Genomic DNA, 113,780 nt, shown 5'->3' on the forward strand with positions numbered 1-113,780 from the left:
TGTAGCCTTTGCTTAACAGCAATTCGGACAGATACGCGCCATCCTGTCCTGTGATTCCGGTGATTAATGCTTTTTTACTCATCTACTAACCTCTTCGCTTGCGCGAATTACTTTTTTTTTGAATTTGGTGCTGACAAAATTTCGGTTTTCTGTCGACTTTAATTTTGTCTTATGGAGTTATATTGCGCTACATCATCAAGCTATACGGCGTTGCTTATTGGAACGCCAACCACTCCGGCATCGGACGAATGTAAAGGAAGGGTGTTGTAAAACTGGCTGGCGCACCACATTCATATGAAATTCGCGCCCAATCTAATTTTGCAACAGCCCTTTTTATTATTCATTGCACAAGCAAATAGTGACCGTACCGGAACCGCTTGACTGTGACATGCATCACATAATGAACGCTTATGTAGTATACAATGCCCCTTATCTACACTGGTAGATTAATGCAACAGGATGTAACCCATTTTAATTACACCTTTGGCAGTGGGCAGGGTCGCTTGACCTAGATTGCGCCATAACGTTGACGATAAGCCGACACTGCATCCTTATGTTGCGCTAACGGTGCATCCGCGCCTCCCGTCGACAAATAGTCAAACAAGTCATTCAGGTTACCGATGGAGATGACCGGCATCCCATAGGTGTCGCTCACCTCCTGGACGGCCGATTTTGCGGATAACGCACCGTCTTTGCCGGAACGCTCCATCCTGTCCAGTGCTATCAACACCGCGCAGGGAGTAGCGCCCGCTGCGCGTATCATTTCCACCGATTCCCGTACGGAGGTGCCGGCAGAAATGACATCATCAATGATGACAACTTTGCCTTGCAGCCTGGCGCCAACTATCGTTCCGCCTTCGCCATGGTCCTTGGCTTCCTTGCGGTTAAAGGCAAAAGGCACATTATGTCCCTTGGCCGCCAGGGCTACTGCAGTGGCTGAGGCCAGCGTAATGCCCTTGTACGCGGGGCCAAACAGCATGTCATACTCGATCCCCGCCTCCATCAGTGTCTGCGCATAGAACGAGGCAAGCCGACCCAGGTTTGCACCGTCATTGAATAAGCCCGCATTGAAAAAATAAGGCGAATTGCGGCCAGCCTTGGTCACAAAATCACCGAAACGAATTACGCCAGACTGCACAGAAAATTCAATGAATTGTTGCCTTAAATTATTCAAAATACCCTCATCTTCATACTTATCTATTTGTTCATCGCTCAAACTGCAGTTTTATGCACATCATGTACAGAATAACACGCCGCAGCATGTAAGCCAAAAGACTACTTCCCTCAAGGCAGCTCAGAGGAAATGCGCTCACATCAAGACTTGGTCAGGAAAACTCACTAAGCTGCTCAGCGCGGCAATTTGCGAATGCATGCTGACCTGTGCGTTTCCGGCAGTATCGCCAGCCAGGTCCAGAGTGCGCAGTGAAACCCCCTCGTTGGCCAGCCTGTTCAACAACGCCACCTGGTCTGCGCTGCTTTCCGTCAGACCTTCAATGCTGACATAGACATCGCCATTCCCGGTGTCAACCACATCGTCATCCAGGCTGACATCGGTCAGACCCAGCAATTCACAACTGAGCCGCCGGGCATACCGCCAACCAGACTTGGTCATCATCACAGGCTCCAGCCGGTAACCTTCAGGTGGCTCTATGGCCAGCGCAGCAACAAGCGCAGCCAAGCGGCTCCTGATATCAGTCTTTCCAGTTGCCTTGTTCGAAACGGACATTTTCTCTGTTGTTTTGGCAATGAAACCGATGTCCAGCAAAAGCTGCCGGCTAAAACTTGGCCGGGCATTGATTGACAGGCAGTGAGCCACTGCAACAAGATCCGGCTCGACGGGTTTCGTCGCCGCGCCTATCCCTGCAATCTTGCGTAGAGTCCTATGCAATTTGGTCGAGGGCTCTCTCTCAAAAAAGCCCTCTATTGCGTCGAAATATCGTTCGGCAATGCGATCAGGCGCATGGTACTGCCGGATATGTTCGCGAGCCGCAGCACCGAGGTTTTTCCGTAGCGCTGCATCATTTCGCAGATTCACCAAATTTTGTTGAAGAATCTCGTCCGGAAAATCGTCCGCCAGCTTGAGCAAAGCGTGCGCCGGCAATTCTTTCATAGAGCCGTTCTCGTTGACAATGCAGGGTAGCCCATAAGTCATGCAATCCAGCACCGCATATGAAGTCTCACCGCGCGACAAACCGCGCAACTGCACTGCGGCATCGGCCGCTGCCAAGTACGTTCGGAACAGTTCTGCATCAGCAAACCCGGTAATGGTGATGCGTTTGCCATGTTCACTACCCTCGATCAGGGATAACAACTGCGCGCCATACCCACCATTGTCGTTTTGCCCTACAAACACCAAATGACACTGCGCATCGGCAGCCAACGGCGATGCCAGCCAGGCTTCCAGCAGGCGATGATTCAATTTGGGATGACCAAGCAAGCCGAAAGAACACAGCAGAAAATCATTGTCATTCAGCTGCAGTTGCTTGCGCGCCGCCTGTTTGTCCACCCCGCAGGCCATCCGATGCAAATGCGGAATCCTTGACCAATTTTCGGTCACGGCAGGTCCATACCAATGGCGCGCCAATTGCATCGAATAGTCGGAATGCACAATGACGCCCTCCGCGCGACGGATAACCGGAAGATTGCATGGAAATTTCCAGATACTTTCGTTCGCATTGGTGACCTGCTGCCTATGGATTAACGCCGCATAGCCATGTGATTCATATAGCGCCCGAGACCAGTTGCCGGGCCGCTCGCCGGTCATTTCCAGATGCGCCACAATGCCGCTCAGGAAGAAATCGTGCAGCACCACCACGCCAGGATGACGTTCCAGCATGTCAAACATATGGTTATGAAAAGCAGAATTCCCGAAGTTGTACACTACCCGCTCAAAGCTGCCGGCATGCACATCAAACCACTGCCAGCTTCGCAACGGGAAGTTCGCTGCCAGCCAGGGTTCATCAGTCTGCTCCTGGTCAACAATCACCGTAATGTCATAGTAGCTCGATAGCTCCGGCAGTAACTCCGCACTGTAATCAGCAATGCCGGAACGTTCTGGCGGCAAAGGTGAGAAATAGGCGAGTTTAGGTTTTCTTTGCGTCAGCGATCTGGTCGCGACCGTCGTCCGGAAAGCTTGCTGGCTGCGCTCATGCTGATCTTCAAGGGCAGCAATGGCAGATTTGGCGGACGCATCCCAGGAAAATTTTCTGGCCTGCTGCAGGCCGTGTTCCCGCAAACTGCTGCTCCAGTCCTGGTCGCTAAGGGCCTGATAAATTTTGGCGGAAATCTCCGTTTCATTACGCGGATCAAATAAGGCGTCCTTTCGTCCAACCACTTCAGGCAGGCTGCTGGTGTTGGCCGCAATAACCGGCGCACCGCAAGCCATTGCCTCCAGCGCAGGCAAGCCGAAGCCTTCGTGCCAGGAAGGAAAAACAAACAGCTTGCACATGTTATACAGCAAGGGTAAATCTTCGTCCGGCACAAAGCCGGTCAAGATCATGTCATCCCGTCCCAGCCCGGCTTGCTCCGCCAGATTTTGCAGGCGCTCCCGGTCGGCAGGCTGCACACTGCATATGATCGCCAATTGATGTTGCCTGCGCAAGCCCTCTGGCAGCCCGGCATAAGCGCGTATCAGCGCCTCGATATTCTTGCGCAAGTCGATGCCGCCGGTGTACATCACAAATGGGCGCACCAATCCATAACGCCGGCGCAAGCCTTGCACCTGGTCCGGCGAGCCCTGGATTACCTGAAAGCGTTCATCCACCGCAGAAGAAATATTCACTACCCGGTGTTCCGGCAATTGCAGCCACTCCAGGCTTTCCTGACGCGACGATTGTGAAATTGCCAGCAGCAAATCGGCATTTTTCAGCGCCTGCAGTTTCCGGTAGTACCATTCCCGCACTTGGGTGCCTGCCAGGTAATGACGGGCATTAATCAAGGGAATCAAGTCATACAGCGTCACTGCGGTCGGCATGATCTCCCCGGAATTGCCTATGCTGGTCAGTGCATCGTCAGTCAGTCCCTCAAACAGGCTGCTGACATGTACGATATCCGGGCGCAGTTCGGCAAGCGCCTGCTCCCTGATCAGTTCGCCCGCATGCCGGCGCCAGCGATTGTCCTCGCCCAATTCAGCAACAGGCCCCGGAGCATGCCAGACATGGATGTGTTCATGAGGAACGAGTCCGGCAAACTCCTGCCGCAAAGGCTGTATCGTGTCGGGAAACAATCCGCTCAGCATCAATTTACATTCATGGCGACCAGCGTTGGCGGCCATGGCCTTGGCCAATGAAAGGGAATATCGGCCTATGCCGCGAGTGCGGCTGCCGGTTGACTGGCAAGCCTGTAAATCAATAACAATACGCATGGATAGGGACGAAGAAATGGATAATGGGTAGGCGCCAGTGTAAACAGGCGCTTACCGAGGGATATGACGTATCGCCGTCTGCAGCTCCGCTAGGATCGCTCTCGCAGATGGTGACAGACTGCTTTGTTCTTCGGGTATCGCCTGCTCGGCTACTGCAGGCACAAGGGCATTCACATCCCTGGCCAAAATCACGTTCCGCACCCGGCTGCGTACACCGGGAAATACTTTCAATATCTGTGCACCTGACTTGCGGACCAGCGGTAGTTTACCAAAGCCTCGAAGTAGTGTGAATAGCAGGCGGCGTGCAGTAGCGACGGAAAAGTGGTCCGGCCTGAAAAGCCTGGCGCAATAGCGCAACGGGGCTGTCAATTTCCATGATGTACTGGAGTAAACAGCGTTGAGCTGTTCTCGCATTTGTTCTTCTGTCATTAGATTGCAAATAAGTTGCAGAGTTTGATTTTTGGGGAGCCCATTCCGCTCGTCGCAACGCGACCTGAAGAAACAAATAGAGTCCAGCCAAAACGGCGGATAGCGTTGGCAATATGCCAAAGTATAAACCAAATGCCAAGCCGAACTTGTAATTGCTGGTAAGAGCTTGTAAGAACTTGTCTGGATTTGTCATGAATGTACCTTGCGTTTCGGTCCTAGGCACAAAGGCGATTCAGGATAATGCTGGTAAGGAAGCTCACACACCCTTGGTTTCTGTTATGCTTTTTCGATAATTAACCGATTAGAAATTTCATGACCAAAATCATCTCCGCCAACCTGAACGGCATACGTTCAGCCGCAAAAAAAGGCTTCTTCGAATGGATGGCAAAAGAATCCGCCGACTTTATCTGCGTGCAGGAACTGAAGGCGCAGGCAGCCGATATGACGGAGGACTTCCTGAATCCTGCGGGTTACCACGGTAATTTCCACTACGCGGAGAAAAAAGGCTACTCCGGCACAGGCATTTATAGCAAAGCCAAGCCCGATGCCGTCTATATAGGCTTTGGCAGCCCTGAGTTCGATGCCGAGGGCCGCTATGTGCGCTGTGACTTCGGCAAGCTGACCATCATTTCAGTGTACTGCCCTTCAGGCTCTTCTTCCCCGGAACGCCAGGAAGCAAAGTTCCGCTTCATGGAGCTATTCCTGCCGCACCTGATCGCCCTGCAGGCAGAAGGCCGGGAACTGGTCATTTGCGGCGACTGGAATATCGCGCATAAGGAAATCGACCTCAAAAACTGGAAGAGCAATCAGAAGAATTCAGGCTTCCTGCCGGAAGAGCGCGCGTGGATGACACGCATCTTCGAGGAACTGGGCTGGGTTGATGTGTACCGCAGGCTTTATCCGGAAACGACGGGAGATGCTTATACATGGTGGAGCAACCGCGGCCAAGCCTGGGCCAACAATGTAGGGTGGCGCATCGACTATCATGTCGCAACGGCGGGCATTGCTGAAAAAGCGAGCAAGAGCTACATCTATAAAGAGCAGCGTTTTTCCGACCATGCCCCGCTGATTATCGAATATCTGCATACGCTGTAAGCGGACGATACCAGCAAGCGCAATATCCATGGCATCCCCTTAAGGCGCGTGCTGGCGCGCAGCAATCTCCCGTATCGCATGTATCATCGCCTGAGTGATCGGCGAAGGCAGCACGGCATTCGACAAAGCCAGACCGACCATTTGTTCAGAACCTGCCATGGAAAAAGGCAAGCTGCGCAGGATGCCGTTCTCCAGATCCAGCCTGACTGCGCTGGTTGGCACGAACCACACCGCATCGTTGCGCAGCACCAGCTCCCTACCGAGAGACACCGATAGCACCTCAATATACGCCTTAGGATTACCGACGCCATGCGCGGTCAGGAAGCTATCGGCAGCGTTGCGGATCACCGTGTTGACCGGCGGTAGTAATAAGCTGTATGCGGTGATGTGCTCGACTGACAACGTGGGCAGGGCCAGCAATGGATGGCCGGCGCGCACGATGATCGATAACTTGTCGGCGAACAGGTGTTCAAACGTCAGTCCCATCATGCTGTCCGGCTCCGACAGGCGCCCGATGACCAGGTCCAGTTCCTGCGCCTTTAACTTCTGCATTAGTTCCGCATTCAGGCCGGATGTGATCTTGACAACCACGTTGCTCCAATGCTGCTGGAACAGCTGCATGGCCTGTGGGATCAGCGACGGCGCCACTGTGGGCAACACCCCCAGCCTGATCGTGCCCCCGCCGGCGCCTTCCGCACGGCCACCGCCGGACAACACTTCCATGCCTTGGCGCAGCGTACTGACTGTGGCGCCGGCGTAGCGCCAGAACAATTCCGCCTTATCGGTCGGCCTGGCGCCATTGCGGCCGCGCTCAAAAAGCCGCACTCCCATGATCTGCTCCATTTCGGCAATTGTCTTGGACACTGCCGGCTGCGTGACTGACATAGCATCTGCGGCTTTCTGCAAGCTTTGATGCTGCATCACCGCCAAAAAACATTGCAAATGCCTGAGTTTGATTCTGCCGTCCATACGCTATAAGCCTTTGACATTCCATTACTGTTAGTTATGGATAACCTGAAAATTGATCAATTGTACCCATATTCCCTCAGGTATATAGTGCCTTCATAAGCCAATAACAGCATGGAGATTATCTTGCCTGAACCTACTCTGCTTAACCCACGCGACTGGGAAGCACATCCCGCCTACCTGTCCAGGGAATACAAATCGACGACCTTGCGCGGTCCGACTCGCCCCCTGCTTCCGGCAAAAGCCAGCATGCAGAACCTGCGCGCCCCGGTATACGGACATGACGCGATTTCGGCGCTGGATCATGACCTGACCCGCAATGCGGTACGCAATGGCGAACCCATCGGCGAACGCATCATCGTCACCGGCCGAGTGCTGGATGAAAACGGCAGGCCCGTGCCACATACGCTGGTAGAACTATGGCAGGCGAATGCCGCCGGTCGTTACGTACACAAGGTGGACCAGCATCAGGCGCCACTGGATCCCAACTTCCTGGGTGCAGGCCGCTGCATGACCGACAAGGATGGCCGCTACCGCTTTCTGACCATCAAGCCCGGCGCTTACCCCTGGGGCAACCATCCAAATGCCTGGCGCCCTAACCACATCCATTTCTCTTTGTTCGGCCAGTACTTTGCGACACGCCTGGTGACGCAGATGTATTTCCCTGGCGACCCGCTGCTGGCATTCGACCCCATCTACCAGGGCACTCCCGAAAACGTGCGGGCGTTGCTGGTCTCCCGCTTCACGCTGGATGTCACGGAACCCGACTTCGCACTCGGCTATGAATTTGATATTGTCCTGCGCGGCGAGCGCCAGACCCCGATGGAAACGCGCTAGGAGCAGAACATGACACTCAAACAGACACCCTCCCAGACGGTAGGCCCCTATTTCGCCTACGGCCTGACGCCCCAGCAATACAATTACGACATGCCCAGCATCTTCGACGCTGTCATCGCGGACAACAGTGCGAAGGGTGAGCATATACAGATAATAGGCCAGGTCCTGGACGGAGCAGGCAAATCGGTAGGCGATGCCATGCTGGAGTTCTTGCAAGCAGACGCAGATGGCCGCTATATCGCAGGCACCGAGGAAATCGTCGCCACCGGCTTCACCGGCTACGCACGCATAGGCACCGGCACCGACGCACAACAGCGCTATACGCTGCACACCGTCAAACCCGGCGCCCCAACTCCCGGCGAGGCCCCGCACATCAACATCATCGTCTTCATGCGTGGCCTGCTGGTGCATGCCTATACCCGGCTGTATTTTGACGATGAAGCTAGCGCCAACAGCGAAGACGACATCCTGAACTCAGTGCCCGCAGACCGCCGCTACACGCTGATCGCCAAGCGAGAGCAGCAAGCCGGTACTGTCGTTTACCGTTTTGATATACAGATGCAGGGGCAAGACGAAACCGTGTTCTTTGACGTATAAAACTACGCAAGACAAGGCACCTGTCAACGCCAGCATTACCGCCTCACCGAGTAAAAACAAATATATATAGAGACCACCTGCCATGCGTACCCAAGTAGCCATCATAGGCGCCGGCCCGGCCGGCCTGTTGCTAGGCCAGTTGCTTCATAAAGCCGGCATAGACAACGTCATTCTCGAACAGCGCAGCCGCGACTATGTGCTGGGCCGCATACGTGCAGGCGTGCTGGAACAAGGCACGGTAGACATGCTGGATGAAGCCGGCGTCAGCCGCCGCCTGCACGAGGAAGGCCTGGTCCACGACGGAGCGGAACTATGCTTCGGCGGCAGGCGCCACCGCATTAATTTCAAGGAACTGATCGGCAAGACCGTCACTGTCTACGGTCAGACCGAAGTCACCCGTGACCTGATGAATGCGCGCGACGAGTCGGGCGCCAGAATCATCTACGAAGCTGAATCCGTCAGCTTGCACGACTTCGACAGCACGTCGCCGAAAGTACGCTACCGCAAGAACGGTGAATGGGGAGAACTCGATTGCGAATTCATCGCAGGCTGTGACGGCTTCCATGGTGTCAGCCGGCAAAGTGTCCCTCAAAACGCGGTGCGTACTTTTGAGCGGGTCTACCCTTTCGGCTGGCTGGGCATCCTGTCCGATACCCCGCCCGTATCGCATGAACTGATCTACGCAAACCACGAACGTGGTTTCGCACTGTGCAGCATGCGTTCCGCTACGCGCAGCCGCTATTATTTGCAATGCGCGTTGACTGAGAAAGCGGAAGAGTGGTCCGATGCGCGCTTCTGGGAGGAGCTGAAACGCAGGCTCGATGAAGAAGCGGTGGCAAATCTGGTGACCGGGACATCGATAGAAAAAAGCGTTGCGCCTTTACGCAGCTTTGTCGCAGAACCCCTGCGCTTCGGCTGCCTGTTCCTGGCCGGCGATGCGGCGCATATCGTGCCCCCAACCGGCGCCAAGGGCCTGAACCTGGCTGCCAGCGATGTGCATTATTTGTCCCGCGCGCTGATGGAATACTATGCGGAAAAAACCAGCGCCGGCATCGACGCTTATTCTGAAAAATGCCTGCGCCGCATCTGGAAAGCCGAGCGCTTTTCGTGGTGGATGACGTCGCTGATGCACCGCTTTCCGAACACCGACGCCTTCGGCCATAAAATCCAGGAAGCCGAGCTTGACTACCTGGTCAATTCACGCGCGGCCCAGATCGCAATGGCAGAAAACTACGTCGGCCTGCCTTTCGGCGATTGAGGAGCGGAGTAGATCAATCCAATCGAAGCAGCAGCAGGCTGCCGGCCTGATGGACCGGCACTATCATCCGGCTACTTCAGCCGCTTGATCCTGTTCATATCGACGTTGGACAGATTGGCTCCGTTGGCAACCATATAGGCTTCCAACGCATCGATGTCTCCGCCTAGCAACTGGCGCTGGGTACCGGCTTTTAATGCCTTGTAGCCGTCACCGCCGTCCGCCATGAAGCCATTGACGACGACGGCATATTGTTTTGCCAGGTCGATGGCTTGCCCGTTCAGGCGCACATCGGTAAGACGCGCTTCGATCGGCGCCTCGGCATTCCAGTTATAGCTGAATCCATGCGAAACCCACATCATTTTTGGGTCATCCGCGGGACGGCCGTCCCACTGCTGCTTCAGCAGCTCCATGATTTGCGCACCGCTCAGACTCATGCGGACCACGCCGTTGCCGAACGGTTGTGCCGCAAAGATATCGCCGAAAGTGACATTCACCGACTGCAGGTCGCTGCGCACGCCTCCCGTATTCATGAAGGCAATATCCGCACCGCCGCTGCTGCGTGCGAAACTGAGTTGCGCGTCGGCGATAACATTCCCGAGGCTGCTGTCCGAATACGGCTCTGTGTGCGTCCTGCTCAGTGAAACCGCCAGCGTAGCGACCGGGCGCTGGCGTATTTTATCGGTCAGTGCGGCAACCTCGTCCACCAGTTTTTTTGCGTCGGGGTCCGGCGCCAGAACGTGCTGGTCAATTGCATAGTTATATGCAGATGCCCCTACTACCTGATTGCTCGACCTGTCTATCTTCAGTTTGACCTCTGTCAGCAAAGAGCCATAGCTACGGCCAGATACCACCAGCTTGCCACCTATCTTGCACGTATAAGCCTGATGCGTATGGGCAGACACCACGAGGCTGATCGCCGGGTCCAGCTGATTGGCAATATCGATAATCCGGCCCTGCAAGCCATCGCAACGGTAGGACGGGTCGTTGGCAGCGCCCTTGAAATTGGCGCCTTCGTGGATCAGCACCACGATCGCGGCTACGTTCTGCCGTTTAATCTCCGGCACGTAGCGGTTGATTGCCTGTGCCTCGTCGACGAACTGCAGGTTCTGTATGCCCACGGCCGAAACAATAGATGGCGTCTCGGTCGTCACCGCACCGATAAAGGCTACCTTGACGTCTCCCACCTTCTTGATGACATAGGGCTTCAGCCACGGTTGCGACGTTGTTTTTTCCAATACATTGGCAGCGATGTAACTGAACTTTGCTCCGGAAAATCCAGGAAACTTGCAGCCAGCGGCCGGACATTCGCCCTTGATTTTACGGCTCAGCTCCTGCTGACCCGCATCGAATTCATGATTACCTACCGAGCTGACTTCCATGCCCAGCTGGTTCATCGCCTCGATCACCGGCTCGTCCTTTAGCATTGAAGACCCGGCGGGCGAAGCGCCTATCAAGTCGCCGGCGCCAACCAGAATGCTGGCGGGCGCTTCCTTGCGACGCTGTTTCAGCATTGTCGCCAGATAGGCGAAACCGCCGGAGGGCACGTCCGTCTTTTTGCCCGGATGCGCTGCATCCTCCTGCTGATCCATATATGGTACCGGATGATCCGACTGCACATGGCCGTGGAAATCATTGATGCTGAAAATGGTTATTTCCGCGATGCCAGTCTGTTTTTCAGGTGTGGCGCAGGAAGCCAGCAGCGCCAGTGCAAGCAGCGGCGTCAGAAGTGAAAAATTTCGCATGATCATGGTATCTGGTGTAGGAGAGGATGGGCGCTGGAAAAAACGGTGGCTGCAATGAAAACGGCCTGCAACAACGATGACTGTTGTTGCAGGCCCCTACTTTACAAGCTTCTTGCAGCCGTTACAGGGAACGGCTGCATGCTATCGCCTGTTAGAAATCGGCAGACAAGGTCACCGATGTGAAACGAGGAGCGCCGAGGTAGTAGAACACGGTGCTTGCGTTCACGCCATTGATGGCTTTCGCGTTGTTCGTCGTGGCGGACGATGGGTTACGATATTGCTCGTTGAAGATGTTGCTGACGTTCAGACGGATAGTCGGCTTCTTCATCATGCCCCAGTTAGGGAACTGGTAACCTGCATCGAAGTCCACTACGTTGTAGCCTGGAACCAGTTCATCGTTCATCAGGGTAGCGTATTGAGCGCTCGTATGTTTCGCTTTCAGACGGCCGTAGAACGCACCTGTTGTGTATTCAACGCTGGCGCCATATTTCCACTGTGGCGTCAGAGCAAAGTCCTTGCCTGCTGTCGGCAGCAAACCGGATGCTGTTGCTGTCGGCTTGTTGATTTGCAGGTTGTCTTTGATTTCGCTATTGGTGTTGCTGATCGAACCATACACAGACCAGCCGTTGATAGGCGTATTACCGACTTCGATTTCAAAACCGCGGTTAGTCACGTGACCTGCATTCGTGTAGATCGTGTTTCCGGTGATGTTATCGTAGTAGTTGGCTTGACGATTTTTGTAATCTACATTAAACACGTCAAACTGTGCCGAAATCGCGTCTGTCTGATAGCGATAGCCCATGTCCAAGTTCCACGAAGTTTCTGGCTGAACGGCGCCTGTCACCTGTGCAACACCATTCACAAACTGGACGTTGCCGCTGGTAGGAGCGTAGGCGAAGTTTGCCGGCGCCTTCATGTTCTTGGCCAGGCTGGCGTACAGCTGGTTGGACGCATCGATCTGATAGCGCGCACCCAGTTGCGGCAACACGTCATTGACGGATGCGGAAACACTGTAAGTGGAGGTGAAGTTGGCTGTTGTACCGCCTTCGTTGCCATAGTTGGTGAAGTCACGTTTAACGTGCGGTGTACGCAGGCCAACGTTGACTTTCAGCTTGTCGTTCATCATGCTGACTGTGTCCTGCACGAATACCTGCCATGCAGTGCTGATCGTTTTCCAGTCACGGGATTCGTATGGAGTGCCATCTGGACGCAGGATGTTGTCATCGCGCAGCCATACGTCGGCAGGATTGCCGGAAGCATCAACTGGCACGATAGGACCGGTTTGACGATGCGTCGCGCGCTCGTACCAGAAACCTGCCAGGATCGTGTTGTTGCCCAGTGTGTAAGTCATGGATGCAGTAATACCAGGACGCTGTGTACGTGTCACGCTGCTGCCGGACACCAGGATTTTGTCCAGTGTATCGCCGTCGCCGTTCAGGTCAACGCCGCCTGTCAGCTTGCCGTTGTTCAGGAAGCCACTTTCAGAAACCGCTTTTTGCTGGACGCCGCCTGTACCGTAGCCGTACCAGAAGTAAGGTGTGACTTTGATGTCGGTATTATCGTTCAGACGGAACTGGCCGGTTGCGGATGCAATCGCATTCTGGAACGGATTGGTTGCCAGTTTGTAGTATTGCGGGCTAGGACCCGTTTCGTTCTGTGCAGTACCCTTGACTGGCGTCAGATGGCCTGGTGTAAAGGTATTTGAGAAATCGTAGTTGTAGCCGAACTGGTTGATCTGCGCAACGCTGGAAGTACCGATGTTATTGTTCACCGCGCTGTTCAACAACAGATTGCCGTTGATGTAGTTGAAGCGGTCAAAGTCGATGCGGCCACCAAGATCCATGTGGTTACGCTGCGCCTGGCCTGGGCCCTTCCATTTATCGCTGCGGGCATGCGATGCGGAAATGAACAGGCGGGTACGGCCGTCGGCCAACAGGCCTGTGTCATAACGGACAAAGGTCTTGTACATGTCCAGCTGACCGAAAGTCTGCATTACGCGGATGCGGCGTTCTTTTTCAGGATCGCAAGTGATCAGGCCGATGTTACCGCCGGTTGCGCCAACCTGTGGAGAGTCAACGTCAGTGGAGCCTTGTGTGACATAGTTGGAGCAGATATTTTCCTGATCCACGAATTCTTGTGGGAAAACACTAAAGCTGCCGGAATCGTTGACTGGCACACCGTTGATCGTTACGCCGATCTGGTCGCTGTTAAAGCCGCGCAGTGTCAAACCGCCGCCGAACAAGCCGGTCGCGTCGTAGTTATAGCTGTTCACACCTGGCAGCAAGTCCATTGCCTGGTAAGCGTTGCCGGTTGGGCGCTGCTTCAGCAGCTCTTCACGCGTCACGGTACTACGCGCTTTAGGAATGTCTTCCTGCACCATCAAACCGTTACCGACTTTGTTGCCGGTAATGGTGACGCGGGATACGTCATTACTGTCCGTGGAATCAGCAGATTGCTTTGCTTCTGCAGCAGGGGCTGTCTGCGCAAATGCGCTGGCTGACATGCCCAGGCATACCAGCTGGCATGCAATTGCCAGAACCGACAATCGTGTCGGTAGTGGCGAAAATTGTCCTGATTTCTTCATTACTGCTCCTAGTGGTTTATGTCTGATAATGCTGGAATATAAAATTTCTGACGTGCACGAAATCGGGTTGCTTCACCGGCGGGTACTGCACTGCAAGATGACGCGAAAAATATTACAAATACTTACGAAATATCTTCGTCAGGTCTTGTTACGCCTTCATGACGATGATCTACCTCAAATACGCAAACGATTGCTTTTGTCATAAATACGGTAAGTGACAATTAAATCAATATTACGCAATCGATTGCTTTACATCCAAACCAGAAACAAGTAAAAAAATTTACACAATTAAGTTTCAGTTTGACGGGCTGGAATTCAGTCATGAAGCAAAAACCCGCAGAGTGTGACAACGATTTATGAATTCTTGATGACAAGGTTCAAAAAGCAACAAAACCACAAAATTTGCAATTCTGACGCCGTTTTTCTTGGTATTTGGGGAATATGCCTCGAAATTTATCGAAGATCAAGGCAAGGAAAGGACAGTGTCTTTTTCAGGAGACAACAGCAGTTGAACATTGAGAGAAGAGGGCCGCCCTTTTTTAACCAAAAAAGGGCATGATATTTTCATATAACAGCAGACGAATTGTGAGTATTGCACCAATATAGTGCGACATCTTTTGCACTGCAATGTCACACAATTGTCATAATCTGATTTGTATCGAAAAATGTCGCAATTCATTATTAGAGTAAATACTCTAATAAGTTCAAGGAAAAACATTTTTTTATAACAACAGATCGATGGTATGTCGCAAACTTAATTGACTGGTCCAATTTCGGCGACGTTTGTGCGGTAAGCCGGCAAAGCATGCAGATTGAGCCCCCTGGCCTTCGCATACAAGGGCAACACCTCAGGGAAGTGACGCCGTATCTCTGCAATGCGAGTAGGGCCTGCAGGATGGGTGGAAAGCCATTGCGGCGGAGACTGCTTGTTGATCAGGGCCATTTTCTCCCACAGCGCAACGCCGGCCCTGGGATCAAAACCGGCCCGGGCAGCGATATCCAGACCGACCACATCAGCTTCGGTTTCATCGTCGCGGGAGAACTTCAGCATCACACCCTTGGCCACCATGCCGCCTGCTGCGCCTGCCAGATTGGGATCATATCCCTTGGCGCCTGCAAACAGTTCCAATGCCCTGATCCCCAGATTGGCAGCCGCGGCCTTGCCGGCACGCTCGGCGCCGTGTTCGCGCAGCGCGTGGGCTATTTCATGACCCATGACAATCGCCACCTCATCATCGGTCAGCTTCAGCTGCGTCAGGATACCGGTGTAGAACGCAATTTTCCCTCCCGGCATGCAATAGGCGTTGACCTGGTTTGAACCCAGCAAGTTGACTTCCCACTTCCAGTCCTTGGCGCGCTCATTCCAACGCAAGGCATAGGGAATCAATTTTTTCGCAATCGCTCGCAGGCGTATCACTTGCGGATGGTTATCCGGCCCCAATGCTTTCTTTTCTTGCGCCATCTGCATGGTCTGCGCATACTGCTGCGCAGCCTGCTTCTCCAGCGCGCCGGTAGGCGCAAACTTGCGCATGAAAGACATTTCCCCCACCTTGACGCCGTCCTGCACCGGAGGTGCACCGGCGCCTTGGGCCAGACCCGCAGCGGGTGCCAGCCCGGCCGTAAGCGAAACAGCAATCATCAGGGGAGCGAAGCGTCGTTTCATGGCAAATAGATAAGGATGTAAATGGAATATAGCGGCACCGCCGCGAATATAAACCCCTGCACTGCACCGGATTTACAACCCGACAGAGGGCTCCGGCTCATTCCACGGTGCGACCTTGAACAGCAACAGCATACCCGGGATCGCCAACGCAAAACAGATCAGGAAAAAATGGAACCAGCCGGTCTCGGCAACGATATACCCCACTGATGAGGCAGCAAGCGTGCGCGGCACCGCTGCCAGACTGGAAAACAGCGCGTACTGGGTTGCCGTATAACGAGGATCCGAGGTGCGGGCAATAAAAGCCACCAGCGCTGCAGTGCCTAGGCCGACGCCAAACGCCTCAAAACCAACAGCCAGCCCGAGAAAAAGCGGGTTAGGTCCTGCATGCGCCAGCAAGGCAAACCCCAGCGAGGTCGTGCCCTGGATGGCGCCGAATATCCACAGCCCACGATTGATGCCCAGCCGTATCATGAAAATGCCGCCGACAATGCCGCCTGCAATACTGCCCCAGAAAAGCGTCAGCTTGGCAACAACGCCGATCTGCGTCAGTGGGAACCCCAGGTCGAGAAAAAACTTGGTGGCAAGGGTAGCCGCCATGCTGTCACCCAGGCGGTACAAGAAAATAAACCCCAGTATCCATAGTGCGCGCGCCCATCCATCGCGCGAAATGAATTCGCGGAAAGGCAGCACCACCGCCTGCTCCAGGGTTTTAGGCGGAGCACCGTAGACTGCAGGCTCGTTGACCAGTAAGGTACACACCAGCCCCGGCAGCATGAAGGCGGCGGTGATCCAGAATACCGATTGCCAGGGCAGGAAATCTGCGAGGATCAGCGATAGCGCACCGGGTACCATGCCGGCCACCTTATAGGCATTCACTTTTACTGCTGCGCCCAGCCCTTGCTCATTGTCGGCCAGTATCTCACGGCTGTAGGCATCGATAACAATATCCTGGCTGGCGGATAAAAAAGCCACTGCCACCGCGGCCACGATCACCAGCTGCACCTGGGTAACCGGATTCAGCATGCCCATACAGCCTATGACCAGGAAAAGCCCGGCCTGTGTCAACGCCATCCAGCCGCGACGCCGCCCCAGGCGGCCAAGGCTGAACCTGTCCATCAGCGGCGACCAAAGGAATTTCCAAGTGTAGGGAATCATCACCAGCGCAAACAGGCCCAGTGCTTTCACATCCAGACCGGATTTGGCCAGCCAGGCCTGCAGCAAATTCAGCAGGATGAACAAAGGCAGGCCGGAGCTGAAGCCGAGGAACACCAGCGTCAGCATGCGCCGGTTCATATAACTATGCCAACTGGCGGTAAGAGGCGTCACGAAGCGTCTATTTTTTCTTTAAGCGGAAGACCGCAAGACTACCACGCAAATTCGGCAAAAAGTTGATCGGCTTGCCTTCATGCAGCGCCACGCATTCCAGCACATCCAGCCCGACATCGCTGGCCAGATCGGCAAAATCGTAAATGGTCGCACAGCGCACGTTGGGCGTGTCGTACCATTCATACGGCAGCGCCTTGGAAACCGGCATCTTGCCGCGTAACAGCGCCGTGCGATGCGGCCAGTAGCCGAAATTGGGGAAAGAGACAATCGCTTCGTTGCCGACCCTGGCAATATCGCGCAACAAACTCTCTACGTGCTTCATCATCTGCAGTGAAGACAGGCACAGTACGGCGTCGAAGGAGTTGTCGGCGAAAATACCCAGTCCCTTTTCCATATCCTGCTGGATCACGCTGATACCGCGCCGCGCGCACACCAGTAGCTGCGGGTCCGCAATCTCTATGCCGTAGCCGCTGCATTGCTTGTCGGTCTGCAGGTAGTCCAGCATCACGCCGTCTCCGCAGCCCACGTCCAGCACATGGGCTTGCTGAGGTATCCAGTGTGCGATAAAAGCCAGGTCGGGTCGCAGCACCTTCAGTTCGGAGAAATTCATGCCGGCGTCCTTTCCGCTTCAAGGCGATTATGGATTTTCTCGTAATACGCCGCCACCAGATTCAGGTAGCGCGCATCGTCCAGCAGAAAGGCATCGTGCCCGTGCGGTGCGTCAATCTCAGCATAGGTGACCTTGCGCCTGTTATCCACCAGCGCCTGCACGATCTCGCGGCTGCGTTCAGGTGAAAAGCGCCAGTCGGTTGTGAACGACGCCAGCAGAAATTCCGCCTTGGTGCCCGCCAGCGCTTTGGACAGGCTGCCGCCGTGGGCCTGCGCGGGATCAAAATAATCCAGTGCCTTGGTAATCAGCAGATAGGTATTGGCATCGAAATAGTCGGAGAACTTGTCACCCTGGTAGCGCAGGTAAGATTCGATCTCGAAATCCACACCGAAACCGAACTGATATTCGCCGCTCTTCAGGTCGCGTCCGAATTTCTCAGCCATGTCGTCGTTAGACAGGTAGGTAATATGTCCTATCATGCGCGCCACCCGCAGACCGCGGCGCGGCACCATATTGTGCGCATAGAAATCGCCGCCATGGAAATCAGGATCGGTCAGGATGGCTTGCCGCGCGACATCGTTGAAGGCAATATTCTGCGCCGACAGTTTCGGCGTCGAGGCGATCACCACGCAATGGCGCAAGCGGTCCGGATACAGCATGCTCCAGGCCAGCGCCTGCATGCCGCCCAGCGAGCCGCCCATTACCGCAGCAAACTGCTGTATGCCCATCTCGTCCGCCAGGCGGGCCTGAGCCCGCACCCAGTCCTCCACCGTCACGACCGGGAAGTCAGCGCCGTAAGGCTTGCCGGTCGCAGGGTTTGCATGCATGGGGCCGGTGGAACCGAAGCACGATCCCAGGTTGTTGATGCCGATGACAAAAAATTTGTCGGTATCCAGCGGTTTGCCGGGGCCGACCATATTGTCCCACCAGCCTACATTTTTTGGATCTTCCGCATAATATCCTGCCACATGGTGCGACGCATTCAGTGCGTGGCAGACCAGTACCGCATTCGACCTGGCGGCATTCAGCGTGCCGTAGGTTTCGACTATCAGCGTGTAATCCGCGATGGAGGCCCCGCTTTGCAAAGTCAGCGGCGCTTCAAACCGGTAGGCCTGCGGCGTCACGATTCCTATTGATGACATACACTCTTCCATTGAGACCATCAGTCTCTAATTCTTATCTGAATTGTAACGGGGAGCTAAAGGTAGGGCTGAATGGAGAAGGTAGGAGAGCATTCAGACTCGCTTTAGCCGTATTTATTATCCGGAATACACATCCCGGAAGGCGCCCGCAAGCTGATCTCAAATCGGCGCAATAGTGCAAGGATAACGAAGTATGCCCTCCCCGTCAAACCGGGTCGCCGTCACCGGCCGGTCTCAATTCGCTCTCCATTTCCGATTCAAGCCACGTTACCCAGAGCACTGACGCTTTCCTGGATCACTTGCGGATCGTAAGAACGCAGTATCTTGCGGATATGCGGCTGCAGGCTCTCCAGGTTGGTGTTCAGGATCTCCTGCTTGATCTCGGGCAGCAGCGCTGCCGGCATCGACAGTTCACGGAAACCCATGCCGATCAGTAGGCGGGTCAGGCGCCGGTCACCGGCCATGCCGCCGCAGATCGCCACCGGAATGCCGGCCTTTTCGCCGGCAGTGACGGTCATGTGCAACAGTTGCAGAATGGCTGGATGGATATCGTTATAAAGATGCGCCACTTCATGGTCGGCTCGGTCTATCGCCAGCGTGTACTGGATCAGGTCATTGGTGCCCACCGACAGGAAGTCCAGCTTCTTGACGAACAACGGCAGCGTCAGCGCCGCAGCCGGTACTTCTATCATCGCGCCAACCAGAATCCCGGTATCGAACTTCTTGTTCTCCGCCGCCAGCTCCGCCTTGGCCTGCTCTATCATCGCCAGCGATTGGTCGATTTCAAATGCATGCGCCATCATCGGTATCAGGATATGCACAGGACCGAATGCGGAGGCCCTCAGCATCGCGCGCAGCTGCGTCATGAAAATCTGCGGCTCGGCAAGGCAATAACGGATCGCGCGCAAACCCAGCGCCGGATTCAATATATTGTGGTCAGTCGTATCCAGTGGTTTGTCGGCGCCGACGTCCAGCGTGCGTATCGTCACCGGGCGACCTTTCATGGCCTGGACCGCGTTGCGATAGGCAATGAATTGCTCTTCTTCAGTGGGCAGCTTATGGACATGGCCGGTACGGCCCATGAACAGGAATTCGGATCGGAACAGGCCGACGCCGCTGGCGCCCGCCTCCATTGCGGCCAGCGCATGGTCCGGCAATTCGATATTGGCCAGCAGCGTGATTTCCACGCCATCCTGCGTGATCGCCGGCGTCTTCTTCAGCTTCAGCAGCTTTTTGCGGGCTTTTACCAGCAGGGCCTGGCGCTCGCGATATTGCTCCAGCACCAGCGGAGAAGGCGCGACGATGACGACGCCGGCATCGCTGTCGATGATCAGCCAGTCATCCTGGTCTATCAGCCGCGACGCATTACCGACGCCAACGACAGCTGGAATGCCAAGGCTGCGCGACACGATGGCCGTATGTGAATTCTGCCCGCCTTCATCCGTCACGAAGCCGTTAAAGGCTGCGTCGCGGAACTGCATCATGTCGGCAGGTGAAATATCGCGCGCAACAACAATCATGTTGGCGCTGCGCTCATCAATGCCGCCGACACGGGGCAGCGTATTGGCGGATCCTGTCAGCACCTTCAGTACACGCTCGGCAACCTGCTGGATATCGGCCTTGCGTTCGCGCAGGTAATCGTCTTCTATCTCGTCAAACTGGGCAGACAGCACGTCGATCTGCGTGACCAGCGCCCATTCGGCGTTGTAATGGCGCGAGCGGATAATGTCCAGCGGCGCTTCGGAGATCATGGGGTCGGACAGGATCAGCGCGTGTACGTCGAGGAAAGCGCCGAGCTCGGTAGGCGCATCCTGCGGCAGGTCGGCCCAGATAGTCTGTAATTCCTTGTGCACCTGGGTAATGGCATCCTGCAGCCGCTTTACTTCCGCCTCGATCTGCTCTTGCGCCACGAGGTAATGCTGCACGTCCAGCGCAGCGGGGCGCAATAAGTGCGCGCGGCCTATTGCGATGCCGCGTGAAACGGGGATGCCTTGCAATGTGAATGAAGCCATGCTGAGTCCCCTTTTATCTTTATAGTATTTACAGCTGCATCGTGATGGCCTGCGCAAAGGCCTGCACGCTTTCTATCTTGGCCACAACCGATCCCCACACACGTCCTGATCGCGCCATGAACGCTCTGTTTTACCCCGGGGAGCGGGCTGTGCGGCAGACATTGAGGCCAGGCAAAGCACGCATGGCTACAGTTCTACAGTTTTAGCAAGACGCGTGCCTGCACTCTTGCAGAGAGCCTATTCGCCTTCGCCGAATTTATCGTTGATCAGCGCGAGTATTGCGTCGAAACAGGCCTGCTCGTCGGCGCCTTCGGTTTCCAGCACGACCTTGCTGCCCTTGCCTGCTGCCAGCATCATCACACCCATGATGGATTTGCCGTTGACACGGCGGTTGTTGCGCGCCAGCCAGACTTCACTTTTGAATTTCCCTGCAAGTTGCGTGAATTTTGCAGATGCCCGGGCATGCAGTCCGAGCTTGTTCACGATTTCGATTTCTTGTTGGATCATTGTTATGTCACTCTTTCAAATTCGAATTCTGCAGCGGTGTCTAAATCGGTTTGGATCAGCTGGGGGAAAGGCGGACCCGATTGTCTATGCGGAGCGCGCCGTTCTGGCCGCCGGCGAGCGCCATTTCAACAACGACATCCAGGTTATCGGCACGATAGGTAATCGCACGCAGCAGCATGGGCAAGCTGATGCCGGCGATCACCGCGACCTCATTGGGATCGCCAAGATGGCGGCAGCAATTGGAAGGCGTCCCGCCCATCACATCCGTGATGACGAGCACGCCGGAACCGTCATTAAGACGCTTGACCGCTTCGCGGGCCAGGCGGTTGACATCGTCGATATTCTGGTCCGCGATGACATCGATCGCTTCCAGCCGCTCCGGCATGCCACGGAAGACATGGCTCGCCGCCTGCACAAAGGCAGAGCCCAGCGGGGCATGCGTCATCAGGAGGATACCTATCATACGATTCTGAACTTTTTTATCTTAAAACCAGCATATTATCGGATAGCGGCTTCCAGCGCATCGATAAACATGGCGGCAACATCGAAGCCTTTTTGTTGGGTGATTTCCTGGAAGCAGGTCGGACTGGTGACATTTACCTCTGTCAGATAACTTCCTATCACATCCAATCCTACCAGCAACAGGCCGCGCTGGTACAGTATCGGCGCCAAAGTTTCGGCAATTTCCAGATCCCTGGCAGACAATTCCTGCGCCACGCCAAGGCCGCCGGCCGCCAGATTGCCGCGCACCTCGCCGTTTTGCGGGATGCGCGCCAGCGAGAACGGCACAACTTTGCCGCCTATCAGCAGGATACGCTTGTCGCCATGCACGATGTCGGGAATATAACGCTGCGCCATGATGGTCTGGGTGCCGTTATGCGTCAGCGTTTCTATCATCGACCCCAGGTTCATGCCATCCGCGCCCACGCGAAAAATCCCGGCGCCGCCCATGCCGTCCAGCGGTTTCAGGATGATTTCCTGGTGTGTCTTGTGAAAAGCGCGGATGCGCTGTTCGTCGCGGGTGACCAGCGTCGGCGCGGTAAACTGCGAAAACTGCGCAATGGCCAGCTTTTCATTGTGGTCGCGGATCGCCGAAGGCTTGTTGAACACCCGCGTGCCCTGCTGCTCCGCCATATCCAGCAGATAGGTTGCGTACACGTATTCCATGTCGAAAGGCGGGTCCTTGCGCTGCAGGACCGCATCGAAATCGCCCAGACGGCGGCTGGCCGGCGCTTCCGCGCGGTACCAGTCATCGGCATCGCCGGTCAGCGTGATACGGCTGACATTGGCGATGACCACGCCCTCTTCCAGCGCCAGGTCGTCCGGACCGAAAGCATGGATCTCATGCCCGCGCCGGCTGGCTTCGCGCATCATCGCAAAGGTGGAATCCTTGTAAGTCTTGAACTGCGACAGCGGATCGGTCAGGAATGCGAATTTCATGGAGGCCTCGGGCAATTAGCGCCAGCAATAGGGTGATTGGATTTAGTAAACTTCGGGATTTGGATCGGTTTTTTCCAGTTCCAGCGACGCCGCCAGCAAAGCCAGGCGCGCCACTACACCATACATGTAAAACCGGTTCGGTGCAGCCGTGCCCGGCTTGGCTTGCATGTCAGGCACCGCATGCTGCTGCGCAAAGGCCAGCGGCACGAAGTGCATGCCGGGAGCATTCAGATTTTCATCGACGCCACGGTCTTCATGGACACGGTAGAAGCCACCCACCACGTAGCGGTCCATCATGTACACCACGGGCTCGGCCACAGAATCATTGATCTGCTCAAAGGTGGGCACGCCTTCCTGCACAATCACGTTGTGCACTTCCTGGCCGTCCTTGATCACCGACATCTTGTTGCGCTGCTTGCGGTTCAAGTCTTTTACTTCGCTGGCGTCGCGCACCGTCATCACGCCCATGCCGTAAGTACCGGCGTCAGCCTTGACGATGACAAAAGGTTTTTCCTTGATGCCGTATTCCTTGTATTTCTTGCGCATCTTGGCAAGAATGGTATCCACCGATGCGGCCAGCTGGTCTTCGCCGGTATTCTCGTGGAAATTGATGTCGCTGCATTTGGCGAAGAAAGGATTCAGCATCCACGGATCGACGTCGACCATTTTGGCGAATTTTTTCACCACGTCGTCGTAGGCAGCAAAGTGGTTGGACTTGCGGCGCACGGCCCAGCCCGCATGCAACGGCGGCAGCAGCGTCTGTTCGTGGATATTTTCCAGTATCGAAGGAATGCCTGCCGACAGGTCGTTGTTCAGTAACACCGTGCAGGGATCGAAGTTCTTCAGGCCCAGCCTGCGTCCGTTGGCCGAGCGCTCCAGCGGCTCCAGCACCAGTTGCGTGCCATCGGGCAGTTCTATCGGCGTCGGCTCCTTGATTTCTTCGTCCAGCGTGCCCAGTCGCACGTTAAGCCCGGTCTGACGGAAGATCTGCATCTGACGCGCCAGGTTTTGCAGGTAAAAGCTGTTGCGCGTATGGCTTTCAGGAATCAGCAGCAGATTCTTGGCATCCGGACAGTATTTCTCGATGGCGGCCATTGCTGCCTGCACCGCCAGCGGCAGCATCTCTGTAGAAAGGTTGTTAAAGCCACCAGGAAACAGGTTGGTATCCACCGGCGCCAGCTTGAAACCGGAATTGCGCAAATCCACCGAGCAGTAAAAAGGTGGGGTGTGTTCCTGCCATTCCAGCCTGAACCAGCGCTCTATTGACGGCGTCGCCTGTAATATCTTTTTTTCAAGATCGAGCAGAGGGCCGTTCAAGGCGGTGACGAGATGCGGAACCATATTGACCTTTGATTGTTATTTGCGCGCGCAGCTTCCATGATTTTAACGGGAAGACCGCGCTGTACACACCAAGCTTGGGGTTCAGGCGCAGATAATCAAGAGCAATTATATGTAATCCAGACTAAATCTAAGGTCATTCAGCCGGCCATCGCAGGCCGGCATGCGGATCAAGTAATAAATTATCAATAAATACCGAATTTGAATACCGGTTTGATGAATTTATTTGGATTCCGTCACCAGGTTGAAGTGCTCGACTGTTGGCGGGCCGGCAAAAAATGGGCCGACTATGCCGCGCCACTGCTGGAAAGCTGGCGACTCACGGAAATCGACAGTATGGTTTTCCAGTGTCTCCCAGACGATGGTCAGTACATAGCGTTCCGGCGACTCAATGCTATGGAACACCTTATGGCTGACATAGCCTTTGGCCTGATGGATGATTTCCTCCACGCCCTTCTGGATGGCGGCGTCAAATTCGGCTTGCTTGCCGGGCTGTATGCGTATATCTGCTAATTCGAGGATCATGGTCATTCCTTGCTGAGTTTGAAAACCGCTGTAGACGGGGACTTGCCGATTATGCCACTTTCGCGCCCACAAGGTGGGCCGGCGCCTATGAGTCTTGCATCTCCGTCATGCATCCCCTGTGATGCCGCTGATGATGCCGCTTACACCAGCCCCCGGTCGCTCAGTTCCGCCTTGATATACGCATAAAACACCGGTGCAGCCACCACGCCCGGTATGCCGAACAGGCTTTCCATGACCAGAATCGCGGTCAGCAATTCCCAGGCCCGGGCATTGATGTGCGCGCCGATGATTTTGGCATTCAGGAAATACTCCAGCTTATGCACCACGATCATGAAAGCCAGCGATGCCAGCGCGATATTCAGCGAATGCGACAGCCCTACCGTCACGATCACGCTATTGGAGATGATATTGCCGGCCACAGGGATCAGCCCTGCCAGGAAGGTGATGGCGATCATGCTCTTGGTCAGCGGCAGGTGCACGCCGGCCATTGGCAATATGGCCAGCAGATAGATGGCCGTCAGCACGGTATTGATCAGCGAAATCTGCACCTGCGCAAACACGATCTTCTGGAAAATCATGGCCAGCTTTTCGATGCGCTGATGCAGCGCCATCGCAAACGGCCGGTAATTGGTCGGCATGGTCGCGTCCTGCAAGGCCACCATGGCGCCGATGATCATGCCCAGCAGCAGGTGCACCACCATGTGCCCGGCTTCCTGGCCCAGCAGCTTGGCCTCGCCCGAATGTTCACGCAGCCAGTTGGTGATCATTGCACGCAAGTCGTCCACGTCATCCAGGTCTTCCGGCAGGTTGGCATGCACCCAGTCCGGCATCTGGTGGCGCGATGCTTCAATGATGTCCGCCAGCTTCTGCAGCAGCGTATGCAGGTTGCCGGCGTCGCTGCGCAGGAAAGCAAATGCAGACCAGACACCTATTGTGATGGCCGAAATGATCACGGCCGACAAAAACACCACCGCGATCACGCGCGACTGGTAGCTGCTGAATTTTCTCGCAATCAGCGGTGCCAGCAGATGGATCAGCGAATAGACGAGCAAGCCGGAAAACAGCGCCACCAGCAGCCCGGCTTTCAGCACGGTGAACAGCGCCACCGCAGCCAGGATATAAGATGCCAGCGTGGTCGCCGTTATTTTTTCGGATTGCGGCATGGTCGGCTCCGGGAAAGTAATATCAAAAGAAATACGGAAATCGCTGAAAACCAGCTAAGGAAAGGAATCAATGCTGGCACGAACGCTGGCATCAACGCAGGAGTCAGCGCAACAGGCCCAACGCTGTCCCGGCGATCAAGCCCAGCGTGGCCAGCAGTGTGATCATGAAGCCGACGCTGCGCTTGGCCGGATCGCGATAATAGGCCAGTGCATATATGATGCGGCCCAGCACCCAGATTGCACCACCCAATGCGGCCCAGCGGTCGCCCAGCAGGACTGCGCACATCCACAAGGCAGGCAGGAACACGATGATCTGCTCCACCGTATTGACCTGCACCCGCATTGCCCGCAAAAACTCCGGCGGACCGTCCACCGACGGTGCCTTGACCTTATATTTTCCCCGCGCCAGCGAGACGATACAGATGGTCCATAAATAAACCGCCAACGCCGCGATCGTTACCCATGCCGTCCATTGAATTTGCATATAATGCCCTTATATAAATGAGGTCGAGTAATTCGGCGATGTCTGGTGCTATGTGCCATATTGGGATCACATTATGTTGCACAAGCCCAAACATTTGATACAGACTTTTACATTTATTTTGTATTCCCTACGAGTACCGCCAGCGTTAAATATCATATCCATACAGAAGAAATGAGGTGCAAAGTGAACTTAATTTTTAATAAAAATGCGATCGTTTCCGCCGCAGCATTGCTGGGCCTGAGCGCCGGTTTTTCAGCCCAGGCTGCCGACTTTGAGGATTATGCGCGAGTTGTCAGCGTGCAACCGCAGGTGGAACAAGTCAACACACCGCGCCAGGAGTGCAATACCGCGGTTGAAACCGTGCAGCGCCAGCAACCGCAGCAAGAACGCGGCATAGGCGGCTCCATCATCGGCGGTATCGCCGGTGGTCTGCTGGGCTCGACAGTAGGCGGCGGCACCGGACGTACGGTGGCAGCAGCAGCAGGTGCGATTACCGGTGCGGTAGTCGGCGACCGGGTGGAAAACAACCCGAACAACAATAACAACAATGGCCAGCCGGTATACGACCAGCGCCAGGTGCGCCAGTGCCACATGGTGGACCGCTGGGAAACACGCACGACCGGCTATGCGGTTACTTACGAATATCAACGTAAAAATTACACCACAGTGTTGCCGTATGACCCAGGCGCACGCCTGAAACTGTTGGTTTCGCTGACGCCACGTATTTAATATCGACGAATACTGACTGCATCTTCCGCGCATCATCCGGATGATCAAGCCAGCTGCTGAAAAGCAGCGGGCTTTTCTTTTGTCCGTTTTTCCTTGAATTTTGCCTGTTCTACATCTTTTTCTACACCAAACGCCACGGGGCGCAACACCTTTGCTTGCCGACAGGCATAAGTCTTGCATTCACTCTGCGCGCATGCTCCAATCCATTTTCGCGGTCAGGCTCATTACACAAGCAAAAAAACCGCTGGCGAAAGACTTGCCGGTAATGGCAATTTGCGGCAGATTACAAGGCATTTATAGTATTATGTTGCCCAAAATAAACATTTTCATACGCTTGCGCAATAAGTAGCGTGATACGTTGCACGAACGTGGCACGATAAAAACCCCTAAAGTCCTCACTCATACCGCTCGGATTTCTCGGCCCCATGCGAAAATTTTTAAAACAATACGGCCTTCCCCTGTGGATCGGCCTGCTCCTGCTGGCCGGTTTTGCCGCAACAAGCGTTATCGGTTACATGGCCTCCCGCGACGCGCTGCAGCAAACCATCGCAGAGCAGGCGCTGCCCGCCGCCGGTGACGACCTCTATGCCCAAATCCAAAAAGAATTTGCTCGCCCCGTGCAAGCCGCCGTCGCAGTAGCGCGCAACACCTTCCTGCGCGACTGGCTCATTAACGGCGAGCAGGACGGCAGCCACGTGGCCAGGTATCTCAACGACGTCCGGCAAAGCAATAACGCACTCAGCGCCATTCTGGTGAGCGACGCCAGCCGCAACGTCTACGGCGCCAGCGCCGCGGTCAGGACGGCCATCGACACGGACCCCAGAGACCGCTGGTTCCAGCGCGCGCGCCAGTCGAAATCTGTATTGGAAACCAGCGCCGACATCGATCCCGCCAGCCGCAGCCTGCTTGTCACCGCCAATCATAAAGTTGCCGATTTCAGTGGCAAATTCCTGGGTGCGGTCAGTATCGGCATTGCCAGCGATACGCTGCGCAACCTGGCGGACGACTATCAGAAACGCTTCCAGCGCAGCGTCTACGTGCTGGACCAGAAAGGCAGCGTCATGCTGTCTGCATCCCCATCTGCCCCTGCGAAGCAGGACATCCAGGCCATGCCAGGCCTGAGCGGTCTGGCCGGCGCTATCCTCGGCAATAAAAAGAATGCGCCCCTCCAATTGGAATACGGCACAGGCATGGGCGGCGGCATGCTGGTCTACGCCCGCTTCATGCCCGAACTGGGCTGGCATCTGCTGGTGATACAGGACGCAAGCCAGACCGCCAGACCCTTGCAGGACACATTGCTGATCAACCTTGCCATCGGTGCGGGCGTCCTCCTCATCGTGCTGGCCGCGCTACTGCTGGCAATGCGCCGCTACCACAAGCACATGGAGCAATCTGCCGCCACCGACCAGTTGACAACGCTGCTGAACCGCCAGGCTTTCGAATTCATCTTCCGCCAGTCGCTGCTGGATAGCGAGCGTTCGCGCCAGCCTTTGTGTGTCGTGCTGATCGACATCGATTTCTTCAAGAAGATCAACGACAAACAAGGCCATCAGGTCGGCGACCATGTGCTGAAGGAAATCGCCATGATCTCCAAACGCTCACTGCGGGAAAGCGATGTCATTTGCCGCTGGGGTGGCGAAGAATTCCTGATCCTGTTGAAAAACTGCACGCTGGAAAAAGCCACGTCGATTGCAGAAACCCTGCGCGGCACCATCGCCGCCAACGACTTCTCACGCACCACCTCGCTGGCAAAAACCCGCCTGGCGGTCACCGTCAGCATGGGTGTAGCGCAGTTCAAGGACGAAGACAGCGAAGACAGCGTCTTCGAAAGAGCCGATGTGGCACTACGCCAAGCCAAGGAAAGCGGCAGGAACAGCGTTTACTTCTCTGAATAAACTTGCAGCAACGATTTCAGCTCTGCTTTTTGCGCCTCGCCAGCGCCTGCGTCACTGGGATAAACGCGCGGTAGACACCGCCCGCATCGGTGTCCCAGTCTTCCATTTTTTGCAACTGTTTTTCAACAGTGAGCATGTCGTCGCGGGCAATGGGCCCGGTCAGCGCCTGTGCCGTTCCCAGCTTAAAAACATTTTCCAGAGTCTGCCTGGCCAGCGGCGCCGCCATCGCCTGCGCCATCGATGGAGGAATGCCGGCGGCTTCATACGTACGCAAGGCAAGGTCCATCAGGCTGACCAGGTAATTGCTGGCGACTACCGAGCCGGCGTGGTACAGCAACTTGTTGTCCGCGCTGATCTGCACCACCTGCGCGCCGATCGACTCCAGCGCAGGCGCCAGTACTGCCAGCGCGCGCACGTCCCCTTCCACACTGCAAATCGTCCCGGCAAAATCTGAAGACACTGCCGCTGTATCGGCAAAGCTGCGCACCGGATGCACGCTTGCCACGGCAGCACCGGCGCCAAGCGCAGCTGATAGTTCGGTGGAAGCTTTGGCCCCGCTGCAGTGAAACACCACGCTATCCGCATTGAGCAGGCCCTGCTGCGTCATGGCATCGCAACTCGCCGCAATACTGTCGTCCGGCACGCCCAGCAAATACACATCGGCCTGACGCAACTCGCCCCAGCTGCCGGCCGCTTCGCCTGCGCCGACAAACTCAGCGGCGGCCTGTGCACTCTGCTTCGATCGGGTCAGCACCTGGCGCACCTCAAATACACGATGCGTGGCAAACTGCCGTCCGAATACCTGGCCGACCTTGCCGGCGCCGACAATGCACAGCGTCTTCATCCCACAGCCTCGTCAGGGAAACGCCGCAGCCCGTCCAGATCCAGTATCGTGATGCCGCCGTAATCGACACTCAGCAATTTTTTCTTTTCCAGCACCTGCAGCGCCTGGTTTGCACGCTGCCGCGACACGCTGGAGATGTAACCTATCTCTTCCTGAGAAATCTGCAACTGCATGCTGCCGCCCGGATTCAGGTAGGGATTGAACATCGCTGCCAGGCAGCGGGCCACCCGCGTATCGGTATCGAGCATGCGGTCGTATTCAACCAGGGAAATGAAAAAACCAAGACGTTCGTTCAGCTGCGACAGCAGGAAGCGATTGAATGGAATGCTGTTGTCCAGCAGCCAGTTGAACGTGGACATCGGCATGCAGGCAATGCGCGTATCGCGCAGCGCGATGACATCGTATTTTCGCGCCTCATTCTTCAACAGCGAACCTTCGCCGAACCAGCCGCCCGGCAGCATGCAGCTGAACGTCACGATCTTGCCCTCCGGCGACACGCCGCTCATCTTCAGGAAGCCTTCGGCCACGCCCATCCACTGGTCAACGATGTCGCCCTTGTGCCACACATATCCGCCGGCAGGCACCAGGCGTTCGCTCACGTCCGCTTCCACCTTGCGCAAATGTTCAGGCGCCAGCATACGCGCCCACATGGTCTTGCCGAACAACAAGCGCGGGTCGCTGATCGGCATGTCGTTTGCTGCATTCCTGTCTTCAGTCATTGTGCGTCGCACCAACGATAGTTTGCGATAAAAGCGAGATTGTCAGGCGGATGACAGCACGAACGGTGCAGACTGTCTAGTATCCGGCTAACAAGAAGAATTTTGGAATCCATGCGGACAAAGGCATCAACATAGATGCCCTGCAGCAATGGGTCCACAGGAGACATTGTAAGCGACTATCAGGGCGGCGCAAACATGCGCTGTGCGGCAACGCGCCCCTCAGCCGGCCAATCGCCCAATACAGGCACTCTCCTCCAGAAATTCCAGCGGCAACGCAGTACGAACATACGCAGCAGTAAGTCTGCAGTAAGGCGCGGTGACCACACTCACAATAAAAGATGCGACATTGGTGGAGACAACACAATGACGGGCGAACACACTTTTCCCAGGCTCTTGCTGCAGCACGCGCAACTGCGCCCCAGCCGGCCGGCCTTCCGTGAAAAGGACCTGGGCATCTGGCAGACCTGGAGCTGGGCCGAAGTCAACCGCGAAGTGCGTGCACTGGCCTGCGGCCTGGCTGCGCAGGGCTTCCGGCGCGGCATGAACCTCGCCATCGTCGGCGACAATCGCCCACGGCTGTACTGGGCCATGGCGGCAGCGCAATGCCTGGGCGGCATTCCGGTGCCGCTGTACCAGGATGCTCCGGTCGAGGACATGCGCTACGTGCTGGAAAACGCAGAGATAGAATTCGCCGTCGTCGAAGACCAGGAGCAGGTAGACAAGCTGCTGGAAATCCGCCAGCAATATCCGCGCTTGCAGCACATCAGCTACGACGACGAGCGCGGCATGCGCCACTACCGGCAGCCGGAACTGATGTCCTATTCCAGGTTGCAGGAAATAGGCCGCGAATACGATACGCAGCATCCGGATTTTTTTCTTGGCGAGATCGGCCGCGGCCAGCCTGACGACATCGCCATCATGCTGTATACCTCTGGCACCACCGGCAAACCCAAGGGCGTATGCATGACCCACAGGGCCATCATCGACCGCGCCTTTGCCGGCGCCGAAATGGAAAAACTGAGCGACCAGGACACGATACTCAGCTACCTGCCGATGGCCTGGGTCGGCGACAACCTGTTCTCTTATGCGCAGGGCATGGCGACCGGCTTTACTGTCAATTGCCCGGAATCCGGTGAGACCGTGATGACCGACATGCGGGAAATCGGCCCCACCTATTACTTCGCGCCGCCGCGCATCTTTGAAAACATGCTGACTTCCGTGATGATCAGGATGGAAGATGTCGGCAGCATCAAACGCAGCATGTTCCACTACTTCATGGGTGTAGCCAAGCGCGTGGGCCCCGCCATGCTGGACGGCAAGTCGGTGGGCCTGGGAGACAGCTTGCTATACGGACTGGGCAATATCCTGGTATACGCCCCATTGCGCAATGTGCTGGGCCTGTCGCGCATCCGTGTCGGCTACACCGCGGGCGAGGCGATAGGCCCCGACCTGTTCTCCTTTTACCGCTCTATCGGCATCAACCTGAAACAGCTATACGGCTCCACCGAAACCTGCGTCTTTGTCTGCATACAGCAGGACGGCCAGGTCAAATCCGATACGGTAGGCCCGCCCACCGCCGGCGTGCAACTCAAGATAGGCGACACCGGCGAAGTACTGATCAAGACGCCGGGTCTGTTCCAGTGCTACTACAAACGGCCGGATGCAACCGCGGAAGCATTCGATAGCGAAGGCTGGTTCCTGACCGGCGACGCCGGCTTTTTCGACCAGGACGGCCACCTGAAGATCATCGACCGCGCCAAGGATGTCGGCAAGATGGCGGATGGCGCGATGTTTGCCCCAAAATACATAGAAAACAAGCTGAAGTTTTTCCCTTTCATCAAGGAAGCCGTTGCCTTCGGCAACCAACGCGAACAATGCACGGTCTTTATCAACATCGATATCGAGGCAGTCGGCAACTGGGCCGAACGGCGCGGTATTGCCTACTCGGGCTATACCGACCTGGCCGCACAGCCGGCGGTGTACGACCTGATCGCCAATTGCGTGGAAACGGTGAATGCCGACCTGGCACACGATGCGCTGCTGGCCGGTTCGCAAGTTCACCGCATGCTGATATTGCACAAGGAACTGGATCCCGACGATGATGAAATGACCCGCACCCGCAAGGTAAGGCGCGGCTTCATTGAAAGCAAATATGCGGTACTGATTGATGCCCTGTATTCAGGCAAGGCCTCGCAGTACATCGAGACCCAGGTCAAGTTCGAAGACGGCCGGCGCGGTTCCATCAGCGCCGACCTGAAGATACGCGACGTCAAGACCTTTAACGCAAATCAGCGGGCGGCGTGATGGACCAAAGAGTACGCGGGGTGGGAGGAGTGGAAGTAGTAGAACAAGAGACGCTGATGAGCGGAAGCGATGACGGGGGTGCTAGCGATGGGGCCAGTGAAGCGATGAGCAGTACGGCAAACACAAGAAAAATCGGCGATGTTATCCTCGACCTGCAGAATATTTCCCTGTCCTTCGGCGGAGTGAAAGCGCTGACTGACATTTCCTTCAACGTGCGCGAGCATGAGATCCGCGCCATTATCGGCCCCAATGGCGCCGGCAAGAGTTCGATGCTGAACGTCATCAACGGCGTCTACCATCCGCAAAAAGGCAAGATCACATTCCAGGGCAAGGAAAGGCGCGCGATGAATCCGCACGAAGCTGCCCGCCACGGCATTGCGCGCACCTTCCAGAACATCGCGCTGTTCAAAGGCATGTCCGCGCTGGACAACATCATGACCGGCCGCAATACGATGATGAAGAGCAATTTCCTGTCGCACGCCTTTTATTGGGGCGCGGCCCAGCGCGAAGAGCTGGAGCACAGGCGCAAGGTAGAGGAAGTCATCGATTTCCTGGAAATCCAGCACATCCGCAAGAAACAGGTCGGCAAGCTGCCGTATGGCCTGCAAAAACGCGTGGAACTGGGGCGCGCGCTGGCCGCCGAACCCAGGCTACTGCTGCTGGATGAACCGATGGCCGGCATGAACGTGGAAGAAAAGCAGGACATGTGCCGTTTCATCCTGGACGTCAACGACCAGTTCGGCACCACGATCGTGCTGATCGAACATGACATGGGCGTCGTGATGGATATCTCGGACCGCGTGGTGGTGCTGGACTATGGCAAGAAAATAGGCGACGGCGAGCCGGAGGCGGTGCGCAGCAATCCTGAAGTCATCCGCGCCTACCTTGGCAACGGACACTGAATAGCATATCCGCATAAAAGAACACGGAAAAAAACAGGGGCGTACATGCAATTTTTCTTTGAAGTGCTTATTGGCGGGCTGCTCTCCGGCATGATGTATTCGCTGGTGGCGCTGGGTTTTGTGCTGATCTACAAAGCCTCCGGCGTCTTCAATTTTGCGCAGGGAGCGATGGTGTATTTCGCCGCACTGAGCTTTGTCGGCATCATGGAAAAAGGCGCGCCGTTCTGGCTGGCGATCATTTTGACGCTGGCGCTGATGGTGCTGTTCGGCGTGCTGACCGAGCGCATCGTGCTGCGCAAGCTGGTCAACCAGCCGCCGATCACGCTGTTCATGGCGACGATAGGCCTGTCCTTCTTCGTCGAAGGCCTGGCCCCTTTCCTGTGGGGTAACGACATCCGCGAACTGAAGCTGGGCATACAGGACGAGCCTATTCCCTACCTGATCGACAACTACGGCCTGGCCGTCAGCAAATTCGACCTGGCGGCGGCGCTGATCTGCGGCGGGCTGGTGGCGGTGCTGGCACTGTTCTTCCAGAAAACCAAGATAGGCCGCGCGCTACGCGCGGTGGCCGATGACCATCAGGCGGCGCTGTCGATAGGCATTCCGTTACAGCACATCTGGGTCATCGTCTGGGCAGTGGCCGGATTCGTGGCGTTGGTGGCGGGCCTGCTGTGGGGCGCGCGCAACGGCGTGCAGTTTGCGCTGGTGTCGGTAGTGCTGAAGGCGCTGCCAGTGCTGATCCTGGGCGGCTTCACGTCGGTGCCGGGCGCCATTGTCGGCGGCCTGATCATAGGCGCGTCTGAAAAGCTGGCAGAAGTGTATATCGGGCCGATGGTGGGCGGCGGCATTGAAGGCTGGTTCCCGTACGTGCTGGCGCTGCTGTTCCTGCTGGTGCGGCCGGAAGGCCTGTTCGGCGAAAAACATATCGACAGGGTTTAAGCATGAACCGCGGCACGCACACGCCGCGGCTCCGTTTGCCGGTTTTCCAACGCAGGCATCATTGTCCGGATTAAGGAAAAGTATTCATGTTCTATAGAGAAGCAGGCCAGTTCAAGATCAGCTACCAGGCCGACCAGCAGATCTTTCCCATACGGCAGGACAGGATTGCGATGGCGGTATTCCTGCTCATCGCCTTTGTGGCAGTACCGCTGTTTGCCAGCCCTTACTGGTTCTCCGCCATCCTGATCCCCTTCCTGGTATTTTCACTGGCAGCGCTGGGTCTGAATATCCTGACAGGCTATGCAGGCCAGCTATCGCTGGGCACCGCCGCCTTCATGGCGGTCGGCGCTTTCTCCGCATACAACCTGGTGCTGCGGCTGCCGTGGATACCGCAGATCGTCAGCTTTCTGTTGGCAGGCGTGGCCGCTGCTACCGTGGGCATTGCATTCGGCCTGCCCAGCCTGCGCATCAAGGGTTTCTACCTGGCGGTAGCGACGCTGGCGGCACAGTTTTTCGTGGTGTGGGCGCTGCAGAAATTCCCCTGGTTTACCAATAACAGTTCTTCCGGTGTCATCAGTGCGCAGGCGGTCAATTTCTTCGGCATTGAAATTAATACACCGATGCGCAACTACCTGTTCGTGCTGTGCGTGGTCAGCGTGCTGGCGCTGCTGGCAAAGAACATGGTGCGCTCCAATACCGGCCGCAAATGGATGGCAGTACGAGATATGGACGTGGCCGCGGAAGTGATCGGCATCCCGCTGATGAAAACCAAACTGCTGGCCTTTGCCATCAGCTCTTTTTACTGCGGCGTGGCCGGCGCACTGTACGCGTTCTGCTATATCGGCACGGTGGAACCGGAAGCCTTCAACCTGGATATGTCCTTCCGCGTGCTGTTCATGATCATCATCGGCGGCGTCGGCAGTGTGCTGGGCTCCTTTATAGGTGCAGCCTTCATCGTATTGCTGCCGACGCTGCTGTCTTTCGTGATTCCGCCGATTGCCGACCTGTTCCAGATGTCGTTCAACAAAGCTTCGCTGACCTATATCGAATTCATGATCTTTGGCGCGCTGATCATCTTTTTCCTGATCGTGGAGCCGCATGGCCTGGCGCGGCTATGGCAGATTGCGAAGGAAAAATTGCGGATATGGCCTTTCCCGCACTGACATCCCTAGTTTCAGCAATACCCGACAACATTCAGCAGTAAATCAAGTATCGACAGCAACAGGTAGCAGCACTACAAATAAAGCAGCATCACAATATCGAGACAACCCGTTTTTGCTTTTTCCTTAGGAGATACGCATGTCCAGACTCATGAAAACCCTGGCGACGCTGACAGCAGGCCTCGCCTTGACCGCATCGCTGATATCGCCCGCAGCGGCGCAGGCCAACGAACAATTTGTTTCCATCCTGAGCTTTCGCGTCGGCCCTTACGGCCCCAGCGGAGTCGGCATCTACGGCGGCTTCATCGACTATATGCAGTACATTAATATGAAAGAAGGCGGTATAGGCGGCATCAAGTTCAGCTGGGAAGAATGCGAAACCGAATACCAGGCGGCCAAGGGCGTGGAATGCTATGAGCGCCTGAAGACCAAGAGCCCGACCAAGGGTTCCGTCATCCATCCGGTTTCCACGCCGATTTCCTACGCGCTGCTGGACAAGACCGTAGCCGACAAGGTGCCGCTGGTGATGACAGGTTACGGCCGTACCGACACCGTGGATGGACGCTACTTCCCGTGGGCATTCCCGTTGATCACCACCTACCCGATGCAGGCGACGGCCATCGTCAAGTACATCGCGCAGAAAGAAAAAGGTAATCTGCGCGGCAAGAAGATCACTTATCTGTACCTGGATTCAGCCTATGGCAAGGAACCCATCACCTATCTGCAGGCAGAAGCCAAGGTCAATGGCTTTGAACTCAATACCGTGCCCATCGCTCCACCTGGCAATGAACAGGGTGCGCAATGGCAGCAGGTGCGCCAGAACAAGGCCGACTGGGTCATCTTCTGGGGTTTCGGTGTGATGAACCAGACCGCATTGAAGGCGGCGCAAAAAGTCGGCTATCCGCGCGACAAGATGATAGGCAGCTGGTGGGCAGGGTCTGAGGAAGACACCGTACCGGCAGGCGATGCAGCCAAAGGCTATTTGTCCGCTGCGATGAACGTATCCGGCAAGAATGTGCCTATCGTCGCCGACATAGAAAAGGTCGTCTACGGCGCCGGCAAGGGCAACCTGCAGGACAAGAGCAAGATCGGCTCCATCAACCATAACCGCGGCATCGTCATCGGCATACTCACCGCAGAGGCAGTACGCGTCGGCCAGAAAAAATACGGCAAGAAAGTATTATCCGGCGAAGAACTGCGCTGGGCGCTGGAACACCTGGACCTGTCTGACGCGCGCCTGAAAGAACTGGGCGCTACCGGCCTGATGCCGGCGGTCAAAACCAGCTGTCTCGACCACGAAGGCTCCGGCAAGATCAAGATCCAGCAATGGGACGGCACCAAATGGAACGTCGTATCGGACTGGATAGACGGCAACCGGCAGCTGGTGCGGCCACTGCTGGAAGAGTCTGCCAAGCAGTATGGCAAGGAAAAAAATATTACTCCGCGCGATTGCAGCAAGGAACTGTGATAAGGCTGGCCGGGGAGGCGCCAACCAGGCCTCCCCAGCCAGCAGCGACAATTCTGGACAGCTACTACCTACGACCCGGCCCCGACCATGACTGTATTATCTGAAGCCCCTTCTTCCCCGCATGCGGCAAAAACTGCAGCTGCAGCAGCCGTGGCGCCACTATCCGCACCGCTGCTCAGCATCAACAATATCGAGGTCATCTACGACCACGTAATCCTGGTGCTGAAGGGTGTGTCGCTGCAAGTGCCGCAAGGGAAGATCGTCGCGCTGCTGGGCGCCAACGGCGCCGGCAAGAGCACGACGCTGAAAGCGATTTCCAACCTGCTGCGCGCAGAGCGTGGCGACGTCACCAAGGGGGCGATTGAATTCCGTGGTGAACGGGTGGATAGACTGACGCCGAACGACCTGGTGAAAAAAGGCGTGATCCAGGTGATGGAAGGGCGCCATTGCTTCGGCCACCTGACGGTGGAAGAAAACCTGCTGACCGGTGCATATACCAGGAGCCTGAGCCGCGCGGAACTGAAAGACAGCCTGGACATGGTGTATTCGTATTTCCCACGCCTTAAAGAGCGGTGCGCCTCGCAGGCCGGCTATACGTCCGGCGGCGAGCAGCAAATGACGGCGATAGGCCGCGCGTTGATGGCAAAACCGTCGATGATCCTGCTGGACGAGCCTTCCATGGGGCTGGCGCCGCAAATCGTGGAAGAAATTTTTGAGATCGTCAAAGACCTCAATAGCAAGGAAAACGTGTCCTTCCTGCTGGCCGAACAAAATACGATGGTCGCGCTGCGCTACGCCGACTTCGGCTACATCCTGGAAAACGGCCGCGTGGTCATGGAAGGCCAGGCCGCCGAACTGGCTGCCAATGAAGACGTCAAGGAATTCTACCTGGGCGTTTCCGGCGCTGGCCGCAAGAGCTTCCGCGATATGAAATTCTACCGGCGCCGCAAGCGCTGGCTCGCGTAGGGCACGCGCTACGATGAACTACAAGAAGGCACGCGAATTCTGTGCCCGGTTGCACGGCGCGACGACTGCGACAAAATGGGGCAGCAGCCTGGTATTTTCAGTCGGCGACAAGATGTTCGCCGCAACCAGCCATGACAAGGAACGCGAGCGCGGATTCAGCTTCAAGGTTGACCGCGAGCGTTTCCTGGAACTGACGGACAGGCCCGGCATCATTCCCGCACCCTACCTGGCCAGGGCGGGATGGGTCAGGGTGACCGATATAAACAGCCTGGACGATGCCGAGGCGCGCGCATTGCTGCAGCGCTCTTACGAACTGGTGTTTGCGAAGCTGACCAAAATCAAGCAAAAAGAGATAGGCGATGACAGCCATGACTGATTACCTGGACGAACTGGAAACACGCGACCCGGCACAGCGCGAACGCGCGTTGCTGGCGGCGCTGCCGCAGTTGCTGGCGCGCGCGCAGACTGCACCCGGCTGGGCCAGCATCCTGCAGGGCGTGAATGCCGGCGATGTCACGTCCCGCCGGGCGCTGGCACAGTTGCCGGTCACGCGCAAATCCGACTTGAAGGACCTGCAAAAAAAGAGCCTGCCTTTCGGCGGCATGACCAGCACGCCGCCGCCGCAACTGCGCCGCGTGTTCATGTCGCCTGGGCCCATTTTCGATCCGGAAGGGCACGGGCAGGACTGGTGGCGTTTTGCCCGCCCTTTTCATGCCGTGGGCCTGCGCGCGGGTGACCTGATCCAGAACTGTTTCTCCTACCACTTTACGCCGGCCGCCTTCATGGTGGATGGGGCTGCGGCCCGAATGGGCTGTCCCGTGATCCCGGCCGGCATAGGCCAGACCGAGATGCAGGTGCAGGCAATGGCGGAGCTACGCCCGGCAGCCTATGTCGGCACGCCAAGCTTCCTGAAAATCATCGTCGAAAAAGCGCGCGACATGGGAGCAGACATTTCCAGCGTACAAAAAGCGGTGGTCGGCGCGGAAGCCCTGCCGCCATCGCTGCGCAAATGGCTGCAGGAAAACGGCGTCGCACACGTATTGCAGACCTATGCATCGGCCGACATCGGTAATATCGCCTATGAGACCGAAACCGGCGGCATGCTGAATCCGGGCATGGTGCTGGATGAAGACCTGCTGCTGGAAATTGTCCGCCCCGGTACTGGCGACCTGGTTGCCGCCGGCGAAGTCGGCGAAGTGGTGATTACGTCCTTTAATCCCGATTATCCGCTGATCCGTTTCGGCACCGGCGACATGTCTGCCGTGCTGCCGGGCATATCGCCATGCGGTCGCACCAACGTCCGTATCAAGGGATGGATGGGGCGCGCAGACCAGACCACCAAGGTAAAAGGCATGTTCGTGCACCCATCCCAGGTAGCGGAAGTATTGAAACGCCATCCGCAGGTATCCAGGGCAAGACTGGTGGTCACCGGTGAAATGGCCAATGATGCAATGACGCTGCATTGCGAGATAGATCAGGCAGCAGAGACGGGAAGTGCAACGGAAAATGCAACAAGCAGCTTGCAGGCAGCGCTGGTGGACAGCCTGCGCGATATCACCAAGTTGCGCGGCGATGTCCTTTTTGTCCCGGCGGGCAGCCTGGCCAATGACGGCAAGGTGATAGACGACACGCGGAAATATGAATAAGTTCTATGGAGTCTGGTAGAACCTGTAGCGTCCCTTGCCGTCTTTCTTGGCGCTGTACATCGCCCTGTCCGCATATTGCAGCAGCGTGGCAGGATCGTCACTGTCGTCGGGAAACAGGCTGATGCCGATTGACGCGTGCACATGATGGGAATGTCCGTCGGCTACCGTAAATGGCGCGCTCATGGCCGAGATAACAAGCTGGCTGATATGGGATGCATCTTCGGCAGTCTGGATCTGCTCCAGTATCACGATGAATTCGTCGCCACCCAGCCGCACGACGTGGTCGCTGGCGCGCACCAGGCTTTTCAGGCGCAACGCCGCTGCCTGCAACAGCATGTCGCCGGCGGCGTGCCCCATCGTATCATTGACGGTCTTGAAATCATCCAGGTCCACGAACAGCAGCGCCAGACGGCTGCCGTTGTCCTTGACCCTTTGTATCGCCAACGGCAGGAAGTTCAGCAGCCAGTAGCGGTTGGGCAAGGCTGTCAGCGCATCCATATTGGCCAGGTCCGACAATAACTGCTCCTGTTCCTTCACCTCTGAAATATCGCGCAAGGTCATCGCCAGGCCGGCGCCGGAGCGCACCAGCCTGCGGTGTATCCATGCCGCCCTCAGCTGGCTGCCAGCAGCTACCCTGAATACGTCTTCATGAAAACCGGTTTCCATCGCCTTGCTGAACACCGAGAGCACCTGTTCCGCGAGGGTGCCTGAATAATGCGCCAGCAGCCGGCTTCCTATCAACTCCTCCTTGCTGCGGCCGACCAGCGCAGCGGCACGCCCGTTGCAGTCTTCGATCAGGAAATCTTCTATCTGCCGTTGCCGGTTGAACAGGGCGCGCAGCATGTAGAAACCTTCGCGCGCGCCGTCTATGGCCAGGTGATAGGCCGTCTTTACCTCGTCCGCCTGCTGCTTGCGCCACGCCAGCCGCGCAGACAGGTAGGCGCCCATACAGCTAAACAGCAGGAGCAGCATGGAAGCCGCCGCCGCGATCCTGAAGTAGTGCTGTTCGGTAGCCTGGTATTCATTAAAAATTTCCTGCTCCGACAAGCCGACCACAGAAATGAACGGCGCATTACCAAGCTTTTGCCAGGCGATTACCCGCGGCTGCCGGTCGGCAAACCGGTCGCCGGGCATCGCCTCGACGCCGGAATCCGACTGGAAACCCGGCGGAACGGAGAAAACGGTTTTCAGCGTATTGCTGTCCTTGCCGACCTGTGATGCAAAGCTGGTGCCGTCCTTGTCGATGACCGCAAAGAAGTCGCTTTTGCGTAAGGCAAATTCATCGCTGAACGAGGCCAGGTAAGGTGTCTCCGCTGCCAGCACGATGATGCCGGCAAAACTGCCGTCAGGCTTGTCCAGCCGGCGCGAAAACAAAGTCACTACCCTGCCCAGGCGTATGCCTAGTACCGGTTTGCTGATGATCAGGCCGCTGCCCGGATTGTTTTTGTGCGCTCGGAAATACTCCCTGCCTGCAATCGATACGCCGGCTTTGCCGATAGCCAGCGTGCTGGTCACCAGCATGCCGTCGGTGCCGACGACGCTGACATGCAGCAGATTGGAACTGGGGTACAGGTGCTCCAGCTGGGTTTCCAGCTTCAGGCGGCCATTGGTGTCTTGCCAATAGTATTTCAGCGTCAGCGTGATCTGGTTGATCTGCTCTATCGACCTGGCCAGTTGTCTCGCGTAGGTTCTGGAAAATGACGTGGCCTGAGTGAACGAAATTTTTTGCAGCGTAGCATGCTCGCGGTGCAGCCTTGCGAGTGTCAGCATCCATAATCCGCCGGCAAGGACTGCGCAGGCCAGGAACCACGCCAGCATGCCTGGCAGGCCGGCATGCAGGAAAGACCGGCTGGAGAACGGTCTGGGACGGCTGGGCACAGGATCAGGCTTGCTCATCACGCGGGCTTCATGAAAGGACAGGACAACAATATCGGCAAGCTATATTGTGCTGCATCGAAACAGTGATGGGGGAAATATTCAGGCGACAAAGACGGGAAGCAACACAGCGGAAGAAAGCAGGCGGCCCGGCATTTAGTGCCGGGCCGCCTGTATTGCATGGCGCTTAACGCCTTTATTCAATTGGACTCCTTGATCACGCGCCCGAAAGTTTTCTGCACGGGCCGCGCATTCATTGGATACAGGCGACTGAAGATGGCCAGCTGTTCGGGTGAAATCTCCACCGGCTGCTTCAGTACGATCCACAGCACGCCTTCGGTGCAAGGCGGCGTCTCCAGTGAACCCATGTAGGTATAATATTCACGCTGCTGCGGCAGCAGCTGGGTCGCATCCATCGTGACCAGCGGCTGGACCGGGTCATTTTTTTCCAGCGGCAGGTTGTTCCATACCGACTGTATCACGCTCTGCGGCTTGCCTCTTTCCAGCAGCACCGCCACCACGGCGATCTTGCCGTCGCCATCCTTGTGCACCATGTGCACGACCATTTCAAAGCTTTTGCCGTTGACGCGCTCTTCCGACGGTTTGTGGAAATGGAACTGCACCAGCTCATAGGTGTGGCCCAGCAGGCTGATGTAATTGCCGGGGCCGACTGCGACCTGTATCGTGTGGCCGTTATCGATGACGTTGAAACGTGACGGCTTGTAGTCGAAAGTGACCGGGCTCAGGTCCACCCGCAACCCGTCGCGGATGTCGATCGGTGACTGTCGCTCGCCGATGTCGCATTTGGAATAGGAAGGATTCAGCTTGCCCCAGCGCAGCGGGCCGTCGTCGCCTTCATAGCTCCAGTGCATGGTGGTGCCGGGCACTTCGGAGGCGGCCTTTGCCTTGGAGGTCTCGTATGTTTCCACACGTTTTACGGGCATGGCATACGGGCTCTTGTAAGACGGCCTGGCGATGGAACGGGCGCTTGCGGCATTGCTGCCGGCAGTGCTTTCCTTGTCCTTGCGCAGCACAGAAAGTTTTTCCGCAATCTTGGCTGCCAGCTCGTCCGCCTCCTGCGCTTCCTTGGCACGTGCAGCAGCAGCGCTCTTGGACTGCTTGCTTTCCTTCCCTTCCTTGCTGTCCTTGCCCTCTTTGCCTTCCTTGCCCTCTTTCGACGTGGATTTGGGGTCGTCCTTGTCCTTGGACGATGAAGCAGAGGCCGATTCCTCCCTGGAGGCGGCCTGCTTGATGGGCTTGGATGGCGTAGCCGGGGAATCGGACGCCGCGGCGGCAGATGCCAGTAAGGCACTTAGCAGCAGTGCAAGTAAGCTACGCATGTTTGATCGCTGGAAATATTGATTTAATCCAATAACGGCAAACAGCGCGCAAAACTTGAATGCGGGTAAAAGCTTGGCTAGAACGAAACAGGCCTGCGGCCCGCTTTCTTACATTCCTTCCACAATCAGCAGACGGCCTATCGAATGCTGCTGGCGGATGGCCCTGGCCTTGGTGTACTCCACCGAGTCATACCATTTTTTTGCCTGCTCCATGGACGGGAACTCGGTAATCACGGTGCGCCAGCCGGCATTGTGCTGCTCATCCTCGCCTTCCTTCTGTTCGCGCTGGCCGCCGCGTACGAGAAAGCTGCCGCCATATTGTTCCAGGCTGGCGGTGGACAGCGGACGGTAGTCGGCGTAACCGTCGGGGTTGGTCACATTGATTTCGGCAACGACATAAGCTTTTGGCATTTGTTTCTCCATAAGAAAAGGGCAAGCCCGGATGGGATTGCCCTAATTTTAAGACATTACGGCGGCGGCGATTTTTTGCCGCATTTTATTGGTGTTTTCAAGCGCCCAGCAGACGTGCTTTGGCCGCTTCGTATTCTGCCGTGAGGCGCTGCACCACTTCCGCCACGCTCGGCGCATCGTGCATCAGGCCCACGCCCTGGCCTGCGCCCCAGATGTCGCGCCAGGCCTTGGCCTTGCTGCCGCCGCCGGAACCGAAATTCATTGCGCTCTTGTCGGCAACCGGCAATTCGTCCGGGTTTAGGCCGGCGGCAACGATGGATTTTTTCAGGTAGTTGCCGTGCACGCCGGTGAACAGGTTGGTGTATACGATATCGGCAGCGCTGGATTCAATGATGGCCTGGCGATAGGCTTCATCCACATTCGACTCCTGCGTGGCCAGCCAGCGTGAACCGATGTAGGCAAAGTCGGCTCCCATCGCCTGCGCGGCGAGGATGGCGTCGCCGGAAGCGATAGAGCCGGACAAGGCAATCGGGCCCTTGAAGAATTTACGTACTTCGCCGACCAGCGCAAACGGCGACAGGCCGCCTGCATGGCCGCCGGCGCCGGCAGCAACCAGGATCAGGCCGTCCACACCGGCTTCCAGCGCTTTTTGCGCGTGGCGTATCGAAATCACATCATGCAGCACGATGCCGCCGTAGCTGTGGATCGCATCCAGCATTTCCTTGGGCGGTGCGCGCAGCGATGAAATGATGATGGGGATCTGGTGCTTGACGCACATTTCCACATCGTGCGCCAGCCTGTCATTGGACTGGTGGACGATCTGGTTGACGGCGATGGGGCCTACTTTGGCGCCGGGATTAGCCTCCTGGTAGGCGGCCAGTTCTGCTTTCAGCTCGGTCAGCCAGGTATCCAGCAACTCTGCCGGACGCGCATTCAGTGCCGGGAACGCGCCGACGATGCCGGCCTTGCATTGCGCAGCGACCAGCCTGGGCCCGCTGGCGATGAACAAGGGCGAGCCTATGACAGGCAAGGCCAGGTTTTGCAACGCAGCCGGCAGGTGTGAAGAAGTCATGTCAGTAATCCTGTCTCGTTATCGGTAAGGCCGCGTGCGCAGCCGCTCTGTTATACAAATTAAAACCTGTTTCGTCCAGCGCAGCTTGTGCAGACTGGCTATAAACACGCTGTAAGCACAGGCTTCTATTGGTGTTTTTAGATGACGCTGATATGATGTTATCAGAAAAAACGTTGTTTTTCACATCTATCGAACGACCGTGCTAAATTTTAGCGTAAATAACAACCGTGAGTACGAATGAGCTCCCCGACACTTAAAGTCATCGATTTCCGGCAGGAGCAGGAAGGGCTGCGCAGCGCGCTGCGCCAAGGCATGCTGGATGCGGCAACGCGCCTGCTGGTGGAAGAAGGCGCAGCCGCACTGACCGTGCGCAAGGTAGCCGAGGCGGTGAACTGTTCGACGACACTGCTGTACTCCCTCTTCGGCGGCAAGGACGGACTGTCGAATGCGCTATATCTGGAGGGCTTTGCGCGGCTAAAACAGGAATATGCCGACTATGCGGCCGCACTGCCCGGCGAGCAGGCCATGAACGGCACGGAAGGTATCTGGAACTACGCCAGCATCTATCACAGCTATGCGCGCCGCAATCCCAGTTACTACATGGTGATGTTCGGCGATGCGATTGCCGGTTTCGTGCCGCCGCTGGAGTCGCGCGTAGCCGCCTGGGAATCCTTTACCCCGCTGATTGCGCAGTTCGAACGCTGCATGAAAGAAGGTAGGCTGCCCGCCTCCAGCCCTACCGCGGCGGCCAGGCTGCTGTGGGCGGCGATGCACGGCGTCATCAGCCTGGAACTGAAAGGCTATTACCTGAAAAAAGAGCACCCTGACGAGCTGTACAAGGCAGCAGTGCGCGCGGTGCTGTTTTCGCTGAAACACCCGGACGCAACAGATTAACGACCACAATAACAATATCACCACCCTACGGAGACACCATGGATTACCACTGTTTTGACTTCCGCATAGAAAACAAGATCGCCCACCTGAGCCTGAACCGCCCGGCCGCGATGAACACCATGCAGCCGCTGTTCTGGCGCGAGCTGACGGCCATACTGCAAACCCTGCAGCGCGAAGCGCCTGCGCGCGTACTGGTCATTTCATCAACCGGCAAACACTTTACCGCCGGCATGTCGCTGGATGTTTTCGGCCAGGGCGGCATCTCGCTGAACGACAGCAACGCCAGCGGCCGCGCCAACATCCTGCCTGCTCTGCAAGACATGCATCATGCATTCAACCTGATAGAGCAGCTGCGCATGCCGGTGATCGCCGCCATCCAGGGCGGCTGTATAGGCGGCGGAGTAGACATGGTTTCCGCCTGCGATATCCGGCTGGCGAGCGCCGATGCATTTTTCTGCATACAGGAAATCAACATTGGCATGACCGCCGACCTGGGCACGCTGCAAAGGCTGCCCAAGCTGATACCGGAAGGCATCGTGCATGAAATGGCCTACACAGGCCGCCGCCTGCCGGCGCAGCGCGCGCTGGCAGCGGGGCTGGTCAATGAAGTATTTGACAGCCAGCAGGCAATGCTGGAAGCGGCACTGAAGATGGCCGCAGAGATCGCCGAAAAGCCGCCGGTGGCGATTTGGGGCAGCAAACAGGCGATCCATTATGCGCGCGACCACAGCACGCACGACGCGCTGCAGCAGATGGGCTGGCTGCAATCGGGCATCTGGCAGACCAGCAACCTGGTGGAGGCATTCCAGGCGAAACAGCAAGGCCGCGCACCGGTTTATCCCGACCTGGAGCCGGTGCACAGCTTTGCGGATGCGGCTTATACGCTGAAATAATATCGCTCGAATATAGAGCCTGAGCGGCTTATATATACGCCGCTCAGGGCGCCGACGGAGCAGGCTTGCGTCCACCGTCAGACAGGATGAAACCGGCAACCGTATCCAGTGTCGGCGCCAGTCCCCGCAAAGGCCAGGCCATGCTCGCGATCAGCGACACATGGCTGGTGTTGTCGAAGTGCAGCACCGTGACCGGCACGCCTGCCGCTTTCAATTTTGCGGCAAGGCCGTCGGTATTGCGTACCGGATCCACCAGCTTGTCTTTGATGGAAGCGATCAGCAATGTAGGCGGCGCGGCGGCGCTGACGTGGTTGATGGGTTGCGAATCACGTGGCGTATCGGGAAAGAAAAATGCCGGCCTCACGTCGGGATTTTCAATCGGGATGAAATCATACGGGCCGGCCAGGCCTATCCAGCCGCGCAATATGGCCGGGCTGCTGCCTGCTCCCTGCAGCCAGCGCGGATCCAGCGCCAGCATCGCTGCATTGTAGGCGCCGGCGCTATGCCCCATGACGAACAGGTGCGCGGGATCGCCGCCATACTCCGCGATATGGCTGGCAGTCCATGCGACGGCCTGCGCCGAATCCTGCAGAAAGCCCGGATAACGCACCTGCGGGAACAGGCGATAGTCGGCCAGCACGGCAACAATGCCGCGCGAAGCCAGCGCGGCGCCGACAAACAAATACTCGGCACGATCGCCGCTGTTCCAGGTGCCTCCGTAGATAAACACCACCACCGGCGCCTTGCCCTGAAGATGGGCCGGTGCATAGATATCCAGCATATTGCGCGCATCCGGCCCATAGGCGATGTCGGCAGTCTTGACATAGGAAGAGCTGGGAGTCAGCGCATTGATGACCTTGACCGGCGCGCAGGCGGCAAGGCCGCCTGCAAAGGCCAGCACAGTCACTGCAGCCAGGCTCAATTTGATCCAGGTAGCCATAATTCTCCAAAGTGGGGGGACGTATATAAGCAAGTTTATATACGCAGCGCCCGCAGCTTCGGTTTCAGTATTCTTGGAAATCGGAAAAAAACTACCGCGCGTTGAGCAGCCTGTCGCCGTCCAGCGTGGCAGCGCCCGCCTGAACCAGCTCAGCTGCGAGCGTAGCGATCAGCATAGCAACAGGAGCATCCAGCTTCTGTGCAGCAGCCCACATAATGCGGTTCTGCCGCACCAGTCCCTGCAGGCCGTGTAAGGACAGTTCGCGTTTTTCCAGCAGCAGGAAAGCCATCATCACCTTCAGTGCATTGCGCGCATTGCGGCGCGGGTCGGCCGCCAGGTAATCCAGCCGGCCGTGCGCCCGGTCCAGCGCCGCGGCCACATTGGAGAATGGTGCGCCATGGCCAGGTATCACCACGCGCACATCGAGCCCGGCGATCAGTTGCAAGACTTCGGCCTGCTCGGCGAAACCGGATGCGTCTTCCAGTTCCGGAAAGATAACGCCGAAGCCGTTTTCCCACAGTGCATCGGCAGAGATCAGGATCGCCTCGCTCGTGCAATACAGGATCAATGAATGCGGATCATGGCCCGGCGCCGCCAGCACCTGCCACTCCAGGCCACCCAGTTGCAGGCGTTCGCCCGGCGACAGGGCGCCATCGGCTGTGAAGCGCCCGCATTGCTGGCCGGTGGCCTTGTAAGTCAGTTGCTCTTCATCCCATGCAGCCACGGCCTCGGCGTCAGCCACCGGCACCAGGGTACGGCACGCATATTCGCGCTGCAGTATCGCGTTGCCGCCGCAATGGTCGGAATGCAGGTGAGTGTTGATCAGCAGATCCAGCTTGCGCGAACCCAGCGCATGCCTGACCAGCGCCAGCGTCTGCTCCGCATGGCTCATGTAGCCGCTGTCCACCAGCGCTGCCTGGCCTTCATCGACGAACAGGATATTATTGGACGACAGCCAGCCGCGCTCGAACACGGACATCGATGGCGGCAGGCTCACGCGCGTATCTGTCATCGCCGGCATTATTCCTTGTGCTCCGCGTGATCGAATAGCCTGTGCTTGACGTCGCGCCAGACGACGCGCTTGTAACCGTCGTCCGCCTTGCTCCAGCGGATGATTTCATCAATCGTGCGAAAACAGCCCGAGCACCAGCCTGCTGCGTCATCCATCTTGCAAATACCGATGCAAGGAGAAGGCACGGCGCCGGTATCCGTGTCGGGATCATAGTCATACAGGATCGTCATATCGCGCGGCCCATCAGGAACGCAGCGCGACGTCGGCAAGCGGAGCGCCCGTCATCGCCGCCAGCTGTGCCGGCGTCAGCCGGAACACCGCATGCGGATGGCCGGCAGCCGCCCACACATTCGGATACTGCATCAGGTCCTCATCGATCAGCATGACGGTCTTTTCCAGATGGCCGATAGGACATACGCCGCCTATCGCATAGCCGATGCGCTCTTTGACAAACTTCGCATCCGCCTTGCCCAGCGGCCCGACGATCGCCGCCACCTTGCCTTCATCAACCCGGTTGGCGCCGCTGGCAACCACCATCACCGCCGCATCATCCGACAAGCGCCGAAACACAATCGACTTCGCAATCTCCGCCACACTGCACCCCAGCCCGGCAGCAGCCTCCGCCGAGGTCTTGCCGGTAGCAGGCAACATGACGACAGCCTGCTCATGGCCCAAAGTCTTGAGCAGGTCAGCCACTTTCTGGGCGGTTTCGGGAAGGACGTTGGTATCAGCGGACATAGGGAAATTTTTAATTAAGACACATTTTATTTATAACACAGGCTAGGGGCGGCTGCAAAAAGCTGTGTTTTGACAAGGACGCGACATAACTATGAGGGATGCCGGGCTCTTAAATTCACGCACACTTACAAGAATCGCCAGCTTGCCGCAGCCTGCTGGTTGGAGGTAGCCGAATAGCCACAGCGAATTCAAAAACGAAGACAACCAGCTTCTTCAATTTTTGAGGATATCAATTTCTTAAAGCCAAACAGCTTGGTGTGGATGTTGGGGCTGTTTTTGACGTTAAACCCGCTCGGGACGTAGCATTTTGCGTATCGCAGAAAATGGATCAGGAATGAACGTTGTTTGAGCCGTAGGCGAGTTTCGTTCATTCCCCATTTTCTGCGATACGCAAAATGTGATGACGCTTGCGTCATCACCCGAAGGGCAAGTCTGCGGTCGCCTTTTTTGGCATACCTTTTTTGGCGAAGCAAAAAAGGTATGTAGCTGCCGGGCTACCCCCGGCCAGCAATCTGAAAAAATCAACGGGGCAGCGTATAGAACATCAGCAGCGCAGCAGCCCTAAACCTTAACTCGTCACCGCCCTCCCACCCCAATTCCCCAACAACCCCTGATGCTCAGCAGGCACCTCAGTCAGCTTCATGCCCGCACGATACTCGCTACCGCTCAGTATCGTGTAATTGCAGCTCGCCTTGCACACAACCTGCGCACGCACCGAAGCATCCCTGGGACCAGGCACTTCCATCATCATCTGATAGACCTGGCCGTCGACCAGGCGGTGCGCGCATTGCAGCTGTATACCCATGCCGGCGATATTCAGGATTTTGGCAGGAACGATATTGCCGGCGGAAACGAGGATGGCGGCGCGCCACGACACATTGGAGCGCGGTGAAGAACGTGAATCAATCATAAGGACAAATGCTGCTCAATACAAACAAGGGGAAGGGCCTGCAGAAGTAGTGCCGCTTGCAAACAACCCATGGGATGGGTAATTCAGGTTCGGCAAGCGTTGACCAACCCCACGATTGTACCAACTTTTTCCAATATGCAATGTTGCCGCTTATTTTTAGCGGTGCAGCCACTCCAGCACGCCAACGCCGGCGCGCCGTCCGCTGGCAAAACAGGCTGTCAGCAGGTAGCCCCCGGTGGGGGCTTCCCAGTCCAGCATTTCACCGGCGCAGAATACACCGGGCAAGGCACGCAGCATCAGATGCTCGTTCATTGCAGCAAACGTGATGCCGCCGGCGCTGCTGATCGCCTCATCGATGGGGCGCGGTGCGCGCAGTACGACAGGCAGTGCCTTGACGGCTTGCGCCAGCAGCTCCGGCTGCTGGAAATATTCCGCAGGCAGGCATTCACGCAGCAGAGCGGTTTTAACGCCGTCCAGCCCCAGCCGGCCTTGCAGATGACTGGACCAGGAACGCGAGCCGCGCGGATGCAGCACTTCGCTGTTCACCCTTTGCTGCGATTTTCCGGGCGCCAGGTCCAGATGCAGCACAGCCTGGCCTTCCGCGGCTATCAGGTCGCGCAGCGGCGCAGATAATGCATAAATCAGGCTGCCCTCGACGCCGCCTTCGGTAACGACAAACTGTCCCTGGCGAGAAACCGGATTGCCCATGGTGTCCTTGACATGGGCAATGACCGATGTCAGAGGCTGGCCCGCGTGATGCTGGCGGAAGTGTTCGGACCAGCCTACGTCGAATCCGCAATTGGCCGGCTGCAAGGGTGTGACCTCCACCTGCTGTTGCTGCAGCAGCGGCACCCAGGCGGCATCCGAACCCAGGCGGGCCCAGCTGCCGCCGCCCAGCGCCAGCACCGCCACATCCGCCTGCACGCGCCGTTCGCCGTCCGCTGACGAAAAAAGCAGCGCGCCGTCCTTCCAGCCAATCCAGCGGTGCCGCATGTGGAAGCGCACGCCGCATTCGCGCATCCTGTGCAGCCAGGCGCGCAGCAAGGGCGCCGCCTTCATGTCGGTCGGAAATACCCTTCCGGAACTGCCTATAAAGGTCGCGATGCCAAGCTCCTGCGCCCAATGACGCACATCTTCCGCGCCAAAATCCTGCAGCAAGGCCGCAATTTCAGCGCGCCTGTTGCCATAGCGCTGCACAAAGGCCGCTTGCGGCTCGGAATGTGTCAAATTCATGCCCCCCTTGCCTGCAAGCAAAAATTTACGCCCGACAGAGGGCATCGCGTCATATACGTCCACCTGCCATCCCTGCGCAGCGATCGTTTCCGCCGCCATCAGTCCGGCCGGTCCGCCCCCTATCACAACGACTGTGCGCGCCTCTTTTTTACCTGTCATTTTTACCTGCTATGTTCATCTGCAATCCCTGCTTCGCATCTACTCTGCTTTTGCTCAATTTCCAGCATTTTCCAAACCACGCCATTGTATAGGAAGCCCTCCCGGCAACGCTTCCAGTCCCGGACAAACTTCTGTATTGCAACAATAAGGCAAAGTCAGGAAATAAATGCTGATATGGCTTGCCGTACGCAGTTACAATTTCAGAAAATATATCAATAATTGCCGATGCTCAAACTGGATAAGCCCACACTAGACCTGGTGATCGTAGCAGCGAGCCTGGTGTCCATGCTGGTATTGATCGCTGTATGGCGTATCAACCGCCAGATGCCCGGTACCGCATGGTGGGCGGCGGCAGCATCGTTAGCCGCCCCGGCATTTTTCATCTCCAAGTTTTTTGTCGGTCTGGGCATGCCGCGTGAACTGGTCATCGCGATCAATAATTCTTTGACGCTGACAACGCTGCTGCTGATGCTGGAAGGCACTTTGCGCTTTCGCGCATATTCATCCGCTACCCGCTGGCGCTACGGCATCTTGTTGATTCCCGTCTTTATCCTGATGGCATTTGTCAACCGCGACGACGCCATCCACCGCTACCTGTTCCACGATACGGTCGCCATGCTGCTGACAACGGGCATAGCGATTGCGTTTATCCGCCGCAGCCGTCAACTGGAAATCATGACGCATGGCATTGCCGCTATTTTTCTGGCCGCACTGACCGCCGGGTTTGCCGGCCGCTGGGCGCTGGCCTGGCAGGCGACCGACCAGATGCGGCTGATGCTGGACCCGTACATGAGCACGCTGTCGTTGATTGCAATCCTGTTCACGATGGGCTGGACTTTCAGTGTCAGCACGGCGTGCAACCTGCGCGCACAAAAAATGATCCTCGGCATGGCGCGCGAAGATATGCTGACCGGCTTGCCCAACCGCCGGCATTTCGATGAAGTGATGCGCAGGAACGCCGCGCAAAGCGCGCGCAGCGAACTGGGCTTTGGCTTCATCCTGGTGGACCTGAATGATTTCAAGCAGGTGAATGACCGCCACGGCCACCAGACGGGAGATGCGCTGCTGGTTGAATTGGGAACCCGCCTGCGCAGGTTTGCCCGCGAGGCAGATTTCGTGGGCCGCATAGGAGGCGATGAATTCATCGTGCTGACACACGGCATCGCTGACCAGCAGCAGCTGGACGCCAGCTTGCAACGGCTGCGCGCAGCGCTGGATGGCCCGGCAATGATCGCCGGTACGCTGCTGGAAATCAGCACCAGCCTGGGGGCAGCGCGCTGGCCCGCAGACGGCGTGACACCGGACAAGCTGATGCATATCGCCGACCAGCGCATGTATGCCGACAAATCGGCACAGAAAGCTGCGCGCCATTGCCCCTTAAGTATCATGGCGGCACTACCGGAATTGTCCCTGCCGCCGCAGGCGACGGATGCAGGCCTCCCGGACACCAGCCCTGCCCTGCACTCCCAACGCCACTGATGTCGTTGACGACGGCGCTTGCATAAGCACAGCCGCTTTTACGCTGCATGAAGATTTCACGGAGATTGCCTGATGAACCAAGCCTCGCCTCAATTACCGCTGCAGCGCGCATACCTGTGGCTGCTTGTCACCACCTTCGCCGTATTCGCGGCAATGCTGCTTCCAGCGCCAGGCTACGCCGCCCAGCCGACGATGTCGGACGTGCAAAAACAGGTTGCCGATACAGAGCGTGCATTTGCGAAAACCATGGCCTTGCGCGACCACGCGGGCTTTACTTCTTTCCTGTCCGAAGAGGCAGTATTTTTCTCGGGGCAGGAAGTCTTGCGCGGCAAGCAGAATATTGCCGACGCGTGGAAACGCCTGTATCAAAAGCCGGAAGCGCCGTTCTCGTGGGAACCTGAACAGGTGGAAGTGCTGGCCTCCGGCACGCTGGCCCTGTCCAGCGGCCCGGTGCGTGATCCGCAGGGGAAACTGATCGCCACCTTTACTTCAATATGGCGGCTGGAAGCACCCGGCACCTGGCGCATCATTTTTGACAAGGGCAATGATGCTTGCGATTGCGGCAACAAATAATTTCTTTTAAAGCCTTGTAACTAATCTGAACCAGGGTATGGCGGAGTTGGGGAAATCGCTGCTAGAATCGATGCACCTGCCACCGGTTTTACTTGCCGGCAAATCCCTTCAAAACAAGCGGCGCTCGCGTTTACACCATTTTTTTCCGCTTGTTAAGTGACTGTTTCTTTATGATACAAACGGTCATATACATTTCATAAACACCAATAAAGTATCTGCCAACATACCGTCCAGTGGCTTTTGGGCGCTGCATACGCGTGCCGCATTTTCACTCGCCACATTGGCAAAAATCTACTTTACAAGGTTAATTATGAACATCCCGAAAGGCGTTTCATTAGGTTTCACGCTGACTGCGCTCGCCGCAGCAACGTCGATGCTGGCAGCTTGCGGCGGTAGCGACAACGCCGCAACTCCACCGGTCGATCAGAACCCTCCTGCTACCACGGTAACACTGAAAGGCGTAGTAGCTGCCACTGCACTGAAAGCAGGCAGCACGACCGATCCTACTATCCTGGCCGGCTACTACCAGAATGCCAAAGTCTGCGTCGATGCCAATAATAACGGCGTATGCGACAGCGGCGAAGCCCCGGTCACGACAGATGCCAAAGGCGCATTCTCCATCACCGTGTCTGCAGCTGCAGCACTGATCGCCGACATCGGCACTGACGCCACCAACACAGCCTCCGGCGCAAAAGTCGCATCGCGCAACGTTTTCCGCGTATCCGTTGACCAAGTAAAAGAGCAATCCGCCGGCATCGTCATCAGCCCGCTGTCTGCTGAAGTCATCCGCTCCGTGGAAGCCAACGGCAGCGATTACGCTACTGAAAAAGCAAACCTGGCTACCCGTATCGGCGTACCGTCTGCCACTATCCTGACTGACGTCAATACAGCGACAGGCACGACACAAACTGCCATGCTGGCAGAAGCCAATGCACTGAGCAACCGTTTCGCCTACGCGATCACCAAGCTGGACCGCGGCGACCTGTATCCGGACGCACTGGCTGTTCCAGGCGGCGATCCACGCCTCAAAGGTTTGACAGGCGTGACACAGGCAACAGCAAATACTGCTGCCGACCCACGCGCAAAAATCACTTTCGCCCAATCGCAGCAAGCTGCTTTCGCACTGGAAGGCGTACCACGCTACGACCACGTATTCGTCGTCATGCTGGAAAACAAGGCAACGCTGTCTATCCTGAACTCCGCTTTCGCGCCAAAAATCAACGGCTACCTGAAAGCAGGCAACCAGCTGACCAGCTACTACGCAACCGGCAATCCTAGCGAACCTAACTACACCGCACTGGGCGGCGCCGACGACTTCGGCATCACCGATGACAGCCAATGGAACTGCGACGCTACCGGCGCCAATGCAGTACAGGACACAGAGCCTACCGCTTCCCAGCCTGGCCTGAAAAATTCGCCATTCACATCGCCATGCACGCAAGCCGCTGCGGTGAACCACAACATCACAGGCAAGCCTAACCTGTTCACAGCACTGACAAGCGTCGGCCTGAACTGGAGAACTTACAACGAGTCCACCAATCCTGGCCAGGATCTGCGTACCGACGGTATCGCTGACGCTGCAGTCACAGCCAAGGATTATGTCTATGCTCCAGGCACAGTGGGCGGTAACTCCGCAACAGTTGGCGACGCCAACCTGGTTCTGCCTATGCCTGCCGGTTTGTACAAAACCAAGCATCATCCAGGCATGGCTTACCAAAACGTGCGTAGTGCGCCTGAATGGAAATTCAGCAACCGTACAGTCGGCGGCGGCCAATGGGATGCCAACCTGAAAAACACGTCCATGTACACAGTACCGGCAAACTACGATGCCGACCAGCTGGGTACGGATCTGGCGTCCGGCAACATCGGCGCATTGAACTTCATCATGCCTGACCAATGCGATGACATGCACGGTATCAGCGTCAAGGGTACGACAACCGGCGCCGTAGCAGGCACCGCCAGCGATTGCTCCAGCGTAGCGAACAACGTTCCTAACGCAACAGGCGGCGCGATCATTACCCGTGGCGACAACTACGTAGATTACCTGGTCAAGAAAATCCAGGCTTCTCCACTGTGGAAGAACCAGCAAAAACGTATCGCTATCGTCCTGATGTTTGACGAGGGCAATGCAACTAGCGGCCTGAACTCCTGCTGCGGCTGGAACGTGGCCAACAGCACTGTTGCCAACCCGCTCAAAAAGAACGCCGACGGCACATGGTCTGCTGACCTGACAGTGAACAACTACACCAAGGGTAACCGCGGCCACGGCCAAAGTATCTTCGGCATCCTGACCAACCAGCCAAATGCACCTAAAGGCGTTTCCGACAGCGACGCATACAGCCACTTCTCGCTGGTACGTACGTTCCAGGACATGTTCCAGCTGGCTGACCCTGCGAAGGATGAAACTTACATGAACCGTTCCAAGTACACAGAACAGTTCATCGCATCCAACATCATCAACCTGCCTGAATATGCCGGTAGCTCGGACACGCATTTTGATTCTGTGCGTCCTACCAACCACGCTCACGTCATCCCTGCTACTTATACGCAAAAGCAGTCTGCTGACGTCTCGGCAGCAGCACAAGTCGGCGCGGATGCCAATCAGACAAACGTCTGGGCATTGAAGTCCAAGTAAGCTCTTGGCCCCGGGCAGTATCCGGGGCTGATGTGTTGTTTTGATAGCGTGCCGCTGCACCATGGGCGGCACGGTCTGCACGAAGGGCGACTGGAAATCCGGCTCGCCCTTTGTGCTTTCCCGTATTCAAAGAATGTTGCGAAATTACCTAGCGTTGTTGCACTTCCCTGCCGCCTTGAAATCCCGGCGCCGTTCCGGCCAAGGCTAATTTCGCAACAAGCTTTTATTGAATGATGACTACCATGCGCTTATCTCTCTCGTCTTTCTCCAGCATCCTGCTGCTCAGCCTGGCCGCTTGCGGCGGCTCCCACGATGCCGCCGCACCAGTCGCTTCAGGCAGCGACTCGGCAGCGGCCTCTTCACCGTCCGTACCCAGCATTACCAAGACAGTCACGCTTAGCCTGGCCGCCCAGGTAGGGCAGAAGATGTTCTTCGACAAGAGCCTGTCCGGCTCCGGGAAAATGGCCTGCGCTACCTGTCATGATCCTGCTTTCGCCTATGGCCCGCCAAACAACCTGGCAGTGCAGCTCGGCGGCCCCAAGCTGGACCAGATGGGTAACCGCGCAGTGCCTTCGCTGCGCTACAAGGACATCACTCCGCCCTACGCAGATTTGCTGGATAATCCCGACGGTTTCAGCGCCCCCGGCCCGGGCGGCGGCTTTACTGCCGATGGCCGTGTCAATACACTGGCGGAACAAGCCAAGATCCCGCTGCTGGACCCGGTAGAGATGGCCAACACCAGCGGTGCCGATGTTGTGAAAAAACTGCAGGCTGCGGCCTATGCAGACCTGTTCGTGCAGGCTTTTGGCAAGGACGCCTTCGCCGACAGCAATGCGGCATTTGACAATGCGACCAAGGCTCTGCAAGCCTTCCAGATGGAGGACACCAGCTTCCATCCCTACAGCAGTAAATTTGACCTCTATGCCGCCAACAAGATAGGCGGCGACATGACGGCGTCAGAAATGCGCGGCCTGCACATATTTTCCGATCCGAACGTCGGCAACTGCTCTTCCTGCCACTATCAAGGCGCCGGGCTGAACGGCAGTTCTGCGCTGTTCACCGACTTTTCGTATGAAGCGATAGGCGTGCCGCGCAACACCAGCATTCCGCTGAACCAGGACCCTGCCTACTTCGACGAAGGCGTCTGCGGCCCTCTGCGTACCGACCACAAACCGAAATCGGCAACAGAGGCCAACACGTTCTGCGGCATGTTCAAAACCCCAACACTGCGTAATATTGCCACGCGCAATGTGTTCTTCCATAACGGCGTCATCACTTCGCTGGAACAGGCCATCCGCTTCTACAATACCCGCGATACGATGCCTGAGCTGTGGTATCCGAACGTGGGCGGCACGCCGTTGAAAACCAATGACGCCAGCTTCCCGACCTACGGCCTGATCAAGACGCAGTACAAGGGCGGCACCGTACAGAAATACAACGACTTCCCTGCGCTGTACGCGTCCAACATTGACACCCAGGTGCCACTCGACGGCCGCGCCGTGGGTTCCAAGCCGCCGATGACGGATCAGAACATCAGCGACCTGATCTGCTTCCTTGGCACACTGACCGACGGCTACAAGCCGGGCCAGGCCAACTCCACAGGAAAATGCGCGGAGTAATCGATTCCTTAACCTGAACATCCCTGAGCAACCCTGAACATTTTGTGAAATAGAACATGAACAAGCCAAGTATTTTTGCCATTCCCGCTTTGTCCTTAGCCGCCTTGGCTACCCTGGCCGCATGCAGCAGCAAAACCGACCTGAACAATGAAAATATCAGCGCCGGTATGAATACCTATCTGGCCAAGCGAGGCGACCTGTGCCTGGCCAAGAATGTCTGGCCTATCGACGTCACGCAGAAAGACGTCGATACCGGCGGCCGCAACGCCATACAGATGCCGGTGCTGGAAAAATTGGGGCTGACCAAGTCTTCCGTTGCCACCGTTACGGCCACCGAAGACGGCGTCAGCGCCGAGATCAAAGTGCGGCGCTACGAGCTGACCGACGAAGGCAAGAAATATTATCTGGACAAGGAAATGCGTAGCGTCAAATCCGACGGCGACATCAAATTCCAGAAAGGTGATTTTTGCGCCGCCAAGCTGAGCCTGGACAAGGTCGTCGGCTGGGAAGACAGCAAGACCGACAACGGCAGCAAGATGGTCGCCGTCAGCTATACCTATAAGATAGACCCAGCGCCGTGGACCAAAGACGCCGACATACAGAAGGTATTTCCCATGGTGGACAAGGTCGTGCGCGGCGCCGGCACCATGCAATTGAAGGAAAGCTTTAAACTGACCGGCGACGGCTGGGTTGCAGTCGACCTTTGAGTATAGTCCATGAGTACAGTCATCCGTTTTTCGTCCGACCTCAGCACCTGGATCAGCCATAACCTGGACCAGGGCAGCGCGCCGGCAGCGCTGATACAGGTCATGCAAGAGCAGCAGATGGAAGCAGAAGCGGCACAGGCGATCATGCATGCCTTCGTCAGCGCGCGCCGCAACGGCGGCGCAGTGCCGGTGGACCAGGTCATCGTCGATGAAAACTCACTCGACTACCAGTATCAGACGCCCATCTTCCGCCCTGGAACGGAGATAGCAACATCGGACCGGCTGGTGCGGATTGCCGCCAGAGCCGAGCGGCCGATGCTGGCGGTACTCAGCAATGTGTTCAGTAGTGAAGAATGTGCCGAACTTATCGCATTGGCCAAACCACGGCTGAAAGAATCGACCATCGTTGATCCGATGACGGGCAAGGATGTGGTCAGCGGCCAGCGCACCAGCTTCGGCATGTTTTTCCAGCTACAGGAAAATTCCTTCATCGCCAAGCTGGACCAGCGCATTTCCGAGATCATGAACCTGCCGCTGGAAAACGGCGAAGGGCTGCAAATCCTGTATTACCCGACAGGCGCCGGCAGCTCTCCGCATTTTGATTTCCTGGTGCCGTCCAACCCGGCCAACCAGGCGTCGCTGGCACGCAGCGGACAGCGGGTCAGCACGCTGGTGACTTACCTGAATGAAGTGGAGAGCGGCGGCCAGACCGTGTTCCCGCAAGCGGGCTGGGCAGTGTCGCCATTACGCGGCAATGCCGTGTATTTTGAATATGCCAATTCACTGAACCAGATCGACCATGCATCGCTGCACGCCAGCGATCCGGTTACCAAGGGTGAAAAGTGGGTCGCCACCAAGTGGATGCGGCAGCGGCGGTTTGTCTCGGCCTGAAACCTAGGCGCCTCTGCCGGAGAGGCTGAGTTGCGCAGCCTCTCCGGCAATCCAAGCTAGCGCACTATTTAGCCCAAAATTTCTGGTACTGCCCGCGGTAGTCGTTGGCAGGATCAAAATAATTCTTGGGTCCGCCGTCATAGGCGATATTCTGGCTCGTAACCAGATGCACCGGTGTCACGTATCCGCTGGGAGCCACGCCGGCAAACGCGCGGTTCAACTCATCCACGATCTGCCAGCCGTGCATGTACAGGGGTTCCGGCACCGTGCCTATCTGCAGCGTATTGGAGCGGATACGCTTGTAGGCGGAATTGGAGCCGTCGCCTGCCGACAGGCACTGCACCTTGTTCGCCGCCATCAGCGCGGCAATTGCCGGTTTCTCCATCAGGTCGAAATACACATCGTTGACGCCTATTGCCTGGTTCCACTTGGCGCCATAGCGCTTGGTCAGGCCTTCGACAACGCCCTGCATGCGGGAAGGCGCATCAGCGGCGGAAATGTCTTCCACTCCCAGCAGGCGGCAACCTTCGCATTGCTTGATGATTTCGATGATGGCATTGGATTTGGCCTGCGAATAGGCGTTGGAGTTATCGGCAAACACGATGATGCCGCCCTTGCTATTGGACTCTACCACGCCGTACAGTGCAGCGATCTGCGCCACATCCTTGGGGTTGGTCGTGATATTGGTAAACAAACCATCGGTAGCACCGGATCTGGTCGACGCATGCCAGCCCACTACCGGCACCTTGGCTTCTGCTGCTGCGGCAAGCCCCTTGGCCTGCGTGGATGCATCCACGCCCGCTAGGATGATGCCGTCAGGTTTCATCTCCAGCGCCTGGCTGACGATGGCTGCGCCCTGGTTGCACCTGCCGCCGCAATTGATCGTCAGCACCCACCAGCCGGCGCCGGCGCCTGCTTCCTTGACGCCGTTATACAGGCCACTGATGCCGGCGTCCCCCATGTCGGAGGCGATAAAGACTATCTTTTTTTTCTTGGCCAGCCGCGGCCCGTCGACAGGGCCGTCCCAATGATTTTTCAGTGCAGCGGCACGGGCCACCTTGGCATTGGCGCGGCTCATGAATTGCGCCGGGTTCTCTTGCGCAGCAACCACGCCGCCAAGGCAAAATGCGAGAAAAAAAACTGTGAAACACCTGCCATGGATCGATGTCATGATGTCAGCTTTATAGGGGAAATGGGCAAGCATGCGGATCAATCGCATACCCTATTTTGTAAGAGGTTTTCGGACCCCTTTTTTATTTGTTACATTGTGGAACGATTATTACAGATAAATGTCATGGGAAATATAGAGTTCCTCCCCCAAAACCGCTGTGCGGAATTTTATATTTCCATTTGGAAATAACTTAACTTTAATTCGGTAGCGATAACATTTTTCAGTTGAAACGCATAGTTTTAGTGGCGAAAGCGAGACACGGGAAATAAGGCAAAAAATGAAAAAACCGGCAGCAAAGATGATGTCTCTGCTGCCGGCTGCCTTATTGCCAGTTTTTTTAGCTTGCTTCCGTGCCGGCTACTGCCAGCTGATGTCGCCCGAACCCCTATGCTCGGCGCTACGTTTGCCCGGGTTGCCGTACACGCGGATATCGCCACTGCCAAACGTACTGACCCTGGCATCCTGCGACGCATAGATCTTGGCATCGGCGGAGCCCATGGACTGAACCACCACCTGGCCGGCTTTGAGTGCCGAAGCATCCAGGTCGCCGGAGCCGGTCAGCTTCACCGTCAGGGACTTCGCCTGGCCTTTCAGCCATGCCTGGCCGGAGCCCATGATGCTGACGTCGACCGTATCGCTGCTGGCCAGGCCTAATTTCAGGTCGCCGCTACCGCTCATGTTAACTACTACCTGCTGGTAGTCGCCGTCGAAATTCAGATTGCCCGAGCCGCGCATCGAAAACTCGGCACGGTTGCCGCGAAAGCCGCTGACGTTGCCGTCGCCGCTGCCCAGCATCTGCAATTTTTCAAAACCGGGCAAGGCAAGTTCCACCCTCAGCGGCTGGCGCAGCACCATGAAAACACCCTTGGTGCCTATATACAGCGTATTGCCTTCCACCCGTGTGGTCACGCGCGCCGCCATGGCTGCTTCACCGCGTACCTGGATATCCGGCGTAGCGGCCTGCCGCAATGTCAGGTCGATAGGCCCGTTCATGACAATGTTGACGACGCCGGCCTGGATGCTGCGGTTTTCCTGCACGCCGTCACCCGTGGTGGCTGCATGCGCGCTCATGAACGTGCTGGTAATCGCAATCAAGACTGCCGCCAAGATCAGCATGCCCGCGCCTATCCTGATGAGGGTTTTCATATATTCTCCTTTGAAACTGATGATCAATCTATTGTGCTGCCACTCTGGTATTAGACACTCTAATATTAGCCACTATGCAGCGCTGGCCCTGGCTGCGGCCGGCAGTTTGAGCAGCGATATATTCCACTGCAGGTAATTCTTAAAGCCGATAAACGTATAGCGCGTCATGAACAGGGCGAACAGGAACAGCAGGATGCCGCCGAACAGCAGACCCAATCCTTCCCAGATATGATGGTGCTTGACGTGGTTGCCGACGTTGACGCGCACCTTGGATTCATCCGCAGCACTACCGGCAGACGCGATGGCCGGCGCGACGGCTGATCCGCCAATGGATGCGGCAGCTGGCGCAGCTGGTGCAGATGCCGCCGGTGCAGCGACGACTGCGGTTTTTGACGCCGCCGGTGTGGAAACGATCGTCACCGTCGTGCTGCGGCTGTTATCGGCATCGTCCACGATATCGTCGGCATCGCTGTCGTCATCGACAATAATGCCGGCCGGGCTGATGTCCACACGGACGTTGCCAGCGTGCTGGTGGCGGCGCATTTGTACGTCCGAACCGGCCACGACGACCCGGCCGTGCACGGGGATGTCGAAATTAAATTGCGGCACGCCGGACAAGCTGGCGGCAGTAATACCTATGCCAACGCCGTAGAATGCCAACGCACACACATAGGTCGCAAACAGCAGGCAGAAATAAACGGTCGCCGGGATGAGCATGAACAGGTTGAATACCAGCAGGCCGATCAATGAAATGAACAGGCTGGCAACATTTCCCAGACTAAAATCCCTTTTTACTTCCTCATAGCGGACACTGGTTTTTTTCTGTGCCGCCACCAAGCTGGGCCTGGGCAGGCTGGCGGCGATTTCTTCTTCGCTGCGGCCCGCTACCATGGCATCGATGAACTTGCGCTCATAGCCCCACATGGTTTCTTCTATCACTTCAGCGGGCAAACCTTCCAGCGCCTGCCTCAGCGCATTCATATATTCTGTTTTGTCCATTTTTCTTCTCCCTGGTGTACGTTTCTAACGCAATCGCATAACTGAACTCTAAACCCAGGCGGCAGATAGGCAAAACGCTATGCGACAGTTGGCAATTTTGGGGGACTGGATGACATAAACGCGGTACAGATTGCAGGCTGGCAAACGGCCATTGGCAGAATTTATTGTCGTCAAAGAAATGTTTTTTGTATCTTAGCGATATCTGCAGGCTAAAAATAAAGCGCGGCCGGAGCCGCGCTGAAGATACGTGACCAATAAGACTTGCTGTGCTTTACCTTACTTTGCCTTCCTTCCAGGCTTGCAAGAGCTTATCGTAAGGAATGGTCTCACCTTTCGGTTTTTCGTTGGCCAGCTTCTTCCACGGCGCGCCAGTGTCGGACAGGTATTTGCTGGCGTCAGTTTTAGGATTCAGCTTGGGCGCGCAATTTTTCATGCCCGCACGCTCCAGCCGGCCCATGATCTGGTCCATTTCTTCCGCCAGGTTATCCATGGCAGCCTGTGGCGTTTTTTCACCTGTTACCGCGATGGCAACATTTTTCCACCACAACTGCGCCATCTTCGGATAATCCGGTACGTTGGTGCCGGTCGGGGTCCACGCAACGCGGGCTGGGCTGCGGTAGAACTCGATCAGGCCGCCGTATTCATCCGCGTGCTTGGTGAAGTAATCGCTGCGGATGTCCGAATCGCGGATGAAGGTCAGGCCGACGATGGATTTTTTCAGCGACACCGTTTTCGACGTCACGAACTGGCCGTACAGCCAGGCGGCCGACATGCGGTCCACCGGCGTGCTTTTCAGGAAAGTCCAGGAGCCGACGTCCTGGTAACCATTTTGCATGCCGTCTTTCCAGTAAGGGCCGTGCGGCGAAGGCGCCATGCGCCATTTCGGCTTGCCGTCGGCGTTGACGGCCGGCAGGCCGACCTTGGTGGCGCCGGCGGTAAATGCGCTGTACCAGAAGATCTGCTGCGCAATCTGCCCTTGCCCGGGAACCGGTCCGGCTTCGCCAAAGGTCATGCCGGTGGCTGTGGGCGGTGCATATTTTTTCAGCCATTCTATGTATTTGGTCAACGCATAGACTGCGGCCGGGGAATTGGTTGCACCGCCACGCGACATGGAAGCGCCTACCGGCGTGCATTTGTCCGCGGCAACACGGATGCCCCATTCATCGACAGGCAGGCCGTTGGGAATTCCCTTGTCGGCAGCGCCGGCCATCGACAGCCATGCATCGGTAAAGCGCCAGCCCAGCGAAGGGTCCTTTTTGCCATAGTCCATGTGGCCGTATATTTTCTTGCCGTCCAGTTCTTTCACGTCATTGGTGAAGAATTCGGCGATGTCCTCATAGGCGGACCAGTTTTGCGGCACGCCCAGGTCATAGCCGTATTTGGCCTTGAACTTGGCCTGGATATCCTTGCGGGCGAACCAGTCGGCACGGAACCAGTATAGGTTGGCGAACTGCTGGTCGGGCAACTGGTACAGCTTGCCGTCCGGCGCGGTCGTGAAACTGGTGCCGATGAAATCCTTCAGGTCCAGGCCGGGATTCGTATAATCCTTGCCGACGCCATTCATGTAGTCGGTCAGCACCACGGTCTGGCCGTAGCGGTAGTGCGTGCCGATCAGGTCGGAATCATTGACCCAGCCGTCATAAATGGATTTGCCGGATTGCAGCGAAGTCTGCATCTTCTCGACCAGGTCGCCCTCCTGTATCACCTCGTGGTTGACCTTGATGCCGGTAATTTCGGTGAAAGCCTTGGCCAGCGTCTTGGATTCGTAGACGTGCGTATCCAGCGTCTCGGACACCACATTGATTTCCTTGATGCCCTTTTTCTTCAGCTTGTCGGCTGCGTCGATAAACCATTGCATTTCTGCGAGCTGCTGCTTCTTGTCCAGTGTCGACGGCTGAAATTCGCTGTTCACCCATTTTTCCGCTGCTTTCGTGTCAGCCCAGGACGCGCCCGAGGCGAGCATTGCCGCCGCGGCAGCAAGCGCTGTCAGTTGTAGTCTCATCATGTCTCCTAATTGCACTATTATTGCCTTCCGAATGCGTGACACGCGGCGGAGGAAGGATGCTCACCGCGTGCTGATGCCATGGTCTGCTGTCAGCCCCACCGCATCACGATCAACAACAACACAAAAGCAACTCCAGCAGCAAAGCCCTGATGGATATCCGTCAGTCCCGCCCACGCGAGATTGAAATAAGCCGCCCCCAGCAGGCCGATGAACAGGCGGTCGCCGCGGGTCGTCGGAATCGGCAGCAAACCCTTGCGCTCCACCGACGGCGACCTGATCTGCCATACCGTCATGCCTGCCAGCATCAGCACGATACAGATGAAGAAGATGGCGACAGGCAGCGTCCATGTCATCCACGCAAACGCATTTTGCACACTTTCCATGGCTATACCCTTCCCATCGCAAACCCCTTGGCAATGTAGTGCCGCACAAACCAGATCACCAGCGCGCCCGGCACAATGGTCAGCACGCCGGCGGCCGCCAGTACCCCCCAGTCCATGCCGGCTGCGGACACGGTGCGCGTCATGATGGCGGTAATCGGCTTGGCATCCACCGATGTCAGCGTGCGCGCGAGCAGCAGCTCCACCCAGCTGAACATGAAGCAGAAGAAGGCCGTCACACCAATACCGGACTTGATCAGCGGCAGGAATATCTTGATGAAGAAACGCGGAAAGCTGTAGCCGTCGATATACGCTGTTTCATCGATTTCCCGGGGCACGCCGGACATGAAACCCTCCAGTATCCACACCGCCAGCGGCACATTGAACACCATATGCGCCAGCGCCACGGCGATATGCGTATCCATCAGCCCCACCGATGAATACAGCTGGAAGAACGGCAGCAGGAACACCGCCGGCGGCGTCATGCGGTTGGTGAGCAGCCAGAAGAACAGGTGCTTGTCGCCGAGGAAGGAATAGCGCGAGAACGCATAGGCGGCCGGCAGCGCCACCGTGACCGACATCGCCATGTTCATGACCACATAAATGCTGGAGTTGATGTAGCCGCTATACCAGGAAGAGTCGGTAAAGATTACCTTGAAGTTGGCGAAGGTCAGGTGCGTCGGCCACAGGCTCAGCGCACCGACGATTTCTTCGTTGGTCTTCAGCGACATGTTCAGCATCCAGTAGATGGGCAGCAACGACAGCAGCAGGTATGCGGCCAGCCCAAGGCCGGAAAGGGTTTTACGCCGGGAAGAGGATGGCATCATTTCTGGTCTCCTGTGCCTACCCTTTGCATCCACGTGTACAGCACGAAGCAGAACAGCAGGATGATGAGGAAGTAAATCAGCGAAAAAGCCGCCGCCGGGCCGAGGTCGAACTGGCCCACCGCCTTTTGCGTCAGGTATTGCGACAGGAAGGTCGTGGCATTGCCGGGGCCGCCGCCGGTCAGCACGAAGGGTTCGGTATAGATCATGAAGCTGTCCATGAAGCGCAGCAGCACCGCGATCATCAGTACATTGCGCATCTTGGGCAGCTGGATGAAACGGAACACCGCAAAGCGCGATGCGCCGTCTATCCTGGCGGCCTGATAATACGCATCCGGAATGGAGCGCAAACCCGCATAGCACAGCAGCACCACCAGCGGCGTCCAGTGCCAGATATCCATCACCAGCACGGTCACCCAGGCGTCAATGGAACTGCCGGTGTAGTTATAGCTGATGCCGATGCTGTTTACCGCATAGCCGAGCAGGCCGATGTCGCTGCGGCCGAAGATCTGCCAGATCGTGCCGACCACGTTCCATGGAATCAGCAGCGGCAGCGCCAGCAGCACCAGCGACAACGAGGCTTTCCAGCCGCCGGCCGGCATTGCCAGCGCAACCAGTATCCCCAGCGGCAACTCTATCGCCAGTACCGACAGCGAAAATATCATCTGTCGCCACAGCGCTTCGTGCAGGTCACCGTCGCGCATGACGCTCTTGAACCACTCCATGCCGACGAATACCTTCTGCGTCGGGCTGATGATGTCCTGCACCGAATAATTGACTATCGTCATCAGCGGCATGATGGCGGAAAACGCGACGCAGATGATGACCGGCAGGATCAGGAACCACGCGCGGTTGTTATAGGTTTTCATCAGGCCACCCGCTTATCGTTGACGTAAAACAGCGTTCTTTGCTGAGGGAAGCGCAGGTATGCGGCACCGCCGGGTGCTAGATCACCGGCAGTGGCCAGCTTGGCGGCCACGGCATATTGTCCCAGCCGGAAGTCGGCCAGGAAATGCGTCCCCATGTTCTTCACCGAAGTGACTGTGGCACGCAACGCGTCTGCCTGCTGCGCATCGCAGGTTTCAACGAATTCGGGCCGTATGCCCAGCGTGATGTTGGCGCCGTCCGCGGCTATCTGCCCAGCCGCTGCGGCAGGAATGGAAAAGGGAAGGTCTCCCAGCATCAGTCGGCCGTCTTTCAGCGTGCACGGCAGCAGGTTCATGCCGGGATTGCCGATGAAATAACCGACAAAAGTATGCTCCGGCGCTTCAAACAGCGCCTGCGCGCTGCCGGTCTGCACCACTTCGCCCTGCGTCATCACGACGACCTGGTCGGCAAACGTGAGCGCCTCCACCTGGTCATGCGTCACATAGATCAGCGACAGTTTCAGTTCATGATGGATTTCTTTCAGCTTGCGCCGCAACAGCCATTTCAGGTGCGGATCGATCACGGTCAGCGGTTCATCAAACAGCACGGCCGCTACATCCGGCCGCACCAGGCCGCGGCCCAGAGAAATCTTCTGCTTGGCATCCACCGCCAGGCCGCTGGCCCTGTGTTTCAGATCGGCGGACAGCTCCAGCATCTCGGCCACCTGCTGTACGCGCTTGCGGGTTTCCGCCTCTTTCCAGCCGCGGTTACGCAAGGGGAAAGCCAGGTTGTCGTAGACCGTCATCGTGTCGTAGATGACGGGGAACTGGAATACCTGGGCGATATTGCGCGCCTCGGTAGGCAGGTCGGTCACATCCTTGCCGTCAAACAGCACGCGGCCGTGCGAAGGCCGAACCAGGCCGGAAATGATATTCAGCAGCGTAGTCTTGCCGCAGCCGGAGGGACCCAGCAAGGCATAAGCACCGCCGTCGTCCCAGGTTTTGCTCATCGGCCGCAATGCATAGTCCGACGGCTGCGTGGGGTTCGGCTTGTAGGCATGCGCCAGATCGGCTAATTCTATTCTTGCCATGCCTATGCCCCCGCCCGCAGATTGTGTACCGGAGCAAACAGCAGCGCCCCATCCCGGCTGAAGATGAACAGGTCGTCAGGGCGGCAATACATGTGGCATACGCTGCCCAGCGGCAGGTCATGCACGCCGCCCAGCTGCGCCACGAGAGCGATGTGTGTGCCGCGATGGCTGTGGATATAGGTTTCGGACCCGCTGATTTCCGCCAGGTCTACAATGGCTTCTATCGCCACATCGTCCGTCGACGACGGTGACAGCCGCAGGCTGTGCGCGCGAAGCCCCAGCACGACGTCGCCATGCGGAGCAGCACGCCGGCGTTGCTCAGGGTTGAGCGGGATAGCAACGCCCTCGCCCAGTTGCGCCTGTCCCTGGGCGTCGATGGCAGCGTGGACCAGGTTGATGGGCGGGTCGCTGAAAGTACGCGCCGCCTGTATGGAATTGGGCGCATTGAATACGTCCAGCGTCGCGCCCTGCTGCAGCATCCTGCCCTCATGCAGCACGACAGTGTGGCCGCCCAGCTGCAAGGCTTCCAGCGGTTCGGTGGTTGCATATACGACGGTTGTCTTGCCTTCTGAAAACAGTTCTGTCAATTCCTTGCGCAGCTCTTCGCGCAGCTTGTAGTCCAGGTTCACCAGCGGCTCGTCCAGCAGCAGCAGGTCGGCATCCTTGATCAGCGCGCGCGCCAGTGCGGTGCGCTGCTGCTGGCCGCCGGACAATTCCGCCGGTAGGCGGTCCAGATAGGGTGTGATGTGCAGACGTTCCGCCATGTCGGCCACGCGCGCGCGTACTTGCTGCTCTGGCAGCTTGCGCAGGCGTAGCGGCGAAGCGATATTGTCGAAAACGGTAAATGCAGGATAGTTGATGAACTGCTGGTATACCATCGCCAGGTCCCGGTGGCGCACGGAGACGCCGGTGACATCCCTGCCATCCACCAGCACCTTGCCCGCGCTAGGCTTGTCCAGGCCGGCCATCAGGCGCATCAGCGTGGTCTTGCCGGCCTGCGTCGTGCCCAGTAACACATTGATGGTGCCCGGCATCAGCTGCAGCGACAGCGGATACATGTGATCTTCAGCGCCAAGCTTCTTGCTGACCTTGTCCAATGCAAGTTGCACTCTGTCTTCCTCCGTTTTTTTTCGGGTCTCTACGGACGCCGATTACCTGCTCTTTATTCTTTACCTACTTGCCCTGCCCTGCATGCTGCTTTCCTGCTACGCTCGCGCCAGCAAGGTGTTTTCCTGTTGCCCGGCCAACCAGGCATCCAGTTTTTCCGCCGTATTCGGCGGCAAGTGCAGGCCCAGCTTGGAACGCCGCCACAGGATGTCGGCGGCGCACGTTGCCCACTCGCGATGGATCAGGTAATTCACTTCCACGGCAAACAGGCCTGGAGCGAGTTCTTCGCCCATGTCGGCCAAAACCCGCCTGCCGTCCAGCATGGCCCTGGCTCTGGTGCCGTAGGCCCTCGCATACCGTGCCATCAGTGCAGGGGGCAGCCAGGCATACTTTTGTTGTAAATTTTGCACAAATTTGTCAAACTCCCGCACCGACCGGTTTTGCGGCCGCGGGCCATGGATATCGCCGCCCGGCAGGCAGGCTTTGGCCGTCCACGTACCATGCCGGTTGGACAGGGCCGGGGCAATCAGGTCCACCGCCTCCTCCGCCAGTTTGCGAAAGGTGGTGATCTTGCCGCCGAAGACGGTCAACAGCGGCGCATCCTGTGCGTCCAGCTCGAAACGGTAGTCGCGCGTGACGGCCGCGGCATCCGCCGCCTCATCCTCCACCAGCGGGCGCACGCCGGAATACGACCATACGACCTCGGAAGGAGTAATCTCTTTTTCAAAGTACTGGCTGCTCAGTTGGCACAGGTAGGCAATTTCATCGCTGTCTATCGCAACCCGGTCGATATCGCCGTGGTAGTCGATATCGGTGGTGCCTATCAGCGTGAAATCTTCTTCATACGGAATCGCGAAGACGATGCGGCCATCGGGATGCTGAAAAATGTACGCGTACGGATGATCGAACAGACGCTTGACAATGATGTGGCTGCCCTTGATCAGCCGCAGCGTCTTGCCGCTCGTCTGCGGCGTTGCTGTCTGCAGGAAATGCGCAGCCCAGGGACCGGTAGCGTTGACCATGCAGCGCGCGCTGACTTGCAGTTGTTCGCCGCCGGCAGTGCGCAACGCCGCTTGCCAGCGACCGTCCTTCCGTATGGCTTTTTCGCATAGCGTGCGGGTCAGGATGACAGCACCTTTTTCAGCAGCGTCTACTGCATTCAGCACAACCAGCCTGGCGTCATTGACCCAGCCGTCGGAATATTCAAAGCCACGCGCAAATTCGGGTTTCAGCGGTTTGCCCGCGGCATGCGTTTTCAGGTTGATGCCGCGAGACCCCGGCAGCAGATCGCGATGTGCGAGATGGTCATACATGAACAGGCCGGCCCGTATCATCCAGGCCGGACGCTGGCCCTTCGCATGTGGCATGACAAAGCGTAGCGGCCACATGATGTGCGGCGCAGAACGCAGCAGCACCTCGCGCTCTATCAGCGCCTTGCGCACCAGATTGAATTCGTAATACTCCAGGTAGCGCAGGCCGCCATGGATCAGCTTGGTCGATGCCGACGACGTGTGCGAGGCAAGATCGTCCTTTTCACACAGCACAACGGACAAGCCCCTGCCCGCCGCGTCGCGAGCAATGCCGGCGCCATTGATGCCGCCGCCGATCACCAGTACGTCACAAGTCATATTGCGCTGTGCCATCTTCGTCTCTTAGCATTTTTTCGCGCGGGCCTTTGCTTATCGCGCGACTGTGGTTAAGATTGCATTTCTATAAGATACGACAAAATACGAAGCATAAGCAACAATTTTATGTAATTATTTGTTCGTTTATTTTCGTTTCATCAAAGAACTGAGATTTTCCAGAAAAATATGATCCTCAATCCCCGCCAACGATCACTGCTGGATACAGTCCGGCAACATCTGACCATTTCGGTAGAAGAACTCGCGCTACAACTGGAAGTGACGCCGCAAACCGTGCGGCGCGACGTCAAGCTGATGGAAGAGGCCAGATTGCTGGCGCGCTATCACGGTGGCGTCGGCCTGCCTTCGTCGGTGGAAAATATCGACTACAGCCAGCGCCAGGTGCTCAACAGCGATGCCAAGCGCCGCATTGCCGCCGCAGTTGCGGGGCAGGTGCCGGCCGGTTGCTCACTGCTGATCAACATCGGCACGACCACCGAGGAAGTGGCGCGCGCGCTGACACACCACCAGGGCCTGCACGTGGTGACCAATAACCTGAACGTTGCGGCCATCCTGGCCGACAACCCGAAATGCGAAGTCATCGTCGCCGGCGGCGTATTGCGCGGGCGCGACCGCGGCATCGTGGGCGAGGCGACGATTGATTTCATCCGCCAGTTCAAGGTGGACATCGGCATCATCGGCATCTCCAGCATTGACGAAGACGGCAGCCTGCGCGATTTCGACGCGCGTGAAGTCAAGGTGGCGCAGACCATTATTGAACAGTCGCGCGAAGTATGGCTGGTGGCGGACCAGGACAAATTCGGCCGCAAGGCGCTGGTCAGGATGGCCCACCTGTCGCAGGTGGATTGCCTGTTTACCGACGCCAGGCCGCCGGCGGCGTTTGCCCAGGTGCTGCAACAGGCAAAAGTGAAGGTCGTAGTGGCAGGCTGATGGTCCCGGCCCTGCTGTCTAGTGCGTCTGTCCGCCCTGGCGCTTGATGTCGCGGGTAACCTCAACGGTAGTCTGTAGCACCAGCGTCAGGCCGACCACGATGGTCTCCAGCGACATGCTGGCCGCACCGGGCTGGCGGGCCGCCTGCTCCGGCAGATACGGTATGTGCACGAAGCCGCCGCGCACCTGCGGAAATTGCGTCGCAACCAGGTGCGACAGCCCGTAGAAAATATGGTTGCAGACATAGGTGCCGGCCGTCTGCGAGACCGATGCAGGAATGCCGGCAGCGCCCAGCGCAGCAGTAATTGCCTTGATCGGCAAACCCGAAAAATAGGCAGCCGGGCCGCCTGCGATGACCGGTTCGTCGATGGGCTGGAAGCCGGCATTGTCCGGTATGCGCGCATCGTCGACATTGATGGCCACCCGCTCCAGGTCTATGCTCGTCCTGCCGCCGGCCTGCCCTACGCACAGCACGATGGCGGGCTGCAGCTGTGCCAGCTGTTTTTCCAGCAGGCGGATGCTGGCGCCGAACTCGCAGGGCAATTCCATCGCCGTGACCCGGTGTTCACCTAGCTGCAAGCCGTGCAGCCTGCGCGCCGCTTCCAGCGCCGGATTGACGGTCTCGCCGCCGAAGGGTTCAAATCCCGTTACCAATATGTTCATCGACATGCCTGCTCCACCACGAATGCAGCTCCTGCTACGCTGCGAATGGCAGAAATGATACCTGCAAAACACCAGTTCCGTCCGGCGCTTGCAGGTATCAGCTCATTTCATGGCATAAGGAAAGGCGGAGTGCGGCAGCCTCAGGCTTTTTCAACGCAGTTGCGGCCATTGCGCTTGGCACGGTACAAGGCGCTGTCAGCCCTGGTCATCATGCCCTTGAGGTCATCGCCGGTCTGTATGTGCGTCACACCAAAACTCATCGTCACACTCAGGCCAGCGGCGATCACGCTCCAATCGTAGTTTTCTATGGCCTTGCGGATGCGGTTGCAAGCCTCTACCGAGCGGCTTTCCTTGGTGCGGTCCAGCACCAGTGCAAATTCCTCGCCACCGATACGGGCCGCCATATCGCCGGAGCGCAGGCATGAGCGTATCAGTGCGCCGACATGCCGCAGCACATCGTCGCCGACAAGGTGGGAATAGGTGTCGTTGACCTGTTTGAAGAAATCGATATCGGCCATTGCAAATGTAATGTTCGCGGTGCGCCCGGTCAGCCTTTGCGCCATCTGGTCTTCCAGCGCGCGGCGGTTGGGCAGGCCGGTCAGAATATCTTCATGCACCTGCACGCGCAGCGTGCGGTTGAAATCCTCCAGCTGGTTGACCCTGGATTTATGCGCCTCGGCTTCCTGCTGCACGCGCTCCAGGTCCATCTTCGCGGCAAATATCTGCGCGCTGATCTGGGCCCGCTGGTCGCGTGATTTCAGCGTGACGGTGTGGAACTCCTTGTAGACGTTCAATGCGGCGCTGAAATCCTGCAAGCTCTCCTGCGCTGAGGACATCATCCTCAGCAAATCAGCCAGATGCGGATAATTGCCGAGATGCAGAGCGACAGCCCGCGCATCGCGCAGACAGTCCACCGCTTCCGCGATCCTGCTCATGCGTATCAGCAGCGCGCCTATCCTGACCTTGATGTCCAGCTCTTCCTTGGTGAACCCGAGGCCGGACAATTCGCTCAGCGACAATTCCAGCTGCTGCAGGGCTTCGCCGTATTGTCCGCGCTCCTCCAGTGCATGGGCCAGTGTTTCATTGGCCATCAGTTGGATGCGCACCATGCCCGACTCATGCGCATACAACAAGGACTGGCGCGCAAAATTGATCGCGTTGTCGAGCATGGCGGGATCCGGCACCTTGCCGGCTTCGCACAAGCCTTCGTAGTGGCTGACGATGCTGTCCGCCAGATTGTTCAGCGCCCTGGCCTGGCCGCCCTTGTCCGCATTACCCTGGCACAACAGGGAAGCATCGCGGAAGATATCGATGCCGCGCTCATATTGTTGCGTAAATACAAAAACCACGCCCAGCGTGATCAAAATATGCGGATATTTGTTCTGGTCGCCCAATTGGCGCACCAGCGCTATTGCCTTTTCGCAATATTCCAGCGCGCTGTTGGTGTCCCCGAATGCGATAAAGGTACGTGCCAGGCCATGCAGCACATCCGTCTTGATATCCTGGCTTTTGCTCTGCTCGGCATATTCCAGCGCAGCTTCAAAATCCCGTATGCCCATGGGGTCATGAAAAATGATCCTGCAATTGCCCAGCTTGCAATACAGCTGGGCCAGCAGGCGCGCGTCGCCTTCCGGCTCGGTCAGGCGCAATGCCTGCTCCAGCATCTGTATGGTTTTATCCGGCCTGCTGTCTATCGTTGCCTCGATGCCGGCAAGCAACGCCGGCAAGCCGGTTTCCTGCTGAAGGTTCTCTACCAATTGAGTTGACAAATTCGGGGCTCCGATCTGTTTCATAAGGTCTTCACTCATTTGCGCCCTCACTGCTTTTTGCCGCAGGCGCCAAGCGAAATTCAGGCACTTGGGGCTTTGAAATTCGTTTATGCGCAATCATGACAGGAAATGACGTTTTTCAACTGAAAGCATACTCTTATTACGCACTTTCCCGCATAAATTGATCTGTTTTTGTTGGTTGTTGATACAGGGAAACCGCATTCGTACGGCCATTTCCGCGCACTAAATATGTGCATCCAGTGAATCCGGCGCAAATGTATGAAAAAGAACACATAAAAAAGCCATGCCTTGCATGATCGATCTCATTAATTTATTGAAATCTTGCAAGCCCGCCCTTCCGTCAGCATAATGATTTTTAGGCTCGAATAGCAAGCCTCCTATAGACAGGAACCCATGCTGCCGCTGAAAAACATTGTCCCCCTATTTCTGGCCGCAGCGCTTGCCTGTGACCCATCAGACGGCCGGGCCGAAGAGACGTTGACAGTTGCCTGGCGCAACAAACCACCGCACCAATACATAGAAAATAACGTAGAAAAAGGTATCTTGCTGGACAGGGCAAAAGAAGCATTCAGCGAGGCGCACCTGCCGGCACGTTTTGTCGAAGAGCCGGCTAAACGCATCTGGAATAATTTCGCCATCGGCAGCAAAAATTACTGTTCCATCGGCTGGTATCGCATTCCCGAGCGGGAATCCCTGGTGCAGTACAGCGCCGTATTCCATTCCGACCCGCCGCACACCCTGCTGGTAAGCCCCGCCGCCATCGCACCTGTGACGGCGCACAAGACGCTGGCATCGCTGCTGACGGATGAAAGCCTGACCATGGGAGTGGTAGACGGCGTTTCTTATGGGCCGGAACTGGATGCACTGATCAAGCGTAGCAAGAACAGGATAGAGCGCAGCACCACGTCACCCATGGTCATGGCTCAAATGATAAGCGCCAACCGGGCGTCCTTCATGTTCATCGACAGGGAGGATTGGGAGTTTTTGCATGACAAGGAAAGAAGCATGCAGGGCACAACGCAAATCGACCTGAAAGGTATGCCGCAGGGGCTGGACCGCTACATCGTTTGCAGCAAGGATGTGCCGGCGGCGGCAATGAAGAAAATCAACCAGGCGCTTGCCCGGCTGGTACCCCAAAAGAAAATCTGAGCAGCTTCCTGCGTAGCGTCAATGCTGCAGGCGCTCTTCATCGTAGGTGCGCAACCAGGTCAGCTGCAGCACGCGGGCATCGCTGCTGGCCCGGTGCCGGGCGACGCGCAATTCATTCAGTACCTGGGATTTGGTCGCATGCCAGCTGGATTCCTGGCTGGGCGTGATGACCTGGCGCAGGTCTTCCAGTCTGAACTTCGGCACACTCTGTGCGGCTTCGAACAGGCGGGCCATCCATACATAATCCTGGGCCCAGCCATCGGTATACACAGTATTGCCGCTAAGGAAAAAGTTGAGCTGTTCGGCGACGAACGCTGCGGAGCGCCCACGCTCGACCAGTATCTCGCGCGGGATATGGTGAGTCATGGCCGCCTCACGGTCCCAATGCTGCCAGTCCTGCTCGGGCCGGATTAACGTGCACCAACCCTCGCCGTGGCGGCCGGAAAATCCGACTTCGATAGGGTAGCTGCCGGCGCCAAACCCGGAAGCCTCGAAATCGATAATGATGGGAACGGTCATCATCGCGCTCACTCCATGACAGGACAGCGGTCACAGGGCAGGTATGCCCCTTCTAAGCTGGCCGGCAGGAAATGGAACAAGTCTGCGCACACGTTTGGCTTCATCGGATACTCGCAATGTTGAAATTCATGGCAAGACCAGCATGCAATCATTGTGCCTGAAATTCAATCTAATGCAAATTGTTTAAGTTATTCCTGCAACAAAGCCACATTGCCTGCGCTGCTCCGGAGCTACTGCAGCTTGCCCAGCCGCTGCTTGGCATCCTCAGCCTGGCCGAACTGCGGATTGATTTCCAGCGCGCGCTTATAGGCGGCGGCAGCCTGCGGTTTTTGCCCCAGTTCCTCCCTGACAATGGCCAGATGATAGAAAAACTCTGCCCGTGGATTACCGGTCACGGTAATCGATTCCAGCAAGGCCAGCGCCGCCTTGTTGTCACCCCTGGCACGCTTGACCCATGCATAAGTATCTTTGAGCGACGGCTCATTGGGGACCAGTTCCACTGCCTTGGCGCCCCAGCGCTCCGCATCGTCCAGGCGTTCCTTGCGGTCTGCCGCCATCCAGGCCAGGTTGTTATAGGCAACGACCAGCTTGGAATTGAGACGCAAGGCTTTTTCGTATGCCGCATAGGCGTCATTCCACTGTTTTAGCTGCTGGTAGAATATCCCCATCCTGAGTGGAATGTCTTCCATTGTCGGCGCCAGGTCGGCAGCCTGCTGCAGCAACGCAACAGCCTCCTTCGGTTTGCTTCTGTTTCCCTGCAGCTGCGCCAGCGCCATCAACGGCAGCGGGCTGGAGGGCGCCAGGCTGCGCGCCTTGTTCAGGGATGTTTCTGCAGCAGCGAAATCATGGAGCGCCACGTCAGACATGCCCAGGCCGAGATGCGCAGACGCCTGCCCGGGACTGAGCTGGATGACCTTGCCGAAATATTCCGCCGCCTTATCGGGCCTTTTCATCACATTCAGGTACAGATCGGCCAGTGCCATCAGCGGCGCCACTGATTTCGGCGCGAGTTCAGCTGCCTTTAAAAATTCAGCTTCGGTATCGCCCAAGCGTCCTCTGGAATAAAAGGCCGATCCCATCACCAGGTGGGTCTGCGCATTCTTGGGATCGACATCGATTGCTTTGCGCAGCAGGCGCTCTACCTCGGCGTCATTTTTTCTGGCGCGCGCAATTTCAGCCAGGCCGATCAGCGGCGCAGGTGATTTAGGCTGCTTCAGTGCCGCCTGCTTGAACAGTTTTTCCGCCTGGTCCAGCTGCATGCTTTTAAGGGCAATCACGGCCTGGTCGAATTCCGCAGAGTTTTTTGAAGCAGCCGTGGAATCCGGCTTCACAGGTGTCAACACGGATGCAGCCGAGCCGGTATCAATGCTTGCCTGTGCAACGCCGCCAGCGGCCAGACCGGCGCTGGCAGCCGCCGTCAGTGCGATCAGTTTAAGATTGCGTATGTTGAAGGTCATGTAGGGGCTTTCAGGATAAATTCAGGATTAGGCTGGCATCGGTATCGCCAATATACGCCAATAGCTGTAATACAGACAATCCGTAAGGCAGCGCCACTATGGCATGATAGCGGCAGCGGCCCCTGGCAATGTGCGAGAAGACCTGCAAGGCTGGCAAACCGCCCGTATTTACTCAAGCAGGCGATGGTCACCTCGGCGGGCAGGCAGCAACGTGCTCGCCAAGTCCAGGCCTGGCTGCGCCAAAAATGCCCTTCCGGCCAATAAACCCTAACAACGCAAGAGACTGGACAAGGTTTTACCATGCACAATCCTGCCAACAGCTACATCACCTCGCTTGCCGCGCTGGACGCCGTTTATGGCGGCAGCAGTGCGGTAGGAGCGGCATCGTTGCGCAAGGAAGTGGACTACCTGCACCCGCACTATCAGACGCTGGTCAGGGCATCCACCTTTGCGGTGCTTGCCACCAATGGCCCGGACGGACTGGATGCATCGCCCAGGGGCGACCCGGCAGGCTTTATCCACATCGAAGATGAAAAAACCCTGCTGCTCGCCGACAGGAGAGGCAACAACCGTATCGACAGCCTGCGCAATATTGTCGGCGATCCGCGTGTTGCGCTGCTGTTGCTGATTCCCGGCCTGGGGGAAACACTGAGGATCAACGGCCGCGCACAGATCAGCGTGGCCCCGGATGTACTGCAAGCTTTTGCAGTGGACGGCAAGAGGCCGCGCTCAGTGCTGGTCATCCATGTTGAAAGCGTTTTTTTCCAATGCTCGCGCGCGGTGTTGAGAGCCGGCTTGTGGGAACCCGCCAATCATCCAGACAAGAGCAGCCTGCCGAACGCGGGCGACATTCTGGCGGCATTGACACAGGCAGAGATAGACGGGAAGAAATATGATGAGGAACTGCCTCAGCGGCTTAAGACTACGCTGTATTGAATGCCATGCTGCGCCGGCATCTCCTGCATGGCAGCAGAAATGCAGGGTAATAAGGCAGACGACATGCAAAATAGCGTAGAGCAAGAAAATCAGGATACAATGTTTGCCATATTAGCAATTTAAACCCGCAGGCAGGTGCAGGATATGACCGCCGCATGGCAATAAGATTGCGCAGAAAGAAATTGTCCAATGGCAAGCAGACAGTTTGCTATGATAGAAATATTCCGTTGACGATTGCCAGCCATACTTAAAAACGTGCACCAGAGCCGCAACCCACGCTGATATTTGCCCATGATAATTCGCAGAGCCACGATAGAAGACGCCCGAAGTCTTAGCGCATTAGCGATCCAGGTGTGGCTGCACGCCCATGCAAAACAGGGCATCAATAACGGCATTGCCGGCTATGTGTTTTCCGAACTCGGCGAAGAAAACCTGAAGCGGCAGATCAAAGACCAGGACAAGACCATCCTCGTCGTCTACCAGGAAAAATTCCTGGTCGCCTATGCGATTCTGAACCTTCGCTCCACCTGCCTGGACGCGCCGATGATACAGACCGAGCTGACCACCTTCTACGTGCAGGAACATTGCACCCACAGACGCATAGGCACGCACCTGTTTGCCGAATGCCTGAAGCGCTCCATCAACGACAACGGCAAGCTGGCGTTATGGCTGACGATCAGCACGCAGAACAACCCGGCGGTGGATTTCTGCCGCAAGCAGGGCATGATACTGCTAGGCTTCAGCAACTTTGAGCTGGGCACGGAACGTCACGAAAACTACCTGCTGGCCGGCGGCGACCTGTAAATTCAGCACTGCAATTCAATATTTCCTGGAATTCCCATGTTCGGCACCCACGACCTCGTCCTGTTCATCGTTTCCGGCCTGCTGCTCAATATGATGCCTGGCCCCGACTCGCTGCTGATCATGACCCGCAGCGCCACGCAAGGCTGGCGCGCCGGCAGCAGCGCTGCGCTTGGCATAGGAACCGGAACGCTGGTGCATATCGTGGCCGCGGCGCTCGGCCTGTCGGCCATACTGGCAACCTCCGCCACGGCTTTCATGCTGGTCAAACTAGCGGGCGCTGCCTACCTGCTGTATGTCGGCGTGCAACTGCTGCTCAGTAAAACCAAAGCGGCGCAGGTAAATAACGAAGAAAAACCGCTGGCAAGGCTGGGCCACGGCCAGATTTTTCTGCAAGGCTTCATGACCAATGTATTGAATCCCAAGGTCGCCCTGTTCTTCCTGGCCTTTGTTCCCCAGTTCATCGACCACGACGCTGCCAGCAAACCCCTGGCCTTCATCGCGCTGGGTCTGGTCTTCAACATCAACGGCATGCTGTGGTGCCACTTCCTCGCCATCTCCACTGCCGCCGCCAGCCACAAGATCAGGATCAGCACCGGCTTCGTCAAATGGCTGAACCGCCTGATGGGCGGCATCTTCGTGTCGTTTGGACTAAAGCTGGCGCTGAGCAAGCAATAGCAATGCAAACATGCGCCTGTACTGCGGCGAACTTACAACGGACCGAGGAAATTTGCTTGAGGTCCGTCACGAGCAGACCAGAGCGGGCACCAGCGGGGTGCATAGCAACACAGGAAGCGGAACGTACTAAAGTACATGAGCATTCCGAGTAGCGCATGAGCCCCGATCATGTCCGCGCAGTAGGATATTCCTGTGCTGCGACGAACTTACAACGAAGTGAGGAAATTTGTTTGAGATCCGTCGCGAGCGGGCGTCAGCGGGGTACATAGCAACGCAGGAAGCGGAACGTACTAAAGTACGTGAGCATTCCGAGTAGCGCATGCGCCCCGATCACGCCCGCGCAGTAGGATATTCCTGTGCTGCGGCGAACTTACAACGAAGTGAGGAAATTTGTTTGAGATCCGTCGCGAGCGGGCGTCAGCGGGGTACATAGCAACGCAGGAAGCGGAACGTACTAAAGTACGTGAGCATTCCGAGTAGCGCATGCACCCCGATCACGTCCGCGCAGTAGGATATCAGGCAAATTTTAAGGGAAGGCCGGTATGTGGGCCTCTACCCCTCCAAACCTGATTTCCGGATGCCTCCTAGCAACCATCTCTTCAATTTCTTTGGCCCGCTTCAACGGCAGGTCAACGATCAGCAGCACTTGCCCCTGCTCCACGCCTTCGGCAAAAGGCCGCAGCCGCGAATTGGGGATTGCCGCTGCCGCCATGCCGGATGCCCAGGAGCCGAACAACGCGCCGCCGAAGCCGGCAATCAGCACGGCGATGGTTTTCAGTTCCAGCCCTTCCGGAGGAAACAGCAGCAGCAGGGTGCCGGCCACCAGACCCGACAATCCGCCGATCACCATTCCGACTTCCGCGCCATGCACAAGGTCGGTTTTTTGCAGAAAATTGGCTTCCGGCATATCCGGCAGCAGCGTTCCTTCACGCGCGTGGAAATGAATATATCGCTCTTCTATGCGCGCCAGCAGCAGTTCATCCAGCATCGAGCGTGCGCTCGGTACGTCCGGCAGCATGAAATATAGTCTGCGTCTCATGGTGATCTCCTCTTTCTTTCTGGGAAGGCCGCAACCTGAGGCGACGCCACGTGTGCGATCTTGTCCTTTCGTTATAGCAAATTCTGGCCGGATATCCAGAGATATGCGCACAAAGGGGGGATGGATAGGATGCCGCTATGAAAACGCCCAAACGGATTGCTGCACATGACAACAACCGTTGGCGTGAGGATACGTGGGCAGTCTTGCAGGCGCGATGCCTGCAGGAAATGGCGTAGTTTCTAAGCGGAGCGTTTAGCCACGATAGCATTGCCCGCCCGGCTGACGGCCTTGCGCCCCAGATGCTGGGAGATATACTGGCCGGCATCGACGACGGCATCCAGGCTGATGCCGGTTTCTATGCCCAGCCCTTGCATCATGAACAGCACGTCTTCCGTGGCAACATTGCCGGTCGCACCCTTGGCATACGGACAGCCGCCCAGGCCCGCCACAGAAGAATGATAAATGGAGATGCCCACTTCCAGACTGGCATAGATGTTCGCCAGCGCCTGGCCGTAGGTATCGTGGAAATGGCCGGACAAGCGATCCACCGGAAATTCGCGTATCACCCTTTGCATGACAGTCTGCACATGCCGCGCCGTGCCCACGCCTATGGTGTCGGCGATATCAATCTCGTCGCAACCCAGGTCGCGCAGCCGCTGCACGACGTCGGCCACGCTGTCCGGCTCTACTTTGCCCTGATACGGGCAGCCGAAAGAACAGCTGATGCTGCCCCGCAGCCTCATATTGTGGGCCTTGGCCGCTTGTGCGACTTCGCGGAAACGCTCTATCGACTCTGCGATCGAACAATTGATATTGCGCTGTGAAAACGCTTCCGATGCAGAACCGAAGATCACGACCTCATCCGCGCCTGCAGCAAGTGCAGCGTCAAAACCCTTCATGTTCGGCGTCAGCACCGAATACACAACGCCCGGTTTGCGCTGGATACCCGCCATCACTTCGGCCGAAGTCGCCATCTGCGGCACCCATTTAGGCGACACGAAGGAAGCTGCCTCGATATTGGCAAAACCGGCGCCGGTCAGCATGTCCACCAGCGCAATCTTGACATCAGCGGGGATGGTTTCTTTTTCGTTCTGCAAGCCGTCGCGCGGACCGACCTCGACGATCTTTACCTGGGCGGGCAAGGCGGTGGCAGTCTGGTTATTCATGTCAGTATCCTTTTGATCGGTCGACCACACCGGCAAGCGGCTGGCCTTGTTGCAGCGCCAGTATCTTGCCGGCGATCTGGCGCGCACTGTCTTCGCGCAGGGTCAGCGCGGAAATATGCGGCGTCATGCTAATACGGTTTTCCTGCCAGAACGGATGTGTCGCGGGCAAGGGTTCTTCGCTGAACACATCTAATGTAGCGCCTGCGATATGCTCCTGCTGCAATAGCTCCAGCAAATCTTCTTCTACCAGGTGCGCACCGCGCGCCACGTTGACAAGGTAGGCGCCCCAGGGCAGCTTGGACAGGGTATGCTTGTTCAGGATGCCGGCGGTATCGGGGGTTAACGGCAGTATGCATACCAGCACGCGCGACGCCCGCAGGAAAGCATCCAGACCATCCTGGCCCGCGTGGCAAGTTACGCCCGGCACCTGCTTTTGCGTGCGGCTCCATCCGTGCAGCGGGAAGCCGAAATGCTGCAATGACTCCGCGATGCGGCTGCCCAGCACGCCCAGGCCCAGGATGCCGACGCTGAACTCGGATTTAACATACGGCTTCAGGAAGCGCCACTGCTTCAGTTCGCGTTGCATGTGGTAACTGTCCAGGCGGCGGAAGTAGCGCAGCACTGCGTGGCTGACATACTCCGCCATCTGCATGCCCATGCCGGCATCGTCCAGCCGCACAACCGGCACACCGGCCGGCAGCGCATCGCCCAGCTGCAATATCGCATCAACGCCGGCGCCGAGGTTGAAGATCGCCTTCAGGCCAGACCTGTCCTGCAGCATTTCCGCCGGTGGTTTCCAGACGATGGCGTAATCGGCCGCCACCTTATCGCCCGGCTGCCAGACACGGATCCTGGCCTGCGGCATTTCCGCCGTCAGTACCTCCAGCCACGGCTTTGCATCGCCGCCGCTTGCATGAAAAATGATGTCCACGTTCATCCCTTGCGAATTCCGGTTGCGGGCCTGCTTATTCCGGCTGCCTGAATGCCAGCAATTGCGCGCCCTCGGCGACCTGGTCCGCCACGGCATACAGGATTTCATCCACGATGCCGTCGACGGGAGCTGAAATCGTATGCTCCATCTTCATCGCCTCCATGATCATCAGCGCATCACCCTTTTTCACTTCCTGGCCCGCGCTGACCATTACCGCGACGATCTTGCCCGGCATCGGCGCGGTCAGACGCCCGCTTTCTGCTTCGGCTTCACCCGCATGCGCGAGCGGGTCGGCATAGTGCAGCACGGTGTGGCCGCCGCCGGTAAACACATGTACGTTCTCGCCGTTGGCGCCATACTGCACCACGGTGCCGTGCACGGTCTGGTCGCCCAGCTTCAGGCTCAGGTCGTTCGGGCCATGGCTGTCGTTGCCGACCAGCGTAACGCGGGCTTGCGCGCCGGCGGCGGAGACATTCCAGCCCTCTGCAAGATAGCCGACGCCGACCTCATACGCCTGGCTCTCTTCCGCATAGTGCAGCGTGCGTTGCAATGTGCTGTTCATGCGCCAGCCGTGGCCGGACTGCCACGGATCGCCGCCCGGCTGCCGCTCGGACTGCAGCTGGGCGACTGCGGCCAGCGCCAGTACCGGCAAAGGCGCGGCTGCGGCCTGCGGAAACAGCTCTGCATGGTTGCGCTCTATCAGGCCGGTATCCAGGTCGGCACTGGAAAACGCCTTGCCGGAGATCAGCCTTTGCAGGAAAGCGATATTCGTGGACAGGCCAACGATCTGGTATTCCGCCAGCGCCTGCGCCATGCGCGCCAGCGCCTGGTTCCTGTCCTTGCCCCAGACGATCAGCTTGGCGATCATCGGGTCGTAGAACGGTGAAATGCTGTCGCCCTCGCGCACGCCGCTGTCTATGCGGACCGCTGCAGGCAAGTCCAGGCTGCCGCCCAACTCAAACGACACCGCCTGTGGCGTGCGGTTGTGGCGCAGCGTGCCTATCGACGGCAAAAAACCTTTTTCCGGGTTTTCCGCATAAATCCTGGCTTCAATCGCATGGCCGTTGATAAGCAGCTGGTCCTGCCGCAGCGGCAGCGGCTGGCCTGCAGCCACACGCAGCTGCCATTCCACCAGGTCGGTGCCGCTGATCATTTCGGTGACCGGATGCTCCACCTGCAACCGGGTATTCATTTCCATGAAATAGAAAGAGCCATCCTGGTTGGCGATGAACTCCACGGTGCCGGCGCCGACATAGCCTACCGCTTTCGCCGCAGCGACTGCCGCGTCGCCCATGGCAGCGCGGCGTTCGGCTGTCATGCCGGGCGCAGGCGCCTCTTCCAATACTTTCTGGTGACGGCGCTGCACCGAGCAATCGCGCTCGAACAGGTAGACGCAATTGCCGTGGGTGTCGGCAAATACCTGAATTTCAATGTGGCGCGGCCGGGTCAGGTATTTTTCCGCCAGCACCTTGTCGTCGCCAAAAGACGAAATCGCTTCGCGCTTGCATGAGGCCAGCGCCGCCTTGAAATCGGCGCTGTTTTCTATGACGCGCATGCCCTTGCCGCCGCCGCCTGCGCTGGCTTTCAACAGCACCGGATAACCGATACGGTCCGCTTCGCCCTGCAGGAAATCGGCGTCCTGGTTGTCGCCATGGTAGCCGGGCACCAGCGGCACATTGGCTTTTTCCATCAGCGACTTCGCTGCAGATTTGCTGCCCATCGCGCGTATGGCCGACGCCGGCGGGCCGATAAAGACCAGGCCCGCCTTGGCACAGGCGTCGGCAAACTCGCTGTTCTCGGACAGGAAGCCATAACCGGGATGGACGGCCTGCGCGCCGGTGGCGAGCGCAACCTCAATGATCTTGTCTGCGCGCAGGTAGCTTTCCTTGGCAGGCGCAGGGCCTATCAAAACGGCTTCATCGCAGACGGCAACGTGCTTGGCGTCGGCGTCCGCTTCTGAATACACGGCCACGGTCTTGATGCCGAGGCGGCGCGCTGTAGCCGCTACGCGGCAGGCAATTTCACCACGATTGGCGATCAGGATTTTGCTGAACATGGCTTTTGTCTCTCACAAAAATTGTTGTCAGGATGCCGGCCTGGCCGACATCCTGTTTATTTTAATTTGCAGCTTTATTCTTTTGGCCTCTGCTTACTTGCAGGAGCCGCCGGCTTCCGTCACGCCACGCGTTTTCAGGCCGAGTTTAGCCAGCAGCACGCGGTCGTCTTCGGCATCCGGGTTGCCCGTGGTCAGCAATTTGTCGCCGTAGAAAATCGAATTGGCGCCCGCCAGGAAACACATGGCCTGTACCGCTTCACCCATCTGGCGGCGGCCTGCGGACAGGCGCACGCGCGCTTTCGGCATCGTGATGCGCGCTACGGCGATGGTGCGGACGAATTCCAGCGGGTCCAGCGGATCGAGTCCATGCAAAGGCGTGCCTTCGACCTGCACCAGATGATTTACCGGCACGGATTCCGGATAAGGATTCAAGTTGGCCAGTTGCGCAATCAGGCCGGCGCGCTGGCGACGCGATTCGCCCATGCCGACGATGCCGCCGCAGCAAACTTTTAAACCGGCATTGCGTACATGGCCCAATGTGTCCAGCCTGTCCTGGTATTCGCGGGTGGAAATCACATTGCTGTAAAATTCAGGCGCCGTGTCCAGGTTGTGGTTGTAATAATCCAGGCCGGCATCTTTCAGGCGTTCTGCCTGTTCTTCTTTCAGCATGCCCAGCGTGGCGCAGGTTTCCAGGCCGAGTGCCTTCACCCCACGCACCATTTCCTCTACCTTGTCCATGTCGCGGTCTTTTGGCGAACGCCACGCGGCGCCCATGCAGAAACGCGTGGCGCCGTTGTCCTTGGCGGCGCGCGCCGCATCCAGCACTTCTTCGATGCCGAGGATTTTCTTGGCTTCCACGCCTGTGTCATAGCGCGCAGCCTGCGGGCAGTAGCCGCAATCCTCTTCGCAGCCGCCGGTCTTGATCGACAACAGCGTCGCCAGCTCCACGTCGCCGGCATCAAAGTTTGTGCGGTGGACTTGCTGCGCCTTGAACATCAGGTCGTTGAACGGCAGGTCAAACAATGCCAGCACTTCGTCCACCGGCCAGGTTTCGGCCTGGATCGCTTTGACGGGAGCTTGGAAAGAGACGGTTTGTAACATGGTGGGCTTCCTTTACATCAACAAATTTAAATTCAGGTAAGACGCTGCGGCCGCGGATGTCGGCTCGGACAAACGGGGTATATGCCCCAGCAAGGGCGCAGCGATACGGCGGGACAGCGCTTGCAAATTCTCTTCGGCATACTGCATATCGGCATCGACGGTGTTGGCCACCCAGCCAGCCAGCGTCAGGCCGCGCGCAGCGATCGCTTCCACTGTCAGCAAGGCATGGCTCAGACACCCGAGGCGCATGCCGACCACGAGGATGACAGGCAGCGCAAACTGCTGCGCCAGGTCTGCGGTATCCAGGTCATCGGTCAGCGGCACGCAGAACCCGCCCACGCCCTCTACCACGACAGCCTCTGCCTGCCGAGCCAGCTGTGCATAGCAATCGAGGATGTGCGCGCCGGAGATGCTGACCTGCTCGTGCACCGCGACAATATGCGGCGCCGCCGGCGTGCGCATCAGGTAGGGCGATACCAGCGCCACCGGCAATTTTACGCTGGATGCGGCATTCAGCATGTCCACATCCTCGTTGTGCCACTCGCCGCCCTGCAGGCTGGCGCCGGCGGCAACCGGTTTCATTCCCACACTGCGCAGGCCGCGTTGCCCCAATGCATGTAACAGCGCCGACGACACCAGGGTCTTGCCTATCTCGGTATCGGTGCCGGTGACAAAGCAGGAAAATCGTAACATGGACGGATGTGCAGAGTCTTGTGTCATTCGGCTGTCTCCAGTGCATTGACGGCGGTGATCAGTTGATCCACGTCCAGTGTCGTATGTGCGGCGGACAAGGTGACCCTCAGGCGCGACGTGCCGACCGGCACCGTCGGCGGCCTGATGGCAGGCACCCAGAAACCCTGCTCGTACAGGCTGGCGGCGGCGCGCATCGCCTCCGCATTATCGCCTATCAGTATCGGCTGTATCGCCGTCGCCGAAGGCATCAGTTGCCAGCGTGTCAATTGCAGCCCCTGCTGCAGCCTCGCGATAAGACGCTGCACCTGGATGCGGCGCTGGTGGCCCTCATGGCCGCTGATGATGTCCACGCTGGTGAGCAGCGCATGCGCCAGCGCAGGGGCGGCGGCTGTTGTATAGATATAGGGCCTGGCTTTTTGCACCAGCCAGTCGATGACCGTCGCATGGGCGGCAACGAAAGCACCGCCGACGCCGGCAGCTTTGCTCAGGGTTCCCATGTAGACGAGATAGGGTGAACTGAGATTGAAGTGTTCCAGCGCGCCGCGACCATGTTCGCCCAGCATGCCGAAGCCATGTGCGTCATCCACTACCAGCCACGCCTGATATTTCTCGCACAAGGCCAGCAATGCCGGCAACGGTGCAAGATTGCCGTCCATGCTGAATACACTGTCGGTGACGACCAGCTTGGTTTCTGCATTGCTGGCCAATAGCATCTGCTCCAGCGCGGCCACGTCGCCGTGCGGATAGACATGTACCTTGCTGCGCGACAGCCGGGCGCCGTCGATCAGCGACGCATGGTTTAGCGCTTCCGAGAAAATCTCGGTGCTGCCTGCCGCGCCCGCCGCGCTGTTGCCGGCGGCCAGTGCGGTAATGACGGCCAGGTTGGCCATATAGCCGGTGCAGAAATACAGCGCGCGTGCCGATTCCAGATGAGGGGACATGAAATCCGCCAGCCGCTCTTCCAGTTGCGCATGCGCGCGGCCGTGGCCGCTGATCAGGTGTGATGCGCCGCTGCCGGCGCCGTACAGGCTAGCGCCCTCGCGCAAGGCTTCCGCCACGCGCGGATGCGATGCCAGGCCGAGGTAGTCGTTGCTGCAAAAGGCCAGCATCGGTTTGCCGTCTACCTGCACGCGCGGCGCGCAGCCGCTTTCGGCCACACGGCGGCGGCGGCGCAGGCTTTTTGCGCTCAAGGCATCAAGCTCCGTTTCCAGCTTGTCCAGCAAATGCATGCTCATGCGATCACCTGTTCAAATACTTTAAGGGTGCGCTGTGCAAGACCCGCTACTTCTTCATCATCGATAATGTAGGGCGGCATCAGGTAGACGCTGCGGCCTATAGGCCGCATCAACAGTTCATTGTCCAGCGCCGCTGTGAAGAAGCGGCGCGAAAAACTGGAGGCCTTGTCCACATCGTCCACGACCGCGTCAAAAGCCAGGATCATGCCACGCTGGCGAAAATGGCTGACCTTCTGATGTGTTGCCAGCGGTGCGAACGCCGCATTCAGTTTTTGTGCGGTCACGCGGTTGCGGTTCAGCACATCGTCCTGTTCAAAAATGTCCAGTGTAGCCAGTGCCGCACGGCAGGCCAGCGGATTGCCGGTATAGGAGTGCGAATGCAGGAAGCCGCGGCGGATGTCGCTGTCGTAAAACGCCTGGTAAATACTTTCTCGCGTCATCACCAGCGATAGCGGCAGATAGCCACCGCTGATGCCTTTGGACAGGCAGACGAAGTCGGGCCAGATGCCGGCCTGCTCACAGGCGAAGAAACTACCGGTGCGGCCGCAGCCGACTGCAATTTCGTCGGCAATCATATGCACCTCGTAGCGGTCGCATAACGCGCGCACCAGCTTCAGGTATTCGGGATCGTGCATCGCAATACCCGTCGCACATTGCACCAGCGGTTCGATGATGACCGCGGCGATCTTGCCAGCGCGCTGCTGCAGCTTGGCTTCCAGATCGGCCGCCGCGCGGCGCGCGACGTCGGCAGCGGTTTCTCCCTCCTGAGCCTGCCGCGCGTCCGGACTGGCGACAACATGCGCCTGCCTCAACAAGGGGCCGTAGGCATCGCGGAACAACGCGACGTCGGTCACGGCCAGTGCACCGATGGTCTCACCGTGGTAGCTGCCTTGCAGGCAGATAAATTCCTGCTTGTCAGTCTGGCCGTTATTGCGCCACGCGTGGAAACTCATCTTCAGCGCGATTTCCACTGCGGAGGCACCATCGGATGCATAGAAGCAGTGGCCGAGCACGCCGCCTGTCAGCGCAGCCAGTTTCTCGGACAGCGTAATCACCGGCTCGTGCGTGAAACCGGCCAGCATGGCATGTTCCAGCTTGTCCAACTGGTCTTTCAGTGCCGCGTTGATACGCGGATTGGCATGACCGAACAGGTTGACCCACCAGGAACTGATGGCGTCCAGATAGCGTTTGCCGTCTACATCGTACAACCAGGCTCCGCGGCCATGGCTGACCGGGATCAGCGGCATGCTTTCATGATGCTGCATTTGCGTACAAGGATGCCAGACGCTACGCAAGCTGCGTGCTACCCAATCATTTGCTTTATTCGATTCCAAACCAACTCCAGACTCTCTTTGCATACCAGCGGCTATTTCCCGCCGCGCATACGGTAGAACTCAGCAAGGGGGCGACGCACCCTTTGCGGACATGCCGTTACGATGGCCACTACTGCTACCAGTTGGGCTTGCGTTTTTCCAGGAAGGAACGCACACCCTCCTTGCCTTCTTCCGACGCGCGGATGTGCGCAATGCCTTCCACGGTAGAGGCGATCAGCTGCGGCGTAATTTCACGTCCGCCCACCTCCTGCACCAGCTGCTTGGCCTGTTTCACGGCATTCGGGCTGTTGCCCACTAACGCCTTGACGATGTCACCGACCTTGTCATCCAGGCCGCCAGCAGTAGTTATCTCATGCACGAAACCCATACGCAATGCTTCTGCGGCAGAAAACCGCTCGGCCGTCAGGAAATACCGGCGCGCCGCGCTTTCGCCCATGGCCTTGATGACATAAGGCGAAATGGTTGCCGGTATCAGGCCCAGCTTGACTTCACTCAGGCAGAAGGTCACGCTGTCTGCCGCTACCGCAATATCGCAGGCAGCTGCCAGTCCCATGCCGCCGGCATAGCAGTCTCCTTGGATTTTGGCGACGACCGGCTTCGGGCAAATGTAGATAACACGCAACATCTCCGCCAATTGACCGGCATCCGCCAAATTCTCCGCGTGCGTGTAAGCGGCCATTTTCTTCATCCAGTTCAGATCCGCGCCGGCACAGAAAGCGGGGCCGTTTGCGGCCAGTACAATAGCACGAATGGCGGGATCGGTCCCCAGATCGCGGAATGCCTGCGTCAACTCTGAGATTGTCGTTTCGTTAAAGGCATTGCGCACTTCCGGACGATTCATTGTCACAGTTGCAATATACATTTCACTAATAGAAACAGTCAGGGAAATCATGATGTTCTCGGTCATTTAAATTTTTAAAGATAAAACTTTGCATTCAGCTTTTTGAGACTTTGTAGACAACCACACCGTCCACCGCATATAAATGACAACGCCGCTTATAATATTTTTCACAGTCGGCCACAACTCTGATGTAGGGCTCCGGCGCAGAAGCAGGATTCGGAGCTTTGCCATTCGATATCCAAGAGCCGCCGCCTTCCGCAATTGCAAACGCGCGTGGAAATCTGCGCTCAAGAAAAGAGCTATATGCCTTGCGTTCGCCAAACTGGTCAAGCTTGCCAATATCGCTGATATCGGCATAACCGGAGGCTGGCGGTGGCAGAGAGGCTGGTTCATTTGCAGTCGACTCTCCCGGAGCAGACGGCGGAATTACAGAAGATGGTGTGACACTTGCAACTGACGCGGGCGGGCGCACTGATGCGGCGGGCGCAGGTGACACAGGACTCGGAACGGCAGCCGCCGGAGGCACTACTGCTGGCAAGGACGGAGAAATTGCTGCAATTTTTGGAGGGGCCGCTACTGGACGGCTGACCGGCGGCAACGCCGAAGATGCCTCTGGCTTTGCACCAACCCTAACGGGAACAGGAGAAACGGCGCTCACCGTTCCGGGATTCGATGCAACAACTCCGCTCGCAGTCGCGGCCGCAGGCTGTGACTGATATTTATCCACTGCCGCGGCGCTGCGTGCAGGCAAATCGCGCAGCCAGTTAATCGGAATCGCCAGATTCAGATTTTGGCCATTTTCAAAGCCTGCCGTAGTAATCCCAATCAGCTTGCCATCTTCATCAAACAAGCCGCCACCACTCGAACCATGTGAAATAGGAGCCGAAATCTGTATGAACATGAGGTGCTGACTTGCATCCTTGCGCAACGAGGAAATTAAGCCATCACTCAAGGTTTGCTCCAAACCGCGGGGAGTACCGATAGTAAACACTTTTTGACCTATGACCAGCCGATCGCTATTGCCTATCGGCACCGCAGGAGCCGCCAGATTAGGCGCAACAATTTGGCACATATCGCGATCCACATCAATATATTGCAAACGAGCCGACACGCTTCGGCTTCCTTGTTTGACTACAAACGCACCAGCCTTGGCCAGCACATGACAATTCGTTAAAAGCGTTTCCGGGCCTATTGCTACCGCGCTACCGAGACTTAGTGGCTTGCCATGAGTATCAAAGGTATCTATTAACCATATGCTAGCAACGGTCGCGGCATAAAACCGGTCCGGTGACAACGCCCATGCGAAACTGACTGAGCCAGTTGCCATCGCTATAAATAGGACAGCTGCCCTGAAGGAGAAGGGTGATTTCATTCTTACCTTCATTTCTTTGGCAACAGGCTCTTAAAGTCATCCATTGTCGGCCTCGCTGAAACGGGATTGGCGGCCTCCAGTGTGGCGACTTCATCCTGACTCAAGGGGGTGCATCCCGTAGCCTCTTTTTTTCTGCGTACCACAGGCTCAGGCCGCGGTGCTTTAGGGTTTGTTACGTCCATCACTCGCATTAAGCAGCTTCCCCCAGCCATCAAGGTATCCAGTACATAAGAGCGATTCGCCTTTGGAAAAAACGAACCGTACATATCGCATTGACTATTTCCTCTGGACTCATAGAAATTCACTGTACTTAACGCATTTGCCCGAAGAGAAGTGACTATGCTTTGCCCCGTGTCGCCACTGGCCAGAACTTTTTTTCTTCCTTTGCATGCCTGAGCATCGTCATAAACTTCCAAGGAAAAATGCTCGTCCGCTCCTATACGCATCCTTACGATCAGCTCCGCCTTGTCCCCGCTGCTCGGCGCTGTATACGTAGGCGCCATAGCGCATGCGGCTACTGTCACGACAGCGACACCCATACTAGCTATTTCAAGCATCTTCTTGTCTTGTTCACCATTTTGTTCCAACCCCTTTTAAATTAATTTGTCATTAAGTTAATTTATTGCCTGCAAGACTATATCCTGCGAAAGGGATTCTTTTCAATCTTTATAACAAGACAAATGAAGAGAATAGACTCGACGAAACCTTTACATCCTGAATACGCCAAATTTCACATCCGGAATCGGCGCATTCAGTGACGCCGACAAGCCCAGACCCAGCACCATGCGGGTATCGGCCGGGTCGATCACGCCATCGTCCCACAGGCGCGCGCTGGCGTAGTAAGGATGGCCCTGGTGTTCGTACTGGTCCTTGATAGGTTGCTTGAAGGCGTTTTCCTCTTCTGCCGACCAGCTGCCGCCCTTGCCCTCTATGCCATCGCGCTTGACGGTTGCCAACACGCTGGCTGCCTGCTCGCCGCCCATGACAGAGATGCGCGCGTTCGGCCACATCCACATGAAGCGCGGCGAATAGGCGCGGCCGCACATGCCGTAGTTGCCGGCGCCGAAGCTGCCGCCGATGATGACGGTGAACTTGGGCACGTTGGCGGTTGCTACCGCAGTCACCATTTTGGCGCCATTACGCGCGATGCCTTCATTCTCGTATTTACGACCGACCATGAAACCGGTGATGTTCTGCAGGAACACCAGCGGGATCTTGCGCTGGCAGCACAGCTCAATGAAGTGGGCGCCCTTCAGCGCGGACTCGGAAAACAGGATGCCGTTATTCGCAATGATGCCGACCGGCATGCCGTAGATATGCGCAAACCCGCAGACCAGTGTGGTGCCGTAGCGCGCCTTGAATTCGTCGAATACGCTGCCGTCCACCACGCGCGCGATCACTTCGCGCACATCGAAGGGTTTGCGGGTATCCACCGGGATCACGCCATACAATTCCTGCGCCGGAAACTTCGGCTCTTCTATTTCTTTCAGCACTACCTGCTGCGGCTTCTGGCGGTTCAGGTTGGAGACGATGGTGCGCGCCAGCGACAGCGCATGCATGTCATTTTGCGCAAGGTGGTCTACCACGCCGGACAGGCGCGTGTGCACGTCGCCGCCGCCCAGGTCTTCCGCACTGACAACCTCGCCGGTCGCGGCTTTCACCAGCGGCGGCCCGCCGAGGAAAATCGTGCCCTGGTTTTTAACGATGATGGATTCATCGCTCATCGCCGGCACATAGGCGCCGCCGGCGGTGCAGGACCCCATGACGACGGCGATCTGCGGGATTCCCTTGGCCGACATATTGGCCTGGTTGTAGAAGATACGGCCGAAATGGTCGCGGTCAGGGAATACGTCGTCCTGGTTCGGCAGGTTGGCGCCGCCGCTGTCCACCAGATAGATACAAGGCAAGTTGTTTTGCTCCGCAACCTCTTGCGCGCGCAAATGCTTCTTGACCGTCATCGGATAATATGTGCCGCCCTTGACGGTGGCGTCATTGCACACGATCACGCATTCCTGGCCCGCCACGCGGCCTATGCCGGTGATGACTCCGGCAGAAGGCGCGGCATCGGCGTCATTTTTTTCCTTATACATGTCGTACGCAGCCAGCTGCGAAAACTCCAGGAAGGGCGTGCCTGCATCCAGCAGCATCTGCACACGGTCGCGCGGCAGCAGCTTGCCGCGTGACAGATGCTTCTTGCGTGCGTCTTCGCCGCCGCCCAAGGCAATTTTCTCTATCTTTTGCTTCAGGTCGTCCACCACTGCCTGCATGGCCGCGGCATTGGCCTTGAAGTCTTCCGAGCGGCTGTTCAGTTTGCTGTCTAATATTGTCATTTTTCTTTGCTCTTTTCTGGAAATGTTCCATCCACGTAGTACCACTTACCGTCTTCCCTCAGGAAGCGGCTGACTTCATGCATGCGGTGCGCCCGTCCGTCTATCCGGTAACGCGCGACAAACTCCACCGTCGCTTCATCACCGTGCTGCACATGCCGTTTCACATCCAGGCCCAGCCATTTTGCCCCGTCATCGTGGACAATCGCATCCACGGGGCGCGTACTGGCATGCCAGCTTGCGCGCAAATAAGCTTCGTCAGCCAGCGTATAGGCGCTATAACGCGAGCGCATCAATTGCTCCGCCGTCACCGGCAGTTGCTGGCCGGAGATGAAGCTTCCGCAGCATTTTGCAAAATCCGGCAAGCCGCAGGGACAAGCCTCGACAACCGTCTTGCCCATTACAGCACCAAGCCAGGCAGAGACTGCATGTCACTGAAAACACAGGTGGCCCCCGCCGCCAGCAGCAGGCGCGGATCGGCGATTGCGGCAAAACCATATACCGTCATACCTGCGGCAACACCCGCTGCCACGCCGGTAGCGGTGTCTTCAATCACCACGCAGCGCGCCGGCGCAATGCCCATGCTGTGCGCGGCCTGCAGATACACGTCCGGCGCGGGCTTGGTGCGCGCCACCTCCATGCCGCTAAACATTTTCCCTTCAAAGTGCGGCAGCAGGCCGGTACGGCCCAGCGTAATATGCATCTTCGCGCGGTCGGCGCCGGAGGCGACGCAAAACGGCATGTTGCCGTCTTGCAGATGCCGTATTGCATCAATGATGCCCGGGATCGGCGTGATGCTCTCATTCAGGCCACGGTCGCGGCGCGCAATGAATTCACTTAGAAAATCCGGCGGCAGCGGCCCGCCTATCCTGGCCTCTATGATCGCGATTTCATCCCTGACGGAGCGCCCCACAAAAGTATGCATCGTTTCTTCATACGAGATTTTCCACCCCAGCTCATTGAGCAGGTCCGCGAGGATACGGATGGTGATCGGTTCGCTGTCTACCAGCACGCCGTCGCAATCGAATGCGACCAGGTCAAAACGCGGCATAGAGTTTCTTCGTTAAGTGTTACTTGTCATACGGCGGCAATGGCTCAGGCCAGCGCGCGCCCTATCAGAATTTTCTGGATGTCGGACGTGCCTTCATAAATCTGGCACACCCTGACGTCGCGATAGATGCGCTCCACTGGGAAATCGCTGACGTAGCCGTAGCCGCCATGGATCTGGATCGCATCCGAGCACACTTTTTCTGCCATCTCGGAGGCGAACAGCTTGGCCATCGCCGCTTCTTTCAGGCAGGGCTTGCCGGCGTCCTTCATGCTGGCCGCATGCCAGATCAGCTGGCGCGCCGCCTCGATCTGCGTCGCCATGTCCGCCAGCCGGAACTGCACGGCCTGGTGTTCAAAAATAGCCTTGCCAAAGCTGGTGCGCTCCTTCGCATATGCCAGCGCCGCCTCAAACGCAGCACGCGCCATGCCTACCGACTGCGCGGCGATGCCGATGCGGCCGCCTTCCAGGCCAGACAAGGCAATCTTGTAGCCCTGGCCTTCGTCGCCTATCAGGTTCTCTGCCGGGATGCGGCAGTTCTCAAACAGGATCTGCGCGGTGTCGGAAGAATGCTGGCCCAGCTTTTCTTCCAGCCGGGCGACGATATAGCCGGGCGTGCTGGTCGGCACCCAGAAAGCGCTGATGCCTTTCTTGCCGGCAGCCTTGTCCGTCACTGCCATGACAATCGCCACGTCGGCATACTTGCCGCTGGTGATGAACTGCTTGACACCGTTGATCACATACTCATCGCCGTCACGTGTAGCGGTCGTGCGCAATGCCGCGGCATCGCTGCCCACATGTGGTTCGGTCAGGCAAAAAGCGCCCAGCATGTCGCCCTTGGCCAGCGGCGCCAGCCATTGCTTTTTCTGCACGTCATTCGCATACATCATCGCAATGCTGCATACCGGGCAGTTGTTGACCGAGATCACGGTGGATGTCCCGCCGTCCCCGGCCGCCACTTCCTCCAGCACCAGGGCCAGCGACAGGTAATCCATGCCGGCGCCTCCCAGCTCTTCCGGCACGGCAACGCCATAGGCGCCCATCTGGGCCAATTCCTTCAATTCCTGCTGCGGGAAATGATGCTCCTTGTCCCAGCGCGCGGCATTCGGCACCAGGCGTTCCTGGGCAAAGGCGCGCACCGCATCGCGTATCATTTCGTGTTCTGGCGTAAGTAACATAGTGAGCTTCTAAAAAACCGGCTGACGGCTACCAACTGAGTGGCGTGCCATCGTAATTGAAAAATTTTCCATTGTCGCCTGCCTTGCGGCTGGCGATCGTATTGCGTATTCCTTCGGCGCTCTCCTGCACTGAAATATCGGCACCCTCGCCACCCATTTCAGTTCGCACCCAGCCGGGATGAAAAGCGATGCAAATCGCATTTTTGACGCTGAGCGAAATATCCTTCAGGACGGAATTCAGCGCTGCCTTACTGGCCCGGTACAGCCAGCCGCCATTACTTTCACGCATGCTGATGGAGCCCATGCGCGATGAAATAACGGCCAGCCTGCCGTCGGCATGATCGACCAGCGGGGCAATCATCGGCAGCAAGCGCATCGCCGCCAGCACATTGGTATGCATCACCTGGTTGAAATCCACTTCGTCCGGTGTCGCCAGCCCGTCGGCGCGCGGACCATAGACGCCGGCATTCAGGATGGCGACATCGATCTTTTCATCGTCCAGTTTCCAGCCCAGGCCGGCGCAGTCGTTGAGCGTGTTGACGTCCAGCGGCAAGGCTTCGCAGCCGAGGGCGCTGAGTCCAGCCAGGTCCTCCGGCTTGCGTGCTGTTGCAATAACGCGCCAGCCTGCGTGCCGGTATTGACGCGCGAGTTCTTGACCTATGCCGCGAGAGGCGCCGATGATTAAAGCTGTTGGCATGATGTCATCCGTTTCGCTTGAAATAGTTCAGGCAGCGCGCCGCCATGTCCAGCGAATGAGACGCTGCACGGCACGCTGCATTGATGGCTTACGCCAGTTCGATCGCCACCGCAGTCGCCTCGCCGCCGCCTATGCACAATGCTGCCACGCCGCGTTTCAGGCCGCGCTTCTGCAAGGCGCCTATCAGCGTGACGATGATGCGCGCACCGGATGCACCGATAGGATGGCCGAGCGCGCAGGCACCGCCGTGCACGTTGATCTTATCGTGCGGGATGTTATGGTCTTTCATCGCTGCCATCGGCACCGCGGCAAAAGCTTCATTGATTTCGAACAGGTCGACATCTGCCGTCGTCCAGCCAACTTTCTTGTACAGCTTTTCTATCGCGCCTATCGGTGCGGTAGTGAACCAGTTCGGCTCCTGCGCATGCGATGCATGGCCCAGGATGCGGGCAATGACCTTGCTGCCCATTTCCTTGGCAGTCGATTCGCGCATCAGCACCAGCGCAGCAGCGCCGTCGTTAATTGACGAGGAAGAAGCGGCGGTGATCGTGCCGTCTTTCTTGAACGCGGCTCTCAGCGTAGGGATTTTTTCTATTTTGGCTTTCAGCGGGCCCTCATCCTTGTCGATGACGGTGTCGCCATTGCGGCCGGACACGGTGACCGGGGCGATTTCCCATTTGAAGGAACCGTCGGCAGTGGCAGCCTGCGCGCGGCGTACGGACTCCATGGCGAAGGCATCCTGGTCTTCACGTGTAAAGCCGTATTTGGATGCGCAGTCTTCGCCGAAGGTGCCCATGGCGCGGCCCTTGTCGTAGGCGTCTTCCAGGCCGTCCAGCATCATGTGGTCGAAAATCTGGCCATGGCCGATGCGGTAGCCGCCACGTGCCTTCGGAATCAGGTAGGGCGCATTGGTCATCGACTCCATGCCGCCCGCAACGATCACGTCATTGCTGTGTGCGGACAACGAATCGTAGGCCATCATCGTGGCTTTCATCGCGGAGCCGCACATCTTGGACAAAGTGACGGCGCCGGTGGACATGGGCAAACCCGCTGCCAACGCCGCCTGGCGCGCAGGCGCCTGGCCCTGGCCCGCCATCAGGCAGTTGCCGAACAGGACTTCCTCAACCTGCTCGGGCTTGATGCAGGCGCGTTCAACCGCGGCCCTGATGGCGACTGCGCCCAGCTGGCTGGCGGTAACGGCAGAAAAATCGCCCTGGAACGCGCCCATAGGGGTACGTGCTGCACCGACGATAACGATAGAATCACTCATGACATTTCTCCATAGGTAGTCAAAATAAACGGCGGATAATTATTCGCCGCATGTCAGTTCAGGGACCGCAGGTTCGGACAGCGCAGTGCACTGCCCGGGCCTGCCGGCGGCCTGGTTTACAAATCTCAGATGCTGCGGATACGGAAAGACATCCTCTACATGTCCGTCCAGTATGCGCTGCTTGCGTGCCTGCCAGTAAGCTGCGGTCAGCAGGTCCGCATGGTGCTTCATGAAATATTGTCGCACCTTGATATTTCCCAGCAGGAAGGTGCCAAACTGTTCCGGGAACACATCGTTCCTGGCGACCGGGTACCAAGGTTCCGACGCCATCTCGTCTTCTTCATTGCGCGGCGCCGGTATTGTCCTGAAATTGCAGTCCGTGATGTATTCAATCTCATCGTAATCGTAAAACACAACACGACTATGACGGGTGACGCCGAAATTCTTGTACAGCATGTCGCCGGGAAAGATATTGGCGGCAACCAGTTCCTTGATCGCATTGCCGTATTCAACGATGCCGTGCTCCAGCGCTGCGTCATCCTGGCTTTTGTCGGCTTCGGACAGATAGATGTTCAACGGCACCATGCGGCGTTCTATGTACAGATGCCGGATGACGATTTCATCTTCATCTTCTTCCACGACGGACGGCGCATAGTGTTTGATCTCCGTCAGCAATTCCTCGGAAAAACGGGTGCGCGGAAAAGCAACGTCGGAGTATTCCAGCGTATCGGCCATGCGCCCTACTCTGTCGTGGTTTTTCACCAGCAGGTATTTTTCCTTGATCAGCGCCTTCGTGGTTTCCTTCGGCGGCGGAAAGCTGTCCTTGATCACCTTGAACACATACGGGAAGGACGGCAGCGCAAACACCAGCATGACCAAGCCGCGTATGCCGGGCGCCGCTTCGATGATGTCGGATGAATATTTCAGGTGGTGCAGGAAGTCACGGTAGAACAGATTCTTGCCATGCTTTTGCAAGCCCAGTATCGTATAGATTTCGCTGCGCGGTTTCTTCGGCAGGATGCCGCGCAGGAATTGCACATAGGCCGACGGCACCGCCATGTCTATCATGAAATAGGCACGCGTAAAGGAAAACAGCACCGTGATCTGTATCGCGTCGAACAATACCGTATCGAGTACCAGCTGCTTCCTGCGGTTGTGCAGAATAGGGATGACAAAAGGATGTTCGCGATTACCGTTGATGCTCTTGCCGACGATGTAGGCGCCCTTGTTGCGAAAGAACAGGTTTGCCAGCACCTGCACCTGGTGATTGGGTTCCGGCCTGTCTGCGCCATAGCTTTCCAGAAACCGCTGCTCGACCAGTGCCGCGTCACGGTCCAGGTCGGCAAATTCGGTCTGCAACTGGAAATTGGTGACAATGCGCTTCAGCGTGTAATTCAATCCATCCTTGGCCGGATAGTACACGCGGTAAGTCGGCGCGCTGTCCTTGTTTTCTATATATTCGGTCGATACCGCCGGGCGCACGAAGATAAAATCATTATGGAAGTAATTCCGGTGCAGCATCTTGGTGCAGACAGTATTGAAAAACGTCTCGGCCAGTTCAGGCTGCAGGTGGTCAATCAACAGGCCCATGTAGTGCAGCTTGACTTCGCGCCATACCTCGTCACTCAGGTCTGCCGGTTCGTATTCATCTTCCAGCATCTGCACGCATTCCTTTACGCGCATGTCGTAGAAGCTGATACGTTCGCGGGCCGCGATTTGCGCCGCCTGCCAGTCGCCCGCCTCAAAATGCAGCTTGGCCCGCTGGCTGGAGGCGCGGAACAGGCGATAATGCTTGTCAAAGCCGTCCATGATCGTCCGCGCAATATCGAAAGCGATTTGCGAAGACAATAACTTGGGGAAGGCGACTTGGCTCATTGTGCTCGGCTTCGTGTCAGTTCAGCTTGAACTGCAGTTTCCACGCTTGCAGCTTGGCGATATCGGCGCCGATGCCGCCACAAACGATGACCAGCGGTTTGCTGAAGTCTGCCAGTTGCGGCAGGTTCTGATACGCCACGGCCAGTGAAGCGCCGCAAGCCGGCTCCACCAGCATGCGCATGTCATCGGCAAACCGCAGGCAGGCATCCACCGCCTGCGCATCGCTGACTGCGGCCATGCGGATATCATGAACGCGGGTCCAGTCCAGCGCTTGTTGCGCCACGCGGCGCGCGCCCAGGCTGGTGGCGATGCTGGTGATGGCTGGCAGCGTCACCAGTTCATCGGCCTGCACTGCGGCTGCCAGCGATGCGGCGCCCTCCGTTTCGACGGCGATAACCGGCACCTGCTGCAAGCCGTTCCTATGCAGCCCTTGTACGACGCCGCTCATCAGGCCTCCTCCGCCGACAGAACAGACTACGACATCAAAATCAAAGCCGGCAGCCAGCTCATCGATCATCGTTGCATTGCCGTCCCAGATATCCGGATGGTCGAACGGCGGAATATAAACAGCGCCCGGCTGTTCGCACAGACGCAGCGCGAGCAGATTCGCTTCGTCCCACACGCTGCCTTCGACAATCACGTCGGCGCCTATTGCGCGTATATTCTGCCGCACGCTTTCGTGCGTGGTGTGCGGCACCACGATGGTAGTGCGCACGCCCAGCGCCGCACCGGCTACCGCAGCGGCGAAACCGGCATTGCCGCCTGAAGGGCAAACCAGGTGGCTGACGCCTTTGTCCGCTGCACGCTGGCATAGCAGGCCTATGCCGCGCAGTTTGAAAGAGCCGGAAGCTTGCGTGTTTTCCAGCTTCAGCCAGACCTTTTTGCCCAGTTGAGTCGACAGGCTGCGATGTTCCAGCAGCGGTGTCCTGCTATGCAGATGCGTCATGCGTTTTCATTCCTTCCAGACCAGTGAGAACCCTGCTGCCGCCTCAGGTGACAGCAGAAAGCCCAAGTTTACTTGGTCTCGGCAAACAATTCACGGCCTATCAGCATACGGCGGATTTCGCTGGTGCCGGCGCCGATCTCATACAGCTTGGCGTCGCGCCACAGGCGGCCCACCGGATATTCGTTGATATAGCCGTTGCCGCCCAGCGTCTGGATGGCTTCGCCGGCCATCCACGTGGCTTTCTCCGCGGAATACAGGATCGCGCCGGCGGCGTCCTTGCGGATGGCGCGTATGGCTTCCGGATTCTTGGCGCGGTCGCAAGCCTGCCCTACCGCGTAGACATAGGCCTTGCAGGCCATCATTGTCGAATACATGTCGGCAAGCTTGCCCTGCATCAGCTGGAACTCGCCGATGGGCTGGCCGAACTGCTTGCGATCATGCACATACGGCACCACGACGTCCATACAGGCCTGCATGATGCCCAATGGGCCGCCGGACAGCACGGTACGCTCAAAGTCCAGGCCAGACATCAGCACATTGACGCCCTTGCCCAGGCCGCCCAGCACATTCTCTGCCGGCACCACGCAATCCTGGAACACCAGTTCGCCGGTATGCGAACCGCGCATGCCGAGCTTGTCCAGTTTCTGCGCAATGCTGAAACCCTTGAAGCCCTTTTCTATCAGGAAGGCAGTCATCCCGCGCGGGCCGGCCTCCAGGTCATTTTTTGCATACACCACCAGCGTATCGGCGTCGGGGCCGTTGGTGATCCACATCTTGGTGCCGTTCAGCACCCAGTGGTCGCCTTTCCAGTCAGCGCGCAGCTTCATGCTGACAACGTCGGAACCGGCATTCGGCTCCGACATTGCCAACGCGCCGACATGTTCGCCGCTGATCAGTTTGGGCAGGTATTTGGCTTTTTGTTCGGGCGTGCCGTTGCGGTTGATCTGGTTCACGCACAGATTGGAGTGGGCGCCATAGGACAGGCCTACCGACGCGGAGGCGCGTGAAATTTCCTCCATAGCAATAATATGTGCCAGATAGCCCATGTTGGCGCCGCCGTATTCTTCGCTGACGGTCATGCCGAGCACGCCCAGGTCGCCCATCTTGCGCCACAGGTCCATAGGGAACTGGTCGCTGCGGTCGATTTCAGCGGCACGGGGAGCGATTTCATTGGCGGCGAATTGTTGTACGGCTTCGCGCAATGCAGCGATGTCTTCGCCATGATCGAAAGTCAAGCCTGGGAGATGGAGCATGTCGTCCTCACTTTATTATGGATGTATTGTTGATTACTGGGTCTATGATGGTCAGTGATGCAAGCACCTGCCGCCCTTTGGGCTCAGGCCTTGGGTATTACAAACAATGTCTGCTGCATGATGGCGCACAGTTTTTCCTCGCCTTGATTGACGGCAAATACTTCGGTGCTCGCAACTACCAGGTTTTTGCCGGCCTTCAGCACCTTGCCTCGCGCAACCAGCCTGTCGCCTATGCCGGGAGCGACAATATTGATCTTGTATTCCGCAGTCAGGCATTCGCTGGCCGGCATCAGCAGCGTATTGGCGGCATAGCCGCCGGCGGAATCGGCGATGGTGCCGATGACTCCTCCATGGAAATAACCATGCTGCTGGGTCACCGCCGGCCCCATCGGTACCGAGATTTCACAGCTGCCCGGCGCCATTTCGGTCAGTTGCGCACCCCATGCCGTCATCACGCCCTGCTTGCTGAAACTGTCCAGCAGCAGCAAGGCGACCTCATGCGATAAGGGACGCGAAGGACGCGATGTATTTCCGCCGGCTGTTTTGCCGGTTTCACCATTGATCTCGCTGTTGCTTCCGTTGCTTCCGTTATGCATCGCGGCTCCGCACACTGTTCCAGGTAAAAATGATACCTTCAATTGACGTTTACGTAAACGTAAAGCAGCCTTATAATTCGCAGGCAACGCCCCTACCGTATTTTTACGTTGCCAGTTTTTCCAGCTTGGCTGGCTTCGTTGCCTTTTTGGCTTTTACCGGCTGTTCCCTGGCTTGTATCAGCAGCTTCTGGCTCTGCTCTTCATGCGCAGCGATCTCGGCCAGCATGATTTCGATGTCTTCGCGCTGCTGTTCCAATGCCGCCCTGTGCCTGGCAAGCACTTGCAGGAAACTTTGCAACTGGACTTCCGTATCTTTCGGCGAGCCGTACATGTCAACCAGGCTCTTGATGTCGGACAGCGACAGGCCCAGGCGCTTGCCGCGCAGCGTCAGCTTCAGGTGCGTGCGTTCACGCGCCGTGTACACCCGGTTGCGGCCGCCCGGTCCTTCCCGCAACGGGCTGATCAAGCCCTGGTCTTCGTAAAAACGAATGGCGCGCGGCGTGATGTCGAATTCTCGTGCTAATTCGGTAATGGTGTAGGTAGGCATCGTCGGCAGGATCTGGGCAAGCGGTTTTTAACTGGGGGAATCGGCAAAACAGCATGAAATGCAAAATCTGATTACAATCTCTGTCTGAATCGCAGTTTACGTAAACGTCAAATAACATTGTAGGGCATTCTGTGCATTTAGCGAAACTGTAGAACTCATTTGATCCATAGAGGTGAAATGTGTTCCAACAACGACAAGCAAAAATATAAAAGTGAGAGACGAATGAATCCGCTGGAAATGCAATTGAACTATCCCTTTGGGGAAACCCTGCCGGAAACCGGCAAGGTCATGGAAATCGCGCCCGGCGTACTGTGGCTGCGCATGGCCCTGCCGTTTGCGCTGAACCATATCAACCTGTGGCTGATCGAAGACGATTACGAAACCGAACACGGCATGGTGCACGGCTGGACAGCCGTGGATTGCGGCATTGCCAGCGACGCCACCCGCGATGCATGGGAAGTGCTGTTCGGCTCGCAGACGGAGGGCTTGCGCGGCCTGCCTATCGTACGCGTACTTGCCACCCATTGCCACCCGGACCATATCGGCTTGGCTGACTGGCTGTGCACACGCTGGAATGCGCCGTTGTGGATGACGGCGGGCGAATACAGTTTTGCGCGCATGATGTCGGCCAGCCTTCCCGGTGCCGACGGCACGGCAATGTACCCGCATTTCAGGAAACACGGCCTTGTCGACCCGGCGATGCAGGACAGCATCAAGGACCGCAAAGGCCATTACACCAAACTGGTGCCTTCCGTGCCCGCCGCCTACCACCGCATGCAGGACGGCCATGACGTAAAGATAGGCGACCGAAAGTGGCGCGTGATTACCGGCTTCGGCCACTCCCCGGAGCATGCCGCGCTGTTTTGCGAGGAGCTGAACCTGTTGATTTCGGGCGACATGGTGTTGCCGCGCATTTCCACCAATGTGTCGGTATTTGCGATAGAACCAGAAGCCAATCCTGTGCAGCAGTATCTGGATTCGCTGAAAAAGTTTGCCGGTTTGCCGGAAGACGTGCTGATCCTGCCTTCGCACGGTAAACCGTTCAAAGGCTTGCATACCCGCATACAGCAGCTGAACGACCATCATATCGAACGGCTGGCAGAAGTGATGACAGCCTGCGTGACGCCCCAGTCGGCAGTCGATATCGTTCCCGTCATGTTCCCGCGTGCGCTGGACGCGCACCAGATGACCTTTGCCATCGGCGAGGCGCTCGCGCATCTGCATAAGCTGTGGATAGATGGTGCGTTGCGCCGGCAGCTGGACGACGACGGGGTGTTGCGCTTCGCGGTGAGATAGCAGGCAAAGCCGCAGGGCACTAGCTAGCGCCCTATTGCTAGGCGGCCTGTCTCAGGCGGTCCATGTAGCCCGCCCGGATGTGGCGCGCCATTTCCTGCGCCGGCGCGCTCAGCGGCATGGCCGACTGGCACAGTTTGATGGCGAAATCCGGCAATGCCGGAAGGCCGGACGAGGCGTCCAGTATCTGCAGGTCCAGCGGCACGGTGGAAGCCAGCCACGCGGTGACTGTCATGTCCATGCGCACCGTTGCACTGGTGGCTTCTATGCTGCTGTTTTCAAACACGGTGCGCCACGGCAAGCCCTTGGCGTCCAGCGCCGCAAACATCCTCGGGCGGAAAACGCAGGTCTCGGTGACTATCGCTACCGGCAGCGGCCGTTTGCGGTAGGCTTCGCCGCCTGCGCAGCCTACCCACACCAGCGGCTCCACGGCCAGGCATTCACCGTCAGCGCCCGGCTCGCCTGCCGGTTCCTCAATCAGTGCCAGCTCCACTTTGCCGGCGCGCAAGGCCTCCTGCAGTTCTACCGACGACGCCGATGTCAGTGATATTTCCACATTCGGGCAGCTCTGCGCAAAGGACTTGAGTATTCTGGCAAGGTGGGTGCCGACCAGGTCATGCGGCACGCCCAGCCGCACTTCGCCGGTAAATGCCGGAGCATTCATATCTGCCCAGACTTCATCGTTCAGCCTGAGCATGCGGCGCGCATGACCAAGTAAGCGCTCACCCTCATTGGTCAACCTGGCGCCATGCCGGTCGCGCTCAAACACGGCGCAACTGAACAATTGCTCCAGGCGCTTGACCTGCTGGCTGACGGCGCCCTGCGTCAGGTGCAGCTGGTTGGCAGCGGCGGTGATGCTGCCGGATTCGTAAACAGCAACGAAACTGCGCAACAGGCCGATATCGACGTGGCGGAACATGGACACCCCCTTATATTAGAAGTGCTAATGGATCAGATAAAAAACATTCGGTTGTCTAATTATACGCACGCCGCTTACCATTTGCCCAACTCAACATCGGGAGAACAGGCATGCATGCAGTCAATTTCGTCAAGGCGCTGGAACAGGTAACGGAATACTGGACACCCCGCGTCATCGGGCGGGTCAACGACCAGTATCTGAAGGCGGCCAAACTCAAGGGTGAGTTCATGTGGCACAGTCACGCGGACGAAGACGAGCTGTTCTATGTCATCTACGGCAATCTGACGATGCAGCTGGAAGACCGGAACGTGCATCTCGGTCCCGGCGATTTTTTTGTGGTTCCTAAAAATACCCGGCATAATCCGGTTGCTGCGGAAGAATGCGGCCTGATCCTGGTGGAAAGCGTGACCACCCTCCACACCGGTGAACTGCAGACGGACCGCACGGTCTCCCTGGAAGAACAGCTGGCCGGCTAAGGCCTCTTATCCATCCCGTTTTATCCATGCCGGCCGGCGTGCGCAAGCACGCCGGCCGGTTGCACCACTGAATTGCCTCATGAACAAACCTGCTGCCAGCATCTATATCAAACTTGTCTTTGTCGCCATGTTCTGGGGCGGCACCTTTATCGCCGGGCGCATGGTTGCCGGCACCATACCGCACATGATTGCCGCCGCATTCCGCTTCATGGTGGCCTGCACTTTGCTGATCCCGCTGGCCTACAAGCTGGAAGGCGGCCTGCCGCGATTGACGCGGCAACAGGCGCTGGCGACCTTTGCTCTGGGCGCTACCGGCATTTTTTTGTATAACATCTGCTTTTTCAAGGCCTTGTCGCTGATGCCGGCGGGCCGCACTGCGCTTTTCGTGGCGCTGAACCCTACCGTCACGGCATTGGCGCTCGCGATATTTTTCCGCGAACACCTGAGCGCGCGCAAATGGCTGGGTATCGCGATTGCCTTTGCCGGCGCGGCCGTCATCATCACACGCGGCGATTTGCTGGGTGCGCTGCATGATATTTCGCAGTCGGTAGGTGCGGGTGAACTGATCATGTTCTGCGCCATCTCTGCGTGGGCTGCCTACACCATCATCGGCCGCCATGCGCTCAAAGGGCTGACGCCGATTGCTGCGACTACCTATGCGTCGCTATGGGGGCTATTGATGCTGGCAGCCGGCGCCGCCACGGAGATACCCGGCATGGACTGGAGCCTGGTGACGTGGAAGGTGGTCGGCGCGCTGGTGTATTTAGGCGCCTGTGGCACTGTGATCGGCTTTGTCTGGTATTACGAGGGTGTGAAAGCGCTGGGGCCGGCACGCGCGGCCGTATTCAATAATCTGGTGCCGGTATTCGGCATCAGTTTCGGCGCCTTGCTGCTGGGAGAGCCGGTGCTGGCATCAATGGTGATAGGCGGCCTGCTGGTGATCGCCGGCGTCACGCTGACCAATCGCTAGTCCCGTCAGCCAATTCTTTCAGATAATGCAGCCCGCGTATGGCGCGGCTGCCGTACCAGGAAATCAGCTCTCCGTCGACGAGGCAGACCGGCTTGCCGATCTGCCGCTCCAGCGCATCCACATGCTCCTCGGTAAAACGATAGGGTTCGCTGGACAGCAGCACCATATCCACGCCATGCAGCAGTGCATCATGCCACTCAAATACCGGATAGCGCTTGTCGCTGGCCGGAACCTGCCAGGTCTTCCAGCCTATCAGGTCCAGCATGTTGGCAATATAGGTATCGCACGACACCGTCATCCACGGGTCTTTCCAGATGCAGTACAACACCGTCTGCGGCGGCTGTGAAGGTCGCCGTGCCTGCAATCCCTGCAAAGCCAGCTGAAACTCCGTGCTTAGCTGCTGCGCCCGTTGCTGCACATTGAAGATTCCGCCCAGCAGTGTATACAGCGCAGGATTATCTTCCGGCCTGACCGGATGCGTGACGATGACATGCGGAATGAACTCGGCCAGCCGGTCCACCGTGGGTTTTTCATTTTCATCGATATTGACAATCAGGTGCGTGGGCGCCAGCTTGCGGATCTTGTCGATATTGACGTCCTTGGTCCCGCCTATCTTGGGGATATCGCCGATCAGCGCCGACGGATGTATGCAAAAACCGGTACGCCCCACCAGTAGCGGCGCCAGGCCCAGGTCGCACACAAGTTCGGTTATCGACGGCACCAGGCTGACGATACGCGCGGAGGTGCCGGCAACCGGGGCATGCAGCGTGCCCAGCGCATCGAACAAGGCGCCCTGCGTCAAAGGGACACCTTGGCCCCGCGGCAAGCACCGCGGGAGAACATCAGCTGAAGAGTATCATGCATAAAAAAAGCCCGTATTGGATACGGGCTTATTGTAGAGCCAAACGCAAGACGGCTTAGAGATCGCTTATTTTTTCTTCGCGGATGCGGCAGCGCTGGTGGAGGCAGCAGCAGCGGCAGGCGCAGGTGCGGCACCGCCTTTTTCTTTCTGCACCTTGGCAACCAGCCAATCCATCACTTGCAGGCTGGCGGCATTTTGCTCCGGCTCAGTCACAGGATGGCCCATCGTCACGCCGACGATGGAAGGAGAAGTGATATAACGGCCCTCGACGGCAAAAGTCGGCACGCCGGTAATATTGAATGTTTCCTGCAACTGCTTGGAGCGGCCCAGCTTGCTGCGCACCGAGAAAGAGTTATAGGTGTCCTGGAATTTTTGCTTGTCCAGGCCATTTTTCACTGCAAAGTCCAGCACTTCGGCATCGCTGCCCAGGCGTTTGCGCTCTACGTGCATGGCATAAAACACTTTGCTGTGCAATTCTTCCAGCTTGCCCATTGCTTCCAGCGTGGCAAACAACTTTTGCTGAGGCAGCGTGGACTCAGAGAAATCGACGTGGATGCGCTTGAAGACGATGTTATCGCCCTGTTTCTTGACCCACTGGGTCAGCATGGGGTCGAGAATATTGCAGTGGGGGCAGAAGTAGCCGAAGAATTCTATGACTTCCACTTTCTTGCCGGCTTCAGCCGGCTGCGGCCTGGCCAATACCTGGTATTCAGCGCCGAGTTGCGGAGCAGTGACGGATGCACTGGCGCCGGCGGCTACAAAACCCATGATCAGGAACAGTTGTCGAAATAAACGCATTTCATTTCCTTAAAAAATTTTACGAAACTCAGTTTTACTTGATTTATTTGGCAGTGCGAACGACGGCAACGTCGACACTATTCTCGGACAACTTTGCGCGCATTCGGTTCATTGTTTCGACCTGGCTGAACGGACCTATGCGTACGCGGTACAGATTGCCGTTTTCCGACGGACGCTCGCTGATGCGCGCCTCAAATCCCAGCAGCGCCAGTTTGGCACGGGCGCTTTCGGCATCGGCCTGTTCACGGAAGGCGCCGGCTTGCAGGAAATACACGTATTTATCGTCACCGCCGTCCGCCTTGGCAGCAGCGGGGGCATCTGCCGTCCGGGGTTCAGCAACAGGCTTGGCAGCAACCGGAGCAGCGGCAGGTGCGGGAACTGGCGCAGGGGCGGGCCGTTCCAGCGCAGCCGCAGGCTTGTTATCCGCAACATCTGCGGGCTTTGCCGCATTGGCATCTTTGGCCAGGTCCTTGGCCGCCTCTTTCGCTGCATCCTTGTTGCCATATAGCGGCTTGTTCGGATCCAGCAGCTGACTGGTCGGCATGTCGGCCTTGTTGCCGTTTTTATTGGTGAACGGCGTCGAGGATTTGGTGATCAGCAGCGCCACCGCCACCGCAATCGCCAGGCCGACCACCAGCCCTATGATCAACCCCAGCAAGGTGCCGCCCTGTTGGCGGCGAAAACCTGACTGAAGCATTGCTTGTTGAGATTTCATGCGTCTCCGATAAAACTTGTTAATCAGTTCTGATTGTTCCGGGAAGGCGATGCAGGCTGCTGCACTTACATCTTGCTCGGTGCAGACACGCCTATCAGCGCGAGGCCGTTGCGCAGCACTTGGCGCGTAGCCGACATCAACGCCAGGCGTGCCATCTTGACGGCCTGGTCATCCACCAGCACCCGCTCGGCATTGTAATAGCTATGCAGTTCACCGGCCAGATCCCGCAGGTAGAATGCCACCTGGTGCGGACCCAGCTCTTCCAGCGCGCGCTCCAGCGCCTCGGGATATTCGGCCAGTTTGGCCAGCATGGAAGCTTCGCGTGGTGCGGTCAGCGGCGACAGGTCGACGTTGATCAGGTCCGCCAGCGCAGCCTCGTCGCCGCCCCATTGGGCCAGCACGGAGCTGATGCGCGCGTGCGCATACTGCACGTAATAGACGGGGTTTTCATCGGACTGCGCCAGCGCGACATCCACATCGAACACAAATTCGGTGTCTGCCTTGCGCGAGATCAGGAAGAAACGCACCGCATCGCGGCCTTTGGCGATATCGCCATTGCCGGACCATTCGATCAGATCGCGTACCGTCACGTAGGAGCCCGCCCGCTTGGAAATTTTTACCTCGGCACCGTCTTTCATCACGGTGACCATCTTGTGCAGCACGTAGTCGGGGTAACTTTTGGGGATGCCGATATCGACAGCCTGCAGGCCGGCGCGCACGCGCGCAATAGTGCCGTGGTGATCGCTGCCCATCACATTGATGGCTTGGCGATAGCCGCGCTGCCATTTGACAATATGGTAGGCCACGTCCGGCACGAAGTACGTATAGGTGCCGTCGGTCTTTTTCATCACGCGGTCTTTGTCGTCGCCGTACTCTGTCGTACGCAGCCACAGCGCGCCATCCTGCTCATAGGTCTTGCCGGATTTTTTCAATGCATCGACCGCGGCCTCAACCTTGCCTTCGCCGTACAGCGAAGTTTCAAGATAATAGTTGTCGAACTTGACGCCGAAGGCCTGCAGATCGATATCCTGCTCATTGCGCAGATAGGTAACGCTGAATTTGCGGATGGATTCAAGGTCTTCGATATCGCCGCTGGCGATAGCCGGTTCGCCATCGCTGGCCGATACGGTTTTCTTCGCGAGGAAATCCTGGGCGATTTCGGCAATATAGTCGCCGTTATACGCAGACTCCGGCCAGCCGGCGTCACCGGGCTTGAAACCGCGCGCCCGCGCCTGCACCGACGTCGCCAATGTGGCAATCTGCACCCCGGCATCGTTGTAATAAAATTCACGGGTAACGTCATAGCCCTGTGCGTCCAGCAATGCCGACAAGGCATCGCCCAGCGCGCCCTGGCGGCCGTGGCCCACATGCAGCGGACCGGTGGGATTGGCAGACACGAACTCGACAATGACTTTCTGCCCTGTTCCCTTGTTGCCTTTGCCGAACTGCCCGCCCTGCTGCAGAATGGTTTTGACTACGGCCTGTTTCGCAGCAGCGGCAACACGGATATTGATGAAGCCGGGGCCGGCAATTTCCGCGCTGGCGATCAGGCCGGAGGAGCTTGCCTGCAGCGCACTCACGATAGCCTGCGCCAGTTCGCGCGGATTTTTCTTCAGCGGCTTGGCAATCTGCATCGCAATATTGCAGGCAATGTCGCCATGCGAAGGATCGCGCGGACGTTCCAGCGTGATGTTCGGCGTCAGGCCGCTGTCTGCCAGCAAGGGCGCGACAGCGGATTGGATCAGTTCGAGAATTTCTTGTTTTTGTTGAGCTAGCATGGCGTTTGTCCGACGGCGACAGCCCGTGGAAATAAATTTTGACAACGGACATTATACCTTGGGTACACGCCTGTCCGGCTTGCTCATGTTGTTCACTGTTAAATCGGCAGGGAGGGCAAATACCCTCCCTGTCCGGCTCTTGCCTGCAATATAGCCGGCGAGAGCCGGCTGCTTCAGGCCTGGACTTGCAGCACGGCGTCGGCCTGCTGTTTATACATCGTCAATACTCTGAGCAATTTCCCCAGGAATAAGCCGTTGAACAGGCCGTATGCCAGGCAGACTGCGGCAGCAAAGCCGGTTTCGCTACGCAGTTGCCCATTGATGGCGATCATGACGCCAACGCAATATTTAGTCAGGAAGATTGCCATCATCAGCGCCATTGCACCCCAGCTGCCGCGGTAGAAAACGGCGCTCTTTTCAGGCAGTATGCGAACATTCCTGTCGTTGACCAGTGACCAGGAGATTGCGCCTCCCGCCAGCAGGCCCGCCAGCCAGGTGCCCATGCTGAGCAGGTTGAAACCGAACGTGCCTGCGATGCCCTGCATCGACAGCGCCAGCATCACCAGCGGAATCACCGAGACGGTTTTCAGGCTCAGCTCCCGATCCCTGCTCGCGATGAAGCCGCGGTACATCAAGAAAGCAAGTATGGCCCAGACCCAAAGTGGTGTGTGAATGATAATTTGCTGTAACATTTTTTTGCTCCCGTCAAAATAGTGCGAAAAGAGAATCAGAATTTCGTGTGTCCGTGAATCTATGAACATCATTTTTTCATTTCCACTGGGGCTTTCGTAGCGCTTTGCGACGAAGGGTCGATTTATGTCGCGAAGGCGGAGGTTTACGGCTTGAGAATGTGCGCGAGCGTGTAGAATGTTTTGTTTTTTCTGTCTGGATACAAGATCATGTGGTTCAAGAATTTGCAGATTTTCCGCCTGCCGGCGCCATGGAATGTCGATACAGCCAAGCTGGAAACACAACTTGCGTCGCAATCCTTTTCGCAGTGCCCATCCAGCGAAATGCAGAGCCAGGGCTGGGCATCGCCACGTGACAACGAGCACCTGATACATAGTGTGAGCCACCAGATGCTGCTGTCCTTGGCGACGGAAAAGAAACTGCTGCCGTCCAGCGTGATCAATCAGGTCACCAAGGCAAAGGCCGCTGAGCTGGAAGAGCAGCAGGGCTTTGCGCCCGGCCGCAAACAGATGAAAGATTTGAAAGAAAGGGTTACCGACGAACTGCTGCCGCGCGCCTTTTCCATCCGCCGCAATACGCTTGTCTGGATAGACCCGGTCAACGGCTGGCTGGTCGTCGACTCTTCCAGCCCATCCAAGGCCGATGAAGTGATCAAACTGCTGTTAAAAGCCGACAAGATTCCGCTGGAAAGCCTGCGCGTCAAGCTGTCGCCACAAGCAGCGATGACCGACTGGCTGGCCGGCAACGAAGCACCCAAGGGTTTTACGATAGACCAGGACACGGAACTGCGCGCCCATACCGAAGACAAGGCGACTGTCCGCTACGTACGCCATTCGCTGGATGCAGACGACGTGCAGCGTCATATTGCCGCAGGCAAGCAATGCACCAAGCTTGCAATGACATGGGACGACAAGATTTCCTTTGTGCTGACCGATACGCTGGCGATCAAGCGCATCAAACCGCTGGATATCCTGGATGAAGAAACCGACAAGCGTGCCAGCGGCGAAGACGAGCGTTTTGACGCTGATTTCATCTTGATGGCATCTGAAATTGCCAAAATGATGGATGACCTGGTATATGCGCTGGGTGGTGAGATGCCGGCGGCAATGGCGGCGTAATGTTGTAGTTAAAATCCGGGCATTCAGCATCGCTGCCCGGCTTGAGTTATATCTACGTTTTCCGTGCTGATAGTGGAAAAAATGCCCGTTTATACGGGCATTTTTGATTTCGGGCTAAGTGAGTTGGGCGCCCTACATCTGCAAGCTACCGAATGGCTTGTAGTAATTCAACTCTCACCAACAGGCGCTTTTTTCTTTCTACGAGATATACTCATTAGTGAAAAGCTGGATGGACACGCAAATAAAAATGCCCGCTTGCGCGGGCATTTTATATTTTGGCGGAGTGGACGGGACTCGAACCCGCGACCCCCGGCGTGACAGGCCGGTATTCTAACCAACTGAACTACCACTCCTAAACTACTTGACTGTTTCTCTTTCAATGCCTATCTGATGGTGGGTGCTGAGAGGCTCGAACTCCCGACCTACGCCTTGTAAGGGCGCCGCTCTACCAACTGAGCTAAGCACCCAATGTTCTCGCTTAGTTCAGATACACATTCATCGTTTGTCACCAACGACTAGAGAAGCAAGATTATAGGATGCATTTCGCACTTTGTCTAGGGAGTTTGCAGATTTTCCGTCAATTTTTCCTAAATTTTTTACATTATTTTTTCGAGATCTTCTACCGCCTGTTTTTTCATCCAAGCTCAGCCCTCACTTTGGTTCAGCCGGAACCTCCCTGAAAGCCCATAACCTGCTACCGGTAAAATTCCAGCACAGGCCTATGCCGGTCGTGATGACCTGGGACAGCCAGGGATGCCAATCCCAGTGATGCACGAACAAGCTCATCAAGCCAAGGTTCAGGCACCAGCCCACTGCCAGCACCGCAAAATATTTCGATGCCGCTTCCATGTGCGATTTTCCGCTGCCGAAAGTCAGGAAATAGTTCAGCACATAGTTGACCACCGAGCCAAGGATATAGCCGATAGCAGATCCGGTAACCGTAGCCGATTTCCCGGACAGCATCAATGCAATGCCGACGCAGGCATACTGCACTGCTGTCCCGGACAAGCCGACTGCGGCAAAGCGAATGAACTGGCGAAGAACCGGTTTGGACATCATGCAAGTAATCCAGGAATAAAGTGAGTAGAGGGTGCCGTCGAAAGTAGCGCGCCTGCTGAGGCTGGATAGAGAATCCCGTTCATCAGCCAGCCTGAATTCTATGTGTTTTAGGCGACGCCGGGTAAACGGAAAGTGTCGTTTTGAGCGAGGATTCATGTGCCTGCCATATCGTACGAGACCGTCTGTTCAAGGTCGACATAAAACAGCAGCTATACAAACTTTATGTAAAGCGGCGAGCGGAAGCGGAGGGTACAAATCGGGGATGGGAATGGCAAAGCGGGAAGTCTAAAGCAAAAACCCCTCCGTCTTGCGAGGGAGGGGTTTTCTGGATAAAAGCCTGACGATAACCTACTTTCACACTGGTTGCAGCACTATCATTGGCGCAGAGTCGTTTCACGGTCCTGTTCG

Annotated in this window: 105 protein-coding genes, 2 tRNA genes and 1 pseudogene; 31 read left to right on the forward strand and 77 right to left on the reverse strand. The window is 57.3% G+C overall.

Features of this window, described 5'->3' with window-relative positions:
- The 5 genes and pseudogenes from ACO0LO_RS25740 to ACO0LO_RS25760 form a co-directional block, all read right to left on the reverse strand.
- Positions 1 to 82, reverse strand: an 82-nt coding sequence (locus ACO0LO_RS25740) for a GDP-mannose 4,6-dehydratase (protein ID WP_422969006.1), incomplete at its 3' end; no start/stop codon positions are given.
- Positions 83 to 508: 426 nt separating this feature from the next.
- Positions 509 to 1,174, reverse strand: a complete 666-nt coding sequence (pyrE, locus tag ACO0LO_RS25745; protein WP_422968822.1) for an orotate phosphoribosyltransferase — start codon at positions 1,172 to 1,174, stop codon at positions 509 to 511.
- 135 nt (positions 1,175 to 1,309) lie between these two features.
- Positions 1,310 to 3,691 carry a glycosyltransferase gene (locus ACO0LO_RS25750; protein WP_422969008.1) on the reverse strand — a complete coding sequence of 794 codons (2,382 nt, stop codon included), beginning with the start codon at positions 3,689 to 3,691 and terminating at the stop codon, positions 1,310 to 1,312.
- 123 nt (positions 3,692 to 3,814) lie between these two features.
- A pseudogene (locus ACO0LO_RS25755) lies at positions 3,815 to 4,363 on the reverse strand (glycosyltransferase); the annotation flags it as partial.
- Between the two features lie 265 nt (positions 4,364 to 4,628).
- Entirely contained in the window at positions 4,629 to 4,985 is a 357-nt protein-coding gene (locus ACO0LO_RS25760) for a hypothetical protein (protein ID WP_422968824.1), read from the reverse strand.
- 119 nt (positions 4,986 to 5,104) lie between these two features.
- Between ACO0LO_RS25760 and ACO0LO_RS25765 the strand changes: the two genes are divergently transcribed.
- Complete coding sequence (locus ACO0LO_RS25765) at positions 5,105 to 5,887, forward strand: exodeoxyribonuclease III (RefSeq protein WP_422968826.1); 783 nt, start codon at positions 5,105 to 5,107, stop codon at positions 5,885 to 5,887.
- 39 nt (positions 5,888 to 5,926) lie between these two features.
- Here ACO0LO_RS25765 and pcaQ read toward each other — a convergent pair whose 3' ends face one another.
- Positions 5,927 to 6,856 (reverse strand): pca operon transcription factor PcaQ, encoded by a 930-nt coding sequence (pcaQ, locus tag ACO0LO_RS25770; RefSeq protein WP_422968828.1) that lies wholly within the window; start codon positions 6,854 to 6,856, stop codon positions 5,927 to 5,929.
- Positions 6,857 to 6,979: 123 nt separating this feature from the next.
- Between pcaQ and pcaH the strand changes: the two genes are divergently transcribed.
- The 3 genes from pcaH (at position 6,980) to pobA (ending at position 9,545) form a co-directional block, all read left to right on the forward strand.
- On the forward strand, positions 6,980 to 7,690 hold the full coding sequence (pcaH, locus tag ACO0LO_RS25775) for a protocatechuate 3,4-dioxygenase subunit beta (protein ID WP_422968830.1): 711 nt from the start codon (positions 6,980 to 6,982) through the stop codon (positions 7,688 to 7,690).
- 9 nt (positions 7,691 to 7,699) lie between these two features.
- Positions 7,700 to 8,287 carry a protocatechuate 3,4-dioxygenase subunit alpha gene (gene pcaG / locus ACO0LO_RS25780; RefSeq protein ID WP_422968832.1) on the forward strand — a complete coding sequence of 196 codons (588 nt, stop codon included), beginning with the start codon at positions 7,700 to 7,702 and terminating at the stop codon, positions 8,285 to 8,287.
- An 82-nt stretch (positions 8,288 to 8,369) separates the two neighbouring features.
- Positions 8,370 to 9,545 carry a 4-hydroxybenzoate 3-monooxygenase gene (gene pobA, locus ACO0LO_RS25785; protein ID WP_422968834.1) on the forward strand — a complete coding sequence of 392 codons (1,176 nt, stop codon included), beginning with the start codon at positions 8,370 to 8,372 and terminating at the stop codon, positions 9,543 to 9,545.
- A 71-nt stretch (positions 9,546 to 9,616) separates the two neighbouring features.
- Here pobA and ACO0LO_RS25790 read toward each other — a convergent pair whose 3' ends face one another.
- The 14 genes from ACO0LO_RS25790 to ACO0LO_RS25855 all read right to left on the reverse strand — a co-directional run bounded on the left by ACO0LO_RS25790 (position 9,617) and on the right by ACO0LO_RS25855 (position 26,081).
- Positions 9,617 to 11,293, reverse strand: coding sequence for a bifunctional metallophosphatase/5'-nucleotidase (locus ACO0LO_RS25790; RefSeq protein ID WP_422968836.1), 1,677 nt, complete (start codon positions 11,291 to 11,293; stop codon positions 9,617 to 9,619).
- A gap of 145 nt (positions 11,294 to 11,438) precedes the next feature.
- The gene (locus ACO0LO_RS25795; protein WP_422968838.1) at positions 11,439 to 13,871 is read right to left on the reverse strand and encodes a TonB-dependent receptor; all 2,433 of its coding nucleotides are present in this window, start codon (positions 13,869 to 13,871) and stop codon (positions 11,439 to 11,441) included.
- Positions 13,872 to 14,625: 754 nt separating this feature from the next.
- A complete protein-coding gene (locus ACO0LO_RS25800) occupies positions 14,626 to 15,534 on the reverse strand; it encodes a M48 family metallopeptidase (RefSeq protein ID WP_422968840.1) in 909 nt (302 codons plus the stop codon).
- Positions 15,535 to 15,606: 72 nt separating this feature from the next.
- Positions 15,607 to 16,827 carry an AmpG family muropeptide MFS transporter gene (locus ACO0LO_RS25805; RefSeq protein WP_422968842.1) on the reverse strand — a complete coding sequence of 407 codons (1,221 nt, stop codon included), beginning with the start codon at positions 16,825 to 16,827 and terminating at the stop codon, positions 15,607 to 15,609.
- Positions 16,828 to 16,867: 40 nt separating this feature from the next.
- Positions 16,868 to 17,470, reverse strand: coding sequence for a methionine biosynthesis protein MetW (gene metW, locus ACO0LO_RS25810; RefSeq protein WP_422968844.1), 603 nt, complete (start codon positions 17,468 to 17,470; stop codon positions 16,868 to 16,870).
- Complete coding sequence (gene metX, locus ACO0LO_RS25815; protein WP_422968846.1) at positions 17,467 to 18,612, reverse strand: homoserine O-succinyltransferase MetX; 1,146 nt, start codon at positions 18,610 to 18,612, stop codon at positions 17,467 to 17,469. The genes metW and metX overlap by 4 nt, the downstream gene beginning before the upstream one ends.
- Before the next feature lie 257 nt (positions 18,613 to 18,869).
- A complete protein-coding gene (ptsP, locus tag ACO0LO_RS25820) occupies positions 18,870 to 20,624 on the reverse strand; it encodes a phosphoenolpyruvate--protein phosphotransferase (RefSeq protein WP_422968848.1) in 1,755 nt (584 codons plus the stop codon).
- Between the two features lie 237 nt (positions 20,625 to 20,861).
- Entirely contained in the window at positions 20,862 to 21,131 is a 270-nt protein-coding gene (locus ACO0LO_RS25825; RefSeq protein WP_394777591.1) for an HPr family phosphocarrier protein, read from the reverse strand.
- 55 nt (positions 21,132 to 21,186) lie between these two features.
- Entirely contained in the window at positions 21,187 to 21,594 is a 408-nt protein-coding gene (locus tag ACO0LO_RS25830; RefSeq protein WP_422968850.1) for a PTS sugar transporter subunit IIA, read from the reverse strand.
- A gap of 35 nt (positions 21,595 to 21,629) precedes the next feature.
- Positions 21,630 to 22,571, reverse strand: a complete 942-nt coding sequence (gshB, locus tag ACO0LO_RS25835) for a glutathione synthase (protein ID WP_422968852.1) — start codon at positions 22,569 to 22,571, stop codon at positions 21,630 to 21,632.
- 42 nt (positions 22,572 to 22,613) lie between these two features.
- The gene (gene gshA / locus ACO0LO_RS25840) at positions 22,614 to 23,912 is read right to left on the reverse strand and encodes a glutamate--cysteine ligase (RefSeq protein WP_422968854.1); all 1,299 of its coding nucleotides are present in this window, start codon (positions 23,910 to 23,912) and stop codon (positions 22,614 to 22,616) included.
- A 219-nt stretch (positions 23,913 to 24,131) separates the two neighbouring features.
- Entirely contained in the window at positions 24,132 to 24,434 is a 303-nt protein-coding gene (locus ACO0LO_RS25845) for an antibiotic biosynthesis monooxygenase family protein (RefSeq protein WP_422968856.1), read from the reverse strand.
- A gap of 140 nt (positions 24,435 to 24,574) precedes the next feature.
- The gene (locus tag ACO0LO_RS25850) at positions 24,575 to 25,597 is read right to left on the reverse strand and encodes an AI-2E family transporter (protein ID WP_422968858.1); all 1,023 of its coding nucleotides are present in this window, start codon (positions 25,595 to 25,597) and stop codon (positions 24,575 to 24,577) included.
- 103 nt (positions 25,598 to 25,700) lie between these two features.
- Entirely contained in the window at positions 25,701 to 26,081 is a 381-nt protein-coding gene (locus ACO0LO_RS25855) for an MAPEG family protein (protein ID WP_422968860.1), read from the reverse strand.
- Between the two features lie 183 nt (positions 26,082 to 26,264).
- On the opposite strand from ACO0LO_RS25855, the gene ACO0LO_RS25860 reads away from it, so the two are divergent.
- Both ACO0LO_RS25860 and ACO0LO_RS25865 read left to right on the forward strand, forming a co-directional pair.
- Positions 26,265 to 26,810 carry a glycine zipper 2TM domain-containing protein gene (locus ACO0LO_RS25860; RefSeq protein ID WP_422968861.1) on the forward strand — a complete coding sequence of 182 codons (546 nt, stop codon included), beginning with the start codon at positions 26,265 to 26,267 and terminating at the stop codon, positions 26,808 to 26,810.
- Positions 26,811 to 27,235: 425 nt separating this feature from the next.
- Positions 27,236 to 28,705, forward strand: coding sequence for a sensor domain-containing diguanylate cyclase (locus tag ACO0LO_RS25865; protein ID WP_422968863.1), 1,470 nt, complete (start codon positions 27,236 to 27,238; stop codon positions 28,703 to 28,705).
- A 16-nt stretch (positions 28,706 to 28,721) separates the two neighbouring features.
- Here ACO0LO_RS25865 and ACO0LO_RS25870 read toward each other — a convergent pair whose 3' ends face one another.
- Both ACO0LO_RS25870 and ACO0LO_RS25875 read right to left on the reverse strand, forming a co-directional pair.
- Positions 28,722 to 29,549: a Rossmann-like and DUF2520 domain-containing protein gene (locus tag ACO0LO_RS25870; protein WP_422968865.1), complete on the reverse strand. Its 828-nt coding sequence runs from the start codon at positions 29,547 to 29,549 to the stop codon at positions 28,722 to 28,724.
- On the reverse strand, positions 29,546 to 30,238 hold the full coding sequence (locus ACO0LO_RS25875; RefSeq protein ID WP_422968867.1) for a Crp/Fnr family transcriptional regulator: 693 nt from the start codon (positions 30,236 to 30,238) through the stop codon (positions 29,546 to 29,548). Before ACO0LO_RS25875 ends, ACO0LO_RS25870 begins: the two co-directional genes overlap by 4 nt.
- Before the next feature lie 393 nt (positions 30,239 to 30,631).
- Between ACO0LO_RS25875 and ACO0LO_RS25880 the strand changes: the two genes are divergently transcribed.
- The 8 genes from ACO0LO_RS25880 to ACO0LO_RS25915 all read left to right on the forward strand — a co-directional run bounded on the left by ACO0LO_RS25880 (position 30,632) and on the right by ACO0LO_RS25915 (position 39,653).
- On the forward strand, positions 30,632 to 32,572 hold the full coding sequence (locus ACO0LO_RS25880) for an AMP-binding protein (RefSeq protein ID WP_422968869.1): 1,941 nt from the start codon (positions 30,632 to 30,634) through the stop codon (positions 32,570 to 32,572).
- A 56-nt stretch (positions 32,573 to 32,628) separates the two neighbouring features.
- Positions 32,629 to 33,474, forward strand: a complete 846-nt coding sequence (locus tag ACO0LO_RS25885; protein ID WP_422969010.1) for an ABC transporter ATP-binding protein — start codon at positions 32,629 to 32,631, stop codon at positions 33,472 to 33,474.
- 45 nt (positions 33,475 to 33,519) lie between these two features.
- Positions 33,520 to 34,413, forward strand: a complete 894-nt coding sequence (locus tag ACO0LO_RS25890) for a branched-chain amino acid ABC transporter permease (RefSeq protein WP_422968871.1) — start codon at positions 33,520 to 33,522, stop codon at positions 34,411 to 34,413.
- Positions 34,414 to 34,499: 86 nt separating this feature from the next.
- Positions 34,500 to 35,576 (forward strand): branched-chain amino acid ABC transporter permease, encoded by a 1,077-nt coding sequence (locus ACO0LO_RS25895; RefSeq protein ID WP_422968873.1) that lies wholly within the window; start codon positions 34,500 to 34,502, stop codon positions 35,574 to 35,576.
- Positions 35,577 to 35,712: 136 nt separating this feature from the next.
- Positions 35,713 to 37,041 (forward strand): ABC transporter substrate-binding protein, encoded by a 1,329-nt coding sequence (locus ACO0LO_RS25900; RefSeq protein ID WP_422968875.1) that lies wholly within the window; start codon positions 35,713 to 35,715, stop codon positions 37,039 to 37,041.
- 87 nt (positions 37,042 to 37,128) lie between these two features.
- Positions 37,129 to 38,007, forward strand: coding sequence for an ABC transporter ATP-binding protein (locus tag ACO0LO_RS25905; RefSeq protein ID WP_422968877.1), 879 nt, complete (start codon positions 37,129 to 37,131; stop codon positions 38,005 to 38,007).
- A gap of 13 nt (positions 38,008 to 38,020) precedes the next feature.
- A complete protein-coding gene (locus ACO0LO_RS25910) occupies positions 38,021 to 38,383 on the forward strand; it encodes an MmcQ/YjbR family DNA-binding protein (protein ID WP_422968879.1) in 363 nt (120 codons plus the stop codon).
- On the forward strand, positions 38,376 to 39,653 hold the full coding sequence (locus ACO0LO_RS25915; protein ID WP_422969011.1) for a phenylacetate--CoA ligase family protein: 1,278 nt from the start codon (positions 38,376 to 38,378) through the stop codon (positions 39,651 to 39,653). Before ACO0LO_RS25910 ends, ACO0LO_RS25915 begins: the two co-directional genes overlap by 8 nt.
- 3 nt (positions 39,654 to 39,656) lie before the next feature.
- Here ACO0LO_RS25915 and ACO0LO_RS25920 read toward each other — a convergent pair whose 3' ends face one another.
- The 4 genes from ACO0LO_RS25920 to ACO0LO_RS25935 all read right to left on the reverse strand — a co-directional run bounded on the left by ACO0LO_RS25920 (position 39,657) and on the right by ACO0LO_RS25935 (position 44,351).
- Positions 39,657 to 41,549 carry a diguanylate cyclase domain-containing protein gene (locus ACO0LO_RS25920; RefSeq protein WP_422968881.1) on the reverse strand — a complete coding sequence of 631 codons (1,893 nt, stop codon included), beginning with the start codon at positions 41,547 to 41,549 and terminating at the stop codon, positions 39,657 to 39,659.
- 179 nt (positions 41,550 to 41,728) lie between these two features.
- Entirely contained in the window at positions 41,729 to 42,868 is a 1,140-nt protein-coding gene (locus ACO0LO_RS25925) for a carbonic anhydrase (RefSeq protein WP_422968883.1), read from the reverse strand.
- A 108-nt stretch (positions 42,869 to 42,976) separates the two neighbouring features.
- Positions 42,977 to 43,279 (reverse strand): DUF1330 domain-containing protein, encoded by a 303-nt coding sequence (locus ACO0LO_RS25930; protein WP_422968885.1) that lies wholly within the window; start codon positions 43,277 to 43,279, stop codon positions 42,977 to 42,979.
- A 97-nt stretch (positions 43,280 to 43,376) separates the two neighbouring features.
- Positions 43,377 to 44,351 (reverse strand): NAD(P)H-dependent flavin oxidoreductase, encoded by a 975-nt coding sequence (locus ACO0LO_RS25935; protein WP_422968887.1) that lies wholly within the window; start codon positions 44,349 to 44,351, stop codon positions 43,377 to 43,379.
- Positions 44,352 to 44,588: 237 nt separating this feature from the next.
- On the opposite strand from ACO0LO_RS25935, the gene ACO0LO_RS25940 reads away from it, so the two are divergent.
- Both ACO0LO_RS25940 and ACO0LO_RS25945 read left to right on the forward strand, forming a co-directional pair.
- Entirely contained in the window at positions 44,589 to 45,245 is a 657-nt protein-coding gene (locus tag ACO0LO_RS25940) for a TetR/AcrR family transcriptional regulator (RefSeq protein WP_422968889.1), read from the forward strand.
- A 38-nt stretch (positions 45,246 to 45,283) separates the two neighbouring features.
- Positions 45,284 to 46,138 carry an enoyl-CoA hydratase-related protein gene (locus tag ACO0LO_RS25945; RefSeq protein ID WP_422968891.1) on the forward strand — a complete coding sequence of 285 codons (855 nt, stop codon included), beginning with the start codon at positions 45,284 to 45,286 and terminating at the stop codon, positions 46,136 to 46,138.
- Positions 46,139 to 46,181: 43 nt separating this feature from the next.
- On the opposite strand, the gene ACO0LO_RS25950 is transcribed toward ACO0LO_RS25945, so the two are convergent.
- From ACO0LO_RS25950 to ACO0LO_RS25975, 6 genes are all read right to left on the reverse strand, one after another.
- Complete coding sequence (locus ACO0LO_RS25950) at positions 46,182 to 47,078, reverse strand: alpha/beta hydrolase (RefSeq protein ID WP_422968893.1); 897 nt, start codon at positions 47,076 to 47,078, stop codon at positions 46,182 to 46,184.
- Positions 47,079 to 47,169: 91 nt separating this feature from the next.
- A complete protein-coding gene (locus tag ACO0LO_RS25955) occupies positions 47,170 to 48,090 on the reverse strand; it encodes an MBL fold metallo-hydrolase (RefSeq protein WP_422968895.1) in 921 nt (306 codons plus the stop codon).
- 8 nt (positions 48,091 to 48,098) lie between these two features.
- Positions 48,099 to 48,320 (reverse strand): DUF1289 domain-containing protein, encoded by a 222-nt coding sequence (locus tag ACO0LO_RS25960; protein ID WP_422968897.1) that lies wholly within the window; start codon positions 48,318 to 48,320, stop codon positions 48,099 to 48,101.
- Between the two features lie 13 nt (positions 48,321 to 48,333).
- Entirely contained in the window at positions 48,334 to 48,828 is a 495-nt protein-coding gene (locus ACO0LO_RS25965) for a YbaK/EbsC family protein (RefSeq protein ID WP_422968899.1), read from the reverse strand.
- 568 nt (positions 48,829 to 49,396) lie between these two features.
- Positions 49,397 to 49,738 carry a hypothetical protein gene (locus ACO0LO_RS25970; RefSeq protein WP_422968901.1) on the reverse strand — a complete coding sequence of 114 codons (342 nt, stop codon included), beginning with the start codon at positions 49,736 to 49,738 and terminating at the stop codon, positions 49,397 to 49,399.
- A gap of 156 nt (positions 49,739 to 49,894) precedes the next feature.
- Positions 49,895 to 51,130 carry a TIGR03862 family flavoprotein gene (locus ACO0LO_RS25975; RefSeq protein WP_422968903.1) on the reverse strand — a complete coding sequence of 412 codons (1,236 nt, stop codon included), beginning with the start codon at positions 51,128 to 51,130 and terminating at the stop codon, positions 49,895 to 49,897.
- 225 nt (positions 51,131 to 51,355) lie between these two features.
- Between ACO0LO_RS25975 and ACO0LO_RS25980 the strand changes: the two genes are divergently transcribed.
- The 6 genes from ACO0LO_RS25980 to ACO0LO_RS26005 all read left to right on the forward strand — a co-directional run bounded on the left by ACO0LO_RS25980 (position 51,356) and on the right by ACO0LO_RS26005 (position 59,034).
- Positions 51,356 to 52,609, forward strand: a complete 1,254-nt coding sequence (locus tag ACO0LO_RS25980) for a diguanylate cyclase domain-containing protein (protein WP_422968905.1) — start codon at positions 51,356 to 51,358, stop codon at positions 52,607 to 52,609.
- Positions 52,610 to 52,681: 72 nt separating this feature from the next.
- A complete protein-coding gene (locus ACO0LO_RS25985) occupies positions 52,682 to 53,182 on the forward strand; it encodes a YybH family protein (RefSeq protein WP_422968907.1) in 501 nt (166 codons plus the stop codon).
- A gap of 310 nt (positions 53,183 to 53,492) precedes the next feature.
- Positions 53,493 to 55,817, forward strand: coding sequence for a phosphoesterase (locus tag ACO0LO_RS25990; protein WP_422968909.1), 2,325 nt, complete (start codon positions 53,493 to 53,495; stop codon positions 55,815 to 55,817).
- A 242-nt stretch (positions 55,818 to 56,059) separates the two neighbouring features.
- Positions 56,060 to 57,436, forward strand: a complete 1,377-nt coding sequence (locus tag ACO0LO_RS25995) for a cytochrome-c peroxidase (protein ID WP_422968911.1) — start codon at positions 56,060 to 56,062, stop codon at positions 57,434 to 57,436.
- A 56-nt stretch (positions 57,437 to 57,492) separates the two neighbouring features.
- Positions 57,493 to 58,143, forward strand: a complete 651-nt coding sequence (locus tag ACO0LO_RS26000) for a hypothetical protein (protein ID WP_422968912.1) — start codon at positions 57,493 to 57,495, stop codon at positions 58,141 to 58,143.
- Positions 58,144 to 58,152: 9 nt separating this feature from the next.
- Positions 58,153 to 59,034, forward strand: a complete 882-nt coding sequence (locus ACO0LO_RS26005) for a 2OG-Fe(II) oxygenase (RefSeq protein ID WP_422968914.1) — start codon at positions 58,153 to 58,155, stop codon at positions 59,032 to 59,034.
- A gap of 64 nt (positions 59,035 to 59,098) precedes the next feature.
- On the opposite strand, the gene ACO0LO_RS26010 is transcribed toward ACO0LO_RS26005, so the two are convergent.
- The 10 genes from ACO0LO_RS26010 to glpD form a co-directional block, all read right to left on the reverse strand.
- Positions 59,099 to 60,112: a substrate-binding domain-containing protein gene (locus ACO0LO_RS26010; RefSeq protein ID WP_422968916.1), complete on the reverse strand. Its 1,014-nt coding sequence runs from the start codon at positions 60,110 to 60,112 to the stop codon at positions 59,099 to 59,101.
- A 450-nt stretch (positions 60,113 to 60,562) separates the two neighbouring features.
- Positions 60,563 to 61,351, reverse strand: a complete 789-nt coding sequence (locus ACO0LO_RS26015; RefSeq protein WP_422968918.1) for a head GIN domain-containing protein — start codon at positions 61,349 to 61,351, stop codon at positions 60,563 to 60,565.
- Between the two features lie 72 nt (positions 61,352 to 61,423).
- Positions 61,424 to 62,350: a DUF1700 domain-containing protein gene (locus ACO0LO_RS26020; RefSeq protein WP_422968920.1), complete on the reverse strand. Its 927-nt coding sequence runs from the start codon at positions 62,348 to 62,350 to the stop codon at positions 61,424 to 61,426.
- A 271-nt stretch (positions 62,351 to 62,621) separates the two neighbouring features.
- Positions 62,622 to 64,352 carry an ABC transporter substrate-binding protein gene (locus ACO0LO_RS26025; protein WP_422969013.1) on the reverse strand — a complete coding sequence of 577 codons (1,731 nt, stop codon included), beginning with the start codon at positions 64,350 to 64,352 and terminating at the stop codon, positions 62,622 to 62,624.
- A gap of 92 nt (positions 64,353 to 64,444) precedes the next feature.
- On the reverse strand, positions 64,445 to 64,738 hold the full coding sequence (locus ACO0LO_RS26030) for a DUF2160 domain-containing protein (RefSeq protein WP_422968921.1): 294 nt from the start codon (positions 64,736 to 64,738) through the stop codon (positions 64,445 to 64,447).
- A 2-nt stretch (positions 64,739 to 64,740) separates the two neighbouring features.
- Complete coding sequence (locus ACO0LO_RS26035) at positions 64,741 to 65,475, reverse strand: carbohydrate ABC transporter permease (RefSeq protein WP_422969015.1); 735 nt, start codon at positions 65,473 to 65,475, stop codon at positions 64,741 to 64,743.
- Between the two features lie 83 nt (positions 65,476 to 65,558).
- Positions 65,559 to 66,428: a carbohydrate ABC transporter permease gene (locus ACO0LO_RS26040; protein ID WP_422968923.1), complete on the reverse strand. Its 870-nt coding sequence runs from the start codon at positions 66,426 to 66,428 to the stop codon at positions 65,559 to 65,561.
- Complete coding sequence (locus tag ACO0LO_RS26045; protein ID WP_422968925.1) at positions 66,428 to 67,516, reverse strand: ABC transporter ATP-binding protein; 1,089 nt, start codon at positions 67,514 to 67,516, stop codon at positions 66,428 to 66,430. Before ACO0LO_RS26045 ends, ACO0LO_RS26040 begins: the two co-directional genes overlap by 1 nt.
- A gap of 2 nt (positions 67,517 to 67,518) precedes the next feature.
- Positions 67,519 to 68,625, reverse strand: coding sequence for an ABC transporter ATP-binding protein (locus ACO0LO_RS26050; protein ID WP_422968927.1), 1,107 nt, complete (start codon positions 68,623 to 68,625; stop codon positions 67,519 to 67,521).
- Between the two features lie 96 nt (positions 68,626 to 68,721).
- Entirely contained in the window at positions 68,722 to 70,266 is a 1,545-nt protein-coding gene (gene glpD / locus ACO0LO_RS26055) for a glycerol-3-phosphate dehydrogenase (RefSeq protein ID WP_422968929.1), read from the reverse strand.
- 168 nt (positions 70,267 to 70,434) lie between these two features.
- On the opposite strand from glpD, the gene ACO0LO_RS26060 reads away from it, so the two are divergent.
- Entirely contained in the window at positions 70,435 to 71,196 is a 762-nt protein-coding gene (locus tag ACO0LO_RS26060; protein ID WP_422968931.1) for a DeoR/GlpR family DNA-binding transcription regulator, read from the forward strand.
- 18 nt (positions 71,197 to 71,214) lie between these two features.
- Here the strand turns inward: ACO0LO_RS26060 and pcp are convergent, their stop codons facing one another.
- On the reverse strand, positions 71,215 to 71,859 hold the full coding sequence (gene pcp, locus ACO0LO_RS26065) for a pyroglutamyl-peptidase I (RefSeq protein ID WP_422969017.1): 645 nt from the start codon (positions 71,857 to 71,859) through the stop codon (positions 71,215 to 71,217).
- 140 nt (positions 71,860 to 71,999) lie between these two features.
- Positions 72,000 to 73,628, reverse strand: coding sequence for a tetratricopeptide repeat-containing diguanylate cyclase (locus ACO0LO_RS26070; RefSeq protein ID WP_422968932.1), 1,629 nt, complete (start codon positions 73,626 to 73,628; stop codon positions 72,000 to 72,002).
- A 414-nt stretch (positions 73,629 to 74,042) separates the two neighbouring features.
- On the opposite strand from ACO0LO_RS26070, the gene ACO0LO_RS26075 reads away from it, so the two are divergent.
- Positions 74,043 to 74,798, forward strand: a complete 756-nt coding sequence (locus ACO0LO_RS26075; RefSeq protein WP_422968934.1) for a hypothetical protein — start codon at positions 74,043 to 74,045, stop codon at positions 74,796 to 74,798.
- 18 nt (positions 74,799 to 74,816) lie between these two features.
- On the opposite strand, the gene ACO0LO_RS26080 is transcribed toward ACO0LO_RS26075, so the two are convergent.
- Positions 74,817 to 75,320, reverse strand: a complete 504-nt coding sequence (locus ACO0LO_RS26080; RefSeq protein WP_422968936.1) for a hypothetical protein — start codon at positions 75,318 to 75,320, stop codon at positions 74,817 to 74,819.
- A 227-nt stretch (positions 75,321 to 75,547) separates the two neighbouring features.
- Entirely contained in the window at positions 75,548 to 76,774 is a 1,227-nt protein-coding gene (locus ACO0LO_RS26085; protein ID WP_422968938.1) for a tetratricopeptide repeat protein, read from the reverse strand.
- 300 nt (positions 76,775 to 77,074) lie between these two features.
- On the opposite strand from ACO0LO_RS26085, the gene ACO0LO_RS26090 reads away from it, so the two are divergent.
- The 3 genes from ACO0LO_RS26090 to ACO0LO_RS26100 all read left to right on the forward strand — a co-directional run bounded on the left by ACO0LO_RS26090 (position 77,075) and on the right by ACO0LO_RS26100 (position 79,189).
- Complete coding sequence (locus tag ACO0LO_RS26090; protein WP_422968940.1) at positions 77,075 to 77,710, forward strand: pyridoxamine 5'-phosphate oxidase family protein; 636 nt, start codon at positions 77,075 to 77,077, stop codon at positions 77,708 to 77,710.
- Between the two features lie 291 nt (positions 77,711 to 78,001).
- Positions 78,002 to 78,514 carry a GNAT family N-acetyltransferase gene (locus ACO0LO_RS26095; RefSeq protein ID WP_422968942.1) on the forward strand — a complete coding sequence of 171 codons (513 nt, stop codon included), beginning with the start codon at positions 78,002 to 78,004 and terminating at the stop codon, positions 78,512 to 78,514.
- A gap of 36 nt (positions 78,515 to 78,550) precedes the next feature.
- Positions 78,551 to 79,189: a LysE family translocator gene (locus ACO0LO_RS26100; RefSeq protein WP_422968944.1), complete on the forward strand. Its 639-nt coding sequence runs from the start codon at positions 78,551 to 78,553 to the stop codon at positions 79,187 to 79,189.
- A gap of 526 nt (positions 79,190 to 79,715) precedes the next feature.
- On the opposite strand, the gene ACO0LO_RS26105 is transcribed toward ACO0LO_RS26100, so the two are convergent.
- From ACO0LO_RS26105 to ACO0LO_RS26210, 22 genes are all read right to left on the reverse strand, one after another.
- Entirely contained in the window at positions 79,716 to 80,228 is a 513-nt protein-coding gene (locus ACO0LO_RS26105; RefSeq protein WP_422968946.1) for a DUF1269 domain-containing protein, read from the reverse strand.
- Positions 80,229 to 80,467: 239 nt separating this feature from the next.
- Positions 80,468 to 81,394 carry a hydroxymethylglutaryl-CoA lyase gene (locus tag ACO0LO_RS26110; RefSeq protein ID WP_422968948.1) on the reverse strand — a complete coding sequence of 309 codons (927 nt, stop codon included), beginning with the start codon at positions 81,392 to 81,394 and terminating at the stop codon, positions 80,468 to 80,470.
- Between the two features lies 1 nt (position 81,395).
- The gene (locus ACO0LO_RS26115) at positions 81,396 to 82,325 is read right to left on the reverse strand and encodes a 2-hydroxyacid dehydrogenase (RefSeq protein WP_422968950.1); all 930 of its coding nucleotides are present in this window, start codon (positions 82,323 to 82,325) and stop codon (positions 81,396 to 81,398) included.
- 34 nt (positions 82,326 to 82,359) lie between these two features.
- A complete protein-coding gene (locus ACO0LO_RS26120) occupies positions 82,360 to 84,381 on the reverse strand; it encodes an acetyl/propionyl/methylcrotonyl-CoA carboxylase subunit alpha (RefSeq protein ID WP_422968951.1) in 2,022 nt (673 codons plus the stop codon).
- Between the two features lie 93 nt (positions 84,382 to 84,474).
- Entirely contained in the window at positions 84,475 to 85,482 is a 1,008-nt protein-coding gene (gene bioB, locus ACO0LO_RS26125; protein ID WP_422968953.1) for a biotin synthase BioB, read from the reverse strand.
- 12 nt (positions 85,483 to 85,494) lie between these two features.
- Entirely contained in the window at positions 85,495 to 86,202 is a 708-nt protein-coding gene (gene bioD, locus ACO0LO_RS26130; protein ID WP_422968955.1) for a dethiobiotin synthase, read from the reverse strand.
- Positions 86,199 to 87,404, reverse strand: a complete 1,206-nt coding sequence (gene bioF / locus ACO0LO_RS26135) for an 8-amino-7-oxononanoate synthase (protein WP_422969019.1) — start codon at positions 87,402 to 87,404, stop codon at positions 86,199 to 86,201. The genes bioD and bioF overlap by 4 nt, the downstream gene beginning before the upstream one ends.
- Positions 87,405 to 87,406: 2 nt before the next feature.
- Entirely contained in the window at positions 87,407 to 88,768 is a 1,362-nt protein-coding gene (gene bioA, locus ACO0LO_RS26140; protein WP_422968957.1) for an adenosylmethionine--8-amino-7-oxononanoate transaminase, read from the reverse strand.
- 91 nt (positions 88,769 to 88,859) lie between these two features.
- Positions 88,860 to 89,636: an enoyl-CoA hydratase/isomerase family protein gene (locus ACO0LO_RS26145; RefSeq protein ID WP_422968959.1), complete on the reverse strand. Its 777-nt coding sequence runs from the start codon at positions 89,634 to 89,636 to the stop codon at positions 88,860 to 88,862.
- A gap of 43 nt (positions 89,637 to 89,679) precedes the next feature.
- Positions 89,680 to 90,957, reverse strand: a complete 1,278-nt coding sequence (locus ACO0LO_RS26150) for a trypsin-like peptidase domain-containing protein (protein WP_422968961.1) — start codon at positions 90,955 to 90,957, stop codon at positions 89,680 to 89,682.
- 8 nt (positions 90,958 to 90,965) lie between these two features.
- On the reverse strand, positions 90,966 to 91,514 hold the full coding sequence (locus ACO0LO_RS26155) for a hypothetical protein (RefSeq protein WP_422968963.1): 549 nt from the start codon (positions 91,512 to 91,514) through the stop codon (positions 90,966 to 90,968).
- 150 nt (positions 91,515 to 91,664) lie between these two features.
- Positions 91,665 to 93,287, reverse strand: coding sequence for a carboxyl transferase domain-containing protein (locus ACO0LO_RS26160; RefSeq protein WP_422968964.1), 1,623 nt, complete (start codon positions 93,285 to 93,287; stop codon positions 91,665 to 91,667).
- Positions 93,284 to 93,685 (reverse strand): YchJ family protein, encoded by a 402-nt coding sequence (locus tag ACO0LO_RS26165; protein ID WP_422968966.1) that lies wholly within the window; start codon positions 93,683 to 93,685, stop codon positions 93,284 to 93,286. Before ACO0LO_RS26165 ends, ACO0LO_RS26160 begins: the two co-directional genes overlap by 4 nt.
- Positions 93,685 to 94,335, reverse strand: coding sequence for an HAD family hydrolase (locus ACO0LO_RS26170; RefSeq protein ID WP_422968968.1), 651 nt, complete (start codon positions 94,333 to 94,335; stop codon positions 93,685 to 93,687). Before ACO0LO_RS26170 ends, ACO0LO_RS26165 begins: the two co-directional genes overlap by 1 nt.
- Positions 94,336 to 94,379: 44 nt before the next feature.
- On the reverse strand, positions 94,380 to 95,510 hold the full coding sequence (locus tag ACO0LO_RS26175) for an acyl-CoA dehydrogenase family protein (RefSeq protein WP_422968970.1): 1,131 nt from the start codon (positions 95,508 to 95,510) through the stop codon (positions 94,380 to 94,382).
- 28 nt (positions 95,511 to 95,538) lie between these two features.
- A complete protein-coding gene (locus ACO0LO_RS26180; RefSeq protein WP_422968972.1) occupies positions 95,539 to 96,207 on the reverse strand; it encodes an SDR family oxidoreductase in 669 nt (222 codons plus the stop codon).
- An 88-nt stretch (positions 96,208 to 96,295) separates the two neighbouring features.
- The gene (locus ACO0LO_RS26185; RefSeq protein ID WP_422968974.1) at positions 96,296 to 97,477 is read right to left on the reverse strand and encodes an acetyl-CoA C-acetyltransferase; all 1,182 of its coding nucleotides are present in this window, start codon (positions 97,475 to 97,477) and stop codon (positions 96,296 to 96,298) included.
- A 39-nt stretch (positions 97,478 to 97,516) separates the two neighbouring features.
- Positions 97,517 to 99,352, reverse strand: coding sequence for a bifunctional isocitrate dehydrogenase kinase/phosphatase (gene aceK / locus ACO0LO_RS26190; RefSeq protein ID WP_422968975.1), 1,836 nt, complete (start codon positions 99,350 to 99,352; stop codon positions 97,517 to 97,519).
- Between the two features lie 16 nt (positions 99,353 to 99,368).
- Positions 99,369 to 100,298: a pyridoxal-phosphate dependent enzyme gene (locus ACO0LO_RS26195; protein WP_422968977.1), complete on the reverse strand. Its 930-nt coding sequence runs from the start codon at positions 100,296 to 100,298 to the stop codon at positions 99,369 to 99,371.
- A gap of 68 nt (positions 100,299 to 100,366) precedes the next feature.
- Positions 100,367 to 101,551, reverse strand: coding sequence for an isovaleryl-CoA dehydrogenase (locus ACO0LO_RS26200; RefSeq protein WP_422968979.1), 1,185 nt, complete (start codon positions 101,549 to 101,551; stop codon positions 100,367 to 100,369).
- Between the two features lie 83 nt (positions 101,552 to 101,634).
- A complete protein-coding gene (locus tag ACO0LO_RS26205; protein WP_422968981.1) occupies positions 101,635 to 102,147 on the reverse strand; it encodes a PaaI family thioesterase in 513 nt (170 codons plus the stop codon).
- Between the two features lie 103 nt (positions 102,148 to 102,250).
- Complete coding sequence (locus ACO0LO_RS26210; protein WP_422968983.1) at positions 102,251 to 102,694, reverse strand: MerR family transcriptional regulator; 444 nt, start codon at positions 102,692 to 102,694, stop codon at positions 102,251 to 102,253.
- Between the two features lie 222 nt (positions 102,695 to 102,916).
- Here ACO0LO_RS26210 and ACO0LO_RS26215 point away from each other — a divergent pair, with 222 nt between their 5' ends.
- On the forward strand, positions 102,917 to 103,990 hold the full coding sequence (locus ACO0LO_RS26215) for an MBL fold metallo-hydrolase (RefSeq protein WP_422968985.1): 1,074 nt from the start codon (positions 102,917 to 102,919) through the stop codon (positions 103,988 to 103,990).
- 37 nt (positions 103,991 to 104,027) lie between these two features.
- Here ACO0LO_RS26215 and ACO0LO_RS26220 read toward each other — a convergent pair whose 3' ends face one another.
- A complete protein-coding gene (locus tag ACO0LO_RS26220) occupies positions 104,028 to 104,906 on the reverse strand; it encodes a LysR family transcriptional regulator (RefSeq protein WP_422968987.1) in 879 nt (292 codons plus the stop codon).
- Between the two features lie 110 nt (positions 104,907 to 105,016).
- Here ACO0LO_RS26220 and ACO0LO_RS26225 point away from each other — a divergent pair, with 110 nt between their 5' ends.
- On the forward strand, positions 105,017 to 105,382 hold the full coding sequence (locus ACO0LO_RS26225) for a cupin domain-containing protein (RefSeq protein ID WP_422968989.1): 366 nt from the start codon (positions 105,017 to 105,019) through the stop codon (positions 105,380 to 105,382).
- A gap of 79 nt (positions 105,383 to 105,461) precedes the next feature.
- Positions 105,462 to 106,352 (forward strand): DMT family transporter, encoded by an 891-nt coding sequence (locus tag ACO0LO_RS26230; protein ID WP_422968991.1) that lies wholly within the window; start codon positions 105,462 to 105,464, stop codon positions 106,350 to 106,352.
- Here ACO0LO_RS26230 and ACO0LO_RS26235 read toward each other — a convergent pair.
- The 5 genes from ACO0LO_RS26235 to ACO0LO_RS26255 form a co-directional block, all read right to left on the reverse strand.
- Positions 106,333 to 107,154, reverse strand: a complete 822-nt coding sequence (locus ACO0LO_RS26235) for a helical backbone metal receptor (protein WP_422968993.1) — start codon at positions 107,152 to 107,154, stop codon at positions 106,333 to 106,335. The genes ACO0LO_RS26230 and ACO0LO_RS26235 overlap by 20 nt on opposite strands.
- Positions 107,155 to 107,280: 126 nt before the next feature.
- Positions 107,281 to 108,012, reverse strand: coding sequence for a thiol:disulfide interchange protein DsbA/DsbL (locus ACO0LO_RS26240; protein ID WP_422968995.1), 732 nt, complete (start codon positions 108,010 to 108,012; stop codon positions 107,281 to 107,283).
- 43 nt (positions 108,013 to 108,055) lie between these two features.
- A complete protein-coding gene (locus ACO0LO_RS26245) occupies positions 108,056 to 108,727 on the reverse strand; it encodes an SPOR domain-containing protein (RefSeq protein ID WP_422968997.1) in 672 nt (223 codons plus the stop codon).
- 65 nt (positions 108,728 to 108,792) lie between these two features.
- Positions 108,793 to 110,505 carry an arginine--tRNA ligase gene (gene argS / locus ACO0LO_RS26250; protein WP_422968999.1) on the reverse strand — a complete coding sequence of 571 codons (1,713 nt, stop codon included), beginning with the start codon at positions 110,503 to 110,505 and terminating at the stop codon, positions 108,793 to 108,795.
- Between the two features lie 173 nt (positions 110,506 to 110,678).
- Positions 110,679 to 111,197 (reverse strand): DUF6622 family protein, encoded by a 519-nt coding sequence (locus ACO0LO_RS26255; RefSeq protein ID WP_422969001.1) that lies wholly within the window; start codon positions 111,195 to 111,197, stop codon positions 110,679 to 110,681.
- A gap of 207 nt (positions 111,198 to 111,404) precedes the next feature.
- On the opposite strand from ACO0LO_RS26255, the gene ACO0LO_RS26260 reads away from it, so the two are divergent.
- Positions 111,405 to 112,313 carry a recombination-associated protein RdgC gene (locus tag ACO0LO_RS26260; RefSeq protein WP_422969003.1) on the forward strand — a complete coding sequence of 303 codons (909 nt, stop codon included), beginning with the start codon at positions 111,405 to 111,407 and terminating at the stop codon, positions 112,311 to 112,313.
- 276 nt (positions 112,314 to 112,589) lie between these two features.
- On the opposite strand, the gene ACO0LO_RS26265 is transcribed toward ACO0LO_RS26260, so the two are convergent.
- The 3 genes from ACO0LO_RS26265 to ACO0LO_RS26275 all read right to left on the reverse strand — a co-directional run bounded on the left by ACO0LO_RS26265 (position 112,590) and on the right by ACO0LO_RS26275 (position 113,372).
- Positions 112,590 to 112,666: transfer RNA gene (locus ACO0LO_RS26265), tRNA-Asp, on the reverse strand.
- A 38-nt stretch (positions 112,667 to 112,704) separates the two neighbouring features.
- Positions 112,705 to 112,780: transfer RNA gene (locus ACO0LO_RS26270), tRNA-Val, on the reverse strand.
- A 184-nt stretch (positions 112,781 to 112,964) separates the two neighbouring features.
- Positions 112,965 to 113,372 carry a GtrA family protein gene (locus tag ACO0LO_RS26275; protein WP_422969004.1) on the reverse strand — a complete coding sequence of 136 codons (408 nt, stop codon included), beginning with the start codon at positions 113,370 to 113,372 and terminating at the stop codon, positions 112,965 to 112,967.
- Positions 113,373 to 113,780 lie beyond the last annotated feature (408 nt).

The sequence above is a fragment of the Undibacterium sp. TJN25 genome (assembly GCF_049339885.1).
Lineage (GTDB): Bacteria > Pseudomonadota > Gammaproteobacteria > Burkholderiales > Burkholderiaceae_D > Undibacterium.

Coding starts and splice junctions, on each gene's coding strand:
- ACO0LO_RS25760 (WP_422968824.1), bottom strand. CDS start 4,985: ATGACAAATCCAGACAAGTTCTTACAAGCTCTTACCAGCAATTACAAG.
- ACO0LO_RS25765 (WP_422968826.1), top strand. CDS start 5,105: ATGACCAAAATCATCTCCGCCAACCTGAACGGCATACGTTCAGCCGCA.
- pcaQ (WP_422968828.1), bottom strand. CDS start 6,856: ATGGACGGCAGAATCAAACTCAGGCATTTGCAATGTTTTTTGGCGGTG.
- pcaG (WP_422968832.1), top strand. CDS start 7,700: ATGACACTCAAACAGACACCCTCCCAGACGGTAGGCCCCTATTTCGCC.
- pobA (WP_422968834.1), top strand. CDS start 8,370: ATGCGTACCCAAGTAGCCATCATAGGCGCCGGCCCGGCCGGCCTGTTG.
- ACO0LO_RS25790 (WP_422968836.1), bottom strand. CDS start 11,293: ATGATCATGCGAAATTTTTCACTTCTGACGCCGCTGCTTGCACTGGCG.
- ACO0LO_RS25795 (WP_422968838.1), bottom strand. CDS start 13,871: ATGAAGAAATCAGGACAATTTTCGCCACTACCGACACGATTGTCGGTT.
- ACO0LO_RS25800 (WP_422968840.1), bottom strand. CDS start 15,534: ATGAAACGACGCTTCGCTCCCCTGATGATTGCTGTTTCGCTTACGGCC.
- ACO0LO_RS25805 (WP_422968842.1), bottom strand. CDS start 16,827: ATGAACCGGCGCATGCTGACGCTGGTGTTCCTCGGCTTCAGCTCCGGC.
- metW (WP_422968844.1), bottom strand. CDS start 17,470: ATGAATTTCTCCGAACTGAAGGTGCTGCGACCCGACCTGGCTTTTATC.
- metX (WP_422968846.1), bottom strand. CDS start 18,612: ATGTCATCAATAGGAATCGTGACGCCGCAGGCCTACCGGTTTGAAGCG.
- ptsP (WP_422968848.1), bottom strand. CDS start 20,624: ATGGCTTCATTCACATTGCAAGGCATCCCCGTTTCACGCGGCATCGCA.
- ACO0LO_RS25825 (WP_394777591.1), bottom strand. CDS start 21,131: ATGATCCAACAAGAAATCGAAATCGTGAACAAGCTCGGACTGCATGCC.
- ACO0LO_RS25830 (WP_422968850.1), bottom strand. CDS start 21,594: ATGATAGGTATCCTCCTGATGACGCATGCCCCGCTGGGCTCTGCCTTT.
- gshB (WP_422968852.1), bottom strand. CDS start 22,571: ATGAAATTCGCATTCCTGACCGATCCGCTGTCGCAGTTCAAGACTTAC.
- gshA (WP_422968854.1), bottom strand. CDS start 23,912: ATGGTTCCGCATCTCGTCACCGCCTTGAACGGCCCTCTGCTCGATCTT.
- ACO0LO_RS25845 (WP_422968856.1), bottom strand. CDS start 24,434: ATGATCCTCGAATTAGCAGATATACGCATACAGCCCGGCAAGCAAGCC.
- ACO0LO_RS25850 (WP_422968858.1), bottom strand. CDS start 25,597: ATGCCGCAATCCGAAAAAATAACGGCGACCACGCTGGCATCTTATATC.
- ACO0LO_RS25855 (WP_422968860.1), bottom strand. CDS start 26,081: ATGCAAATTCAATGGACGGCATGGGTAACGATCGCGGCGTTGGCGGTT.
- ACO0LO_RS25865 (WP_422968863.1), top strand. CDS start 27,236: ATGCGAAAATTTTTAAAACAATACGGCCTTCCCCTGTGGATCGGCCTG.
- ACO0LO_RS25870 (WP_422968865.1), bottom strand. CDS start 29,549: ATGAAGACGCTGTGCATTGTCGGCGCCGGCAAGGTCGGCCAGGTATTC.
- ACO0LO_RS25875 (WP_422968867.1), bottom strand. CDS start 30,238: ATGCCGATCAGCGACCCGCGCTTGTTGTTCGGCAAGACCATGTGGGCG.
- ACO0LO_RS25880 (WP_422968869.1), top strand. CDS start 30,632: ATGACGGGCGAACACACTTTTCCCAGGCTCTTGCTGCAGCACGCGCAA.
- ACO0LO_RS25885 (WP_422969010.1), top strand. CDS start 32,629: ATGAGCGGAAGCGATGACGGGGGTGCTAGCGATGGGGCCAGTGAAGCG.
- ACO0LO_RS25890 (WP_422968871.1), top strand. CDS start 33,520: ATGCAATTTTTCTTTGAAGTGCTTATTGGCGGGCTGCTCTCCGGCATG.
- ACO0LO_RS25895 (WP_422968873.1), top strand. CDS start 34,500: ATGTTCTATAGAGAAGCAGGCCAGTTCAAGATCAGCTACCAGGCCGAC.
- ACO0LO_RS25900 (WP_422968875.1), top strand. CDS start 35,713: ATGTCCAGACTCATGAAAACCCTGGCGACGCTGACAGCAGGCCTCGCC.
- ACO0LO_RS25905 (WP_422968877.1), top strand. CDS start 37,129: ATGACTGTATTATCTGAAGCCCCTTCTTCCCCGCATGCGGCAAAAACT.
- ACO0LO_RS25910 (WP_422968879.1), top strand. CDS start 38,021: ATGAACTACAAGAAGGCACGCGAATTCTGTGCCCGGTTGCACGGCGCG.
- ACO0LO_RS25915 (WP_422969011.1), top strand. CDS start 38,376: ATGACTGATTACCTGGACGAACTGGAAACACGCGACCCGGCACAGCGC.
- ACO0LO_RS25920 (WP_422968881.1), bottom strand. CDS start 41,549: ATGAGCAAGCCTGATCCTGTGCCCAGCCGTCCCAGACCGTTCTCCAGC.
- ACO0LO_RS25925 (WP_422968883.1), bottom strand. CDS start 42,868: ATGCGTAGCTTACTTGCACTGCTGCTAAGTGCCTTACTGGCATCTGCC.
- ACO0LO_RS25930 (WP_422968885.1), bottom strand. CDS start 43,279: ATGCCAAAAGCTTATGTCGTTGCCGAAATCAATGTGACCAACCCCGAC.
- ACO0LO_RS25935 (WP_422968887.1), bottom strand. CDS start 44,351: ATGACTTCTTCACACCTGCCGGCTGCGTTGCAAAACCTGGCCTTGCCT.
- ACO0LO_RS25940 (WP_422968889.1), top strand. CDS start 44,589: ATGAGCTCCCCGACACTTAAAGTCATCGATTTCCGGCAGGAGCAGGAA.
- ACO0LO_RS25945 (WP_422968891.1), top strand. CDS start 45,284: ATGGATTACCACTGTTTTGACTTCCGCATAGAAAACAAGATCGCCCAC.
- ACO0LO_RS25950 (WP_422968893.1), bottom strand. CDS start 47,078: ATGGCTACCTGGATCAAATTGAGCCTGGCTGCAGTGACTGTGCTGGCC.
- ACO0LO_RS25955 (WP_422968895.1), bottom strand. CDS start 48,090: ATGACAGATACGCGCGTGAGCCTGCCGCCATCGATGTCCGTGTTCGAG.
- ACO0LO_RS25960 (WP_422968897.1), bottom strand. CDS start 48,320: ATGACGATCCTGTATGACTATGATCCCGACACGGATACCGGCGCCGTG.
- ACO0LO_RS25965 (WP_422968899.1), bottom strand. CDS start 48,828: ATGTCCGCTGATACCAACGTCCTTCCCGAAACCGCCCAGAAAGTGGCT.
- ACO0LO_RS25970 (WP_422968901.1), bottom strand. CDS start 49,738: ATGATTGATTCACGTTCTTCACCGCGCTCCAATGTGTCGTGGCGCGCC.
- ACO0LO_RS25975 (WP_422968903.1), bottom strand. CDS start 51,130: ATGACAGGTAAAAAAGAGGCGCGCACAGTCGTTGTGATAGGGGGCGGA.
- ACO0LO_RS25980 (WP_422968905.1), top strand. CDS start 51,356: ATGCTCAAACTGGATAAGCCCACACTAGACCTGGTGATCGTAGCAGCG.
- ACO0LO_RS25985 (WP_422968907.1), top strand. CDS start 52,682: ATGAACCAAGCCTCGCCTCAATTACCGCTGCAGCGCGCATACCTGTGG.
- ACO0LO_RS25990 (WP_422968909.1), top strand. CDS start 53,493: ATGAACATCCCGAAAGGCGTTTCATTAGGTTTCACGCTGACTGCGCTC.
- ACO0LO_RS25995 (WP_422968911.1), top strand. CDS start 56,060: ATGCGCTTATCTCTCTCGTCTTTCTCCAGCATCCTGCTGCTCAGCCTG.
- ACO0LO_RS26000 (WP_422968912.1), top strand. CDS start 57,493: ATGAACAAGCCAAGTATTTTTGCCATTCCCGCTTTGTCCTTAGCCGCC.
- ACO0LO_RS26005 (WP_422968914.1), top strand. CDS start 58,153: ATGAGTACAGTCATCCGTTTTTCGTCCGACCTCAGCACCTGGATCAGC.
- ACO0LO_RS26010 (WP_422968916.1), bottom strand. CDS start 60,112: ATGAGCCGCGCCAATGCCAAGGTGGCCCGTGCCGCTGCACTGAAAAAT.
- ACO0LO_RS26015 (WP_422968918.1), bottom strand. CDS start 61,351: ATGAAAACCCTCATCAGGATAGGCGCGGGCATGCTGATCTTGGCGGCA.
- ACO0LO_RS26020 (WP_422968920.1), bottom strand. CDS start 62,350: ATGGACAAAACAGAATATATGAATGCGCTGAGGCAGGCGCTGGAAGGT.
- ACO0LO_RS26025 (WP_422969013.1), bottom strand. CDS start 64,352: ATGAGACTACAACTGACAGCGCTTGCTGCCGCGGCGGCAATGCTCGCC.
- ACO0LO_RS26030 (WP_422968921.1), bottom strand. CDS start 64,738: ATGGAAAGTGTGCAAAATGCGTTTGCGTGGATGACATGGACGCTGCCT.
- ACO0LO_RS26035 (WP_422969015.1), bottom strand. CDS start 65,475: ATGCTGAACATGTCGCTGAAGACCAACGAAGAAATCGTCGGTGCGCTG.
- ACO0LO_RS26040 (WP_422968923.1), bottom strand. CDS start 66,428: ATGAAAACCTATAACAACCGCGCGTGGTTCCTGATCCTGCCGGTCATC.
- ACO0LO_RS26045 (WP_422968925.1), bottom strand. CDS start 67,516: ATGGCAAGAATAGAATTAGCCGATCTGGCGCATGCCTACAAGCCGAAC.
- glpD (WP_422968929.1), bottom strand. CDS start 70,266: ATGGCACAGCGCAATATGACTTGTGACGTACTGGTGATCGGCGGCGGC.
- ACO0LO_RS26060 (WP_422968931.1), top strand. CDS start 70,435: ATGATCCTCAATCCCCGCCAACGATCACTGCTGGATACAGTCCGGCAA.
- pcp (WP_422969017.1), bottom strand. CDS start 71,859: ATGAACATATTGGTAACGGGATTTGAACCCTTCGGCGGCGAGACCGTC.
- ACO0LO_RS26075 (WP_422968934.1), top strand. CDS start 74,043: ATGCTGCCGCTGAAAAACATTGTCCCCCTATTTCTGGCCGCAGCGCTT.
- ACO0LO_RS26080 (WP_422968936.1), bottom strand. CDS start 75,320: ATGATGACCGTTCCCATCATTATCGATTTCGAGGCTTCCGGGTTTGGC.
- ACO0LO_RS26085 (WP_422968938.1), bottom strand. CDS start 76,774: ATGACCTTCAACATACGCAATCTTAAACTGATCGCACTGACGGCGGCT.
- ACO0LO_RS26090 (WP_422968940.1), top strand. CDS start 77,075: ATGCACAATCCTGCCAACAGCTACATCACCTCGCTTGCCGCGCTGGAC.
- ACO0LO_RS26095 (WP_422968942.1), top strand. CDS start 78,002: ATGATAATTCGCAGAGCCACGATAGAAGACGCCCGAAGTCTTAGCGCA.
- ACO0LO_RS26100 (WP_422968944.1), top strand. CDS start 78,551: ATGTTCGGCACCCACGACCTCGTCCTGTTCATCGTTTCCGGCCTGCTG.
- ACO0LO_RS26105 (WP_422968946.1), bottom strand. CDS start 80,228: ATGAGACGCAGACTATATTTCATGCTGCCGGACGTACCGAGCGCACGC.
- ACO0LO_RS26110 (WP_422968948.1), bottom strand. CDS start 81,394: ATGAATAACCAGACTGCCACCGCCTTGCCCGCCCAGGTAAAGATCGTC.
- ACO0LO_RS26120 (WP_422968951.1), bottom strand. CDS start 84,381: ATGTTCAGCAAAATCCTGATCGCCAATCGTGGTGAAATTGCCTGCCGC.
- bioB (WP_422968953.1), bottom strand. CDS start 85,482: ATGTTACAAACCGTCTCTTTCCAAGCTCCCGTCAAAGCGATCCAGGCC.
- bioD (WP_422968955.1), bottom strand. CDS start 86,202: ATGACACAAGACTCTGCACATCCGTCCATGTTACGATTTTCCTGCTTT.
- bioF (WP_422969019.1), bottom strand. CDS start 87,404: ATGCATTTGCTGGACAAGCTGGAAACGGAGCTTGATGCCTTGAGCGCA.
- bioA (WP_422968957.1), bottom strand. CDS start 88,768: ATGCAAAGAGAGTCTGGAGTTGGTTTGGAATCGAATAAAGCAAATGAT.
- ACO0LO_RS26145 (WP_422968959.1), bottom strand. CDS start 89,636: ATGATTTCCCTGACTGTTTCTATTAGTGAAATGTATATTGCAACTGTG.
- ACO0LO_RS26150 (WP_422968961.1), bottom strand. CDS start 90,957: ATGAAATCACCCTTCTCCTTCAGGGCAGCTGTCCTATTTATAGCGATG.
- ACO0LO_RS26155 (WP_422968963.1), bottom strand. CDS start 91,514: ATGCTTGAAATAGCTAGTATGGGTGTCGCTGTCGTGACAGTAGCCGCA.
- ACO0LO_RS26160 (WP_422968964.1), bottom strand. CDS start 93,287: ATGACAATATTAGACAGCAAACTGAACAGCCGCTCGGAAGACTTCAAG.
- ACO0LO_RS26165 (WP_422968966.1), bottom strand. CDS start 93,685: ATGGGCAAGACGGTTGTCGAGGCTTGTCCCTGCGGCTTGCCGGATTTT.
- ACO0LO_RS26170 (WP_422968968.1), bottom strand. CDS start 94,335: ATGCCGCGTTTTGACCTGGTCGCATTCGATTGCGACGGCGTGCTGGTA.
- ACO0LO_RS26175 (WP_422968970.1), bottom strand. CDS start 95,510: ATGTTACTTACGCCAGAACACGAAATGATACGCGATGCGGTGCGCGCC.
- ACO0LO_RS26180 (WP_422968972.1), bottom strand. CDS start 96,207: ATGCCAACAGCTTTAATCATCGGCGCCTCTCGCGGCATAGGTCAAGAA.
- ACO0LO_RS26185 (WP_422968974.1), bottom strand. CDS start 97,477: ATGAGTGATTCTATCGTTATCGTCGGTGCAGCACGTACCCCTATGGGC.
- aceK (WP_422968975.1), bottom strand. CDS start 99,352: ATGAGCCAAGTCGCCTTCCCCAAGTTATTGTCTTCGCAAATCGCTTTC.
- ACO0LO_RS26195 (WP_422968977.1), bottom strand. CDS start 100,298: ATGACGCATCTGCATAGCAGGACACCGCTGCTGGAACATCGCAGCCTG.
- ACO0LO_RS26200 (WP_422968979.1), bottom strand. CDS start 101,551: ATGCTCCATCTCCCAGGCTTGACTTTCGATCATGGCGAAGACATCGCT.
- ACO0LO_RS26205 (WP_422968981.1), bottom strand. CDS start 102,147: ATGCATAACGGAAGCAACGGAAGCAACAGCGAGATCAATGGTGAAACC.
- ACO0LO_RS26210 (WP_422968983.1), bottom strand. CDS start 102,694: ATGCCTACCTACACCATTACCGAATTAGCACGAGAATTCGACATCACG.
- ACO0LO_RS26215 (WP_422968985.1), top strand. CDS start 102,917: ATGAATCCGCTGGAAATGCAATTGAACTATCCCTTTGGGGAAACCCTG.
- ACO0LO_RS26220 (WP_422968987.1), bottom strand. CDS start 104,906: ATGTTCCGCCACGTCGATATCGGCCTGTTGCGCAGTTTCGTTGCTGTT.
- ACO0LO_RS26225 (WP_422968989.1), top strand. CDS start 105,017: ATGCATGCAGTCAATTTCGTCAAGGCGCTGGAACAGGTAACGGAATAC.
- ACO0LO_RS26230 (WP_422968991.1), top strand. CDS start 105,462: ATGAACAAACCTGCTGCCAGCATCTATATCAAACTTGTCTTTGTCGCC.
- ACO0LO_RS26240 (WP_422968995.1), bottom strand. CDS start 108,012: ATGCGTTTATTTCGACAACTGTTCCTGATCATGGGTTTTGTAGCCGCC.
- ACO0LO_RS26245 (WP_422968997.1), bottom strand. CDS start 108,727: ATGAAATCTCAACAAGCAATGCTTCAGTCAGGTTTTCGCCGCCAACAG.
- argS (WP_422968999.1), bottom strand. CDS start 110,505: ATGCTAGCTCAACAAAAACAAGAAATTCTCGAACTGATCCAATCCGCT.
- ACO0LO_RS26255 (WP_422969001.1), bottom strand. CDS start 111,197: ATGTTACAGCAAATTATCATTCACACACCACTTTGGGTCTGGGCCATA.
- ACO0LO_RS26260 (WP_422969003.1), top strand. CDS start 111,405: ATGTGGTTCAAGAATTTGCAGATTTTCCGCCTGCCGGCGCCATGGAAT.
- ACO0LO_RS26275 (WP_422969004.1), bottom strand. CDS start 113,372: ATGATGTCCAAACCGGTTCTTCGCCAGTTCATTCGCTTTGCCGCAGTC.